The organism is Micromonospora sp. DT31 (assembly GCF_049841795.1).
Taxonomy (GTDB): Bacteria; Actinomycetota; Actinomycetes; order Mycobacteriales; family Micromonosporaceae; genus Micromonospora.
This window is the reverse complement of the sequence record NZ_JBNCKZ010000001.1, coordinates 596971-707496: the sequence shown is the minus strand read 5'-3', so window position 1 is coordinate 707496 and position 110526 is coordinate 596971. Positions and strand designations below refer to the sequence as shown.

Here is a 110526-nt window from a genome sequence, read left to right as displayed (position 1 = left end):
CACCGCCGACGCCGTCCTCTCCGGCTACCAGGGCGACCCCGCCGTCGGCGCGGTCATCCTCGACGCCGTCGCCCGGGTCAAAGCCGCCAACCCCGCCGCGCTCTACTGCTGCGACCCCGTCATGGGCGACGTCGGCCGCGGCATGTTCGTCCGCCCCGGCATCCCCGAATACCTGCGCGACACCGTCGTACCCCGCGCCGACATCGTCACCCCCAACCAGTTCGAGCTGGAATTCCTCGCCGACCGCCGCACCGACACCCTCGACGAGCTGCTCGCCGCCGTCGACGCCGTACGCGCCACCGGCCCGGCCCACGTCCTGGTCACCAGCGTCCTGCACGGCGACCTGCCCGCCGACCACCTCGACGTCGTCGCCGTCTCCGACGCCGGCGCCTGGGCCGTCACCACCCCGCTGCTGCCGATCGCCCCCAACGGCGGCGGCGACGTCACCGCCGCCCTCTACCTCGCCCACCTCGCCACCACCGGCTCACCCGCCACCGCCCTGCAACACACCACCAACTCGATCTACGCCGTACTCGAAGCCACCCTCACCGCCGGCACCCGCGAACTCCAACTCGTCGCCGCCCAGGACGCCATCGCCGACCCACCCACCCGGTTCACCGCCCGCCGGCTGCGCTGATCACCGACACACCCCCACGCCTGGTGGACCACCCGCCGACCACCAGGCACGATGCAACACGTGCAACCCGACCGGCCGGCCACCGACGACCCCGCGTTCACCCAACGCCTACGTGACCTCACCCGGCTGCGCCGCGTCCGCGACCGCATCGACCGCGAATACGCCACCCCTCTCGACGTCGACGCCCTCGCCCGCGGCGCGCACATGTCCGCCGGCCACCTCAGCCGCCAGTTCCGCCAGACCTACGGCGAATCCCCGTACGCGTACCTCATGACCCGCCGCATCGAACGCGCCATGGCCCTGCTCCGCCGCGGCGACCTCAGCGTCACCGACGTCTGCTTCGCCGTCGGCTGCCAGTCCCTGGGCACCTTCAGCACCCGCTTCACCGAACTCGTCGGCGAACCACCGAGCGCCTACCGCGCCCGCCACGCACCCGCCACCGCCGAACCACCCCCGTGCCTGACCAAACAGGCAACCCGACCGATCAGGAATCGAGAAGCCCGCACCAGCCCACCGCCACTAGCGTGACCAGCATGACCATCACCATCCACTACGCGTTCCTCCCGCACACCGACGCCGACGCCGCCATCGCCTTCTACCGCGACACCCTCGGCTTCGACCTGCGCAACGACGTCGGAAGCAACAACATGCGCTGGCTCACCGTCGGGCCGCCCGACCAACCCGAGACCGGCATCGTCCTGCACCCCCCGGCCGTCGACCCGGGCATCACCGACGACGAACGCCGCACCATCCTCGAACTCATCGCCAAGGGCAGCTACGCCGCGCTCACCCTCGCCACCGACGACCTCGACGGCCTGTTCGACCGCCTCGTCGCCAGCGGCGCCGACGTCGTCCAGGAACCCACCGACCAGCCCTACGGCGTCCGCGACTGCGCCTTCCGCGACCCCACCGGCAACCTCATCCGCATCAACGAGCGACGCTGACCCACCCGGCGGCCCCACGCCCGGATCCAGAGGGCGGAGGCCGCCGGCTCGCTCGAACCCCGCTCAACCGGACGGAGAGACCATGAGCAAGGCCACCCCCGGCCCGCACCGCGCCGACACCCACGACGTCATCCGCGTCCACGGCGCCCGCGAGAACAACCTGCGCGGCGTCGACGTCGACCTGCCCAAACGACGCCTCACCGTCTTCACCGGCGTCTCCGGCTCCGGCAAGAGCTCACTGGTCTTCGGCACCATCGCCGCCGAGTCCCAACGCCTCATCAACGAGACCTACAGCGCCTTCGTCCAAGGCTTCATGCCCACCCTGTCCCGCCCCGAGGTGGACATCCTGGAAGGCCTCACCACCGCCATCATCGTCGACCAGGAACGCATGGGCGCCGACCCGCGCTCCACCGTCGGCACCGCCACCGACGTCAACGCCATGCTGCGCATCCTGTTCAGCCGCCTCGGCAAACCCCACATCGGCCCACCCAACGCCTACTCCTTCAACGTCCCCTCCGTACGCGCCACCGGCGCCGTCACCGTCGAACGCGGCCCCGGCAAGACCCGGACCACGAAGGGCACCTTCAACCGCCTCGGCGGCATGTGCCCCCGCTGCGAGGGCCGCGGCGCCGTCACCGACTTCGACCTCGGTGTCCTCTACGACGAGAAGCTCTCCCTCAACGAGGGCGCCATCACCATCCCCGGCTACACCATGGACGGCTGGTACGGCCGCATCTTCCGCTCCAGCGGCTTCTTCGACCCAGACAAACCCATCCGCGACTACACCAAGCGCGAGTTGCAGGACCTGCTCCACAAGGAACCCACCAAGATCAAGGTCGACGGCATCAACGTCACCTACACCGGCCTGATCCCGGCCATCAGCAAGTCGATGCTCGCCAAGGACGTCGACGCCATGCAGCCCCACATCCGCGCCTTCGTCGAACGCGCCGTCACCTTCACCACCTGCCCCGACTGCGACGGCACCCGCCTGGCCCCCGAAGCGCGCTCCTCGAAGATCAACGGCATCAACATCGCCGACGCCTGCGCCATGCAGATCAGCGACCTCGCCACCTGGGTACGCGACCTGCACGAACCCTCCGTCGGCCCGCTGCTGAAGGCACTGGGGGACACCCTCGACTCGTTCGTCGAGATCGGCCTCGGCTACCTCAGCCTCGACCGGCCCGCCGGCACCCTCTCCGGCGGCGAGGCCCAACGCACCAAGATGATCCGCCACCTCGGCTCGTCCCTCACCGACGTCACCTACGTCTTCGACGAACCCACCATCGGGCTGCACCCCCACGACATCGCCCGGATGAACAACCTCCTGCGGCAACTACGCGACAAGGGCAACACCGTCCTGGTCGTCGAACACAAACCCGAAACCATCGCCATCGCCGACCACGTCGTCGACCTCGGACCCGGCGCCGGCACCGCCGGCGGCACCATCTGCTACCAGGGCACCGTCGCCGGCCTGCGCGCCAGCGACACCACCACCGGCCGCCACCTCGACGACCGCGCCACCCTCAAGGACACGCCGCGTACGCCCACCGGCACCCTGCCCATCCGCGGCGCCGACACCCACAACCTGCGCGACGTCGACGTCGACATCCCCCTCGGCGTCCTCGTCGTGGTCACCGGCGTCGCCGGCTCCGGCAAGACCAGCCTCATCCACGGCTCGCTCGGCAAACGCGACGACGTCATCGTCGTCGACCAGACCGCCATCCGCGGGTCCCGCCGCAGCAACCCGGCCACCTACACCGGCCTGCTCGACCCCATCCGCAAGGCCTTCGCCAAGGCCAACGGCGTCAAACCCGCCCTGTTCAGCGCCAACTCCGAAGGCGCCTGCCCCACCTGCAACGGCGCCGGCGTCATCTACACCGACCTCGGCATGCTGGCCGGCGTCGCCAGTACCTGCGAAGACTGCGAAGGCAAACGCTTCCAGCCCGCCGTGCTCGACTACCACCTCGGCGGACGCGACATCAGCGAGGTCCTCGCCATGTCCGTCAACGAAGCCGAAACCTTCTTCGGCACCGGCGACGCCCGCACCCCGGCCGCCCACACCATCCTCGACCGCCTCGCCGACGTCGGCCTCGGCTACCTCACCCTCGGTCAACCGCTGACCACACTGTCCGGCGGGGAACGGCAACGCCTCAAGCTCGCCACCCGGATGGGGGACAAGGGCGGTCTGTACGTCCTCGACGAACCCACCACCGGCCTGCACCTGGCCGACGTCGCCCAACTCCTCGGCCTGCTCGACCGGCTGGTCGACGCGGGCAAGTCGGTCATCGTCATCGAGCACCACCAGGCCGTCATGGCACACGCCGACTGGATCATCGACCTCGGGCCGGGAGCCGGTCACGACGGCGGCCGGATCGTCTTCGAGGGCACCCCGGCGGATCTCGTGGCCGCCCGATCGACCTTGACGGGCGAACACCTGGCCACCTACGTCGGCACCTGACCACGAGGACCGCTGGGCCTGGACATCGCCGCCGAACCCCACCTCTGGCAGTCTGCTCGCCATGACGACGCAGGAGCGACTGGCAGAAGCCAACCCCTCCGACCGAGCCGGTAGCCGCCACCCCCGAACGTTGGTCCGGCTCATCGCATTCGCCCTGCTCGGCGTGGCCCTGCTCGCCGGCGGCATCTGGATACCGCGCTACTGGGTGTTCCTGCTCGGTGCGGTGTCGGCCCCGCTCGGGCTGGCGCTGGTGACGCTGCACCTCACCGGTCGACGGCGGCCCGGCCGGCCCCGGCTGCCGCTGGTCGGCGCCGTCGCCGTGGTGGCCCTGCTCGTGGCAGCCGCTGTGATCGCGGCACCCCGGGCGATGGTCGCGCAGATGGACGGCCCGTACCTCTGGCGCGACGACGCCGCCCCGCAACGGCCGAAGGTGTACCTGTCCGCGCAGACGCTGCTGGTCGTGGACGCCGACCTCATCCGCGGCCTCGACCCCGCCACCGGCCGGGAAAGGTTCAGCCTCTCCCGGAGAAGCCAGGCGGTCAGCGTCGGCGCCGACGGCACGTTCTTCGTCGTCTCCGGCGAGCGGGGCAGCTACCACAGTGCCGACGGCAAGCTGCTGTGGGAGATCCCGACACCGATCCGTCCCGGCGGACGGCGGAGCACTCTCGCCACCGCCATCGGGAACGGCACCGTCGTGCTGCCGGACTGCGAGGGCCAGCAGTGCGTCTACCGCGCGTACAAGGGCTCCGGTGCTCCGACGTGGACGATGACCGGAGGCAGGTCCGACGTGTCCCTGCGCAACGGGCCGGTCAGCGGGCACGTCGACGACACCAGTCGCGTGCGCCTCGTACCCGCGGTGGTGGCGATCGCCGGCGTGCCGGCAGGTGGGGGAGCCGGCGTCGAGGGCACCCGGGTCGGGGCCATGACGGTGGGACTCGACGGCCGCGTACTGGGCCGCCATGAGGGCTCGATCGCCGCAGCGGTCGGGGAGGTGGTGTTGCTGTCCCGCGCCGACTGCCAGTACGAGGCGGTCCGGGCCGGACAGGCCATCTGGCGCACCAGCGATCTGCCCTGCACGAAGATGCGGGGCATGACACTTTTCCCCGATCGGTTCTACATGTGGACGGCGACCGCCCAGGGGAAGATCAATGGCGGTTTCACGGTGGACCTCGACGACGGACAGTGGCGAAGCACGCCGGCGCTGCACCTGGACTCGTGGGACGACCGCCTGCCCGAGGAGACGACCGGCGTGGCCGGCAACGACGTGTGGGTCGAACGCGACGGGCAGCGCCTGACAGGTGTCGACGCCTCCACCGGCAGGGTGCTCTGGCGCTACCGGAGCACCGGCGTGGACTCCGCCATCGACGTACGCGACGGTGCGGTGACGCTCCGTTCGCGCCCTGACGCGCGGCTGAAGACCCTGGCCGACAGCGATGCCCGCTGGCAGGTCACCGTCCTGGACTCCCGCACCGGCCGGCGAACCGCCCAGCTGGTGACCAACGGCTTGCCCCTGCCTGTCGGTGCGGGGCCCGGGCGGGCATACGTTCAGGTCGACACCGGCCGGAGCGGCATGCTGGGCCCCTGACGCACCTGTCCGCACGGATTCGATAATGTACATTATGTAAAGTAAAGAGGAGGAGAGCCTCCCCGGCGCCATGGTGTCCGCGCGCGGACACCATGGCGGCCCTTCGGTCCGAGGCATGGCATCCACCCGACCCCCGCGTGCGCGGAGTTCGGTCTCGCCGGCGCGGTCGGCCCAACCGCGCATCAGCGCACTGATCCAAGAACGCGACTCTTGCCGTTGCCCGCATGCCGGTCACTCCGCCGGCCCGCAACCCGGGCACAGCATCTCCCCGCGCCGACCTCCCGCGGCACAGCCTCAACCATCCACCGCCACCCCCCTCCACTGGTCATGGAGTGACCGGGCTGCTGTCCGATTTATCGCCGCCAACCTCATGGCCGCCAAGGCGGAAAGGTGCCCGGCATGGAGGCCGCCTCGGTGATGGAAGCCGGTCATCGTGCGGACCGCCGCATTCGCCCGGGTAGACCTCCTGGCGCGAACATGAGAATCATGCATAATATCCCTTATGCATGACAAACCGGACGAAAGCGTTGAGGCCCTGATTGAGGAGTTCCTCACCGCCCGGGCCACCCGCAAGCCCTCCCCCCACACCGTGGCCGCGTACCGGCGGGATCTGACCATCGTGGCCGGACTGGTGGACGAGGCCGACGACGCCACTCCCCTGCCCCCGGACCGGCTCCCGATAAGCGCCCTGTCCCCCCGGGTCATGCGCGCGGCGTTCGCACGGTTCGCCACTCCCCGCTCCGCCGCCTCGGTCCACCGTGCCTGGTCGACCTGGAACAGCTTCTTCACGTTCCTGGTGGCCGAGGGGGTCGTACCCGGCAACCCGATGCCGGCGGTGGGTCGGCCGCGTACGCCGCTCCCCCGGCCCAAACCGCTGCGGGGCGAGGACACCCCTGAGGAACTGCTGGCGGCGGTGGCCCGGTCGGAGGGCCGGCAGCGCGATCCGTGGCCGGAGCGCGATCTGGCGGTGTTGGCGCTGGCGTTGTGCGCGGGTCTGCGGCTGTCGGAGCTGTTGGCGCTGCGGGTGTCGTCGGTGGCCGGGCGCGACGGCGAGCGGCGAGTGGATGTGGCGGGCAAGGGTGGGCGGCCACGTACGGTGCCGATCGAGGACGCCGTGGACCGAGTGTTGGCCAGCTACCTGGACAGTCGACGGCACCGGTTCGGTTCCCGCAGTGTGCGGCCGGACTCGCCGTTTCTCGTGGATCGCCGAGGTGAGGCGTTGCGCCGTGGTGGGCTGCAGTACCTGGTGGAGTCGTGTTATCGCCGTGCAGGCATCGGTGACCGGGTGCCGCGCGGTGCCCGGTTGCACGCGTTGCGGCACACGTTCGCGACGCGGTTGGCGGAGGACGGGGCGAGCGCGGCGGAGATCATGCGGTTGCTGGGGCATGCGTCGTTGGCATCGTCGCAGACATACATCGAGGTGACGGCGGGTCAGCAGCGGGCGGCGGTGGCGGCGAACCGCACGAACCGGGCGTTTGCGGGGTTGTCGGTGCGCTAGCGGGATTGCCTCTCGGGCCGGCTGAGCGGCGAGGACGGCCGCTTTCCGCCGGTGGCGTCGGGCCCATTCGCGTCATTGGCACGGTCAGGGCCGGAAGCCGCCAGCCATGATGATTCGTTCCAGGAAGACTCAAGCCGTGCCGATCGAGCCGACACAGCGGCCGCGGCGGTTGCGGAAGCGGTGGACGGGCGGCGCTTCCCTACCTGGGACGGCGGCGTCCCGGGGACAGCCGTCCTCCGTGCTGATGACCGGCTCGACGGGCGCGCGAGCGGACCGTCGAGCGGCATCGTCCGCGAGCGTTCGATCGTCTCTGCATTCACCTGATTGATGGAGGTACACCATGACCGATGCGCTCGTCACCGATAAGGCTCGCACGCTGCGGGCGTTGCACGATCAATCCGTGCTGGTGCTGCCGAATGCTTGGGATCCGGCCAGCGCGGCTTTGGTGGCGCGGGCCGGCGCGGCCGCTGTGGCGACTACCAGCGGCGGCGTGGCCTGGTCTCTCGGCCGGCCCGATGGGGAGAGGCTGACACGGGAGGAAATGCTGGCGGCGGTGCGCCGCATCGCGGCGGCCGTCGATGTACCGGTGACTGCCGATGTCGAGGGTGGATACGGCCTCACGCCCCAAGACGTGGCAGCCACTGTCCGGGCGACAATCGAGGCGGGCGCCGTTGGAGTGAACATCGAGGACTCCGACGCCGCAGACGGCACGCTGCTGCCCGTCGAGGAGCAGATGCGACGTATCCAGGCCGCGCGGGAGGCGGCGGCCAGCGCCGGGGTGCCGGAGTTCGTGATCAACGTCCGCACCGACGTCTACCTGTTTCAGATCGGCGAGCCCGCAGGACGGCTTGACGCCGTCCTCGCCCGCGTTGCCGGATACGCCAAGGCCGGCGCCGACTGCCTGTTCGTGCCAGGTCTGCTGAACCTCGACACGCTCAGCGTGCTGACCGCAGCGTCACCGCTGCCGGTTAACGCGATGGCGGGACCGGGCGGACCGACCGTCGCCGAGCTGACCGCTGTCGGGGTTCGCCGGATTAGCGTCGGGACCGCGATTGCCCAGGCAGCGTATGGCGTGGCTCAGCGGGCCGCCCGCGAGCTACTGGAGGCGGGCACCTACCACACGCTCGACCAAGCTGTGAGTTACCCGGAGCTCAATGCGCTGTGCACGCCGGCACCCCGGTGACCGATTGAACGTCCGGGTCGGTCACGCTGCTGGTCAATGAGTCCTCCGGCCAGGAACGCACCTTGCGTGGCAATCAAACGCGATCTTCTCGGCAAAGCCGCGAGCGCTGGCTACGTCCCGGAGGCCATGTAGGCGGCGGGGATGTAGTTGGGGTGCCGGTCGAGGTTCTTGCGGGCTCGGTCGTAGCGCGTGGTGGTACGCGGGTCGGCGTGACGAGCGGCGATCTGCACGTCGCGCAGGCTGACGCCGGCGTCGAGCATGGTGGTCACGAACGTGTGGCGCAGCATGTGGGGGTGCATCCTCGGCATCCGGATCCCCGCGACGTGGGCCAGGTGCTTGAGCCGACGAGTGGCGGCGTGTCGGTCCATCCGCCCACCATGGATGTTGCGCAGGAGCGGCCCGGCAGTGCGCTCGTTGACGGCCCGGTCGATGGCCGAGCGGCGGTGCTAAGGGCCTCGAACTGCGAGTGCTCCAGGATCGCGTCGATTACGCAGACCCGACGGGACACCGTCGAGGGCTGGTACCGGCGCACGTCTTGCAGCCAGCGCACGTACCGCTCGATGTCCACCCGAGCTGGGGAGAGGGTCAGGGCCGTGGTCGCTGCACCAACGAAGGAAGACCCGCAGGTCGGACTCGGTATGCACGCGAGTCTGCCCACGGTAGGGCGTCTTGGTCATCAGCAGTGCAGGGACGTGGCAGATGTCCTTCACCCGTTGGGGTAGGTGACAACCGGCTCCGCTTCCGGATCGGAGTACGCCCAGTTGGCGCCGGGCTGAGCCTGACGGGTGAGGACCGCAACTGACGGCTCCGACAGCGGCCGGTAGGGCAACTCATGAAGCAAGCGGCTTGCTTCTTCGACGGGAAACCAGCGGGCCTCCTGAATCAGACCATCCGGTCACCGCCGCCGTGCCATGAAGAACGAGGTCCGCGTTCCAGTAGGGACCGCCCCACCGTGGGTACTCCTCGTACACGAGAACGACTTTGTCGTCGTGATGCGCGAGAACGCCGGCGTACCGGGACCGACTCATGCTTGGCACAGGGGCCCATTTGACCTCGCCTCAGCGCCGCGCACGGGCACGGGCACGGGCACGTCACAGCTTTCACCATCTGCGGCATGAGCGAGCATTCGGCCAGGGCTGGCCGAGCCCTCGCCGGGCAATCTAGGCTCCGGGCGGATGCAACCACGAGGGATCCGCGTCGGGCGATACGCGATCGACAGGCGGGGCTGGGAGATGGGGCGGCGATGAGCGGCGAACAACGAATCGAACACGCCCGGGTGCTCTACGAACGAGCCGTCTTCGGCGGCGACGCCGACGCGCTGGGGATCGCCGAGCGCGAACTGGACGGAGTCGAGGCGGATCTCGCCCTGGCCCGTGGCCGGATCCTTCATGCGCGGTTCCTTGAGGACGATAACGAAGATCCACACGAGCTAGCGCTTTTCGAGCGTGCGGCGCAGCTGTATCAACTGCTTGGGGACGTTCGCGGCGAGGCCGAGGCGCTGTTCTGGGTCGGCACCTTCCACCAAGTGGTCAGGCGTGACAATGACGGCGCGGTTCCGCCTCTTGCGCTGTCGTACGAGCTGGCGACGCAAGCCGGCGACAAGCTGACGCTGTCATATGCGGTTCGGCACCTCGGCTTTGCGAACATGGCCGCCGGAGCCGGTAGCAGGGCGCGTGAGCAGTTGGAGGAATCCGTACGGCTTCGCCGGGAGATCGGGTTCTCCGCTGGCGTCGCCGCGGGCTTGCTTGCGCTCGCCTACCTGACCGCCGGAGAGGGGCAACGCGACGACGCGCTGGCGCTGGTCGAGGAGGCGGGTGCGGTCGCGAAGGCCTGCGATGCACAGGGTGTTCTCCGGTGGGTGGAGGAGGCACGGACGCAGCTGTAAGCGGCCGCCGATCTGCGGCTGGTACGCCGATCGGCGATGAAGGCTCGCACCCAGACTGCCAACCAGCAGCCGTGCTGGTCACCGCCCCGCATGCCCTACGCGGTCGTCTGCGCGCGTTTGTCGCTACCTCAACTCGTCAGGGCCGCGGCGCGGTGCCGGCCCGGTCAGCTCGCCGGGATCGAGGCGTCGGGTCCGACACTTCCGGGGTGCTGCTGGCCGCGGCCGGCGACAACCCCGAACGGCTGCACAGCGAGTCGGCGTTCGCGCACCTGTGCGGCGCGCCGATTCCCGCCTCATCCGGCAGGACCAACCGGCACCGGCTCAGCCGCGGCGCCGACCGAGCTCTCTACGTCCTGGCCCTGGGCCGGCTCGGCTGCGACGACCGCACCCGCGCCTACGCGGCCCGGCGCACCGCCGAGGGCAGGACCAAACGCGAGATCATCCGCTGCCTCAAGCGCTACCTGGCCCGCGAGGTCTTCCGGGCCCTCACCGCCGACGGACAGACCTCCGTGCGGTCAGCCGGAGCGTCGAATTTTGCGCATGAGCATGGCCCAGACCCCGTATCCGGAGCCGACATTCCCGGTGATCGCTCCGGTGGCGGAGCCCGTGAACAGGGCGTTCGCGCAGTCCGGGCACACCTCACGTCCGGTGATCGTCTTTTCGAACGGCTGACGGACGCTACGACCACAGTCAGGGCAGTCCCGGCCTGACAATCCCATCCGTGCCTCCTGCGGTCGGGTGTCTGAGAGTACGACCATGGCGCACGCCGGAAGCGGTTCATCGGCTGTCGCCGAGGGGACGTGACGCGTAGGAGCATCGCCAAGCAGCTGATCCGGGCCTGGAGGGGCCGGCGGGTGTAGGCGTTGTGTGTCCGACCGGCAACTGTTCGTGTTGGGTTGGCGGCCGGGTTGTGGTGTTGGCAGCATCGGGTGGATGCGGGTGGGTGCGGCGCGGGCGGTGGCGGTCGACTGGGTGCGGGAGCGGATGCGCGCCGATCCGTCGGTCGAGGGGGCGTTCTTCAGCGGGTCGACGGTGGGGATGCTGGATGAGGCGGTGCTGCCGTCGTCGTCGGATGTGGATGTGCTGCTGGTGCGCCGCTCCCCCGGTGTGAAGGTGGGCAAGTTCGTCCGTCGTGGGGTGCTGCTGGAGGTCAGCGAGGTGACGTGGGCGGATCTGGGTGGCCCGGAGGACGTGTTGGGGTCGTGGGTGTTCGCGCCGATGTTCCGTACCGATGGGGTGATCGCGGATCCGACGGGTCGGCTGGCCGCGTTGCGGGGGCCGGTGGCGGCGGGGTTCGCGGATGCGGCGTGGGTGCGGCGGCGGTGTGCCGGGGTGCGGCGGCGCATCGAGGGCGGGTTGCGGGAGTTCGACGTGTCGGCGCCGGTGGCGCAGCAGGTGTTGGCGTGGGCGTTTCCGACGTCGTTGGTGGCGGTGTGGCCGGCGGTGGCGGCTCTGGCGGATCCGACGGTGCGGCGGCGGTACGTGCGGGCGGGGCAGGTGCTGGAGCGGTTCGGGTTCGCGGACCGGTTTGCGGAGTTGTTGGCGACGTTTGACGGTGGTGGGTGGGTGCGGACCGGGTGCGGGAGCATCTGGCCGGGTTGGCGGTGGTGTTCGACGAGGTGGGGCGCCTGCCGCGGGAGGGTTTCGTGTTCGGGGCGGATCTGGGTGCTGCGGGGCGTCCGGTGGTGTTCGACGGTGCCCGGGAGTTGGTGGCGTCGGGTCGGCACCGGGAGGCGATGTTCTGGGTGGTGGTGACGTACGCGCGGTGCCATGTGGTGTTGGGGGCGGTGGCGCCGCAGCGGGAGCGGGAGTTGCGGCCGGCGTTCGAGGCGGTGTTGGCGGATCTCGGGGTGGCGTCGGTGGCGGATCGGCGGCGGCGGGCGGATGGGTTGTTGGCGGCGTTGCCGGGTTGGCAGGCGTTGGTGGATGCGGTGGTGGCGCGGGCTGTGGCAGGGTGAGGGGAACGCGACTGGCGGCACGGGGATGGGTGAACCATCGGGGAGCTCGTCGTGGGGGTCGACCGCCTGGGCCTCCGCGGGCGAGGTGTCGCATGTCTTCTTCTTCAGGTTCGTCGGCGCGGTTGTTGCCGGGTGCTCCGGTGGCGGAGCGGGTGTTGTCGGAGGTCGCCGCGTCGGTGGCGCGGCTGCGCGCGGCGGGGGTGACGCCGGCGTTGGCGACGGTGCTGGTGGGTGACGACGACGCCAGCAGGGGTTACATCCGGATCAAGTCTCGGCAGGCGGCGGCGTTGGGGTTCGCGTCGCCGCACGTGCATCTGCCGGCGTCGGCGTCGCAGGCGGATCTGCGTGCGGTGGTGGCTGACTTCAACGCGGATTCCGGTGTGCACGGGGTGTTGGTGCAGCATCCGATTCCGGGGCACCTGGATTACGACCGGGCGTTGGCGGAGCTGGATCCGGACAAGGACGTGGACGGGATGCATCCGGTGAACATGGGCCGGTTGGCGTTGGGGTTGCCGGGTCCGTTGCCGTGTACGCCGGCGGGGATCGAGGCGTTGTTGGCGTTCCACGGTGTGCCGGTGTCGGGTCGGGAGGTCGTGGTGCTGGGTCGGGGTGCCACGTTGGGTCGGCCGTTGGCGATGTTGTTGGGGCAGAAGCGGCCGACGGCGAACGCGGCGGTGACGGTGGTGCACACCGGGGTGGCGGATTGGCCCCGGTACACGCGGCGGGCGGAGATCCTGGTGGCGGCGGCGGGGGTGCCGGGGATCGTGCGGCCCGAGCATGTGCGTGCGGGGGCGGTGGTGGTCGGTGGTGGGGTGCGTTACGCGGGTCGGCGGTTGCTGCCGGATGTGGCCGAGGAGTGTGCGCGGGTGGCGGGGGCGATCACGCCGCGGGTGGGTGGGGTGGGTCCGACGACCGTGGCGATGTTGTTCCGCAACGCGGTGGAGGCGGCGGGTCGGCAGTGCGGGTTGGGGTGATCGGCGGTGGTCAGCCGAGGTCGACGACGAGGGGGCGGTGGTCGGAGATGGTGGACAGGGGGGTGTGGACGGCGGTGACGGGTGGGAGTTGGTCGAGTCGGTGGCGGTCGGCGAGGACGTGGTCGAGTTGGACGCGGGGTTGCCCGGCCGGGTAGGTGGGGCGTCGGGCGAGGGGCCGCCAGCGGGTGAGGGCGGCGGCGGGTCCGGCGGGGAGGTTGAGGTCGCCGAGGAGGATGCGCGGGGCGGGTAGGGCGCGCAGGGCGCGTACGACGCGGCGCAGTTGCCAGACGTTCCAGCCGGGGACGAAGGACAGGTGGGTGGCGGCGACGGTGAGGGTGCCGTGGGGGGTGTCGAGGACGGCGGCGAGGACGACGCGGGGTTCGTCGCGTAGCAGGATGAGTCCGCCGGTGGGGCCGGGTGCGTAGATGGGTGAGCGGACGGGCGCGGCGCGTAGCCGGGTGACGTGCCAGGAGCGTACGGGGTGGCGGCTGATGAGTCCGATGCCGTAGAGGGGTTCGCCGTGGCCGTCGTCGTCGTGGGTGAGGGGGCGGAAGTGTTCGCCGGGGGTGCCGACGACGGCGGCGGCGAAGCGGTGGTGCTCGGCGTGCAGGGCGCGGGCGGCCAGGGCGGTGAGGTCGAGTTTTCCGCTGCGGGTCTGGTCGCGGTCGACTTCCTGAAGGGCGAGGATGTCGGCGTCGAGGCTGGTGACGGCGGCGGTGAGCCGGTCGGGGTCGACGAGTCCGTCGGTGAGGGATCGGCCGTGCAGCAGATTGAAGGTGGCCAGGCGCACCTGGACACCCTACGTCTTCGTGGGAGTCTTGCCGGGTGCTGAAACTTCTGTGCTGTTCGGTGCTGGTGTTCGTGGCGGTGGCGTCGGTGGGGTTGTGGTTGCGGCGTCGTCGGCAGCGGTGAGGCTGGCCACAGGTGGCGTTGCCGCTGGTGGCCGGGTCGGCAGAATGCGGCTGGTGGATGCCGTGTCGTTGACGACGTTGTTGGCCGCCGCTGCGCTGGCGGGGTGGGTGGACGCCGTGGTGGGTGGTGGTGGTCTGTTGTTGTTGCCGGCGTTGTTGGTGGCGGCGCCGGGGCTGCCGGTGGCGACGGCGTTGGGGACGAACAAGTTGGCGGCGATTTTCGGTACGTCGACGGCGGCGGTGACGTATGCGCGGCGGACGAAGCTTGATTGGGCGGTGGCGGGTCCGGCGGCGGGGTTGGCGGTGGTGACGGCGGGGTTGGGTGCGGCGTTGGCGGGTTCGGTGCCGGGCAGCGCGTACCGGCCGGTGGTGCTTGTGGTGTTGGTGGCGGTGGCGGTGTTCGTTCTGGTGCGGCCGTCGTTGGGGGTGGTGGCGTCGCCGGGTCGGCGGACCCCGACGCGGGTGGTGGTGGCGGTGGTGGTGGCCGGGTTGGGTATCGCCCTGTATGACGGGTTGATCGGGCCGGGTACGGGGACGTTTCTGGTGTTGGCGTTCACGGCGCTGCTGGGTGCGGATTTCGTGGGGGCGTCGGCGATGGCGAAGGTGGTCAACGCGGGCACGAATCTGGGTGCGTTGGTGGTATTCGGGTTGACCGGGCATGTGTGGTGGTTGTTGGGTGCGGCGATGGCGGTGTGCAATGTGGCGGGGGCGATGGTGGGGGCGCGGATGGCGTTGCGGCGGGGTGCGGGGTTCGTGCGGGTGGTGCTGTTGGTGGTGGTGTTGGCGTTGGTGGCCCGGTTGGGTTACGACCAGTGGATGGCGGGCTGATCACGGTGGCGGTGCGGGCGGAACACGACCGGGCGGTGCTGGCCGGGTTGTTGGGTCGGGATCCGGTGTTGCACGCCTACCAGTTGGGTGATCTGGACGATTTCTTCTGGCCGTACACGTCGTGGTTCCGGCGTGGCGACCAGGTGGTGTTGCTGTATCACGGGGTGGAGTTGCCGACGTTGTTGGCGTTCGCGGCGCCGGATCGGGTGGCCGAGTTGTCGGCGCTGTTGGTGCAGGCGGCGCCGGTGTTGCCGGCCCGGTTGTGGGCGCACCTGTCCCCCGGGCTGGAGGCGGCGGTGGGTCGCTGGTACGTGGTGTCGGAGGCGGCGGCGCATCACCGGATGGCGTTGACGGATGTGGGCCGGTTGGCGGCGGTGGCGCCGGTGGGTGAGCCGTTGGGGGTGGCGGATCTGCCGGAGTTGGCGCGGTTGTACGCGGTGGCGTATCCGGGGAACTGGTTCGATCCGCGGATGGTGGAGACGGGTCAGTACGTGGGGGTGCGGGAGCGGGGTCGGCTGGTGGCGGTGGCGGGGGTGCATGTGTTCTCGCCGCGGTGGCGGGTGGCGGCGTTGGGGAATGTGACGACGCATCCGGATGTGCGGGGGCGTGGTCTGGGTGCGGGTGTGGTGGCGGGGTTGTGCGCGCGGCTGCGCACGTCGGTGGACCATGTGACGTTGAACGTGCGGGCGGACAACGCGGCGGCGGTGCGGTTGTACGAGCGGTTGGGGTTCACGTCGGTGGCGGGGTTCACCGAGTGCGGGTTGACGCGGCGGGTGGGGTCAGCGGTTGCGGCTGGGTGAGTCGAAGCGGCCGGCGCGGATTTCCCGTAGTGCGCGGCGGCGGGTGTCGCCGCGCAGGGTGTCGACGTAGAGGCGGCCGTGCAGGTGGTCGGTTTCGTGTTGCAGGGCGCGGGCGAGGAAGCCGCTGCCGGTGATGGTGCGGGGTTGGCCGTGCTGGTCGACGCCGTGGGCGGTGGCGTGCAGGGCGCGGGGCGTCGGGAAGTAGAGGCCGGGGATGGACAGGCAGCCTTCGTCGTCGTCCTGTAGTTCGTCGGACGTCTCCAGGGTGGGGTTGATGAGGTGGCCGCGGTGGCCGTCGGCGTCGTAGACGAACACCTGGGCGTTGACGCCGATCTGGGGTGCGGCGACGCCGGCGCGTCCGGGTGCGCCGAGCAGGGTGTCCATCAGGTCCTGTACGAGGGCGTGCAGGTCGGCGTCGAAGCTGGTGACGGGTTCGCTGGGGGTGCGCAGGACGGGGTCGCCGATGATCCGGATCGGTCGCATGGTCATGCCCGGTAGGTTAGTCGTGGCTTACCGGCGGTGGGAGCAGGCCGGTGTCGGTGATGCGGTCGCGCAGGGGTCGGCGGTGTAGCGCGGCGAGGACGGCGTGGAGCTCGTCGGCCAGGGGCACGGGCAGTTCGGTGTCGAGGCGGCGGATGGCGGTGGTGGTGGCGGCCCATTCGGCTTCGACGGCGGGCAGCAGGGTGTGGGCGCGGTCGGTGAGGGTGACGATGCGGTGGCGGGCGTCGGCGCCGGGGGTGAGGTCGACGAGGCCGGCGCGGCGCATCTGGGCGACGGTCTGGCTGGCGGCGGAGTGGGTGACGCCGATGTCGGCGGCGAGGTCGCGGATGGGTCGGGGTCCGTCGGCGAGGAGTGCGCGGATGACCGGTGTGTAGCGGGGCCGGTAGTCGGTGAGGCCGAGGCGGGCGTGGATGGCGGCGACGTCGCCGTCCAGGATGTCCAGGACGTGGCGCAGCAGGGTGCCGAGGGCGTCCTTGTGGGGGGCGGTCACGTCCCCTAGTGTAACAGCGCTGTTGTAACTGTCCGGGTGGGAGGCCGCCGATGTATCCGCCGATCGAGCCGTACGCGCAGGGCATGTTGGACGTCGGTGACGGGCAGCGGGTCTACTGGGAGACCTGCGGCAACCCTGAGGGTCGGCCGGCTCTCGTGGTGCACGGCGGCCCCGGCTCGGGGGCGGGCGCGTCGTGGCGACGGCTGTTCGACCCGGCCGCCTACCGGGTGGTGCTGTTCGACCAGCGCGGCTGCGGGCGCAGCACTCCCCCGGCGTCGGACCCGGCCACCGACCTGTCGGTGAACACCACCGCACATCTGCTGGCGGACATGGAGGCGTTGCGCGCGTACCTGCGGGTCGACAGGTGGCTGCTGTGCGGCGCCTCGTGGGGGTCGTCGTTGGCCCTGGCGTACGCGCAGCGTCACCCGGGACGGGTCAGCGCGTTGGTGTTGTTCAGCGTGGTCGCCAACACCAGTCGGGAGATCGGCTGGGTCACCCGGGACATGGGTCGGGTGTTCCCGCAGGAGTGGGCGCGGTTCCGCGACGGGGTACCGCAGGCCGACCGCGACGGTGACCTGGCCGCCGCGTACGCCCGGTTGGTCAACGACCCGGACCCGGCGGTGCGGGAGCGGGCCGCGCGCGACTGGTGCGACTGGGAGGACGTGCACGTGTCCCTGGCCGGCGGGTTCAAGCCCAGTCCCCGTTTCGCCGACCCGGTGTTCCGGTTGGGGTTCACCCGGCTGGTCACCCACTACTTCGCCAACCGGGGTTTCCTGCCTGACGGGCAGCTGCTGCGCGACGCCGGCCGGCTCGCCGGCATCCCCGGTGTGCTGGTCCAGGGCCGCCTGGATGTCAGCGGTCCGGCGGACATCGCCTGGGAGTTGGCGCAGCGGTGGCCGCAGGCGCGGCTGGAGATCGTGGAGACCGGTGGGCACGGTGGCGGCCCGGGCATCGGCGAGCGGGTGGTCGCCGCCCTGGACGGCTTCGCCGCCGCCCCGCCCGGCCGGTAGCTGGGCAGGTCGATGAGCCAGGGCGATCCGGCATCGAACTGTCACCGGCACATTGACGGCAGCGCGTAGGGGACCTGGACGGTCCCTGACGGACCTCCTGCGACGGGACTTACCTAGTAAGTAGTTACTTGGTAATCTCCCCCGTCATGCAGAGAAGCGCGGTGCGGTGGGGGCTGTTGGCGGTCTTCGCCGACGGCCCGAAGTACGGCTACCAGGTGAAGAGCGAGTTCGACGCCCACACCGGTGGAAGCTGGACGTTGAACGTGGGGCAGGTCTACACGACACTCGACCGGCTCATCCGCGACGGCCATGTGGCGTCGGTCGGCACCAACGCCGACGGCCGTGAGGTCTTCGCGATCACCGATCAGGGCCGGGAGGCGCTGGCGGGCTGGTTCGTCACGCCGGTGACCGACACCGATCGACCGCGAAACGAGCTGGCGATCAAGTTGGCGATGGCGGCGGTCGCGCCGGGCCTGGACATCGCCGCGGTGGTCCAGGCGCAGCGGGCCGAGTCGATGCGGCAGATGCGTGACTACACCGACCTGCGTCGCCAGGCAGACGACAACGACGACGTCGCCTGGCTGCTCCTCATCGATCATCTGATCTTCACGCTGGAAAGTGAGGTCCGCTGGCTGGATCACGTCGAGGCCACCGTGCTGCGCCGCACACGAGCCCGCCGGGCATCGACGAAGACGCCGACGGTTCAACACCACCCCGAGGTCGAGGCGAGTGGCCGGTGAGCGCGGCGGTGTTGCGTTTCGCGGGGGTCAGCCGGGTCTACGGCCACGGCGAGCAGGCGGTCCACGCCCTGGACGAGGTGAGCTTCGAGGTGGCCGCCGGCGAGTTGGTGGCGGTGATGGGGCCCTCGGGGTCCGGGAAGTCGACGTTGCTGACCCTGGCCGGTGGGCTCGACGCGCCGACGTCGGGCGCGGTGTTCGTGGAGGGTGTCGAACTCGGCGGCCTGGACGCGACGGCGTTGGCGCGGCTGCGCAGGGACCGGGTCGGGTACGTCTTCCAGGACTACAACCTGGTCACCGACCTGACCGCGGCGGAGAACGTGGCGTTGCCGCGGGAACTGGCCGGGGTGCGCCCGCGGGCGGCGCGGCGCGAAGCCGTCGCCGCGTTGGCCGAGGTGGGTCTGGCGGATGTGGGAGGCCGATTCCCCGACCAGCTCTCCGGCGGGCAACAGCAGAGAGTCGCCATCGCCCGCGCGTTGGTGGGGCAGCGGCGGCTGGTCCTGGCCGACGAGCCCACCGGCGCACTGGACTCGCAGACGAGTCTGGCCGTGTTGGAGGTGTTGCGGACGCGTATCGACGCCGGTGCCGCCGGGGTGCTGGTCACCCACGAGCCGCGCTACGCCGGGTGGGCCGACCGGACGATCTTCCTGCGCGACGGGCGGCTGGTTGACGCCACCGCGCCGAGGCAGACCCCGGAGCACCTGCTCGGGAGGACCGGGTGACCCGCGGCGCCGGCGAGTTCGTCGGTTCATGGCGGGCCGCGCTGCGGGTGGCCCGCCGTTCGGCGATCCGCCACCGGGGACGCAGCGTGTTGATCCTGACCATGCTGTTCCTGCCCGCCTTCGCCGCCACGGTCCTGGCGGTGAGTTGGGCGAATCTCAGCGGCACCTCCGACCAGGAGGTGAACTTCCGCATGGGGCGGGCCGACCTGATCGTCGACGGCAGTGACGCGAATCGGCTCGGCCTGCCGCCGGCCAGCCGGTCCATCGCGTTGACGCAGGGCCGCACCGTGGTCGCCGGGCCCACCGGGCTTGCCGCGATCGAATACGAGGCGACCGACCTCGACGACCCCCTCAACGAGGGCCGCCACGTGCTGCGCGACGGCCGTGCGCCGCGCGGGGCGGCGGAGGTCGCGGTGACCCGGGCGCTGGCCCGCGAGCTCGGTGTCCGCCGCGGCGACCAGGTGGTTGCCGGCATGCCACAACGGAACCTCACCGTGGTGGGGGTGGTCGACTGGAGCCGTTCCCTGCGGGTGGCGGGGCTGCTCGTCCCCGCCGAGGCCCCCCTGTCTGGCCGGCGCGCGAAGCTGCTGGTGCACCTGCCCGCCGGGCAGGACTGGCCATCGGCGGAGCCCGGCACCGGCCCAGGGCTCTCCGGTTACACGCAGCGCAAGGACGTGGAGCCGAGCACCGCGCAGAAGGCGGTGGAGGCAGCGGGATTCCTGCTCGTCACGACCTTCGCCGGGGCGCAGGTCGTGTTGCTCGTGAGCGCGGCGTTCGTGGTCGGCGCCCGGCGACAGCGCCGGGACCTGGCCATGATCGCCGCGGCGGGCGGCACCGGAGCCCAGGTCGGGCGGGTCGTCCTGGCGGGTGGACTGCTCCTGGGTACGGCCGCCGCCGTCGCCGGGGCCGGCGCGGGCCTGCTGACGTTCATGCTGGCCGGCCCGCTCATCGAGACGATCGCCGACCACCCCCTCATCGACGTCTCCGTACCCGTGCCGAGCGTTGCGGCGGTGGCAGCCGCGACGATCACGATCGGGGTCCTCGCGGCACTGCTGCCCGCCCGCACCGCCGGACGCCGACCGGTCCGCGCGGACCTGGGAGGCCAGCGGACCCGCTCACGCGTGGACCTCGCCGCCCTGGCCGTCGGCGCGGTCCTGGCCGTCGCCGGCACCGCGGCACTCGTGCTCGCCGGGCATCCCGAGGGCAGGGTCGAACTGCTCGCCCTCGGCGGTGTCACCCAGTTGGCCGGTGTGGTGACCTGCGCGCCCGCTCTCGTACGCCTCGCCGGCCGGGTCGCCGCCGCCCTTCCCCTGTCCGGCCGGCTGGCGCTGCGCCACGGCGCACGGCACCGGCTGCGTACCGCGGCGGCCATCGCGGCGGTCACCGCCGCGACCGCGGGCAGCGTCGCCCTGGCAGTCGTGGGAGACGCCCGCAGCGGGGCGCCGGCCGAGCAGCCGCGCGCACGCCCCGGGCAGATCGTGCTGGAAGCGGAAACCGTCCGGCTGCTCGGCGAAGACGGCCTGCGCCGCTTCACCGCGGCGCTGCCGACCCGGGATGTCGTCACCCTGCGGACGGCCACCGCCACCGACGTGCCGAGCGCGCGCCCGCACCTCGACGGGGGCGTCGAGCCCGCGTTCGCGGCCGCGGCCGAACAGGTCGCGGTCGCGGTCGGCGGCGCCGAGGTGGTCCGCCTGGTCGCCGGCCGCCCGGCCAGCGACCGGGAACAGGCCGTCCTCGCCGACGGCGGTGCGGTCGTGTTCAACGACAGCCTGATCACCGGCACGCAGGTCACCCTGGTCAAGGAGGGAGAGCCGCTCCCGGCCCTGCCCGCGGTCCTCGCCGCCTGGGGGGAGTACCACCCACAACTACCCGGCCTGGTGATCTCGGCGGCGACGGCGAAGCGGTTGCACCTGGCCGTCGTCGCCGGGGCGGTGGTGGTCGATCCCACCCGCCAACCCGGGCCCCGGGAGGTGGCCGCCGCCAACGACGTCCTGCTGCGCGCCCAACTCGACACCCGCCGGCCACTCGATCAGCCGGTCACTGTCACGCCGGCGCGGGTGGTGGCGCCGGCAGAGCAGACCACCACGATGTTCTACCTGCTCGCCGCGGTCAGCGCGCTGGTCACCCTCGTCGCCAGCACCGCCGCCGTCGGCCTGGCATCGGTGGAACTACGCCCCGACCTGGCCACGATGATCGCGGTAGGGGTCACACCTCGAACCCGGCGGCGGGTCACCGCCGCGCAGAGCGCCCTCATCGCCGGGCTCGGCGCACTGCTCGGCGTACTCGCCGGCATCGGACCGGCCGCGGCCTACGTCGGCTACAGCACCGACGCGCACTGGCACACCCCCTGGCTCGCCCTGCTGCTCATCGCCGTCACCCCACCGGCGGTCACGACACTCCTCAGCGGGGCGCTCACCCGCGGTCAGCCGCCACTGACCCGCAGGACGACCTGAGGGCGGTCAGCCGGCGGCGAGCAGGGCGCGCACCGGGGCGGCCTTGGCGGCGGCCTCGGCGACCTCGGCGGCGGGGTCACTGCCCCAGGTGATGCCGCCGCCTGCCCACAGGTGCAGCCGCCGCCCGTCGACGGCGGCGGTGCGGATGGTCAGCCCCAGGTCCAGCCGCCCCGGCGCGACCCAGCCGAGGGCGCCCATACCCGCGCCCCGGCCGACCGGCTCCAGCGCCGCGATCTGCGCCAGGGCGGCGTGTTTGGGCGCGCCGGTGACCGACCCGCCCGGGCACACCGCGCGCAGCAGATCGGCCAGGCCCAACCCGTCGGCGGGCACCGCGGACACCGTCGACTCCGCCTGCCACAGGTCACACCAGCGGCGTACGGCGAACAACTCGTCCACGCGCACCGAGCCGGTGCGCGCGACCCGGGCCAGGTCGTTGCGTTCCAGGTCGACGATCATGATGTGTTCGGCGCGTTCCTTGGCCGAGCCGAGCAGGTCGCAGCGGCCGGCGGGGGTGGCCGGGCGGGTGCCCTTGATCGGGCGGGTGACCAGCCGGCCGCCCTCGACGGCGATGAGGGTTTCCGGGGAGGCGCAGCCCAGGGCCCAGCCGGGGCCGGTAAGGGTGCCGCCGTAGCGGGCGCCGGGCAACGCCGCGAGGCGGGCCAGGGCGGGCAGCGCGTCGCCGGTGTAGTCGGCGGCGGCGTGCCCGACGAGGTTTACCTGGTAGACGTCGCCGCGGGCGATGGCGGCGCGGACCGCGTCGACGGCGGCGGCGTGCGCGGCCGGGGTCCAGCTCTCCCGCCAGGGACCCACCCGCCACCGGCGCGGCGACGCGGGTGGCGGTGGTGGCGGTCGGTCGGTGTGCCGGTAGACGACCACGGCCAGGTCGGGTAGCGCCGGCGCGGGGCTGGGCGCGCCGGGCGACACGCCGATGGTGTGCGTGGCCGCGGCGGCGGACAGGTACAGCGCGGCCCCGCACACCCCCTCGCCGGTGTGGGTGTGGCGGGCGGGCCGGGTCAGGTCGCCGACCGGCAGGCCGTGCGCGGTGAGGAAGCGTTGGGCCAGGTCGGCGGCGTCGCCGCCGTCGGTGGTGCGCCAGTGCAACCGGGCGGTCTCCACCAGTCGGCCCCGGCAGCCCGGCGGCGCGCCGGGCGCATCGACCTCCCCCTGTGGGAGCGCTTCCACGTCGTCCGGGTGAGGGCCGCTCATCCGTTCAGCCGGTTCTGGGCACCCAAGCCGCGGCCTTGCTCGATGCCGCGCAGTTTCGCTTGGTACTGTGCGTCACTGGTCATGTGAACCATGACACAGTGCCCCCACAGTCCGGAGAACCCGATGTGTCAGCACCAACCCACCTGCCCCTCCGCCGACGCCACCGACCGCGAAGCCGCCCGCATTCTCGCCTGCTTTCCTGAGCAGGGCTGGAGCCTGCTCTGCAACGGTGTCATCATTTTCGAGGACACCGGTGAGCTGCTCCCCGACGGGCGCACCATCGCCCCGCACCGGGGTCCGGCCCGCCACGCCCTCGCCGCCTGAGATCATCACGCAGCGTCAGTGAGCGTACGCGCCGACCGCCCCGGTCGGCGTGCCGGCCGGGGCGGCGACACCTACACCGCCCCGGCGCCCGCCGCTCTCAGTCCTCGAACGCCTCCGGCGCCGGACACGAACACACCAGGTTCCGGTCGCCGTACGCGCCGTCGACCCGCCGCACCGGCGGCCAGTACTTCCCCACCCGGTCCACACCGGACGGGTAGGCGCCCACCGACCGCGGGTACGGATGCGGCCACTCGTCGCCGGAAACCATCGCCGCGGTGTGCGGCGCGTTCGCCAGCGGGTTGTCCCCCGCCGGCCACTGCCCCGACCCGACCCGGTCGATCTCCGCCCGGATGGCGATCATCGCATCGCAGAACCGGTCCAGCTCGGCCAGGTCCTCGCTCTCCGTCGGCTCCACCATCAGCGTCCCCGGCACCGGGAACGACATCGTCGGCGCGTGGAACCCGTAGTCGATCAACCGCTTCGCCACATCGTCGACGCTGACACCGGTGGCCTTGGTCAACGGCCGCAGGTCCAGGATGCACTCGTGCGCCACCAGGCCCTTGTTGCCCGCGTACAGCACCGGGAAGTGCCCGCGCAGCCGCACCGCCACATAGTTCGCCGCCAGCACCGCCACCGCCGTGGCCCGGGCCAGGCCGTCCCCGCCCATCATCCGCAGGTACGCCCACGGGATCGGCAGGATCCCCGCCGACCCGTACCGGGCCGCGGAGATCGCCGGCCGGCCCACCTGCGACACACCCGACGGGTCACCGGGCAGGAACGGCGCCAAATGCGACCGCACCGCCACCGGACCCACACCCGGGCCGCCGCCACCGTGCGGAATGCAGAACGTCTTGTGCAGGTTCAGATGCGACACGTCCGCCCCGAACCGGCCCGGCTTGGCGAACCCGACCAGAGCGTTGAGGTTCGCCCCGTCGACGTACACCTGACCGCCCGCGTCGTGGACCTTCGCGCACAACTGCGCGATGCCCGTCTCGTACACCCCGTGCGTCGACGGGTACGTCACCATGATCGCCGCGAGCGCGTCCCGATGCTTGTCGATCTTCGCGTCGAGGTCGACCAGGTCGATGTTGCCGTCGGCGTCGCAGCCGACCACCACCACCCGCATCCCGGCCATCACCGCCGACGCCGCGTTCGTGCCGTGCGCCGACGACGGGATCAGGCACACCTCCCGGTGCCCCTCGCCACGCTCGCGGTGATAGGCGCGAATCGCCAACAGCCCGGCCAGCTCACCCTGCGACCCGGCGTTGGGCTGCACACTCACCGCGTCGTAGCCGGTCACCTCCGCCAGCCAACCCTCCAACTGGCCGATCAGCTCCCGGTAGCCGGCGGTCTGCCCGGGCGGCGCGAACGGGTGCAGGTGCGCGAACTCCGGCCAGGTGATCGCCTCCATCTCCGTGGTGGCGTTGAGCTTCATGGTGCACGACCCCAACGGGATCATGCCCCGGTCCAGCGCGTAGTCGAAGTCGGCCAGCCGCCGCAGGTAGCGCAGCATCGCCGTCTCCGAGTGGTGACTGTGGAACACCGGATGGGTGAGGAAAGCCGACGTACGCGCCAACCCGTGCGGCAACGCCGCGTCCACGTCACCGTCGAACCCGGCGACCCCGAACGCCTCCCACACCACCCGCAGATGCCGGTCGGTGGTGGTCTCGTCGCAGGACACCCCGACCCGGTCGGCGTCGACCAGCCGCAGGTTCACCTCCCGCGCCGCGGCGGCGGCCACCACCTCGGCGGCCCGACCCGGCACCGTCGCGGTGACCGTGTCGAAGAACGGCACGTCGGCCACGTCAACCCCACCGGCGCGCAGCCCCGCCGCGAGCCGCGCCGCCGCCTCGTGGGTACGCCGGGCGATGGCGCGCAACCCGTCCGGGCCGTGGTAGACCGCGTACATGCCGGCCATCACCGCCAGCAGCACCTGCGCGGTGCAGATGTTGCTGGTCGCCTTCTCCCGCCGGATGTGCTGCTCGCGGGTCTGCAACGCCAACCGGTAGGCGGGGTTGCCGTCGGCGTCGCGGGACACCCCCACCAGCCGCCCCGGCAGCATCCGCTCCAGGCCCGAACGCACCGCCAGGTAACCGGCGTGCGGCCCACCGAACCCCATCGGCACGCCGAACCGCTGCGTGGTGCCGGCGGCGATGTCGGCGCCGATCTCACCCGGCGCACGCAGCAACGTCAACGCCAACAGGTCCGCCGCCACCGTCACCAACGCCCCGGCCGCGTGCGCCGCCTCGACCAGGGCGCTGTCGTCGCGCACCGCACCGGACGCGCCCGGGTACTGTAGGTGCAGGCCGAAGAACTCCGCGGGCAACTCGTCGGACCGCACGTCGAGCACCCGCACGTCGATGCCCAGCGGCTCGGCCCGGCTGGTGATCACCGCGATGGTCTGCGGCAACGCGTCGGCGTCCACCACGTACACCGGGCTCTTACTCTTGGACGCCCGGCGCGCCAGCGTCATCGCCTCCGCCGCGGCGGTGCCCTCGTCGAGCATCGAGGCATTCGCCACCGGCAGCCCGGTCAGATCCGTCACCATCGTCTGGAAGTTCAGCAGCGCCTCCAACCGGCCCTGGCTGATCTCCGGCTGGTACGGCGTGTACGCCGTGTACCAGGCCGGGTTCTCCAGCACGTTACGGCGGATCACCGCCGGGGTGTGCGTGCCGTGGTAACCCAGGCCGATCATGGACACGGCCACCGTGTTCCGGGCCGCCAGGGCACGCAGCTCGGCCAGCGCCTCCCGCTCGCCGGCCGGAGCGGGCAGATCCAGGGTGCCGTGCCAGCGGATCACCTCGGGAATCGCGGCGTCCATCAGCTCGTCGACGGAGCTGTACCCGACAGCCTCCAACATCCGGCGCTCGTCGTCCGGGCCAGGGCCGATGTGCCGGTCGGCGAACTGCTCTGCGGTCATGCGCTGCGCTCCTTGGTGGGGCGAGGTCGACGGGTCGGCCTCCCCCTGAGTCGCGCTGACGCGCTCCACAGCGCCTGCCCACGTGGTCCTTTTGCCTGAGAGGTTCCGGGGAGAATCTGCCCCTTCGGCGCCGCCCGGACCCCTCGGCCCGGAACGGTCTCTCCCACGTGGGTGATACCGGCGTCCTCCACGCTACCAGCGGCCGTGTTTCCGGTTCGTGTCCTACCCGCCGGTGGCGGAGGTCACCACCGCGGCCGGCTCCGCCGCCGCCAGCCGACCGGCCAACGCGGTCAGCGTCGCGCCCAGCGGGGCGTCCACCCGCACCGAGGCGTACCCGTCGCCGCGGGTGACCCCCTGGTTGACGATCCCCACCGGGATGCCCCGGCGGGCCGCCCGCAGCACGAACCGCCGCCCCGACATCACCGTCAACGACGACCCGAGCACCAGCAGCGCCCCGGCGCCGTCCACCAGGGCGAAACACCGCGCCACGCGCGGGGCCGGCACCGTCTCACCGAAGAACACCACATCCGGTTTCACCATCCCGGTGCCGCAGATCCCGCAGTCGACCGTGCGGAACCCGGCCACCGCCTCGTCGGGCAACTCCACGTCCCCGTCCGGATTGACCCGCGCCGCCCGCGCGTCGAAGCCCGGGTTCGCCTCGGTCAACCGCCGGTGCACCTCGTCACGGCCGGTGGTGTTGCCGCAGTCCAGACACACCACCTCGGCCAGCCGGCCGTGCAACTCCACCACGCCGGTCGCGCCGGCGGCGCTGTGCAGCCCGTCGACGTTCTGGGTGATGATCCCGCCCAGCAGCCCCGCCCGCTGCAACCGGGCCACCGCCCGATGCCCGTCGTTGGGCGCCGCCCCGGAGATCATCCGCCACCCCAGGTGGCTACGCGCCCAGTACCGGCGCCGCGCCGCCGCATCCCCGACGAACGTCTGATACGTCATCGGGGTGTGCCGACGCGCCACCCCGCTGGGCCCCCGATAGTCCGGGATACCCGACTCGGTGGACAGACCCGCGCCGCTGAGCACCACCACGCCGCCCGCGCCCACCAACCGCACCAACGCCTCGAACGCATCACTCACCCGTCCATGCTGCCACCGCCGGCCCGGCAACCACACCCACCAGCACCGTCAACCGCCACCCCAACCGAGCCGGCGCCCAGGCGGGACAGCCCGGCGGGGGTTACGTTGGGCCCATGCGCGTCGTCATCGCCGGAGGGCACGGAAAAATCGCCAAGCTGCTGGAGCGGGAACTCGCCGGGCGCGGAGACACCGCCGTCGGGCTGATCCGCAACCCCGACCACGCCGCCGCGCTACGCGCCGCCGGCGCCGAACCTGTCGTCTGCGACCTGGAACACATCGACGCCGACACCCTCGCCACCCACCTGACCGACGCGGACGCCGTGGTGTTCGCCGCCGGCGCCGGCCCCGGCAGCGGCGCCGACCGCAAGGACACCGTCGACCGGGGCGCCGCCGTCCTGCTCGCCGACGCCGCCGTCCGCGCCGGTGTGCGCCGCTACCTGCTGGTCTCCTCCATGGGAGTGGACACCCCACCCCCACCCGGCACCGACGAGGTGTGGGCGGCGTACGCGCGGGCCAAGAAAGCCGCCGAGGACGACGTCACCGGCCGGGACCTCGACGTGACCGTGCTACGGCCCGGCCGGCTCACCGACGACGAACCCGCCGGCCGGATCAGCCTCGCCCGGCACGTCCAGGCCGGCTCGATCAGCCGCGCCGACGTGGCCCGGGTGCTGCTCGCCCTGCTCTACGCCCCGGCAACCGCCGGGCACACCCTGGAACTGGTCGCCGGGGACACCCCCATCGCCGACGCGATCCCCGCCGTCACCTCCTGAACCACACCGCCGGTGCGTCGGGCCCGTCCGTCACGCGGATCCCGACGCACCGGCGCGTCCCACCCGACAGGGGCCCGCAACACAACGATCGCGCCGGACCCGAAGGCCACGACGCGATCCCCTCCACGAAAACCGGCAGGTCACCCCGCCCGACGACGCGCCCGACGCGCCGCCAACTCGTCACCCACCGCATCCGGCTCCGGCTCCGCCACCGGCCCAGCCGACTCCACCGCACCCACCGACTCCGCCGGCAGGTGCGACAACGAACCCTGGATCTCCTTGAACGCCCCACCGATCGCGATGCCGAACACGCCCTGCCCACCCTGCAACAGGTCGACAACCTCCTCCGGCGACCGGCACTCGTACACCGTCGTCCCATCGGAGATCAACGTGATGCCCGCCAGATCATCAACCCCACGCGAGCGCAACGCCTCGATCGCCCTGCGGATGTTCTGCAACGACACGCCGGCGTCCAACAGCCGCTTCACGACCTTCAACACCACCAGGTCGCGGAACGAATACAACCGGGACGTCCCCGACCCCGACGCGTCCCGCACACTCGGCACCACCAGCCCCGTACGCGCCCAGTAGTCCAACTGCCGGTAACTGATACCCACCGCGGAACACGCGGTCACACCCCGGTAGCCCACCTCACCGTCACCGAGGGCCCCGGGCTCCACACCCATCCGCTGCTGCTGCGAACTCAGACCAGAATCCCGCGGCTCGTGCATCCGGACCAACCTCCCCGCGCCCGTGGCGGTGCCGCACCGACTCGCCGTACGCGCACCCCTCGACACGGCAACCCTAACGCCGCCCGCCGCACTTCACCCGCAGGAGACACCGCGACACGCCGCGCCACCGCCCAGGCGGCCGGTCAACCCGCGAAATCCTCCGGCCGCACCTGATCCAGGAACTCCCGGAACTTCTCGACCTCGTCCTCCTGCTCGTCGGGAATCACGATCCCCGCCTCGCTGAGGACCTGCTCGGCACAACGAATCGGCGCACCGACCCGCAACGCCAACGCGATCGAGTCACTCGGCCGCGCCGACACCCGCACCCCGTCACCGAGCAGCAGATCCGCGTAGAAGACGTTCTCCTTCAACTCGATGATCTCCACCGCCCGCAACGGCGCCTGCAACGCCGTCAACACATCCCGCAGCAGATCGTGTGTCAGCGGACGAGCCGGCTTGACCCCCTGCTGCTCGTAGGCGATCGCCGTAGCCTCGACCGCACCGATCCAGATCGGCAGGTAGCGATCACCCTCGACCTCCCGCAGCAGGACGATCGGCTGGTTGCTGGGCAACTCCACCCGAACTCCGACCACGCTCAGCTCGCGCACCGCCGCCTCCGTGTCGTCGTCACCATCGCACCGCGCCCTTCTTCTGCACGGTACACGGACCAGGACACGGCGGTCCCGCGCGCTACGTGCACCACGCCTCGCCGGACGGGCTTACCCCGGCAAGCCTACGACACGCTTCCCCCACCCGATCATTGCGCGCCCACCCACGACGAAGGGTCGGGCGCCCACGGCACCCGACCCTTCGCACGTCACCGACCCAACGTCGACCGCAGCCCCACCCGCACCAACGCCGCGTGCAACCGCTGCGACAACGCCATCAACTCCTCCGCCGTCTCCGCCGCCCGAGCCCGCGCCGCCGGATCACTCTGCCGCACCAACGGCGCCACCAGCTGCGCGAACAAGCCGACCTCACGATCCGCCGCCGACCGGTACGCCCGCAGATGCCGCGGCTGGAACCCGTACGCCGCCAGACCCGCCACCGCACTCGCGATGATCAACGCATCCGCGTCGTACCACCCCGGCGGATCCGGCACCAGCACACCCAGCCGCTCCAACTCCGCCAACGTCGACTCGTCGACCCCGCTGCGCGCGATCAACCCCGCCCGGTCCAGCCGCACCTCCGCCGAACCGACCGGCTCCGCCGACTCCCGACCCGGCACCTCGCCACCCGGACCGACCGCCACCAGATTCGGCCGCCCCCGCCCCGACACCGGACCCGCCGAATCCCACTGCGCCAACTGCTCCCGGATCACCCGCAACGGCAGATACTGATCCCGCTGCGCGGTCAACACGAACCGCAACCGCGCCACATCATCCCAGCCGTACTTCCGGTAACCCGCCGGCGTCCGCTGCGGCTCCACCAGGCCCTCGGCCTCCAGGAACCGCAACTTCGAGATCGTGACGTCGGGAAACTCCGGCCGCAACTGCGCCAACACCTCGCCGATACTCATCAGCGCAGGCGCACGCTCCGCCCCGGACGGCGCCGAAGCCGCAGGCTCGTTCACCCCCGGCCGGCCTCCTCCTCGGGACGCGGACCAGCGATGAACACCACCCGGAACTTACCGATCTGCACCTCGTCACCGTTGCTCAGCGTCGCCGCCTCGACCCGCTCCCGGTTCACGTAGGTGCCGTTCAGGCTGCCCACGTCCCGCACCGTGAACGTCCCACCGTCCCGGTGGAACTCCGCGTGCCGCCGTGACACCGTCACGTCGTCGAGGAAGATGTCACTGTCCGGATGCCGCCCACTCGTCGTCACGTCGTGGTCCAACAGGAACCGGGCACCCGCATTGGGACCACGGCGAACCACAAGCAACGCCATTCCCGGCGGCAACGAACCCGACATCCGGCTCGGCACCACATCGGTGTCCGGCCCTTCCAGGACTTCGTCGAGCGAACCGAGATTGAGCGTCGAAGTGACGTCGAGCGGGGGGAACTCGTCGTCTGGGCGCGTCATGGGACCACCTCACGGATCTGTTCGGTCGGCGTCGGGAATGGCGGTTCTGGCCGCCGGGCAACAACCCACACCCGGCGGCTGGCTCCCCGCACCCGCAAAGGCGCATTCCGCAACGCTCAAACTATTCGGTTCTCGGTCGACTGGGCGAGCCTAGCCAGCGCCGAAATGCAGGGCAACCGGACGCGCGGAACCAACCCGCCGCCCGGAACAGCACAAACTCAGCTCTCGGTGAGCTCACGGTACGCATCAGCGGCCAACAACCCGTCGACCGCCGCCGGATCCTCCGGAGTGATCTCCACCAACCACCCCGCACCGTACGGGTCCGTGTTGATCACCTCAGGGGTGTCGGTCAACGCCTCGTTGCGCGCCGCCACCGTGCCACCCAACGGCGCGTAGATCTCCGACACGCTCTTCGTCGACTCGATCTCGCCCAGCGACTCGCCCGCAGCCACCACCGCACCCTCCTCCGGCAGCTGCACGAACACGATGTCACCAAGCGCGTCCTGCGCGAAGTGCGTGATACCGACGCGGACGACACCACCGTCACCGGCAAGCACCCACTCGTGCTCGGCGGTGTACCGCAGATCCTCAGGAATCACCAACTGCGTCCTTCGTCATCGGTGCACCGGAGAAACCGGCGCGGCCGCGACCGGTCAGGAAACCGGCCGGGCGTGGTCCAGCTTGATCGGCGCGTGCAGCTGCGAAACCTCCACAACCTCACGATCCTCGGTGGCCACGTTACCGCCGCCCTCCCCCACCGATGCGACCACCCCGCCGGGAATGTTCAACGCCGTACGCATCGTCGCCGGATCACCGATCACCAGGATCCGGAACGGACCGGTGAGCCGCCGCCCGTCCACCACCAGATCACCCGACGGCCCGTCCACGAAATACGTCGAGGCGATGATCCGCACCGCGGTGCCGTTCGCGCCCTCGATCTGCATCGCCTCCGCACCGGCGCCCCGCAGCTCCTGCACCGCGTCCAGGATCCGCGTCGACGACACCGCCTTCTCCGGCCCCCAGAACCGCACCTCCAGGCCCGGCCCCACCGCCGGCAGCGTGCCCGCCAGGATGCCCAGCTCGTCCGCCCGCCGCGTCGCCTCCTCCAACGCCGCCTGCCGACCCTGCTCACCCGAGCGCAACTGCCGCTGGCTGTCCTCCAGCCCGTCGATCTCCTGCCGCAGCCGACGCTCCCGCGAATCCAGATCCGAGGAGATCCGCACCAGATCCTCCTCCCGGGTCGCCGAGAGCGTCGGATCCGTCGACGTCGTCTTGAACTGCACCACGAGCGTGAAACCCAACAGGGCCAGCAACACCGCGATCATCACCCCGGCCGACGTGAACCGCCGCCCGGGCCGCGCAGCGTCGCCGTGGCCGTCGCCGGCAGCATCCGCATCCGGCTCGGACTCAGCCTCGGACTCGGGCTCCGCCTCGGGCCGTCCCTCGGGCTCCGGCGGCGCCTCGACCGGCGCCAACGGGCTCAACTCGTCCGGGTCCGGCGCGTCCGGACGCGGATCCGGCTCGCCCGCCGGGCCCGCCGGCCGCACCGGCTCCGCCGGCTGCGGCCACCCCGTACCCGTCTCCCGCTGCTCGTCGCTCATCGCCACCAACCTACGCCCGGAACAGGTGCCGGCGGATCGCCGCCACATTTCCGAAGATCCGCACCCCGAGCACCACCACCACACCCGTGGACAACTGACCGCCCACGCCCAACTGGTCACCCAGGTACACGATCAGACCGGCCACCAGCACGTTCGAGATGAACGACACGACGAACTGCTTGTCGTCGAAGATGCGGTCCAGCTTCGCCCGCACCCCACCGAAGACCGCGTCCAACGCCGCCACCACCGCGATCGGCAGATAGGGCTGCAACGCCGCCGGCACCGTGGGATCCAGATAGACCCCCAGCACCACACCAGCGAGCAACGCCAGCACTGCGATCATCGGCCACCTCCGGAAGGGCTGGAAGAAGCACCCGAACCAGACGGCCCGGGACTGGACGAACCGACGACACCCGAACCCGACGGCTGCGGACTCGGACTCACCGAGGGCACGGCGTAGCGTAGCCGCGGCTGCGGCGCCGCCGGCAGGGTGAGGCCCTCCACCCGCTTCACCCGGAACGACAAGCCCGTCGTCCGCGACACCTCACGCATCAACGCCGCCGCCCGGCTCTCCTCGAACCGGCCCCGCATGGACCCCGGCCCGATCGCCTGCACCTCGTACGGGCCGGTCACCGGCCGGTAGTCCACCAGGATCGCCTCACCCGCCGAACGGATCGTCGACGTCGCCGTCAACCGCTGACCGTTCACCGCCACCGCCTCCGCGCCCGCCGCCCACAACGCGTTGGCGACCTTCTGCAGGTCGGAGTACAGCACCCGGGACGGACCCGCGTCCCCACCGGTCACCCCGTCCTGATCCGGCGCCGCGTCGACCAGGCGCACCACCACACCGTCCCCGCGTACCCGCGCCAGACCGGTGCCCGCCTCCAGGTTGCGCAACCGGGACGCCTGCGAGCCGCTCAACGCCGCGTCCCGCTGCCGACCGACCTCCTCGCGCAACCGCTCCGCCTGCTCGGTCAACCTGTCGGTCTCCGCCTCCCGGCCCTTGATCTCCGCGACCAGACCGGCGCGCGCGGTCGCCCGGCTCGGCTCCTCCGCCACCGTCTCCCGGTACGCCACCGCGAACAGGAAACCGATCACCGCCAGGAGCACCAGGCTCACCGGGCGGCCAAGCGCCCGCCGCACCCGCGACACCTGACCCGCCGACCGGCGTGCCGCCGCGTCCCCGTAGCCGGGGTCCAGCGGGTTGCGGAACAGCTCGGTCAGGAAGTCCGGCGCGTACACCCGGTTCGACGGGTCCCGGTCACCCTCCGGCGGTCGCGCGGCGCTCACGCCGTCGCCTCCGCGCGCATGGCCCGCACCAGCCGGTACGCCTGCACCAGGTACATCGCCCCGGCGACCCAGTAGAGCACCAACCCCCACCAGGCAAGCCCCCACCCGATCGCCGCGGCGGCGGTGCCGATGCCCGGCGCGGCGTCCGCGAGCAGCAGGCACGGGAACGCGGCCAGCAGCAGGAAGGTGGCCGTCTTGCCCATGTAGTGCACCGGCGGCGGCCCGTAGCCGTAGCGGCGCAGCACACCCAGGGATACCAGCAGCAGCAGCTCACGGGCGAGCAGCGCGACGGTGAACTGCCACGGCACCACGTCCCGGGCGGTGAACGCGAGCAGCGTGGCCAGGATGTAGAGCCGGTCCGCCAGCGGGTCGAGCAGTTCCCCGAGGCGGCTCACCTGCCCGAGGCGCCGCGCGATCCAGCCGTCCACCCAGTCGCTCGTGCCGCCCACGGCAAGCACCGCGACCGCCGCCACGTCGGCGCGGGCGACCAGGAAGAGGTAGAGGAAGACGGGCACGCCGAGGAGGCGGACGAGGCTGATCAGGTTGGGCAGCGTGAGGACGCGGTCACCCGCGACCGTCATGTCCGGGTGCTCCGCTGGAGCCGGCCGACGCGACACCGAACCTCCCTTCGCAGCACGGTCCGGCAGCCGGTACGGGCGGCCGCTGGAGGGACGTGCGCGTTGCCGGCCGGTCAGCAGCCGGCGCCCTCGGTGATCCCGGGTTGGGATCTCCCCCGGCACGGCCCGGCATCGTGGTGATCACGGGCCGTCCGGGTGCGCTGCCACTATATCGGCCCTGCCAGGCGGCTCCGGGTGTGCGCCTGCGTCGTTGCTCAGTGTCGTCGCGGTGATGACGATCACCGTCGCTAAGGCGTCCTAGGACACTAGTTGAGTAGATCGGCGTGCAGAGACCACGGTCGGCAACGGAGAGGTCAGGCCGTGCGGGCGGGCGAGTCGGAGCCGGCCTGCGGGGCGGTCATCGTCGCGGCCTGACTGAACGCCACGAGCGCCAGCAGCAGTTCGTGCTGCACACGGTTGGGCATCCGGTCCAGGACCGCCTGCACCGCCAGGTGCCGCCGCTCCTGGAGATCACGCAGCAGCGTGTCGGCCGCCCCGGTCGGCACCAACCGCACCTCGCGCCGATCCCGCGGGTCCGCCACCCGACGCAGCAGACCGACCGCCTCCAGACGGTCGCACAGCCGGCTCGCCGACGACGGCACCACGTCCAGCAGCTCGGCCAGCCGGTTCACGTTGGTGCCCGGATGGGACACGATCAGCGACAGCACCCGCAACTGGGTGGGCGAGACACCGATGGTGTGCCGGGAGGTGGCCGAGTCGAGCACACCGATGAGCGCCTCGGCAGCCGACTCGATGGCCGCGGCAAGATTCGGAGGTCGCTCCACCCGGTGTCCCCTGCGATCGTCCCGCTCGTGTTCGCTCCGCCGCCCTGCTCACTGCTCCGCGACGTCGTCCGGCCGGCCGGCCTTCCGCCAGTCCAGACAGACGACCACCGCGTCGTCACGGAGATCCGCGTCGGCGTGGTACGCATGCAGTTCGCGCATCACCGTACCAACTGCTTCGGTTGCCGGCTGCAGCCGAGTGGCCCGCATCGAGCGCGCCATGGCCCGCGCGCCGTACGGCTCCCGCTCGTCCGGCGCCGCCGCGTACACGCCGTCGCTGACCACGAAGAGGCGGTCGCCCGGCTCCAGAGTGAACTCCTGCACGTCGTAGCGGGTCTCGGCGAACATGCCCAGCGGCAGTTGCTGCTCCAGCGCGATCGGGGTGACCCGCCCACCGCGCAACCGCAACAGTTGCGGCGAACCCGCGTCCACCGCCCGCAGCACCCCCCGCCGGCAGTCCAGCTCCAGCAGCAGCGTGGCCACGTGCTTTGCGCCCCGGTGCTGGTAGAAGATGGTGTCCGAGGCCAGCTCCGCCTGCTCCACCAGAGCGCCGCCGGAGCGTCGGGCGTTGCGCATAGCGTTCACGGTGACCGCCGTGAGCAACGACGCGGTCAGCCCGCTGCCGGTGCCGTTGAGCACGGTGACGGTCAGCCGGTCGGCGTCCACCGACCAGTCGAAGTGGTCACCGCCCACCGTGTACGCCGGCTCCAGCTGACCCGCGAGCAGCACCTCGCCGTGCCGGACGCTGCGCCCCGGCAGCAGGTCCCACTGCATCTCGGCGGCCATGCTCAGCCGCTCCCGCCGACGGACCCGGCGATATCTGTCGGTCTCCCGGTCTGCCGCGCGCATCGCCACGGCCAGCGCGCCGGCCGCGTCCCGGGCGGCCTCCACGGTGTCCGCGTCCGGGGCGACCGGCAGGTCGACCATCAGCACCCCGAGCCGCTCCCCCCACACGGACACCGGGAGGTAGGCCTGGCAGCGGCCGTCGTCGGCGGTGTCCAGCACCGGCTGCTGACTGCTGAAACAGCGCTGCGCCACGGTGCCGGCGGGAGACGGGCCGCCGGCGCGCCGGTCCGGATCCAGCACCGGCCAGAGCCCGCTGGCGCGGTAGTCGGCGACGAACACCTCCGCCCGCGCGGCGCCCAACGCCTGACGCAGCACCGCGTCCGCGGCCTCCGCCAACTTGTCGGGTGCCGCCGCGCGCAGGGCACGCGACACCGATCCGGACGCCTCCGGCATGCTCATCCTCCGATGACGACTATTGCTACAGGGCAAACATCATACGAAGAGCCGTCGACAGCGAAACGCCCCGCCTCGCCCGAGGGCGCGCGACACCCGGCTCAGTCCGCCCCACGCAGCGCCAACGCCCCGTAGAAGGCGTCCGGCACCGGCTCCGGATCCCCCTCGGGCCGCCAGCGCGCCACCGGCACGACACCCTCCCCGGTGGGCTGCCAGCGGCCGAGCAGCGGGACGAACCGGTCGGGCGCGCGCATCCGGAACGCCGGGCCCATCATCGCCAACGCCTGCGGGTGCCCGGCCAGCTCCTCGCTGTCGAAGTCGATCGCCAACCAACTACCCGGCGCGACCGTGCGGTAAAGCTCGTCGAGCGACCGGGCCAGCGTGTCGTCGTCCAGGAACGCGGCCAGCCCGAGGAAGACGACCCCCACCGGCCTCCTCCCCCACCCGGGCACGAAGCGGTGCAGCTGCGCCGGGTCGACGGTGCCGATGTCGGTGGCGTCGCCGTAGCCGTAGCCGGCGCGGACGTCGCCGGCCAGCAGACCCTGCCCGAGCCGCACCGTCTGCGGGTCGACGTCGGTGTAGAGAACCGTCGCCTCCGGCGCGACCTCGTGCACGTTGCCACAGGTCGGCACGCCCGCGCCGAAGACCAGGAAGCCGTCCACCCCGTGCGCGGCACTCGCCCGCACGGCGCGACCGAGGAAGGCGCGCAGCGAACGGAAGATCGACGCGCAGGGCCCGTACGCCGTCTCGAACGCCGCGGCCGCCGCCACGTCCACCGGCCGGTGGTGCCGGCCGCCGAGCCAGTAGTCGATCATGCGAGCGGTGCTCGGCCCGGCCGACTCATCCATCGACGACGCTCCCTCCGTGGGCGCTGCCCGCCAGCGTACCCAGCGGGTGGCCCCGGCGGTATCGGCCCGGCGGCCCCCGACGGGCCGCGATACTGACGGCGGACACGAGGAGGTGCCCGGGGTGAACTCGGCGAACGGCGCGGCCGTGGTGGTCGGGGTGGACGGCTCCGAGGCCGCGACGCGCGCGGTCCGGGTCGCCGCCGCGGAAGCCATGCGGTGCCACCGGCCGCTGCGGATCGTGCACGGCTTCATCTGGCCGCTGCTGGGCGTCGTGGTGTCCGCGCCCGAGGGGGCGCCACCCGGCGCCGGCCTGCGCCACCAGGCCGAACAGGTGGTCGCCGACGCGATCACGGTGGCCGAGGCGGCCAGCTCCGGACTCCGGATCACCGGTGAGATCATCGACGGGGAGGCGGCCGCCGTGCTGCTCGGCGAATCGCCCGCCGCCGCCCTCGTCGTGCTCGGCGACCGGGGCCTCGGCGGGTTCGCCGCGCTCGTGGTCGGCTCGGTCGCGACACAGGTCGCCTCGTACGCCGACTGCCCGGTGCTCGTCGTGCGCGGCACCGTCCGCGACACCGGACCGGTCGTGGTCGGGGTCGACGGCTCCCCGGAGTCCCGCGCCGCGGTCGAGTTCGCCGCCGCGACCGCGTCCTCGCGTGGCGCCCCGCTGCGCGCGGTGCACGCCCACCGCCGCACCGGGCGCGGCCGGGCCGGCGACCCGCGACAGGTCCTGGACGACACGCTCGCCGGGATCGACGAGCGCTGGCCCGACGTGCCGGTGACCTGCGAGGTGGTGGACGCGCGGCCGGTCGCCGCGCTGACCGCCGTCGACGACGCGCAACTTCTCGTGGTCGGCCGGCAGGGCCGCGGGGAGCTGAGCGGGTTGCTGCTCGGCTCGGTCAGCCAGGGCGTCCTGCACCGTGCCGGGTGCCCGGTCGCGGTGGTCCGCGCCCCGCACGCGACGGTTGGCCCCGCCTCCGACGGGTAGACCGCCCCGACAGCCGACAACGACCGGAGGAGGCAGCGATGCCAGGACCACGGCCGGGCAGCAACGCGTACGACAAGCAGCGGGCACGGCTGCGTGACCTCGTCGAGCAGTCCGGACGGGCCACCGACCGGGAGGCGAACCAGGTGGCCAACCGGATCCTGCAGGACGACCGGGGGCAACGCGGCATCGCCCGGGGCGACCGGACGTACGGGCCGAAGGGCAACCGGGAACCGGGTGACCCGAAGTGAGGATGTCGGCGGCGGTCGACGGCGCCATCGCGGGCGCCGTCGGCAGCGCCGTGTTGAACTCGGTCACCTACCTCGACATGACGCTGCGGGCACGCCCGGCCAGCAGCACCCCCGAGACGGTCGCCGGCCGGCTGGCCGACGTGACCCACGTCGACCTGGGCAGCCGGCCCCAGGCGGCCAACCGCCGTGCCGGCCTGGGACCGCTGCTGGGATACGCCACCGGAATCGCCGCCGGCGCCGCGTTCGGTCTGCTCGACGCCCGCCGCCGGATGCCGCTGCCGCTGGCCGTGGCGCTGCTCGGCGGCGGGGTGATGGCCACCTCCGACGGTTCGATGACAGCGCTGGGCGTGACCGACCCGCGCACCTGGAGCCGGGGCGACTGGATCTCCGACCTGGTGCCGCACCTGGCGTACGGGTTGTCGGCCGCGGCCACCTGGCGGCGGCTGCGGCCGAGTTGACCCGCCGGGTCAACTGTCGTCGTCGGCCACCGGCTCACCGGCCGGGCCGTACGGCGACACCTGTCCCTTGGGGACGCGCCGGCCCGCGTCGCCGTTCGACGTGCCCCGACCACCCGGATGCCCGGCGGCGCCGGTAGCGGTCTTGCGGCTGTCCTGACTGGTCGCGCCGAGATCGTTGCGGCGCAGTTCCTCCTGCTGCGGCTTGACCACTGGCCTGTCTCCTCTCCCGATGGGGTGCACGGTCGACGACCGCGCACTGGGCCGGGTACCCGTCGCCGCCGCGTGCATTCCGGCCACGCCCGCCCGTCTGGGTCGGGCCCGGGTGGGTAATCCGAGCAGATGGCAGACGATCGCAGCGTCGCGCGCGCCCTGTTGGACCGCCAGGGCCGCACCTACGCCGAGGAGGCCGGGATCACGCTCGCCGACCGGCCCGGCCCGCTCTACCAGCTGCTGGTGCTGTCCACGCTGCTGAGCACCCGGATCCGGGCGTCGGTTGCGGTCGCCGCCGCGCGGGAGTTGTTCGCCGCCGGCTACCGCACGCCGCAGGCGATGGAGGCAGCGACCTGGCAGGACCGGGTCGACGCGCTGGGTCGGGGCCACTACCGGCGCTACGACGAGCGGACCGCCACGATGCTCGGCACCGGCGCGCGGCTGTGCCTGGACCGCTGGCACGGCGACCTGCGCCGGCTGCACCGCGAGGCCGGGGCGGACCGGGCCGCGTTGCGCCGGTTGCTCACCGAGTTCCCCGGCATCGGCCCGACCGGGGCGGACATCTTCCTGCGCGAGGCGCAGACGGTGTGGCCGGACGTCTGCCCGTACGCCGACCGGCGCACGCTGACCGGGGCGCGGCGGCTGGGTCTGCCGGCGAGCCCCGGCGACCTGGTCGGACTGGTCGGGGAGGCCGACTTCGGGCGGCTGGCCTCGGCGCTGGTGCGGGTCGCGCTCGGCGAGGAGTCGGCCGGTGCGGTGGGCCGGTCCGCCGCGGCGACCGGCTGAGCCGGCGGGCTACTCGGCCGGGCCGGGCTTGGTCAGGTTCCAGGCCAGCAGCGCGGCGAGCAGGGCGAGCAGCACCACGCCGCCGGAGAGGCCATCCTCCCCGCCGCTGCTGCGGTGTCCGGTGACACCGAAGTAGATCACCGCCAGCCCGGCGAGCACGGTGACGAACGTACGCAGTCCTCGGTCCTTCACGCCCGGACGGTACGACCGGCGGTCCGGGCCGCGGCGCGCTTCGACGGTTTGTCCCCCGTGCGGGTCACTCCGGCGGGCAGCCGACTGACGACCCGCGCAGGCGGACCCGGTCGATGGCCCGGCCGGACACCGCCACCACCTCGACGGTCAGGCCGGGCAGCCGGACCGTCTCCCCCGCTGCGGTGGGCAGCCGACCCAGCCCGGCCAGCGCCAGCCCGGCGACGGTGGTGTACTCCCGGGACAGCGGGAAGGTCAGGCGCACGCCCAGGTCGGGCAGGTCGTGCAGCGGGAAGTCGCCGGGCAGCAGCAACGCGCCGTCGGGTTCGCGTACCGCCCGGCGCACGTCCCGGTCGGTCTCGTCGTACAGTTCGCCGACGACCTCCTCGAGCAGGTCCTCCATGGTCACCAGGCCGTCCACGCCCCCGAACTCGTCGATGACCAGGGCGAGCTGTTCGTGACGCTGGCGCAGCTGCCGCATCGCGTCGGCCACCGGCAGCGTGCCGGGCAGCAGCACCGGCGGGCGGGCCAGGTCACCTACCGCCGTCCCGTCGCCGTCCACCAGGTCGCGGATGTGCACCACGCCGCGTACGTCGTCCAGGCCGCCGGGCCCGACCACAGGCGCCCGGGAGCGGCCGGTGGCGGCCAGCCGGCGCATCGCCTCCACCGCCGGGAGGTCCGCCGCCAGCGTGGTCACGTCGCGGCGGGCAACCAGCACCTGCCGCAGGGTACGGCCGGCGATGTCGAACGCACCGGCGAGGATCTCCCGCTGCTGGGCCGACAGCCCGCGCTGGCTGACCAGCATCTCCCGCAGCTCCTCCTCGGTCACCTCCTGCCGGCTGGCGCGCGGGTCCCCGCCGGCCAGCCGGACCAGCAGGTCGGTGGAGCGGCCGAGCAGCCACACCGCCGGCCGCGACAGCCGCGACAGCAGGTCCAACGGTGCGGCGCTGAGCAGCGCCCACCGCTGCGCGTTCTGCATGGCCAGCCGCTTGGGCGCCAACTCCCCCACCACGAGTGTGAGGAACGTCAGCAGCAGCGTCACCACGAACACCGCGACCGGGCGGGCCGCCGCGCCGAGGAAACCAAGCGGCCCGACCAGCGGCTCGGCGAGGGTCACCGCCGCGGCCGCCGAGGCGAGGAAACCGGCGAGGGTGATGCCGAGCTGGATGGTGGCCAGGTAGCGGTTCGGCTCCCGGGTGAGCCGGCTGAGCCGGGCCCCGGCCCGCCCCGACCGGGCCAGCCGGCGCAGCTGGCCCTCGCGCAGGCTCACCAGCGCCATCTCGCTGCCGGACAGGGCCGCGTTGACCAGCACCAGGACCAGCACCAGGGCGATCTGCACGCCCATCAGTCCGTCTCCAGGTCGTCCAGTGAGATCGCGTGGGTCATCAGCCAGCGGGCCAGCGCGGCCATCCCGAACAGCCACAGCGGCGCCGACTCGGTGGTGCCGTTGGTGGCGAAGACGGCGAACCGCAGGTCCGGCGCCCGATACGCCTCGATCCGCCACCTGTGGCTCTTGTCCCGCCAGACCGCGGAAGGGTCCATCACGTCACGGTAGGCGAGCCGGGCGCGACGGCGGCGCCGGTTGGCTCAGCCGGGCGGGCCGACCACCTCGCGGGCGTCGTCGGGCAGCCGCCTGGTCGCACCCCGGCGGTCCAGCAGCTCCAGCAGCGGCACCGCCACCCGGCGGGTGGTGCCCAGCGCCTGCCGGGCGGCGCTGAGCGTGAACGGCTGGGGCAGCCCGGCGAGGACACGCACCGCGTCGTCCGGGGCGCCGGGCAGCAGCACCACGTTCTCGGCCAGGCGCAGCAGCGCCCCGGCCCGCACCGCGGCGCCGATCTCGCGGGGGCCCAGGCCGAGGTCCGCCAGGTGCCGGGCCTCGGGGGCCTGGAACGGCCGGTCGCCGTACTCGGCCCGGACCCGCGCAACCGCCCGGGCCACCGGTTCGGGCAGCGTGTCGGCCGGCGCCGCGGTGACCAGCCCTCCGCGCAGCCGCAGCGGCGGGCGCAGCAACGCCGTCACCAGGGCACGGTCAGGCAGGTCGAGGCGGTGCCGCAGCACGTCCACCGGCACCCCGGCGGCCAGCGGATGCGCGGCGGCGTACCGGGTGACCTCGGCGGTGAGCCGGGCGCCCAGGTCCCGCCAGTGCTCGGGGTCGGCCAACCAGTCGCCGGCCACCGGGGCGACGGTCGGCGGCACACCCATCCGGGTCAGCTCCCCGGCCCGGACCAGCCGCCGTCGACGTAGCTCCCCGGCCGGGTCGGGGCGCCCGTCCATGCCGGCCAGCACGCCGGCGCGGGTGGCCGCCGCGCCCCGGCGACGCAGCGGCGGCGGGTCCACGTCCAGCACCGTCACCCCACCGGCGACGTGCTGCCGCCCCGGGTCGCGCAGCAGCGCCCGGTCGCCGAGCACCAGCGGCAGCGGGCGGGCCAGGCGCAGCCGTACCGTGTCCGGGCCCAGCGGCCGGACCCGGACCGGCACCGCGGCCGAGCCGACGTGCAGGGTCAGCGTGACCGGCAGGTCGGCGGCCCGGTCCCCGGCCAGGCGCACGTCCAGCAGGTCGGTGCGGCCGAACCGGCCCGGGGTGAGCAGGGCGTCGCCACGGCCGACCCGCTCCCGGGGCAGCCCGCGCAGGTTCACCGCGACCCGGGCCACCGCGTCCACCTCGCCGCGCGTGGCGCCCAGCGAGTGCAGGCCGCGCACCCGCACCGGTTCCCCGCGGTCCGCCAACTCCAGCTCGTCGCCGACGCGCAGCCGGCCGCCGCCGAGCGTGCCGGTGACCACGGTGCCGCTGCCGCGCACGGTGAACGCGCGGTCCACCCAGAGGCGTACCGCGGCGTCCCGGTCCGGTTCGGGCAGCCGGGCCACCAGGCGGTCCAGGGCGGCGCGCAGCTCGGGCAGGCCGGCGCCGGTGACCGCGGACACGGGCACCGCCTCCACCTCGCCCAGTGCGGTCGCGGCGATCTCCGCCCGGGCCCGGTCCGCCGCGGGACCCGGGTCGGCAAGGTCCGCGCGGGTCACCACCAGCAGCCCGTACGACACGCCCAGCGCGTCCAGCGCGGCCAGGTGCTCGGCCGACTGCGGCATCCAGCCCTCGTCGGCGGCCACCACGATCAGCGCGGCGGGGACCGGGCCCACCCCGGCCAGCATGTTCGGCACGAACCGCTCGTGGCCGGGCACGTCGACGAACGCCAGCGTGCCGCCCGAGGGCAGGGCGGTCCAGGCGAAACCCAGGTCGATGGTCATGCCCCGGCGGCGTTCCTCCGCCCACCGGTCCGGTTCCATCCCGGTCAATGCCCGCACCAGGGTGGACTTGCCGTGGTCGACGTGCCCGGCGGTGGCCACGACCCACACCCCGCTCAGCCCTCCACCCGCAGGACCGCCGCGCGGATCCGGTCGTCGGCGGCGGCCGGCACGGCCCGCAGGTCGAGCAGGAGCCGGCCGTGCAGGACCCGGCCCAGCACGGCCGGGTCGCCGGTGCGCAGCGGCTCGGCGTACCGCTCGGGCAGGCTCAACGCCCACGAGTCCAGTTCCACCCCGGGCGCGCCGCCCCCGCCGACGACCGCCGCCGCCGGCACCACCTCGGCCTTGCAGCCGTCCTCGCCGAGCCGGTCGCGCAGCCGCTCGACGCGCTCCCGCAGCCCGCCCGGGTCGGCGTGCAGCGCCTGCCGGGTGGGTGTGGTCGGCGCGTACAGGGTCGCGGCCAGCGCGGCGAGGGTGAGCTTGTCCACCCGCAGGGCCCGGGCCAGGGGGTGCCGGCGCAGCCGGTGCACCACGTCGGCCGCGCCGAGCAGCAGACCGGCCTGCGGGCCGCCGAGCAGCTTGTCGCCGCTGGCGGTGACCAGGTGCGCGCCGGCGCGCAGCGTGGTGGCGGCGTCCGGCTCGTCGGGCAGCAGCGGATCGGGGGCGAGCAGCCCGGAGCCGATGTCGACGACCACCGGCACGCCGAGCGTGGCCAAATCGGCCACCGGGACGGCCGAGGTGAAGCCGGTGACCACGAAGTTCGACGGGTGCACCTTCAACACGAAACCGGTGTGCTCGCCGATCGCCGCCGCGTAGTCGGCGCGGGTGCTCCGGTTCGTGGTGCCCACCTCGCGCAGCCGGGCGCCGGTGCTGGCCAGCAGGTCGGGCAGGCGGAACCCGTCGCCGATCTCCACCAGCTCGCCGCGGCTGACCACGATCTCCCGGCCGGCGGCCAGCGCGGTCGCGGCCAGCACCAGCGCGGCGGCGCCGTTGTTGACCACGTGCACCGCCGCGGCGTCGGGCACGGCCGCGGCCAGCGCCTCCAGCGCCTCCCGGCCGCGCCGGGCCCGCCGGCCGGTGCCCAGGTCCAGCTCCACATCGGTGTGCCCGGCGGCGGCGACCAGGGCGTCCACGGCCGTCGGGGCCAGTGCCGCCCGACCGAGGTTGGTGTGCAGCACGACGCCTGTGGCGTTGAGCACCGCGCGGGGTGTGCGGCCGGGCAGGTCGGCAAGCGCCGCGTCGCGTACCCCCTCGGGGTGCAGCTCGCCGCGGCGGGCCCGGTCCTGCGCCCGGACGATCGCGGCCTTGACCCGGTCACGGCCGAGCGTGTCGACGGCGGCGGCCAGCGCGGGGTCGGCGAGCAGCGCGTCGGTGCGCGGCACCCGCCGTCGCGGGTCGACCTCACGCATCGGGGCTCTCCCGGGGGGACGGTTGGCGGAGACGGACGGGAATCGAACCCGCCTGGCCCGGATGCCGGACCACACCGGTTTTGAAGACCGGGAGGGGCACCAGCCACCCGAACGCCTCCACGCAGCAGTCAACCACAGCGGCGAACCGGCCGCCCGGGAAGGTGTCAGTGCTGCTCGGCGGCCCGCCGGTCGAGGCGTTCGCGCTGCGGCACCACTGTGTAGCGCGGGTCCCGCGCGGAGGCGACACCGCCGTGGAAGATGCCGAAGCGGGTGCACAGCGAGGCGGCGAGCAGCGCGCTGCCGGAGGCCGCGGACAGCAACCGGCTACGGCGGCCGAGCAGCGCGCCGGCCACCCCGGCGGCGGTCAGCGCGCGACCCGCGCGCAGCAGCTTCCCGGCCGTGCCCCGAGTGTAGGGCTCGCTGAGCAGGCCGAGCCGGTTCTCCACCCGGTGCGAGCCCCACAGCTCCATCGCCGCGCCGGCGACCGCGAGCCGCCGCGCCGGCCCGGCCTGGCCGACGGGCGCGGCGAGCAGCCCGACCCCGGCGCCGCTGGCCAGGGCGCTGCCCGCGAAGATGGCCGGCAGTTCCGGGTACGCCTCGTGCCACGACGGCACCGCCGTGTCGGCGAGCAACACCCCGGTGTACGTGGCCAGCGCCGGCGCGGTGACGGCGGCGACCAGCCCGGCGGCGTGACCGGCCGGGGGCAGCAGCCGACGGCCCAGCCCGAACACGCCACGCCCGGGCAGCAGCGGGGCCGCCTCGGCGACCGCGGCCACCCCGGCGGCCGGACCGAACACGCTGAGGACCCAGGTGCCCACCGACATCGGCGAGGTCACCTTCGCCACCCGCAGCATGTGGTGGAAGCGGCTGGGCCGCCCCAGGTCGTTGATCAGGAAGTAGGTGCTGGCGCCGACCGCCGCCAGCGCGGCGCCCCGCCCGGCCCGGCGCAGTGCCGGACGGCCGGTGAGCTGCCCACCGGCGGCCAGCAGCGACGAGCCGGCGGCCAGGCCACCGGTGAACAGGTACGCCGCGATGTCCCACCGCCACACGGGTGGCTTGAGGACCGGCCGGCCGTAGTAGGAGGTGAACTCGGCCGGTGGGACGTTCAGCTGCTCCCCGCCACCGCGACCACCGCGGCCACGCCGTCTGCGGGGCGCCGCGTCGCGGGCCGGGTGTGCACCCGGCCCGGCGTCGCGCGCGCCCGCGTCGCCGCGCCGCTGGTGGTCGGCGCTGCCCCGCTCGGCGACGCTGCGCTGGTCCTCGGCGCCGGGCTGGTCTTCGGCACTGGGCTGGCCGGCGGCCAGGCGCTCGCGGAAGCGACGGAACAGGGCACCCACCGGGCGGTCCGGACTCACGACGATCCTCCGACGAACGCGGCGACGGTCGCCGCCGCCATGGCCAGGGCGGCCAGGCCGGCGCGCTTCCACATCTTCGGCAGGTCGCGGGTGGTGACCACCGGGTCCGGCGGCAGGCCGTACACCTCGGGTGCGTCAAGCAGCAGGAAGAACGCGCCGTCGCCGCCGACACCGTCGGTCGGGTCGTGGCCGTACAGGCTCGCCTCCGGCACACCCCGCTCGTGCAACGCGGCGACCCGGGCGGCGGCCCGCTCCCGCAACTCGTCCAACGGGCCGTACTGGATCGACTCGGTCGGGCAGGCCTGCGCGCACGCCGGGGTCATGCCGGCGCCGATCCGGTCGTAGCACAGCGTGCACTTCCACGCCCGGCCGTCGTCCTTGCGCTGGTCGATCACGCCGTACGGGCAGGCCGAGATGCAGTAGCCGCAGCCGTTGCAGATGTCCTCCTGCACCACCACCGTGCCGAACTCGGTGCGGAACAGCGAGCCGGTCGGGCACACGTCCAGGCAGGCCGCGTGCGTGCAGTGCTTGCACACGTCCGACATCATCAGCCAGCGGAAGTCGGTGCGGTCCTGCGCGCCGGTGGCCCGTCCGGGCGGCTGGGCGCCGGGCATGCCGAGGAACTGAGGGCCGGCGGCCATCCGCGCCGCCGCCTCCGGCCGCCCCGGCGGCAGACCCGGACTGGTGCCGGTGTCGGTGGCGGTGCCCGCGCCGACCGAGGCGGAGGCCGGGCTGCCCGCCGGGCCGGTCGGGTCACCCGCGAACGCCGGCGTGTGCTGCCCACCCGGGCGGGGCTGCTCGATGAACGCCACGTGCCGCCACGAGTTCGCGGTCAGCGCGCCGGTGTTGTCGTACGACATGCCGAGCAGGTCGAACCCCGAGTCCGGTACGCCGTTCCACTCCTTGCAGGCCACCTCGCACGCCTTGCAGCCGATGCAGACGCTGGTGTCGGTGAAGAAACCCATCCGGGGCGGCGCGGACACCCAGCCCGCGTCGGGGGCCGGGTCCAGCGGCCCGTACAGGCTGTTGGCGTCAGGCATCCCCGCCCCCGTCCTGGTGCGCGGCGGTCGACTGTTCGTCGGTGCTGCCGGCGGCGTCGTCCCCACCCGCGGCGTTCGTGGTGACCATGGGTACCTTCCGATCCGGTGTCATCCCCGCCCGCCGCTGGTAGTCGCCGACCAGGTCCAGCAACGCCGGTCCGGTGGGACGGCGGCCCGGCCGGACGTCACAGGTGCCGACCTTGCTCTCCTGGATGAGCACGTTCGGGTCCAGCGTGATGCCGAACAGGTCGTTCGCCGAGTCACCGGTCACCAGCCCCTCGCTGCCGAAGTGGTAGGGCAGCCACACCTGGTGGATCGTGCGACCGTCCACCCGCAGCGGGGTGAGCCGGTCGGTGACCAGCACCCGCCCCTCGATCACCGCCCGGCCGCTGACCAGGTGCGCCCAGCCCAGGTGGGTCAGCCCCACCTCGGCGGCCAACTCCGGGGACACCTCGACGAACATCTCCGGTTGCAGCTCCGCCAGGCGCGACACGGTACGGCTCATCCCACCGGCGGTGTGGTGCTCGGTGAGGCGGCTGACCGTGAACACGTACGGGAAGACCTCGCTGTGCGGCTCCGGCGGGCTCGGGTTGATCCGGTTGACCGGATGCTCGTAGACCTTGCGGGTGGGGTTGGCCTGCTGTCCGTACAGCGGGTTGCGCATCGGCGACTCGGCCGGCTCGTAGTGCGTCGGCAGCGGGCCGTCCAGGACGCCGCTGGGCGCGTACAGCCAGGCCTTGCCGTCGCCCTGCATGACGAACGGGTCGTCCCCGGCCAGCGCGGCCGGACCGGAGGCACCCTCCGGCGGTCGGTACGACGGCGGTTTCGTCTTCTCGAAGTCCGGCACGTCGTAGCCGGTCCACTCGCCGGCGTCCGGGTCCCACCAGACGTACTTCTTGCGTTCGCTCCACGGCCGGCCCTGCGGGTCGGCGGACGCGCGGTTGTAGAGCGTGCGCCGGTTCGCCGGCCACGCCCAACCCCACTCGGCGGCCACCCAGTCCTGCTCGTGCCGGGACCGGCGGCGGGCCGCCTGGTTCACCCCGTCGGCGTACACACCGGAGTAGATCCAGCAGCCGACGGCGGTGGAGCCGTCGTCGCGGGCTTCGGCGAAGGAGTTCAGCGGCCGTCCGGTGGCCACGTCGTAGCCGTTGATCTCCTTGAGGACCGCCTCGGCGCTCGGCTCGGCGTGCGCACCGTGGGTCGGGTAGTCCCAGGCCAGGTCCAGCAGCGCCCGGTCGCGGGGTTTGGTGGAGCCGGCCAGCTTCTCCCGCAGCACCCGGCCCAGGTGGTAGAAGAACCACAGCTCGGAGCGGGCGTCGCCCGGCGGGTCGACCGCCTTCTCCCGCCACTGCAACAGCCGCTGGGTCTGGGTGAACGTGCCCTCCTTCTCCACGTGCGAGGCCGCCGGCAGGAAGAACACCTCGGTACGGCACTCCTGCGGCACGATCTCACCGGTGGCGATCTCCGGGCTGTTCTTCCAGAACGTGGCGCTCTCGATCAGGAACAGGTCGCGGACCACGAGCCAGTCGAGGTTGGCCATGCCGAGGCGCTGGGCGCGGCCGTGCGCCGAGCCGACCGCCGGGTTCTGGCCGAGCAGGAAGTAGCCCTTGATCCTGCCGTCGATCATGTTCAGGACCTGCTGGTAGGTGCCGTGGTCGCCGGTCATCCGGGGCAGGTAGCCGTAGCCGAAGTCGTTCTCCGGGGTGGCCGCGTCCCCCCAGTACGCCTTGAGCAGGCTCGCCGCGAAGGCCCGCGAGTTGCCCCAGAAGCCCTTCTGCCCCGGGTGGCGGATGCTGTCCACCCACTCGTCGAACGTCGGGTGGTCGGCGTGGTGCGGCATCGGCAGGTAGCCGGGCAGCAGGTTGAACAGCGTCGGGATGTCGGTGGAGCCCTGGATGCTGGCGTGCCCGCGCAGCGCCAGGATGCCGCCGCCGGGTCGACCCATGTTGCCCAGCAGCGTCTGGATGATCGCGCCGGTGCGGATGTACTGCACGCCGACGCTGTGCTGTGTCCAGCCGACCGAGTAGACGAGCGCGCCGGTGCGTTCCCGGCCGGAGTTCTCCGTCCACGCCCGGGCCAGTTCCAGGAACTTCTCCTCCGGGATGCCGCACACCCGGGCGACCATCTCCGGGGTGTAGCGGGAGAAGTGCCGCTTGAGGATCTGGTAGACGCAGCGCGGGTGCTGCAACGTCTCGTCCCGCCGGGTCCGCGCCGGCACCGGTTCGCCGTGCGACTCGTGCTCCAGGCCGGAGGCCGAGTCGCGTTCCTTGCCGGTGCCCCGGATCGTCGCCTGGTCCTCCTGCCCCTCGTACTGCCAACTGGCGTGGTCGTAGGAGCCGGTCTCCGGGTTGTAGCCGGAGAACAGGCCGTCCAGGTCCTCGGTGTCGGCGAACTCCTCGCTGACGATGCTGGCCGCGTTGGTGTACGCCAGCACGTACTCCCGGAAGTCGAGTTCGTTGTCCAGGATGTGGCGCACCACGCCGCCGAGCAGCGCGATGTCGGTGCCCGCGCGGATCGGCAGGTAGGTGTCGGCGAGCGCGCTGGTGCGGGTGAACCGCGGGTCGACGTGGAAGACCTTCGCCCCGCGCCTCTTCGCCTCCATCACCCACTGGAAGCCCACCGGGTGGGCCTCGGCCATGTTCGAGCCCTGGATGACGATGACGTCAGCGTTGGCGAGGTCCTGCTGGAAGTCCGTGGCGCCGCCGCGACCGAAGCTGGTCCCCAGACCGGGGACGGTGGCGGAGTGTCAAATGCGGGCCTGGTTCTCGATCTGGAGCGCCCCCATCGCCGTGAACAGCTTCTTGATGAGGTAGTTCTCCTCGTTGTCCAGCGTCGCGCCGCCCAGGCTGGAGATGCCGAGGGTCCGGTTGAGCGGGCGGCCCTCGTCGTCGGCGTCCTCCCAGGTCTCGTCGCGGGCGGCGAGGATCCGGTCGGTGATCATGTCGAGCGCGACGTCGAGGTCCAGGTCCTCCCACTCGGTCGCGTACGGCCGGCGGTAGCGGACCTTGGTCTGGCGCAGCGGGCTGGTCACCAGGCTCTTGCTGGCCGAGCCCTTCGGGCACAGGCGGCCCCGGGAGATCGGGCTGTCCGGGTCGCCCTCGATCTGGGTGACCTGACCGTCGCTGACGTAGACCCGTTGTCCGCAGCCGACCGCGCAGTACGGGCACACCGAGCGGGCCATGCTGTCGGCGGTCTCGGTGCGGGCGGTCAGGGCGGCGGAGCGGGCCGACTGGGCGGCGGCGCCACGACCGAGCGGGTCGGTGCCGGTGAGTTGCCGGTAGACCGGCCACCCCTGGATGAACGTCTTCAGGCCCACCCCGGGCACCTCCTCCCCACCGAGAGCGACTCCTCTCCCTGCACCCTAGGACAGCCGTGCGGCGGACGCGAGCCGAGTCGCACAGACAGCGCCGCCCCGACCTGATGGTCGGGGCGGCGCTGGGCGTCGGTGTGCATGTCGCCTCTCGGCGAGTGGCGCGGCGCGGCTCCAGCCGAACGGTATTCCGCGACGGCAATTTAGGTGAGGCCCGGGGACACTGGACACACCGACGCTCTGCACAACGGTACCGGGCCGGCGGAACTTCCGCTCGCCGGCCGTGACACCGGTCACCGCTGTCGTCAGCTGTTCCAGTGCTGGGCGAGGTCGGCGGCCTGCTGCTCCCACTGTGGAGACCTGGACGGTCTGTGCGGCCCCCGACCACCCCGAAACCGGACATCCCGAAACCCGACGGCCACGGGTCGGGACGCACGTCGGCGAGAGATCTTGGTGCGAAACGGCCTCCACAGGGGCGTGCGGCTTCCAAGATCTGCGGCGGCAGCCTACGAGCGCGGGGCGGGCGGTGAGGGCGAAGGGGGAAGGCGCTGGGGCGCTTGGGTGGGGACAGACGGGGGGAAAGGCGTCGGGCTGGGGTTACCCTGAGGACATGTCGGCCACCGTGCACGCGTACCTCGCCCGTCCCGGGCGTCCCGCGGTGGTGGCGCGCACCCTGGACGAGCTGACCGGCCCCACCGCGGGCATCGTCGAGCTGCCGGTGCGCCTGATGTGGAACAGCGAACGGGCGTTCGACCTGGGCGACCCGGACGAGCTGCTCTGGATGTACGAGAACGTGCTGCGCGAGACGGCCCGGGTGGAGGACCTGCGGGAGCTGATCCACGCGGGCACGTTGCGCCGGGTGTGGCAGGTGTTGAACCTGCCCCGCGGCGTCCGCCTGGCCTGGGAGTCCCGGCACCCGGGCCTGCGCGCCGCGTGACCCATCCGCACGAGTTCTACCGGGAGGTGGCCCGGGTGGCCCTCACCGCCGCCGGCCCGCACCGGTTCGTGCTCGGCGGTGGGGTGGCGTGGGCGGCCCACGGCCTGGTCACCCGCCCCACCGAAGACGTGGACCTGTTCGCCGACGTGGAGGGCGCCGCCGCGGCGGCGGCCGACGGGGTACGCGCCGCGCTGGAGCGGGCCGGCTACCTGGTGACCGAGGCGGACCCGGACGGGCTCGGCGAGGTGTTCGACGGTTTCGACCGGGACCTGCGGGACTTCGTGGTCGGCCGGGACGGCCGGCAGATCCGGCTCAGCCTGGCCCGCCTGGACCGGCACCGCAGCCCCGTGGTGATGGACCTCGGCCCGGTGATGGACGTGCGGGACCTGATCGCCAACAAGACCGCCGCGCTGGTGAACCGCCGGGAGGTACGCGACTACATCGACGTGTCCGCCGCGCTGGACCGGTACGCCGTGGCGGAGCTGTTGGCGCTGGCCCGCCAGGTGGACCCGGCGCTTGATGACGAGGACGTGCGCGCGGCGGGCCGCTATCTCGACGGCCTGGCCGACCGGCGGTTCGCCCGCTACGGCCTGGACGCGCCGCGCGTCGCCGAGGTGCGCCGCCGGATGGCCGCCTGGCCCCGCTGACGGCGGAGCCGGACGGCCCCGGCGGTCACTTCGTCGGCCTGCCGCCGGTGACGCCGAGGATCTCACCGGTGACGTAGCTGGACTCCTGGGAGGCGAAGAAGACGTACGCGGGCGCCAGTTCGGCTGGCTGGCCGGGCCGACCCAGCGGCACGTCCGTGCCGAACTGCTTCACCTTCTCCTCCGGCATGGTGGCCGGGATCAGCGGCGTCCAGATCGGGCCGGGCGCCACCGCGTTGACCCGGATGCCCCGGTCGGCCAGGTTCAACGCGAGCGCCTTGGTGAAGTTCGCGATGGCGGCCTTGGTGGTGGCGTAGTCGAGCAGCTGCGGCGACGGGTCGAACGCCTGGATCGACGACGTGTTGATGATCGTCGAGCCTTCCTTCATGTGCGGCACCGCGAACTTGCAGAGCCAGAACATCGCGTACACGTTGGTCTTGAAGACCCGGTCGAACTGCTCGGTGGTGATGTCGAGCAGGCCGTTGTCCTGCGACATCTGGAAGGCCGCGTTGTTGACCAGGATGTCGATGCCGCCGAGATCGGTCACCGCCCGGTCGACCACCTCCCGGCAGTTCTCCTCCCGACGCAGGTCGGTGCGCATCGCCACGCCCTTGCGTCCGGCCTGCTCGATCAGCCGTACGGTCTCCCGGGCGTCCGCCTCCTCCTCGTCACCGACGTAGGTGACGAGCACGTCGGCGCCCTCGCGGGCGTAGGCGATGGCGACCGCCCGGCCGATGCCGGAGTCACCGCCGGTGATGACCGCGCGTCTGCCGCTGAGCCGGTCGGCGCCCCGGTACGACTCCTCGCCGTGGTCCGGCTTGGGGCTCATCTCCTGTTCGCTGCCCGGCGGTGTCTGCTGTTGCGACGGCTGGCCCTCGCGCTGTCCGTACTGCTCGGTCGGGTGCTGCTGGGTGTACTGGTCCTCGCTCATGTCTGCGCCCCTACCCGGCTCGCGGCCGGGAAAACAGCGACCGCTGGGAGAACAGCGATCGACGCGGGCCGGTGTGGCCAGGGCAACAGATGGTCGTTATGGTGCGCAACGGCGCCCACGAGGCGCGTAACCCCATCGAAGGGCACCTCAATGACCTCCTCCTCCGGCGCCTCGCGCCGCCAGGTGCTGGCGGTCGCGGCCGCCGCCGCGACCGCTCCCCTGCTCGCCGGCGCGCCCGCCGAGGCGACGCCGAAGCAGCCGGGGACCTGGGACCTGACCGTCCTGGGCACCTCGGACACCCACGGCAACGTCTACAACTGGGACTACTACTCCGACGCCGAGTACGACGACAGCAGGCACAACGACGTCGGCGTCGCGAAGCTGGCCACCCTGGTCAACCAGATCCGCGCCGAGCGCGCGGGCCGGGCCACGCTGGTGCTGGACGCCGGTGACACGATCCAGGGCACGCCGCTGGCCACGTACTACGCCAAGCAGGAGCCGATCACCAGCACCGGTGAGACGCACCCGATGGCCAACGCCATGAACGTGCTGCGCTACGACGCCGTGACGCTCGGCAACCACGAGTTCAACTACGGCCTGCCGTTGCTGGCCACCTGGATCGAGCAGCTCGGCTTCCCGGCGCTGGCCGCCAACGCGCTCAACGCGGAGACCGGCAAGCCGGCCTTCCTCCCGTACGTGATCAAGGAGGTGCGGCTCGGCGGGCACGGCGCACCGAAGCTGCGTGTGGGCATCCTCGGTCTGACCAACCCGGGCGTGGCCATCTGGGACAAGGGCAACGTCGAGGGCCGCCTGGTCTTCGCCGACATGGTCGCCACCGCGGCGAAGTGGGTGCCGGTGATGCGTCGCCGCGGCGCCGACCTGGTCATCATCTCCGCCCACGGCGGCGACAGCGGCACCTCCAGCTACGGCCCGGAGCTGCCGAACGAGAACCCGAGTGCGCTGATCGCCGAGCAGGTGCCCGGCATCGACGCGATCCTGTTCGGCCACGCGCACAACGAGGTGCCGGAGAAGTTCGTCACCAACCGGGAGACCGGTCAGGCGGTGCTCCTCTCGGAGCCGTCGAAGTGGGGCCAACGGCTCACCCGGATGGACTTCACGCTGACCAGGGACAAGGGCCGGTGGGCGGTGGTCGCCAAGTCGGCCACCACGCTGAACACCAACACGGTGGTCGAGGACCCGGCGGTGCTCGCGGCCGTGCGCGGCCAGCACGCCAAGACCGTCGAGTACGTCAACCGGGTCGTCGCGCGGTCGAGCGTGGAGCTGTCCGCCGCCGAGTCGCGGTACCGGGACACCCCGATCCTGGACTTCATCAACCACGTGCAGACCGAGGTGGTCACCGCGGCGCTGGCCGGCGGCGAGTACGCGGACCTGCCGGTGCTGTCCATCGCCGCGCCGTTCAGCCGTACCGCGGTGTTCCCGCAGGGCGACGTGCGCATCCGCGACGTGGCCGGGCTCTACGTGTACGACAACACCCTTGAGGCGGTCGTGCTGACCGGCGCCGAGGTGAAGGCCTACCTGGAGTACTCGGCGAAGTACTTCCGGACCCTGCCGGCCGGCGCCCCGGTCGACGTGGCGGCCATCAACGACCCGGCCGTGCCGGACTACAACTACGACGTGTTCTCCGGCGTCGACTACGACATCGACATCGCCAGGCCGGTCGGCCAGCGGATCACCCGCCTGGTGCTGCCCGGCACGGACACCCCGGTCGCGGCGGACGCCCGGTTCGTGGTGGCGGTGAACAACTACCGGCGCAGCGGCGGCGGGAACTTCCCCGGCATCGTGACGACGCAGGTCTACAACGCCCAGCAGGAGATCCGCCAGTTGCTCATCGACTGGGCGCAGGCCAAGGGGGTCATCGACCCGGCCGACTTCTTCGTGCCCAACTGGCGGCTGGTGCGCGAGGGCGTACCGGTCTTCTGACGTGACGCGGCGGGGTCCGGGCGTGTGTCCGGGCCCCGTCAGCCGCCCGCGCGCAGGTGCCACTCCGACTCCCCGCCGACCGGGTCCGGTCGGTCCGGCGGGAACTCGGTCTCGGCGGACTCGATCCGCTCCTCCGGGCGTACCCGGACCGGCAGTTCGCCGAAGCGGACGTGCCGCAGGAATGCGTACTCCTCGTCGGTGAACGACTCGGTCGGCTCGCTCATGACCGCATTGTGCGCCCGCCCGTCCGGCCTCCGCATCAACCGCTACGGCACGGGTATGCCGCCGCGACGACCGTCGGCGACGAGGTGGAGGAGCCATGCGCGCAGTACGGATGACCGCACCCGGGGTGCTGGAACACACCGAGGTGCCCACGCCCGAGGCCGGCCCCGGCGAGGTGTTGCTGCGCGTCGGCGCGGTCGGCGCCTGCCACTCCGACCTGCACATCCTCGACGCGCCGCCGGGGGTGTTCCCGACCCCGCTGACGCTCGGCCACGAGATCGCCGGGACCGTCGACACGGTCGGGGCGGGCGTGGACGGCTGGTCGCCCGGCGACCGGGTCGCCGTCTACGGGATCATCGGCTGCGGCCGGTGCCGGGCCTGCCTGCGCGGCGAGGAGAACCGCTGCCGGGTCATCCCGGTCGGCGGGATCGGACTCAGCCGCGACGGTGGGCTGGCCGAGTACGTGTCGGTGCCCGCGTCCCGCCTGCTTCCGGTGGGCGACATGGAGCTGACCCAGGCGGCCCCGCTGACCGACGCGGGACTGACCCCGTACCACGCGGTGGAGCTGGCCCGGGCCCGGCTGCGGCCCGGCACCTCCTGCGTGGTGATCGGAATCGGCGGGCTGGGGCACATGGCGGTGCAGATCCTGGCCGCCACCACGGCCGTGCGGATCGTCGCGGTGGACACCAACCCCGCGGCCCTGGACCTGGCCGGCCGCCTCGGCGCCCACCAGGTGGTGCAGGCCGGGCCGGACGCGGTGGACAGGATCCGCGAGCTGGTCGGCTCGCCGCCGGACGGCGCGGACGTGGTGCTCGACTTCGTCGGCGCCCAGCCGACGCTCGACACCGCCCGGCAGGTCGTCGCCACCGGCGGTCAGGTGCTTCTGGTGGGCCTGGCCGGGGGCACCCTGCCGGTGCGTCCGGTCGCCGACGAGCCGCCCACGGTGCCGATGGAGGCGCCGGTGTCGGTGCCGTTCTGGGGCACCCGGGCGGAACTGCGGGAGGTGATCGCGTTGGCCCACGACGGCCGGCTGCGCGCAGACGTGCAGACGTTCCCGCTGGCGCAGACGTCCGAGGCGTACGAGGCGTTGCGCCGGGGCGACGTGCACGGCCGGGCGGTCATCGTCCCCTGACCGGGGGCAGGCGGTCGAGCACGGCCAGCCCGCCCCGGACCGGACGCTTGTCGAGCACCTCGGCGAAGCTCGCCCGGCCCTGGCAGAAGCGCACGAACATCCGCCAGCCGGGCGGGCTGGCCAGCAACGCGTGGAACACGTCCGGCCGCCGCTGGAAGACCTCCAGCAGCCGGTGCCCGGCCCGCATCTCGGGCGTCAGCAGCCGGTGCACCTGGCGGGCGTACGCGTCGAGGTCCCCGGCGGCGACCGCCTCCCCGGCCAGCCGGCCGGAGCGCAGCGCGTAGCTGATGCCCTCCCGGCTCCACGGCTCCAGCAGGCCGGCGGCGTCCCCGGCCACGAGCACCCGGCCGTGGCGCAGCGGGGAGTCCTCGGCGCGGCAGCGGGTGAGGTGCCCGGAGTCGTGTTCCGGCGACAGGTCGGCCAGGCCCAGCCGGGCCACGAGATCGCGCAGGTAGGCGCGGGTCCGCTCCCCCGCGCCCCGGGCGGAGATGACGCCCACGGTGAGCCGGTCTCCCTTGGGGAAGACCCAGGCGTACGAGCCGGGGACCGGCCCCCAGTCGAGCAGCATCCGGCCCCGCCACCGGTCCTGCTCGGCGGCGTCGACAGGCAGTTCCAGTTCCAGCCCCAGGTCGACCTGGCGGTACCGCACCCCGGCGTGCCGGGCGGTCACGCCGGACGAGCCGTCCGCGCCGACCACGGCACGGGCGTGAACCACGTCGCCGTCGGCCAGCCGCAGACGTACCGCGTCGGGGTCCTGGTCCACCGCGCGCACCGCGACGCCCTCGCGGACCTGCGCGCCGGCGGCCACCGCGGCGGCGCGCAGCCGGTCGTCGAACTCCTCCCGCCGGATCATGGTGACCAGCGGCGACCGGTGCCGGCGGGTGAACGCGCGTCGCCCGTCGCGGGTGAACGTGATCCGGTCGACCCGGTCGTGGGCGGGCACCTCGACCCGGCCGTCGACCTCGGCCAGCGAGGTGCCGATCAGGCCGCCGCCGCACGTCTTGTACCGCGGGTGGGTGGCCCGCTCCACGACCAGGGTGCGGACGCCGCCCCGGGCCGCGGCGTGCGCGGCGGACAGCCCGGCCGGTCCGCCGCCGACCACGACCAGGTCCCAGATGATCACGCAGGCAGCGTAACCCCCCGTCCGGGTGTGCATCTTCGTCGGCGGGCCGGGTAACCGCCGGTCGCCGGCCGCCCGCCGATCGGGCGGTCCACGCCGAGGAGGGACGATGCCGCAGGTCCAGCTGTCCGCGACCGAGGAACGGGTCTACCAGGCGGTGTCCGCGCTGGAGGCGCGGGGACACGTGCCCTACCCGGACCTGATCGCCGAGGAGACCGGGATGACCGAGGACGAGGTGCACGAACCGCTGCACTCGCTGACCGCCCGGGGTTTGCTGCACCGGGAGGACTCACCGCTGTCCGGCCTGGACTTCGGACCGCGGTGGTGCGCGCGTCAGACGGCCTGAGCACGTCGTTTGTCTCGCCGGTGGCCGGGTAGCGACGGGATACGTCAGCGACGGTCGGTGGGGGTGCGATGAGCGGGGACCGGGCGTCGACGCCGGTGCGCGACACCGGGTACGACGACCGGCGGCGCTGGCGGGCGCTGGGCGTCGGACTGGTCGCGGCGTTCATGACGCTGCTGGACGTCAGCATCGTCAACGTCGCGGTGCCGTCGATCGACCGGGCGCTGCACGCCACCCCGAGCGACCTGCAGTGGGTGCTGTCCGGGTACGCGCTGACGTTCGGCCTGGTGCTGGTGCCGGCCGGGCGCTTCGGCGACGCCCGGGGCCGGCGTACCGCGTTCGTGGTCGGGGTGGGGATGTTCACGCTCACCAGCGCGGTGGCCGGGCTGGCCGGCTCACCGGAGTGGCTGATCGTCGCCCGGCTCGTCCAGGGTGCCGCGGCGGGCGTGGTGAACCCCCAGGTGAGCGGCATGATCCAGGAGCTGTTCCGGGGCGCCGACCGGGGACGGGCGTTCGGGCTGCTGGGCGCCACCATCGGCATCTCCACCGCGGTCGGCCCGCTGCTGGGCGGGCTGCTCATCCAGCTCGGCGGCGCGGAGCACGGCTGGCGATGGGTGTTCTTCGTGAACATCCCGGTGGGGATCGTGGCGATGCTGCTCGGCTGGCGGCTGATGCCGGCCGGCGCGACCGGCGCCGCCGGCCGCCACCGGCTGGACCCGGTCGGGGTGCTGCTGCTCGGCGCCGGGGTCACCGTGGTCCTGCTGCCGCTGGTGCAGCGGGAGCAGTGGCACGGCGCGGGGAAGTGGTTGTTGATCCCCGTCGGCCTGCTGCTGCTGGCCGGTTTCGCGCTGTGGGAACGCCGGTACGCCCGGCACAGCCAGCCCCTGTTCGACCTGCGGTTGTTCACGGTGCGCTCGTACGCGCTCGGGGCACTGATCGGGCTGATCTACTTCGCCGGCTTCACCGCGATCTTCTTCGTGTTCACGCTCTACCTGCAGATCGGCCTGGGCTACAGCGCGCTCGTGGCCGGCCTGGCCATCACCCCGTTCGCACTCGGCTCGGCGGTGGCCTCCGCCCTGGGCGGGCGGGTGGTCACCCGGTACGGCCGGCCGCTTGTCGCGGTCGGACTGCTGGGGGTGGTGGTGGGGCTGGTCGCCACCGACCTGGTGCTGTCCGGCGGGCCGGGGGAGAACGTGCCGCTGCGCACCGCGCTGCCGCTGCTGGTGGCCGGGCTGGGCAGCGGCCTGGTGATCGCGCCGAACCAGACGTTGACGTTGTCGGAAGTGCCGGTGCCGATGGCCGGCAGCGGCGCCGGCATGCTCCAGACCGGGCAGCGGATCGGCTCGGCCGCCGGCATCGCCGCGGTGGGCGCCCTGTTCTTCTCCACGCTCGCCGACGACGGTGGCGACTGGGGTACGGCGTTCCGGCACTCGCTGCTGCTGGCCGCCGGGATCGTCGCGCTGGCACTGGTCGCCGCGATGGTGGACGTCGCCGCCGGTCTTCGGAACCGGGGAGAGCGTGGCCGGCGATAGTGTTGTCAGCAACGACAACAGAGGTGAGGAGAGCGCTGATGGCCACCATCGACGTCACCGCCGGCCGCCTCGACGTCCGGCTCACCACCGCCGAGAAGATCTGGGCCCTGCGCGGCGACCTGTCGTTTCCCCGCTCGGCCGTCCGTGGCGCCGTCGTCGTACCGGACGGGGCGCGCGCCACCCGCGGCATCCGCGCACCAGGGCTCGGCGTGCCCCGCATCCGCAACGTCGGCACCTGGCGCGGCAGGGCCGGCAAGGAGTTCGTCAGCGTCCGCGGCGGCCAACCGGCCGTCCGCATCACCCTCACCGGCCAGGGGTACGACTCGCTGCTCGTCGGCGCCGACGACGCCGACGCGCTCGCCGCACGGGTGCGGCCGTGACCGTGGAGCGCCCGCTCACCGTCGACTCGGCCGGATACCGGCTGGCCGGCACGCTGGCCCTGCCCGACGGCCCGGGGCCGCACCCCGCGGCGCTGCTGCTGCCCAGTTTCGGGGCGACCGACCGCGACGGCGACCTGCGCCACCTGCCGTTGGGCATCCAGCGGCAGCTGGCCGCCGCGCTGGCCGGGGCCGGCATCGCCTCGCTGCGGTACGACCGGCGGGGCGTGGGCGGCAGCACCGGCGAATTCCTGCGTACCGGCTTCCACGACAACGTCGACGACGCGGCGGCCGTGTTCGCGGCGCTGCGCGCCGACCCGGCCGTGAACGGCGGGCGGCTGTTCCTGGTCGGGCACGGCGAGGGCGCGCTCACCTCGATCGCACTCGCCGCGCGCGGCGTGCCGGTCGCCGGCCTGGTCCTGCTCGCCGCCCCCGGCCGCACCGGCGCCGAGGGGGCGCGCTGGCAGGCGGCGCGGCTGGTGCCCACCCTGCCGGCCCCGGTGCGCCTGCTGCTGCGGCTCTACCGCACCGACCCGGTGGCCAAGGTGTCCCGCAGCCACGAGAGGATCCTCGCCACCACCGGGGATGTCGCGCGGATCGACGGGCAGCGGCTCAACGCCCGCTGGTTCCGGGAGTTCCTGCGCTACGACCCGCGGCCGGATCTGGCCCGGGTGCACGCCCCGATCCTCGCCCTCACCGGCGACAAGGACATCCAGACAGATCCGCAGGACCTGCCGGTGCTCGCCGCCCACGCGGGCGGCCCGGCGCAGATCGGGGTGCTGCCCGAGGTCACCCACGTGCTGCGCCGCCAGCCGGGACCGCCGTCGATGCGGGCGTACCGGGACGAGGCGAAGCGACCGCTGGACCCGTCGGTGGTGCGACCGGTGGTGTCGTGGCTCGCCGCGCACCGCGCTGAGCGCACGCGGGACGGAGACGGCCGACCCCGAAGGACCGGCCGTCTCCCTGGCTGAGCCGGGGATCACCAGAGCTGGTGGACGATGTCCGCCGCCTGCTCCTCCCACTGCGCGTACGCGTACGGGTAGGCGGAGACCTGCACCGTCTGCGCCGCGGTGGTCAGCGGCAGCTCCGGCCAGCCGCCGACGTTCTTCAGCGCGCCAAAGAACGCCTTGCTGGAGTACTCCGGGTCGGTGATCTGCTCGGACGTGCCCCAACCGGAGGACGGGCGTTGCTGGAACAGGCCCTCGGAGTCGTGGTCGTTGTACGTGCCGAGGTGGCCCAGGTTGTACAGCTTCGACTCCTGCAGGGAGGTGGCGACGCCGATCACCGCGCCCCGCTCCCCCACGCCGCTCTCCTTGGCCGCCTCGACGATGGCCTTGGCGTTGGCGAGTTGCGCGTCGTCGAGCGGGATGCGCGACTGCGCGCCCTCGACGCCGTGCGGCACGAGCTTGTCCCTGGCCGGCCGGTCGGCCCTGGTCGGGGTCTTCCCCCCACCTGTGGTCAGGTCCGACTCGACCGTCTCGGTGGCGGTCTGCTTGCCGGTGGCCAGGTCGATGGCGGCCACCGCCCCGGCGTGCGGCTGGGTGGTCACCGGCGCGGCGACGGCGGTGGGGCCGATGGCGAGCCCACCCAGGACGGCGACCCCCGCGACGCTCAGCGCGGCGCGGCGGTTCTGGACGGTGTCGGTGGTCTTGGCGACGGCGGTCTTCGCGATGGCCGGGAGCCATCGGGTGAAGGACTGCTTCACGATGGTTGCCCTTTCGATCGTTACGACGCGCTCCGGGGTGAGCGCACCTCGGGGGCCCTGCCGGCGGGTACGGGGTTTGGTTGCCGGCGGTATCGGGGACACAACGCACCCGGCATGTCGGTCATTCCGGAAATGGCCCCGAGGACGGGTGTTGAGGTCCAGGTCACCCGCGTGACCGGACGGCGCTCGCCGGGCGGGACACTTCAGGCCGGAGCACCGAATCGCACCAACACGTGCCAGAGCTGCTTGAGGTGCTGCAACGTCACCTCGGTCGGCCCCCGGTCGGCCCAGCGCGACGGTTCGCGCACCACGGAGGCGGCGGCCCGGCCGACAAGCGCGGCGGTGACCGGCTCTCCCGGGCAGCCGAACTCCGCCGCCACCCGGGCGGCCAGCGGCGGGATGTCCGGCCCGCGGAACTCCGCGTCCACGCCGTCCACGGGTAGCGCGAAGCCGGGGTGCCAGGCCAGCGCCAGCCCGTGCCGGTCGGCAATTCCGGCGAGGCGACGGCCCACGTCGGTGCCCCGGAACGACGGGTCGACCACGAGCGCCTCGACGTCGCGGGCGAGATGCACCTCGCCGTGCACCTGGGCCTCGATGTAGTCGTCGAGCGCCCGGCCGGCCTGCCGCTCGGCCCGCTCCCGGCGGCGCAGCAGCGTCCGCAGCAGCGTCTCGGTGTCCATGCCGGCCACGCCCAGGCTCGCACCGGTCTCGGCGGTGGCCGTCAGCAACGCCGCCAGGACCGGTTCGAAGACGGTGACGGTGCCGACGTCGGTGGGGTGGACGTGACTGTCGCCGAAGGTGAACGTCGTGCGGGCCAGCGTCTCGGGGCGCAGCCGCAGGTGGCAGGAGCCGAAGCGGGGGCAGGCGCCGTCGGGATGGTCGAGCAGGTTCAGGCCGCCGTACTTCGGGCGCTCCCCCGGGCGCACACCCGGCCGCTGGTAGGCGCCGCCGAACATGGCCCGCTCCCACACGTCCCGGTCGCCGCCCGGGTAGGCGGTCAGGCCGCCGTTGGAGATGCCGGTCTCGAACTGGCTGCGGTAGACGCCCTCGGCGGCGAGCGCCTCGACGACGGTACGGCCGTCGCGCAGCACCCGGTCGGGGTGGAAGTTGAGCGTCAGCCGGCCGTGGGCGGCGACCGCCGCGACGAGTTCCGCGCCCCGGACCGTCGCGCCGGACGCGGCGAGGTGACCGGCGATGACGGCGAGCGCCGCCGGGCGGTCCCGCAGGGCCACGTCCTGGACGTGGCGCAGCGCGGCGGACTGGGCGGCGGTGAGCGTCGTGGTGATCATGGCGTCGAGTATCACCGCGACAGACGCCGCGCGGCGAGGAGGTTTCCCGCCCTCGCCGCGCGGAGGTGTCCCGCCCTCCCCGCGGCGGAGGTTCCTCAGTGCCCCCGGGCGATCCACTCGTCCAGGTGCGGGGCCTCGGCGCCGACCGTGGTGTCGTCACCGTGCCCGGTGTGCACCACGGTCTGCGGCGGCAGGGTGAGCAGCCGGTCGCGGATCGACTCGACGATGGTGCCGAAGTCGCTGTAGGAGCGGCCGGTCGCGCCGGGCCCGCCGGCGAACAGCGTGTCGCCGGTGAACACGACACCCAGGTCCGGGGCGTACAGGCTGCACGCGCCGGGGCTGTGGCCGGGGGTGTGCAGGACGCGCAGCGTGACGCCGCCGACGGTGACGGTCTGACCGTCGACGAGGTCGCCGTCCGGCGGGGTGTCCGGGTGCACCATGTCCCACAGCACCCGGTCGGCGGGGTGCAGCAGCACCGGGGCGCCTGTCGCCCGGGTCAGCTCGGGAGCCACCCGGACGTGGTCGTCGTGGCCGTGGGTCGCCAGGATCGCCAGCACCTGCCGGTCACCGACCAGGGCGCGGATCGCGGCCACGTCGTGCGGCGCGTCGACGACGACGCACTCGGTGTCGTCGCCGATCACCCAGACGTTGTTGTCCACGTCGAAGGTCTGCCCGTCGAGGGAGAACGTGCCGGAGGTGACGGTGTGGTCGACGCGGGCGATCACGGGAAGACCACCACCGAGCGCAGCACGTCACCGTGGTGCATCCGGGTGAACGCCTCCTCGACCTGGTCCAGGGCGATCTCCTCGGTGACGAAGGCGTCCAGGTCCAGGCGGCCCTGCCGGTAGAGCTCGGTCAGCATCGGGAAGTCGCGGCTGGGCAGGCAGTCGCCGTACCAGCTGGACTTGAGCGCGCCGCCCCGCCCGAACACGTCGGCCAGCGGCAGTTCCACGGTCATCTCCGGCGTCGGCACCCCGACCAGGACGACAGTGCCGGCCAGGTCGCGGGCATAGAAGGCCTGCTTCCAGGTCTCCGGCCGGCCCACCGCGTCGATCACCACGTCGGCGCCGAACCCGCCGGTGGCGGCGCGGATGGCCTCCACCGCGTCGTCCTCGGAGGCGTTGACGGTGTGGGTGGCGCCGAACGTGCGCGCCCAGTCGAGCTTGCGGGCGTCGGTGTCCACCGCGATGATCGTGGTCGCGCCGGCCAGGGCCGCGCCGGCCACCGCCGCGTCGCCGACGCCGCCGCAGCCGATCACCGCCACCGAGTCGCCCCGGGTCACGTTGCCGGTGTTCATGGCCGCGCCGAGACCGGCCATCACCCCGCAGCCGAGCAGGCCGACGGCCGCGGGCCGGGCCGACGGGTCCACCTTGGTGCACTGCCCGGCGTGCACGAGCGTCTTCTCCGCGAACGCGCCGATGCCCAGCGCGGGCGTGAGTTCGGTGCCGTCGGTGAGCGTCGTCTTCTGCGCCGCGTTGTGGGTGGCGAAGCAGTACCAGGGGCGGCCCCGCAGGCAGGCCCGGCACTGCCCGCACACGGCACGCCAGTTGAGCACCACGAAGTCACCGGGGGCCACCTCGGTGACGCCGTCACCGACCTGCTCGACGACGCCCGCGGCCTCGTGCCCGAGCAGGAACGGGTAGTCGTCGTTGATGCCGCCCTCGCGGTAGTGCAGGTCGGTGTGGCAGACGCCGCACGACTGGACGCGTACCACCGCTTCGCCGGGCCCCGGGTCCGGCACCACGATCGTGGTGACCTCCACGGGCGCGCCCTTGCGCCGCGACACGACTCCCCGGACTTCCTGGCTCACGCTGCCTCCTTGTTTCGCCGTCCTGCCTGTCGAACCTACCGCCGATCATGACCGAGGGCCCGGCGAAGTCCGGCGGATCGCCCTGGTCACCGCCGGGCACCCGGCGTGCCCGTTCACCCGATGGGACGACAGCGGGCGCGGGCCGCTCAGGCCGGCACCGGGACCACGGCGCCGGCGAGCCGGCGACGGGCGGCGTTGCGGTAGCGCAGCACCTGCGCCGCGCCGAGCGCCCAGAGCAGGAACTGCACGGCGAACGCCCAGCGGTACGCCGACAGCGGCGGGGTGTCCCGGCCCGCCGGGGTGGCCACGTCGAGCACCACGCCGACGGCGAGGATCAGCACGATCGAGGCGACGAAGCCGCCGACGTTGACGATGCCGGTGGCGCTGCCGATGCGGTGCACCGGATTGAACGTGCGGGCGTAGTCGAAACCGATCATCGAGCCGGGACCGTTGACCGCGAGGACCACGACGAGCGCCACCAGCAGGGCGTGCGGCGCCCGGCCGGGCCAGGCCAGCACCACCGCCCACACCCCGGCGGTGGCGGCGGTGATCGCGAAGACCAGCACCGAACGGTGGAACGGGTGGCGGGCGCACAGGTGGGCGATCACCGGCCCGCCGGCAAGCGTCACCATCGTCATCAGGGTGAGCAGTCCGGCCGCGGCGGTCGGCGAGAATCCCTGCCCCTGCACCAGGAACGGGAAGCCCCACAGCAGCGCGAACACCGAGCCGGAGAACTGGGTGACGAAGTGCGTCCACAGGCCCAGCCGGGTGCCCGGCTGCGCCCACGCGTCGGTGAGCTGCCGGCGCAGCGTGGCCAGGTCGGGAACGACCGCGGTGGCGTGCCCGGCGTGCGGGGTGTCGCGCACCGCGACCAGGACGAGCAGCAGCACGGTCGCGCCGAGCGCCGCCGCGGCGCCGAACGCCGGGGTCCAGCCGGCGTGGTGCAGCAGCACCACCAGCGGTACGGCGCCCAGCACCGCACCGAGCTGGCCGACGGTGCCGGTGAGCTGCACCAGCAGCGGGTTGCGCCGGCCGGGGAACCAGAACGCGACGATCCGCAGCACGCTGATGAACGTCATCGCGTCGCCGAGACCGACGAGCACCCGGGCGGCGACGGCGAGGCGCACGTCGACGGCGACCGCGAACACGAGCTGCCCGGCCACCATCAGCGCCCCGCCGGCCAGCAGCAGCCGGCGCGAGCCGTAGCGGTCCAGCAGCACCCCGACCGGGACCTGCATGACGGCGTAGACGGCGAGCTGGGCGACGGAGAAACCGGCCAGCGTGGCCGCGTTGATGTGGAAGCGGTCCGCCGCGTCGACCCCGGTGACGCCGAGCGAGCTGCGGTGGAACACGGCGGTCACGTACGCGGTCACCGCCACCGCGTAGACCAGGGCGGCCGGCCGGCGGGTTCCGCTCACCGCAGCGCCCCGAGCATCCGCGCCGCGCTGTCGACGTGCCCGGCGACGGCGTACCGCCACGCCCGCGGGTCGTCGCCGTCGAGCGCCGCGACCTGACCGGCGTGCTCGGTGAGAGCCACCTCAGCCCAGCCGGACAGGTCGGCGCGCACGCTCGGCGGCGGACGGCGCGGTCCGACCGGGATACGTCATGTGAATATGCTGCGCCGCGCCGTGCTCCCCCGGACCGTCGAGGCATCCGAAGGTGGCGCGGGCCACGCCGGGTCAGGCGGCCCACAACTCCCGCAGCAGCGCCTGCACCTCGGCGGTCCGCTCGATCTGCGGCATGTGCCCGGTGTCGCGGAACAGGTGACTGCGTGCCTTCGGCAGCCGGGCCCGCGCGTACGCCAGGTGCGCGGCGGGCAGGATCAGATCCCGGTCGCCCCAGACCACCAGCGTGGGCAGGTCCAGCGCGGCCACCGCGTCGAGCAGTTCGGCACGCCACTGAGGCCGTACCCCGCGCCAGGTGCCCAGGCTGGCAACCAGCTCCCGCATCACCCGGGACGCGTGCGGCTGTCGGGCCAGCGCGAGCGCGGTGGCGACCCGCTCGTCGGTGACGTACGCGGGGTCGAAGAAGATGGCCCGCTCGGTGCGACGGGCGACCGCCGGGTGCGGGCGCAGCAGCATCCGGGCCAGCGGGCGTACCGCGAGCAGCCGCAGCGCCACCGTCACCTCGCGGCCGAAGCCGGCGCTGTTGAGCAGCGCCAGGCTCGCCGCCCGGTGCGGTGCGTCGGCGGCCAGCCGCATCGCCACCGCCCCGCCGAGAGAGTTGCCCACCAGGTGCGCCGGGCCGGTCACCCCGGCCACGTCGAGGAACCGGGCGACCGCCTCGGCGAGCGCGGGCAGCGTGTGCGGGCCGTCCAGCGGCGCCGAGCCGCCGTGCCCGGGCAGGTCCACCGCGAGCACCCGGTGGTCGCGGGCCAACGCCGGGTGCAGCGCCGCGAAGTCGTCGAGGGTACGGCCGATGCCGTGCAGCAGCAGCACCGGCGGGCCGTCGCCGCTGATCCGGCAGCGCATCCGCCGACCGTCGACGGTGCGCTCGTCGGCCGGGGGCAGCGCGACAGTCACGCCTGGCGTCCGGACTCCGGGGCGACCGCCTCGCCGTCCGGGGCGGCGGGTCCGCCACGCGGGGCGGGCACGCCGGCGGAGGGCAGGGCGGCGGGCACGTCGAGGGCGTCGGCGGGCGGCGGGGCGGGCACCCGGGCCGGGCGCATGCCCAGGGCCAGCACCCGGCCGTACCCGGCGGGGGCCACCCGGGCCAGCAGGTCGGGCAGCCTCGCCGACCAGCCGATCAGCACCCGGCCGCGGCGGCGCCGCGCACCGCGCAGGATCGCCTCGGCGGCGGTCGCCGGGTCGATGGTGAGCAGCTTCTCGAACTGTGCGCGCCCGACCTCGTACTCGGCGCGGGGCACCCCGCTGCCCACCCGGGCACTGCTGGCGATCCGGGTGCGGATGCCGCCCGGGTGCACCGAGGTCACCCCGATCCCGTCGTCGACCAGTTCGTGCCGCAACGCCTCGGTGAAGCCGCGCACCGCGAACTTGCTCGCCGCGTACGCGGCCTGCCCGGCGGGGGCGATGAGGCCGAACAGGCTGGACACGTTGACCAGGTGCGACCCGGGTTCGGCCTTGAGCGCGGGCAGCAACGTGTGGGTCAGCCGCACCACCGCCCGAAAGTTGATCTCGATGACCCAGAGGAACTCCTCCAGCGTCACCTGGTCGAAACGCCCGCCCAGCGCGACCCCGGCGTTGTTGATCAGCAGCCGTACGCGGGGATGCGCACTGTGGATCTCGGCGGCGACCCGGTCGGTGGCCCCGGCGTCGGCCAGGTCGACCACGTGCGTCTCGACCCGCAGGTCCGGGTGTGCCGCCGAGATCGCGGCGGCGACCGAGGCCAGGCCGTCGGCGTCCCGGTCGAGCAGGACCAGGTCGGCGCCGCGCCGGGCCAGGCCGTGGGCCAGCGCCGCGCCGATACCGCCGGCCGCACCGGTGAGAACCGCCGTGCCGCCGGGGAAGACGAGGTCACGCACCGGTTCCTCCCGGGGTGGGGGTCGCCGCGGCGGTCGCCGGCACGCCGGCCCGGGCGAACCGTACGCCGTCGGTGAGCGGACCGCGCCGCATCAGCCGTACGTCGCGGGGATAGTTCTGGTGCAGCCGCCACGGCGCGCGCGGTCCCTGCTTGGGCAACTGGTCGACCGCGCGCAGCACGTACCCGGACTGCAGGTCGATGATCGGCACCAGGTCGTCGGTGTCCGGCGCGAGCGGGGTGACGATCTGCTGGCCGGTGGCGTCGAGGTGGCGCAGCAGCCGGCAGACGTACGTGGCGACCAGGTCGGCCTTGAGCGTCCAGGAGGCATTGGTGTAGCCGATGGTCATGGCGAAGTTCGGCACCCCGGACAGCATCATGCCCTTGTAGGCGATCGTGGACGCCAGGTCGACCTCGACGCCGTCGACGACGAGCGTCATGCCGCCCAGCGCCAGCAGGTTCAGGCCGGTGGCGGTGACCACCACGTCGGCCCGCACCTCCTCGCCCGCGGCCAGCCGGATGCCGTCGGGGGTGAACGTGTCGATGGTGTCGGTGACCACGCTCGCCCGGCCGGCGCGCAGCGCGTCGAACAGGTCCCCGTCCGGCACCACGCAGAGCCGCTGGTCCCACGGGTCGTAGCGGGGTGAGAAGTGCCTGTCGACGTCGTAGCCGGCCGGGAGCCGCCCCTTCGCGGCCCGGCGCAGGAACCGCTTCACCACCCCGGGCGCACGGCGGCTGAGCTGGAAGTTGGCCACCCCGAGCGCGATGTTCTTCCACCGGGCGACCGCGTACGCGGCCTTCGGGGACAGCCAGCGCCGGGCCGCGTGGGCCACCGGGTCACGCGAGGGCAGCGCCACCACGTACGTGGGTGAGCGCTGGAGCATGGTCACGTGGGCGGCCCGCTGCGCCATGGCCGGGACCAGGGTGACCGCGGTGGCGCCGCTGCCGATGACCACCACCCGCTTGCCTGTGTAGTCCAGGTCCCGCGGCCAGTGCTGGGGGTGCACGATCGTGCCGGCGTACCGCTCGACGCCGGGGAACCGGGGCGTGTAGCCCTCGTCGTAGCGGTAGTAGCCGGAATTGGTGAACAGGAACCCGCAGGTCAGGGTCGTGTCCTCACCTGTGTCGTCGCGCCGGGCGTGCACCGTCCAGCGGGCGGTGGCGCTGTCCCACTCGGCGCGTAGCACCCGGTGGTGGAAGCGGATGTGCCGCTGGACGTCGTACTCGTGGGCGGTCTGCCGCACGTACGCGCGGATCGCGTCGCCGTCGGCGATCGCCTTCGGGTCGGTCCACGGCTTGAAGGCGTAGCCGAGGGTGTACATGTCGGAGTCGGAGCGCACGCCCGGGTAGCGGAACAGGTCCCAGGTGCCGCCGACGGCGCCCCGGGCCTCCAGCACCGCGTACGTCTTGTCGGGGCATTCGCGTCCGAGGTGGACCGCGGCGCCGATGCCGGACAGGCCGGCACCGACGATGAGGACGTCGACGTGATCTGCGGCCATGGCTTCTCCTGTTCGCGCCGGTCCCGTTCGCACCGGCGCGAACCGGACCCTATCCACCGCCGTCGACCGCGGTCAACACCATGTCGAGAGAAATCGACACGGTGTTGAGCGGGTGTAGCATCAGCCGACATGACCACCGCCCGTACGCCGAGCGGCGCCGCGCCCAGCCGCGGACGGCGGGCCGGCCGCTCCACCGGCGACGACCGGGAGACGGCGATCCTGGCCACCGCCGAGCGGTTGCTGCGCGAGCGGCCGTTCGGTGACATCTCCATCGACGACCTGGCCCGCGGTGCCGGGATCTCCCGCCCCACCTTCTACTTCTACTTCCCGTCCAAGAACGCGGTGCTGCTCACCCTGCTGGACCGGGTCACCGAGGAGGCGAACGCCGCCGCCGGTGACGTGCTGGTCCGCCTCGCCGAGGACCCGCGCGCCCGCTGGCGGGAGCTGATCGCCCGGTTCCACGCCACCTTCGGCGGGCACCGGGACGTGGTGCTGGCCTGCGCGCAGGTGCGCGGCACCAACGCCGAGGTACGGCGGTTGTGGGCCGAGGTCCTGGAACGCTGGGTCCGGGCGACGCAGGCCGCGATCGAGGCCGAGCGCGCCCGCGGCGCGGCCCCGGACGGGCTGCCCGCCCGGGACCTCGCCATCGCGCTGAACTCGATGAACGAGCGGGTCTGGTACGCGACGTTCGCCGGGGACGGCCCAGCGGTGGCCGAGCGGGACGTGGTCGACGTGCTGCTCGACGTCTGGCTCACCGCGATCTACCGGACCGCCACGCCGCCGGTCCCGCCCGCGGCGTAGGGCGTCACCGCGCCGCCGGCCTCGGCCTGTCAGCGCCCCACCGGCCCGGCGGGCCGGGCGTCGGCCAGGTAGCCGGCCAGGTCCGGCTCGTCCGGCGCGAGCACGTGCCGGATCCAGGCGGCGCGCTCGTGCTCCAGCACGCCCAGTTCCCAGACGCAGCCCACGCCGGGCCGGTCCAGGTCGACGAAGCGCGCCGGGTCGTCGTCCGGGCAGTTCAGCGCGGGCTGCCCGGCGATGGCGATGCGGCACTCGACGACGTTGTCGAAGAACCAGCTGTACGCCAGCAGGTACGCGCCACTGTCCGCGCCCCGGTGCAGCACCGTCCAGCTCGCGGGCGGGGTGGCGCCGTCCGGGCCGGGCAGCAGCGCCGGCAGGTACGCGTACGCGGCGTCGACCACCCGTGGTTCGAGTCGGCGGTCCGGCTGGTCGATGTGGTAGCGCTTGACGTGCCGGCCGGCGACCTCGATCGTCCCCGGCACGGTCAGCTCCTTGTCGTGGAAGGCCATGGACGGGACGGTAGAAGCGGTCCCCTGACAGCTAATGTCAGGGAAATGCGGGCCAGCCGACTCCTGTCCATCCTGCTGCTCCTGCAGGCGCACGGCCGGTTCACCGCCGCCGACCTCGCCGCCCGCCTGGACGTCTCGGTCCGCACCATCTACCGGGACGTCGAGGCGCTGCACGCCGCCGGCATCCCGCTGTACGGCGCGGCCGGGCACGACGGCGGCTACCGGCTCGTGGAGGGCTGGCGGACCCGGCTGACCGGGCTGACCGCCGAGGAGGCCGACCGCCTGCTCTTCGCCGGTCTGCCCGGACCGGCCGCCGAACTGGGCTACCAGTCGGTCGTCGCGGCCGTGCAGCTCAAGCTCCGGGCCGCGCTGCCCGCACCGCTGGCCGACCGGGCCGCCCGGCTGGAGCAGCGGTTCCATCTGGACACGCCGGGCTGGTACTCCGACGGCGACCCGTCGCCGCACCTGGCCGACGCGGCCGAGGCGGTGTGGCGGGAACGCCGGGTCCGGGTGCGCTACCGCGGCTGGCGGGGCGAGACGACCCGGGTCCTCGAACCGTACGGGCTGGTGCTCAAGGGCGGGCGCTGGTATCTGGTGGCCGCCCGACCGGACCGCGCCGAACCGGCCACCTACCGGGTCAACCAGATCCTCGACCTCACCGCGCTGGACGAACCGTTCGAGCGACCCGATTTCGACCTGCCGGCCTGGTGGCGTGCCCACGTGGTCGCGTTCCGGGCCGGCCTGCACCGCGACGAGGCACGCATCCGCCTGTCCCCGCGCGGGTTCGCCCGGTTGCGCGAGGTCGGCAGCGACGTGGTGGTCACCGCCGCCCAGGCGAGCGCCGGCCCGCCGGACGCCGCCGGCTGGGTGCACGCGGTCATCCCGATCGAGTCGCTCACCCACGCCCACGGCGACCTGCTGCGCCTCGGCGCCGACGTGGAGGTCCTCGCCCCCGCAGCGCTGCGCGACCGCCTGGCCGCCACCGCCACCGCCCTGGCCACCCTCTACCACCCACCCCCTCGGCCTCTTTCGGGATGATGATCAAGGGGTTCGCGTCCGGCAGGGAGATCGACTATGGGCCGAACTCCTTGATCACCGGCGGCAGGCGGGGCTCGGAGCGGTTCAGGTGAGGGCCTGGAGGGCTTCGGCCACCGTGGACAGCGCGCGGTCGATCTCCGAGGGCGGAGTGGCCGCGTACCCGAGGACCAGTCCGGGCGGCTGCGGGCGCTGGCCGTGCCAGGACAGTGGATGGACTTTGACGCCCCGGTGCAGCGCCGCCGCCGCGAGCGCCCGGTCGTCGACGTCGCCGGGCAGCGTGACCATCAGGTGCAGCCCGGCGGCGGCACCGTGCACCACGGCTCCCGGCAGGTACGCGCGGACCGCCCGGATCATCGCGTCCCGACGGCGCACGTGCCGGTGGCGCAGCAGCCGCAGGTGCCGCTCCAACGCGCCCGACTCCATCAACTCGGCCAGCACGAGCTGCGGCAGCACCGCGTTGCCCAGATCCGCCGTCCGTTTGGCGTCCACGACGTCGGCGTGCAGCCACGGCGGCACGAGCGTCCACCCGATCCGCAGCGCCGGCGCGAGCAGCTTCGAGACGCTGCCGGTGTAGCAGACCCGATCCGGCGCCATGCCCCGCAGCGCCGGCACGGGCGGGCGGTCGTACCGGTGCTCGGCGTCGTAGTCGTCCTCCACCACCAGGCCGCCGTCGCGCGCCCACCGCAGCAGCCGGCGACGCCGCTCACCGTCGAGCACCACCCCGGTCGGGAACTGGTGCGCCGGGGTGAGCAGCACGGCGGGCGCACCGGACCGCTCCAGCAGGTCAACCCGCAGGCCCCGGTCGTCCACCGGTACCGGCGGCGTCGCCAGCCCGGCGTACGTCAGGTGCTGCCGCACGCCGAGCGAGCCCGGGTCCTCCACCGCGACGGTGCGCGTACCCCGGTCGTGCAGCACCCGCGCGAGCAGGCCGAGCGCCTGGGACACGCCGGCCACGACCACCACCTCGGCCGGACCGGCGCTGATGCCCCGGTTGCGGGCCAGCCAGTTCGCGACGGCAAGCCGCAGCGCCGGCGTGCCGGCCGGGTCGCCGTAGCCGAGCGCGGCGGGGGTCGCCCGGTGCAGCACGGCCCGCTCGGCCCGCAGCCACGCCGCGCGCGGGAAGGCCGCCAGATCGGGTACGCCTGGCGTCAGGTCCACCTGCGCGGAGGCGGCGCGCAGGGCCTCGAAGACGTCGAGGCCCGGACGGTCGGCGAACACCTCCGGCACCCTTCTCGGCTCGGGCGGCCGGGCGCGCGCGGCGGCCGGTGTGGCCACCACCACCGTGCCGGCCCGGCCCCGTCCGGCCACCTGCCCGTCCTCACCCAACCGCTGGTACGCCTCGGTCACCACGCCGCGTGAGACGCCCAGCTCGGCGGCGAGCACGCGGCTGGGCGGCAGGCGGGTGCCGACCGGCGCCCGGCCGTCGGCGATCGCGGAGCGCAGCCGAGCGGCAAGCCAGTCCGCGCGACCACCCGGCGGCGCTTCGCCGACATCCAGTTGGAGGAAGTCCGCACCGGCCGTTTTGGACCTCTCGGAAATGGCGGCTTTGGCCCTGCCCATCGGACCATTATGGCCACAGGCTGGACCGGTGACCATCGCCTTTCTCCTGACCGCAACAGTCGTCGCGATCACCCCGGGCACCGGGGTGATGCACACGCTCGCCATCGCCGTCACCGCCGGTCGCCGCGCCGGCCTGGCGGCCGCCGCCGGGGCCACGCTCAGTCTCGTCCCGCACGTGATCGCCGCGGTCACCGGCCTGGCGGCGCTGCTGCGCGCCGGCACCCCGGCGTTCCGGGTGGTGACCTGGCTGGGCGTGGCGTACCTGCTCTGGATGGCCTGGTCGGCGCTGCGCGACAGGGGTGCGTTCACCGTCGACGGCGACCGGCCGCCGCGCCCGGCGACGGCGGTGTTCCGCGACGGGGTGCTGCTGAACCTGCTGAACCCGAAGGTGACGGTGTTCTTCGTGGCGTTCCTGCCGCAGTTCGTACCGCCGGACGCACCCGCCGCCGCCGCGCGCATGCTCGCCTGCGGCCTGGTGTTCATGCTTGTCACGCTGCTGGTGTTCGCCGGGTACGCGGTGCTGGCCGGCGCGTTGCGCAGCCGGGTGCTGTCCCGCCCCCGGCTGACCGCGCTGCTGCGGCACACAGTCGCCGGCAGCTTCCTGGCCCTGGGCCTCGGCCTCGCGTTCACCGCCTAGAACCCGGTACCACCAGAAGGAGCAATCCGTGCGCTTCCGGCACTCCCCCGAGATCTGGTCGTCCTTTCCCGAGCTGACCTGCGGCGTCGTGCACGCCACCGGGATCATGCCCGACGTCGACGTCACACCGCGGCTCGACGGATATCTCGACGTCGCCCGGGACCGGCTCGCCGCCGCGCCCGAGGGCGGCTTCCCGGAGATCCAGGCGTGGCGGCGCGCCTTCGCCCGGATGGGCTGCCCACCGACCCGCTACCGCTGCGCCGCCGAGTCGCTGCTGCGCCGGTTGCGGCGCGACGGGGACCTGCCCCGGCTGCACCCGCTCGTGGACCTGGGAAACGCGCTCTCGACCCGGTACGCGGTGCCGGTGGCAGTGCTCGACCTGGCCCGCGTCGGCGGTGACCTGACAGTGCGCCCGGCCGACGGCACGGAAACCTATCTGACCCTCGGCGGGGAGACGGAACACCCGGCACCGGGTGAGGTGGTCTTCGCCGACCGGGACGGGCACGCGCACGCCCGGCGCTGGACCCACCGGCAGAGCGGCGCCTCAGCGGTACGGGCCGACACCAGCGAAGTGCTCGTGGTGGTCGAGGCGATGCACACCGGGGCGGCGCCTACCGTACGCCGGATGCTGGACGAGCTGGCGACGGCGCTGGCCGAGCGGTGGGGCGTGCCGTCACGGACGGCCCTGCTCACCTCGGAGGCGCCGGAGTTCGCCGTGCCGGTCCGGGCGGGGTGACGCCACGCCGGGCGGCTCGGTGTGCGCGACCGGCTCGCCGTGCAGCTCGCGCAGGGCGTCGGCGAGCCGCGTGTCAGCGGTGCCCCACCACCGCCGGGCCAGCTCCACGGTGCGGCCGAGCGAGTCGTCGCCCACCGCATCGGCGCGTAGCTCCGCGCTCATCATGCGCAGGAAGCGAACGGTCACGGCATCGGACTCATCGGCGATCACGCCCGTACCCTAGCCACCGGGTCCGACGACACCGGCGCCCGAGGCGGGTCGTCCGCCCGGTTGAGGTCGCCGAACGCGGGTAGTGCGCGGACATGCCCGAACGATACGAGGACTACGACCGCGTCGCGATCGTCACCGGCGCGGACTCCGGCATCGGCAAGGCGTGCGCGGTGGCGCTCGCCGGGGCCGGCTACGACATCGGCATCACCTGGTACGGCGACGCGGCGGGCGCCGAGCGCACGGCAACCGAGGTACGGGCCACCGGCCGCCGCTGCGAGACCGCCGAGCTGGACCTGACCCGGCTGCCCGACGCGGCAGCGGTTGTCGACGAGCTGGCCGACCGGCTCGGCGGCCTGGGCGTGCTCGTCAACAACGCCGGCACCGGGCTGTCCGAGCCCTTCGTGGACGTGACCTGGGAGAAGTGGCGGGAGGTGCTCGCGGTCGACCTGGACGGGCCGTTCCTGTGCTCGCAGCGGGCCGCCCGCCGGATGCGCGCTGCCGGGCGGGGCGGCCGGATCATCAGTATCACCAGCGTGCACGAGCACGCGCCCCGGGTCGGCTCGTCGGCGTACTGCGCGGCCAAGGGCGGGCTGGGCCTGCTCACCAAGGTGATGGCGCAGGAACTGGCGGCCGACGGCATCACCGTCAACGCGGTCGCTCCCGGCGAGATCGCCACCCCGATGACCGGCCAGGAGGACGTCGACCCGTTCACGCAGGACCGTCCCGGGGTGCCGGTGGGCCGGCCCGGTGACGCCCGTGAGGTGGCGGCCGTGGTGGCGATGCTCGTCTCGCCGGCGGCCGCGTACGTGACCGGGGCGTCGTGGCCGGTCGACGGCGGGATGCTGTTGATGGGGCCGCAGGCCTCTTCGCTTCCGTCTCATTCGTGGCGTGCCGTCTGACCGGCGGCGCGGGCTGGGCCGGCCGTTGCGCCGATGGGTCCGTTTTCGGGGTAGTGGCAGGCGGTTTGTTGGGTGCCGCCGTCGCGGGTGGTGAGGGTGGGGGTTTCGGTGGCGCAGCGGTCGGTGGCTTTCCAGCAGCGGGTGCGGAAGCGGCAGCCGGATGGGGGGTTGAGGGGGGTGGGGACGTCGCCGGTGAGGCGGATGCGGCCGGCGGGGCCGAGGGTGGTGACGTCGGGGATCGCGGAGAGCAGGGCGCGGGTGTAGGGGTGCTGCGGGCGGGTGTAGATGGTGTCGCGGTCGCCGATCTCCACGATGGTGCCCAGATACATGACCGCGACGCGGTGGCAGAAGTGGCGGATCACGGCCAGGTCGTGGGCGATGAACACGAAGGCCAGGTCCAGGTCGCGTTGCAGGTCGCGTAGCAGGTTGATGACCTGCGCCTGGATGGACACGTCGAGGGCGGAGACGGGTTCGTCGGCGACGATCAGTTTCGGTTTCAACGCCAGGGCGCGGGCGATGCCGATGCGTTGGCGTTGCCCGCCGGAGAACTCGTGCGGATACCTGTTGTAGTGCTCCGGGTTCAACCCGACCAGTTCCAGTAACTCCCGCACCCGCTGTCTGACACCACCGGGTGGGGTGATCCCGTTGACCTGCAACGGCATCGCCACGATCCGACCCACCGTGTGACGGGGGTTCAACGACGCGTACGGATCCTGGAAGATGATCTGCAGGTCCTGCCGCAGGCTCCGCAGGTCACCGCGTTTCGCGTGGGTGATGTCGCGCCCCGCGAAGCAGATCGATCCGGCGGTGGGTTCCAGCAGCCGCACCAGCATCCGTCCGGTCGTGGTCTTCCCACACCCCGACTCCCCCACCAGCCCGAGCGTCTCACCGGGACGTACGTCGAAGTCCAGCCCGTCCACCGCCCGCACCGCACCCTTCGCGCGCAGACCCTGCCGCACGGGGAAGTGTTTGGTCAGCCCGCGCACCGACAGCAGCGGCCCGCTGTCCGGCGTCGCACCGACGGCCTCACCCCGCCGGCCGTCGACCGCGCCCATCGTGTCCTGGTCAGCACTCATCGGGCCACCCCCACCCGGGCGACCTCGTCGCGGTAGATCCGCTCCCGCGCCCCCGCCGACAGATGACACGCCACCAGGTGCCCTGCCGCCCCCGCCGGAACCAGCTCCGGCACCTGGGTGCGGGAGCGGTCCCCGTTGACGTCGGCCCACCGACACCGCGGATGAAACGCACACCCCGACGGCACATTGATCAGACTCGGCGGGTTACCCGGGATCGGCACCAGATCCGCGTCCGCGTCCCCGTGCAACGACGGCACACTCGACAACAACCCCCACGTGTACGGATGCTGCGGCGCCCGCAACACCCGACCCACACCCCCGTACTCCACCGCCCGACCCGCATACATCACCAACACGTCATCAGCCACCTGCGACACCACACCCAGATCGTGGGTGATCAACACGATCGCCGACCGGAACTCCGCCTGCAAATCCGCCAACAAATCCAGGATCTGCGCCTGCACCGTCACATCAAGAGCCGTCGTCGGCTCATCCGCGATCAACAAATCCGGATCATTCACCAACGCCATCGCGATCATCGCCCGCTGCCGCATCCCACCCGAGAACTCATGCGGATACTGATCAAACCGCCGACCCGGCTGCGGAATCCCCACCCGACCCAACATGTCCACCGCCCGCGACCGCGCCTCCCGCCGCCCGGCCCGCGGATGATGCACCCGATACGCCTCAGCGATCTGCCTACCCACCGAGTAGTACGGATGCAACGCCGACAACGGATCCTGAAAGATCATCGCCATGTCACGACCCCGCAACCGACGAATCTCCTCCTCACCCAACCCCACCACCTCACGCCCACCCACCGAAATCTCCCCCGAAATGGACGTCCGCTTCACGTTGTGCAAACCCAGAATCGCCAACGACGTCACACTCTTACCGGAACCGGACTCCCCCACGATCCCCAACGTGCGACCCCGATCCACCGCGAACGACACCCCGTCCACGGCCCGCACCACACCATCCTCGGTGTCGAACCGCACCCGCAGATCCCGCACCCGGAGATAGGGGTTCTCGCCGCGTCGCGGCGTCGGAAGCTCCATCATGTCCGTTCCTCCCGTCAGTTCAATCGGACCCGTGGGTCGATAACCGCGTACAGCACGTCGACGACGATGTTGGCGACCACGATGAACACCGCCGCCAGGAGCACCGTCGCCATCACCACCGGAAGGTTGAGGAACTGCACCGCCTCCACGGTGGCCTTGCCCAGCCCCTGGAGACCGAAGATGGTCTCGGTGATGAACGTGCCGCCGAGGCTGGTGCCCACGTCCAGCCCGGCGATCGTGACGATCGGGGTGATCGCCGCCCGCAGCGCGTGCCTGGTGTGCACCTTGCGCGCGGGCAGTCCCTTCGCCCGCGCGGTGCGGACGAAGTCCTCCGACAGCGTCTCCACCATCTGCGCCCGCGACAGCCGGGCGTAGAGCGCCGAGTTGAGGAAACCCAGCGTCATCCACGGCAGCAGCAGACCGCCCGCCCAGCGGGCCGGGCTCTGCGTGAACGGCGTGTAGGTGGGAAACGGCAGCAACCCGCTGGAGTAGACCAGCAGGTAGAGCAGGACCAGCCCGAAGAAGTACACCTGCATGGACGCCCCGGCGAGTGTGACGCCGATGGCGGCGCGGTCGAACACCGTACCCCGGTGCAGTGCCGACACCATGCCCAGCGACACGCCGATGGCGAGCCAGAGCACGGCGCCGCCGAGGACGATGCTGAACGTCACCGGGGCGCGCTGGGTGATGATCTCGGTGACCGGTTGGTTGTTGCGGAACGAGTAGCCGAGGCAGGGCGCCGGGCAGTCCTGCCGGAAGTCGCCCTCGCCGTAGGTACGGCCGGCGAAGATTCCCTGGACGAAGTCCGCGTACTGGCGGGGCAGCGGCCGGTCGAGGCCGAGCCGACGCTCCACCTGGGCGATGTCCTCCGCCGTGCAGTTCTTACCGCACATAACCTTCGCCGGGCTGCTCGGCACCGCGAAGAAGAGACCGAATGTGACCAGGCTGATGACCACCAGGGTCAGGGCGGCGACGAGGAGCCGCCGGAGAACGAAACGGAGCACGGGAACACCTCCCCCGGGTACGGCGGGGGCGGCCGTCGTGGCCGCCCCCGCGGGACGGTCACTTCTTCAGGTAGATGCCGTTGAGCGAGATGATGCCGAACGCGTCGCTGAGGAAGGCGTTGCCGACCTTCGAGCCGTGCAACTCGTAGGTGGCGTCGTAGTAGCAGGGCACCACCGGGGCGTACTTCTCCATGATCACCCGGTCGAGCGCCATCCAACCGGCGTCCTGTTCGGCGGCGGGCAGCTTGCGGACCCGGTCGATCTCCGCGCTGACCGACGGCTCGTTCAGGTACGACACGTTCTGGTTGCCCTCGGCCACGATCTCCCGGCCGTCGTAGACCGGGGGGATCACCGTCGAGCCGGTGGGCCAGTCCGAGCCCCAGCCGGTGAGGTAGATGTCGTACGGGTTGCCCTTGCGGCCGACCTGGTCGTAGTAGCTGCTGTTCTCGATCGACTTCATCACGATGTCGAAGCCCATGTCGGTGAGGTTCTTGCGCAGCGCCTCGGCCTGCTGGGTCCGCAACTCCAGGCTGGAGTGGGCGAGCACCAGCTTCGGCCGCTTGCCGGCGAGCAGCTCGGTGACCTTGGCCTTGCCCCCGGTGACCGGGGCGTTGAACACGTCGTACGCGGTGAACCCGACGGTGGTGGGTGACATCAGCGTGGTGGCCGGCGTGCCGGCGGCCTGCCCGCCGAGCACCTTGAGCAGGGCATCCTTGTCGACGGCGTAGTTGAGCGCCCGCCGCACCGCCAGGTCGGTGACCCGCTGGGTGTTGATGCTGAGCACCCAGTTGTACTGCGTGGGGCCCTTGACCACGCGGTCGGCGACGCCCGCCCCGGTGGTGCGGGGAAGCACCGACGGCGGCACGTCCGACCAGCTCAGGGCCGCCTTGTCGGCTGCGCCGTCGGCCACCAGACGCTCGGCGATCTGGGCCTGTTCCAGGCCGAACGTCATCCGGATCGCATCCGGGTAGGCGTTGCGGATCGGGTCGGTGGCCGGGTCCCAGTGCGGGTTGCGTTCCACTTCGAGTGACACGTCGCGCTGGTAGGACTTCACCCGGTACGGCCCGGAGGAGAACGGCCGCAGGTCGTAGTTGGCGCGGGTGTCCTTGGCCGGGGGCACCGCCGCACTGGTGGGCAGCGCCGCGGCGTACGGCAGATCGCAGTGCGGCTGCGGGAAGGTGAACCGGATGGTCCGGTCGTCGGGGGTGTCGACGCCGTCGGGGACCGGCTTGCCACCGTCGTACGGTCCCTTGTAGCTGGCGTTGTACACCCCGCCCGGGTAGAGCCACTGCTGGATGTAGTGCGGGCCCTCGTTGAGGTTGGCCGCGAACGACCGGGCGATGCCGTGGGCCACGTCCTTGCTTGTCACCGGGGAGCCGTCCTCGTACTTCACGCCGTCGCGGAGGGTGAACTCCCAGACCGTGCAGTCGCCGTTGACGTCCTTGCCGGGGTTGGTCGCCAGGTCGCCGACGAGCAGCAGCTTCCCGCTGCCGTCCTCCTTGTAGCCGTTGAGGGAGCGGTAGAGGAGTCCGCCGGCGACCTGCTGTGTGTTGACGTAGTTGCGGGCCGGGTCGAGGTGTTCGAAGTCGGCCGGCTGCATCACGGTGAGGGTGCCGCCGCGGGTAGCCCCGTCGACGGCCTTCGCGGGGCCCTGGTTGTCGACGGCCTCGTACGAGATGGAGCCGCTCTGGGTCTTGGTCGTCTGGTCGCCGCCGCCGCTGTCGTCGGGCGTGGGGTTGCATGCCGCGGCGGTCAACGCCGCCGCGGCGAGGACACCTGTCAGTGTCCGGGTTCGTGCGCGCACGGTGTTCTCCCTTCCTCGCCCGGCGGCCCCCGCCGGCCGGGCACGTGATGGCCGGGTGGGCTTACCGGGTGGAGCGCGGATCCAGCGAGTCGCGCAGGGCGTCACCGAGCAGGTTGAACGCCAGGACCAGCAGGAAGATCGTCAACCCGGGGAACAGGGTGTACCAGGGGTCGCTCGCGACGTAGCCGATGCTGTTGAAGATCATGCGGCCCAGGTCGGGCGTGGGTTCGGTGACACCGATGTTGACGAACGCCAGCGCCGCCTCGATGGCGATGAACTGCGGCACCATCAGGGAGACGGTGACCAGGATCGGTGCCCAGATGTTCGGCAGCAGCTGCCGCACCAGGATGTGCGTGGTGCCGGCGCCGGCCGCCCGGGCCGCGTCGACGAACTCCCGCTCCCGCAGCGAGATCACCTGCCCGCGGACCAGACGCGCGGTGTACGTCCAGCTGAACAGGCTGAAGGTGGCGATGATCAACGCCACCCGGAAGGCCGGCGACGGCGCCTCACGGTCGGAGTAGAAGCGATCCTGGAGGATCGGGATGACGGCGAGCGCGAAGATGAGGAACGGGAACGCGAGCGTCAGGTCGACCAGCCAGTTGACGGCGCTGTCCAGCCAGCCTCTGGCCCAGCCGGCCAGTACGCCGACCGCCACCCCGATGCACGACGCCAGCAGCGCCGAGGTGAATGCGATGAACAGGGACGTCCGCAGACCGTAGACCAGTTGCATCAGGATGTCCCGGCCGCTGCCGGGTTCCAGACCCAGCCAATGGTGGGCGCTGATTCCTCCGGCGTACCCGATCGGCATGCCGAAATCGTTCAGCCGGTCGACGAACTTGTCGGTCGGGTCGATTCCGGTGAGCCCGCCCAGCAGCGGCGCGCCGAGCGCGAGCAGGGCGGCGACGGCGAGCGTCACGGCACTGGCCCGGGCCGTACGGTCGCGCTTGAGCCGCAGCCAGGCGAGCTGGTTGGGTGACCGGCCGACGATCTCGGCGGATCGGCCCGAGGGGCCGGGAACGGCCTCGACATCGGGGCCCGCAGCCCCAGGATCGGTGGCCGGAGTCAGCGACGGTGGGTGCGACAGTTCGCTCATGAGCAGTCCTCCCGACGGGACGAAAACGTCCTGCTACCCGACGGTAATGCTCTCCCGGGCGTCGAAAAGAATCGTTCCGGTAACGGCCGTTCCGGTTGTCATCCATTGACAACGATCCGGCCTAGGGAATGCATCGGCGCAATAACGACCCAATCCGGTTGTCAGCCTTTCAGGCAGACGTTTCGCAAATCCGCAATGCGTTGCCCCAAGACACGGAAGCCGTTGTCACCTGTTCGGACATTCCCCCACCCTGCCCGCCCCGCCCCGCCGTCTCGCCTGGTTGATCATGAGGTTGGCGGCGTTCGAGGTCCGGTTTGTCACCGTCAACCTCATGATCAACGGGGTGGGGTGGGGCGGGGCGGGGTGGGTGGGGTGGGAGGGGAGAGAATGGGCGGGTGGGGGGTGGAGAGGGAACCGTGGGGGTGGGCGGGCGGGAGCTGCGGGCGGACTGTTCGCGCTGCGCCGGGGTCTGCTGTGTCGCGCCGGCGTTCACCGCGTCGGCGGACTTCGCCATCGACAAGCCCGCCGGGCGGCCCTGCCCGAACCTGGGCGCCGACTTCCGCTGCGGCATCCACACCGAGCTGCGGCAACGCGGCTTCCCCGGATGCACCGTCTTCGACTGCTTCGGCGCCGGTCAGCACCTCACCCAGCACACGTTCGCCGGCCGCGACTGGCGCGCCGACCCGGACACCGCGCGAGCGATGTTCGGCACCTTCGCGGTGCTACGGCCGCTACACGAGCTGCTCTGGTACCTGACCGAGGCGGTACGCCTGACCCCGTCCGGCCCGCTGCGTGACGAGCTGACCGACGCGCTCGACGAGACCGGGCGGCTCACCGACGGCACCCCGGAGGAACTGCTCGCCCTCGACGTCGACGCGCACCGGGACCGGGTCAACCGGCTGCTGTCCCACGCCGCCGGTCGGGCACGCGCCGGGCGCACCGGCCCGGACCGGCGGGGCGCGATGCTCATCGGCGTCGACCTGCGCCGTACCCCGCTGGCCGGGGCGAACCTGCGCGGCGCCTGCCTGATCGGCGCCGACCTGCGCGGGGTACGTCTCGGCGCCGCCGACCTGACCGGCGCGGACCTGCGCGGGGCCGACCTGCGCGGCGCGGACCTGGGCGAGTGCCTGTTCACCCACCAGTCGCAGCTCGACGCCGCGCGCGGCGACCACCGCACGGTCCTGCCACCGGGCCTGCGCCGCCCGTCCCACTGGTCCCTGGCGCTGGCCCCGGCCCCCCGCCGCCCCCGCCGGCCCCACCCCCGCTGACCGCCGCCCCATCCCAGTCCCGGCCCGGCGCCCCGATGATCAGGAGTTCGGGGCCGGATCGCTGCCCGAACTCCTTGATCACCGGGACGAGGGTGCGGGTTTGGGCGGGGGTTGGTGGGGAAGGCGGCGCGGACGACGGGAGGTGGACCGGTGGGATATCGGGCACGCGACGGCGAGGAGCCGGTCGACCCGGCGCACGCCGAGGACGAGGCGGGACAGGTGCCGCTGGTGCAGGCGGCGGCGGACACGGACGTGCCGGCCCCCGCACCGGACGAGCCGAAACCGGACGAGGTGACCGAGGACGACGGGTCGGGCATGGCCGGAGGCGCCTCCGGCAGCAGCTCCGGCGGCTCCTCGATGCCGACCCACCCGGACGCGGCGAACTGAACGTTTGCCGCCACCCGCTGCGGGCAGGAGTGCGACATGACCAGTGAAGAGTCCTTCGGCCGCGCGGCCGGCGACGAGCCCGACGGCGCGACCGCGTACGAGGCGTCCCTGCGCCCGCCGGGCGAGTCCCTGCACACCACCGACGACACCGGTGACGACTTCGCCGACCTGCCCGCGGAGGACCGGCGTTCGGCGCGGGAGACCAGCCGGGCCGGCTACGACGTCGACGCCGTCTCCGGCGCCGGCGACCCGGCCGACGAGCCGGCGGAGATCGAGGAGGGCCGGCCCCTGCGCTGACGCGCGCGCGGAGCGGTGGCCGCCGGGTCGCCGCCCCGCGCCTCCGTCATGCCCCGGTTCGCCAGGGCGTCGGCGCGCTCGTTCTCCGGGTGCCCGTTGTGGCCCTTCACCCACAGCCAGGTCACGTCGTGCCGGGCGCACGCCGCCTCCAGCGCCTGCCACAGGTCGGCGTTCTTCACCGGCTGCTTCGCGGCGGTCAGCCAACCGTTGCGCTTCCACGCGTTCAGCCAGCCGGTGATGCCGTTGCGCACGTAGGTGCTGTCGGTGTGCAGGCGTACCGTCACCGGGCGGGTCAGGCTCTCCAGCGCCTGGATCGCCGCGGTCAGTTCCATCCGGTTGTTCGTGGTCGGGGTCGCCTCACCGCCGCACAGCTCCCGCTCGTGGCCGCCCCAGCGCAGCACCGCGCCCCACCCGCCGGGCCCGGGATTGCCGCTGCACGCGCCGTCGGTCCAGATCTCCACGACCCGGCCGGTGTCCGCCTCCGCCATGCCCGGCAACCTACCGGGTACGCGACCCGGCGGGACCACCCGACCCGCCGCGCCGGAGGTCGGCGCAGCCGAGCGGCGGCAGCGCCGCGTCCGCCGAAAAGCATGCGACGGTCGACGGGCCCGTCTGGCACGCTGACTGGTCGTGGAGACGCGCTGGGACGACCTGCGGGCCGAGGTACGGGCGACGATCGGCGAGCTGGTCTCCTCCGGCCGGGAGGCGGGCGTGCAGGTGGCCGCCTACCTGGGCGGGGTCGCGGTCGTCACCGAACAGGCCGGGCTCGCCGACACCACCACGGGCCGGCCGATGACCGCCGACACGCCCGTGCACGCGGTCTCCACCGGCAAGGGACTCACCGCCACAGTGGTGCACGTGCTGGCCGAGCAGGGGCGGCTCGACTACGACCTGCCGCTCGCCGCGGTGTGGCCGGAGTTCGCCCGGCACGGCAAGGACGGCATCACGCTGCGGCACGTGCTCACCCACACCGCCGGCCTGCCCGCGCTGCCCGCCGACGTCACGCCGGAGGATTTCACCGACTGGGCGCGCATGTCCGCGCTGCTGGCCGACGCGCGGCCGCTGTGGGGGCCCGGCGAGCAACTCGCGTACCACGCCTGGACGTGGGGCTGGCTGCTCGGCGAGGTGGTCCGGCGGGTCACCGGCGCGCCGGTGTCGCGGGTGCTCGCCGAGGAGGTGTCCGGGCCGCTCGGCGTGGACCGGGAGCTGTTCCTCGGCGTACCGGAGGCGGAGTTGCCCCGGCTGGCCCGCCTGGAGGACGCCGGCCTGTCCGCGCTGATGAGCTGGGCCGGGGCCAACCTGCCGCACTTCGACGCGGTCGCCCCGCCCGCGGTACGCCCGGACACTGTGATCGGCTCCCGCCCCGACGTGCTGCGCGCCGACGTGCCGTCGGTCGGCACGATGAGCGCCCGGGCGGTGGCCCGGATGTACGCGGCGCTGCTCGGCCCGGTCGACGGGGTACGGCTGCTCTCCGCCGGTCGGATGCGTGCGGTGTCCGCCCCGGCCGTCCGCGCCCAGGAGTGGGTGTTCGGGCAGGAGAGCACGTTCGGGCTGGGCTACGCGGTGGACGGCGACGGGTCGTTCGGCACCGCGGGCAGCGGCGGCAGCCTCGCGTTCGCGTACCCGGAACTGGGGTTGACGGTGGCGGCGGTGCGCAACCGGCTCGGCGCGGGCGACGGCGACCCGATGGAGGGGCTGCGGCGGCTGGTACGCGACCGGGTCACCGAGGCGGCCGGCCGCCGGTAGCGCCGAACAAGCCTCCTGCTTTACTATGTTACTAGTAAAGCAGGAGGGAGCTACGTGTTCGTCTTCCGGCTCGACACCCACTCCGGCGTGCCGCCGTACCTGCAACTCGTCCAGCAGGTCCGCCAGGCGGTGCTGCTGGGCTTCCTCCAACCCGGTGACCGCCTCCCGCTCATCCGCGAGGTCGTCGAGGACCTGGCGATCAATCCGAACACCGTCGCCAAGGCCTACCGGCAGATGGAGCAGGAGAACCTGGTCACCGGCCGACCCGGCCAGGGCACGTTCGTCAACGCACAGCAGTCGGCCGCGGTGTCGGCATCGACGTACACGTCGCTGCACCGCGGCCTGGCGACCTGGTTGCGGCGCGCCTACGCCGCCGGCCTCGACGAGCAGGCGGTCGACGCGCTCTTCACCTCCGTCCACCAGCAGACGAGGAATGAGGACGTGGCGTGAGCGCGACCGGGTTCGCGCTGCGCACCGACGGCGTGGGCAAGCGGTACCGGAAGGGCTGGGCGCTGCGCGACTGCACCCTGGCCCTGCCGACGGGCAGCGTGATCGCCCTGGTCGGGCCGAACGGCGCGGGCAAGACCACGCTGCTGCGCCTGGTCGTCGGGTTGCTGGCACCGAGCGCCGGCACGGCGGAGGTCCTCGGTCACGACGTCACGGCCAGCACCCCGCGAACTCTGTCCCGGGTCGGGTTCCTGGCCCAGGACCACCCGCTGTACAAGCGCTTCACCGTCGCCGAGATGCTCCGCTTCGGCCGGGCCTGCAACCTGCGGTTCGACCAGGAGCTGGCCGAGCGCCGGCTGGCGAAGCTGGGCATCCCGCTCGACCACCGGGCCGGCACGCTCTCCGGCGGACAACAGGCCCAGGTCGCGCTGGCCCTGGCCCTGGCGAAGCGGCCGGACCTGCTCGTCCTCGACGAGCCGGTGGCCAGCCTCGACCCACTGGCCCGACGCGAGTTCCTTCAGGTCCTCATGGGCGCGGTCGCCGAAGGCGGGGTGACCGTCCTGTTCTCCTCCCACGTCGTACACGAACTGGAGCGCGTCTGCGACCACCTGGTCGTGCTCAACCAGGGCCGGGTCACGCTCACCGGTGACATCGACACCCTCCTCGCCGAGCACCGGCTGCTCGTCGGCCCGCGCACGGCCACCGACCTCGACCGGGCCGGCGCCGTCGTGGAGGCCACCCACAGCGACCGGCACACGACCCTGCTGGTACGCGACGGCGGGATCCCGGCCGCGCCCGGGTGGCAGGCCCGGCCCGTCGCGCTGGAGGACCTGGTGCTGGCGTACCTGCACCGGCCGTCCGAGGCGAGCGCCGCCGTCACGTCGGGGGGCGCGGCATGACCTGGTTGATCTGGCGCCAGCACCGGACCGAGGTCTGCGTCCTGGGCCTGCTCGTCGGCGTGTTCGGCATTGCCCTGCTCGTGCTCGGGACGCAGGCCCACGACCTGTTCCCCGGCGGTCCCGCCCGATGTTCGGGGCAGGCCGCCGTCGACGAGACCTGCGCGGCCTCCTTCCGCCGCCTCGACGAGGAGTACGGGTACGTCGAGAACCTCCTGGCGGCCTTCTACCTGGTCCCCGTCGTCGTCGGCGCGTTCCTCGGCGCGCCGCTGCTCGCCCGCGAACTGGAGGACGGCACCTGGCAGCTCGCCTGGACGCAGGCCGTGCCCCGGATGCGCTGGCTGGCGGCCAAGCTCGCGGCGCTGGCCGGCGTCACCGTCGCGCTGACCGGGATGTTCACCGCGGTGCTCACCTGGTTCCGCCAGCCGTTCGACGCGTGGGAAGGGCGGTTCCAGTACGACGCCTTCGACCTGGAGGGACTTGTCCCGGTGGCGTACGCGCTGTTCGCGTTCGGCGTCGCCACCGCCGCGGGAGCGGTCCTGCGGCGCAGTCTGCCCGCGTTCGGCGTCGCGTTCGGGGCGTTCCTCGCCGCCCGGATGTCGGTGGCGCTGTTGGCCCGTCCCGCGTATGCCACGCCGCTCACCACCATGGAGCCGGTCCCCGTCGGAGGCCCGAACGGCCAGGCGGGGCGTCCGCCCGTGCCCGGCATCGCCGACTGGGTGATCGAACACGGCTACGCGGACGCCACCGGGCGCAGGCTGAGCCGGACCGAGTACCACGAGCTGGAGGGTGCCGCCAACCGGGCCGGCGCAAACCTGAACCAGTTCCTGCAGGCGCGGGGCATCCAGCAGTTCGGGGTCTACCAGCCGGCCGACCGGTTCTGGACGTTCCAGCTCATCGAGGCGGCCCTGTTCATCGCCGTCGCGGCGATCCTGATCGGTGTGGTGGTGTGGCGGGTACGGCGCCGCGTGATCTAGTGAGGCCTAGCGGCGCAGGCGGGCGCGCAGCCGCCCGGCGGCGTCGCCGAGCACCGCGCCGGTCATCGGCAGCAACGGGCTGGACCGCATCACCGCCAGGTCCTCCGCCGGGCTGGTCGTGCCGTCGAGGAACCGCAGCACCCGTTCCGGCGGGTTGCGGTCGAAGAGCCGCTCGAAGAACTCCACCCCGCTGACGTGCCCGCGGTCCAGCGCGCGCAACGCCACCGCGTCCATCCACAGGTGCCGACCCGGGTACGCGGGCGCGGGCACCGGCGGTCGCCCGGCCGCGAGCGCCCCGGCCACCTGGTCGGCCTGGCGCAGCATCGCGGAGAACGTGAAGCCGGTGGACGGGCGGGTCGCGCCACCGGCCGTGCCCAGCCGCACCACCCGCGGGCTCGGCCGGGACTCGAACGGGCCGTCGGTCATCGGGATCACCCCGTTCTCCACCTCCCGCACCCGCAGTGCGGTCAGGTCGAGGCCGAGCAGGTCGACGTACCCGCGCAGCGCCGCGTCGTAGCCGGCGTCGTCGAGCACCGCCGGGCCGAACTCGGTGTACTCGACGAGCGCGAACCGGTCGTCGACAGGCAGCACGTACCCGAAGGAGACCCCCCGTTGCGGCTGCGGGGTGCGGAAGTCCATCAGCACCGCCCGCTGCCTGTCGAACGTGGGCCGGTCGGCGGCCAGCCACCAGCCCCGGAAGTGCTGCAACCAGCTGGTCCGCCCCGGCCGCGACGGCGGGCGGGGACGCGAGTCGAGCACCCAGCCGGCCCGCACGAGGTCCCGCCCGTCCGGATCGCGGACGGTCACCCGCTCGCCGTCGTCACGCAGCTCCCCCGCCGGGGCGCCCACCCGCACCGCGTCCAGGCGCCGTTCGGCCGCGGCAGCCCGGTCGTAGACCGGGGCGGAGCGGAGCATGGCGTACCGCAGCGGGGCCAGCGGCAGGACGCGGCGGCCGGCGCGGGTGACCACGTCGACCTGCGACCAGCTCGCGCTCAGCAGCGGGTCCAGGTCGTCGCCGGGCGTGCCCCAGAACGCCCACGTGCGGTCCTGGCCGCGCTTGCGCACCGGGTCGACCACCGCGACCCGCAGGCCGGACACGCCGTGGCGGTCCAGGGCGGCCAGGACCAGGGACGCGGCGCCACCGCCGCCGACCAACGCGAGGTCGACGTCGACCGGGGAGGATGCCTGCATCCGGCCACGCTGTCACATCGGCGGGCGGCGTCACCGGTCGCCCCGCGCTCAGGCCACCGGCGCGGGCCTCTGCGGGGCCGGCTCGGCGTAGGCGGCGGCCACCGTCGCCCGGTCGAAGACCCGCCACGTCGCGGCGATCACCGCGACCGCCACCACGAAACCCACCCAGTACGGCGCGGTGATGCCGAACCGGGCCGCCACCACGCCGCCGAGCAGCGCGCCGACGCAGTTGCCGCCCGCCGCGACGAACAGGGTGGTGCTGCCGACCCGGCCCATCAACGCGGGCGGGGTGAGACGTTGCCGCAGCGAGTTCGCCACGATGTTCCACAACGCGCTGTGCGCCCCGAACGCGAACAGCGCGAACCCGACCACAATCGCGCTGCGGGACGCGGCGAGCGCCAGGTGCAGACCCGCCTCGACCAGCAGGCCCGTCCGCACGGTCCAGGTGGGTGTGATCGCGGCGATCAGCCGGTCCCCCACCAGCGAGCCGAGCACGCCGCCCACTGCCATGCAGGTGAACATCGCGCCGTAGCCGACCGAGCCCAGCCCCAGCCGCTCGGTGGCGAGCAGCACCAGCACCGCCACCGCCGCGGTCAGCGTGACGTTGAGCAGGCCGATCAGCACCGTCATGGTGCGCAGCAGCCGCTGCCCCCACAGCCAGCGGAACCCCTCCGCGACCTCCGCCCGGACCGACGGCCGCTCCTGAGACGCCGGCCCGGCCCGGTACGTACCGGCGAGCAGACCGATAAAGACGGCGGATAGCGCGTACGTGCCGGCGTTGAGCGCGAACGGCAGCGCCGCCGCCAGGACGAACAGGAACCCGCCGAGCGGGCCGGCGATCATGTTCTGCATCACCTGCGTGCCGCCGCCCAGCCAGCCGTTGGCGCGTTCCAGCAGCGAGCGCGGCACCACCGCCGGCACCACCGCCTGCGCGGCGGTGCGGAACACCACCTCGCCGGTGTTCACCACGAACAGCACCGCGTAGAGCAGCACGATCCCGGCCCGGTCGAGCAGCATCGCCACCGCCAGCGCGGCGAGCGCGGCGACGCGCACCCAGTCGATGAGCACCATCAGCCGGCGCCGGTCCACCCGGTCCGCCAACACGCCACCGGGTAGCGCGAACAGCAGCCACGGCAGCCACGACACCGCAGCACCGGCCGACACCACAAGCGGATCGTCGGTGACCGACGCCACGTACAGCGGCGCGGCCACCGTCGCCGTTCCGCTGCCCAGCGCGGACAGCGTGCTCGCCGTCCACAGTCGGGCGAAGCGCCCGCCGAGCCGTTCCCCCGTCACGGCGAGGCAGCCTACCAGCGTCGATGGGCCATGCCGACCGGTTTTTACCCCCGCCAGGCGAGCACCACCGGCGCGAGCGGGTCGGTGAGATCGAGCACCACGTCCGCGTGGCGCGCCGGGCCCACCTCGGCCCGGTACAACTCCTGCCCCGGCAGGTAGCGCGCGCGGTAACGGCGGCGCACCTCCTCGGCCGAGCCGAACACCTCGACGTCGCGGAGCAGGGCCCGGCGCAGCGTCTCCTCCGGCTCCACGTGCAGGTACACGGTCACGTCCCAGTGCGCCCGCAACTCCGGCCGGAGCAGGAACACCCCGTCGGCCAGCAGCACCGCGTCGACCGGTGCCAGCACCGGCTCTGCCGTGACGGGCGTCTCCGCGCGTAGGTCGTACGCCGCCGGCAGGTACTGCCGGTCGCCGCCGGGTCCGAGCGGACGCAGCACCCGCGTCACGAGCGTCTCGTGGTCGAAGGCGTCCCGGTAGTAGCCCTCGGGCGAGAGCGGACCCCGCGCCCGGCGGATCGCGGCGGGCTGGTGGAATCCGTCGACGCTCACGCGGAGCACCGGCCGCCGCGCGCCCAGCACCTCGGCCAGATCGTCGGCCAGTCGGGTCTTTCCCGCCGCGTCCGGGCCGTCCACCGCCACCCGCAGCGGGTGCGGCGGACGGCGGACGACGAGGTGGTCGGCGAGTCGGGCCAGCACCCGCGCCCGGGTTCCGCTCATCCGTCAGCCCTCGACGGGCGGCGGGTGTTGAGGCGGGCGGCCTGCCGGTTCAGGTGGTCGCGTTCGGCCAGGCTCGGCGCCCGGCGGGCGGCCTCCGCGTACAGCCGGGCAGCCCGGTCCGGGTCGCCGTCGCGTTCGTGCAGGTACGCGGCCACCGCCGCGTAGCGGGGCAGTGTGTCGTCGAGCGCGGCGAGCGCCGCCAGCCCGGCGCGCGGGCCGTCCGCCTCACCCACCGCGACCGCCCGGTTGAGCCGGGCGATCGGATTGTCGGTCAGGCGCACGAGTTCGTCGTACCACTCGACGATCTGCACCCAGTCGGTGTCCGCCGCGCTGCGCGCGTCGGCATGCAGGGCCGCCACGGCGGCCTGGGCCTGGAACTCGCCGAGCCGGTCGCGGGACAGGGCGGTCTGGAGGATGCCGACGCCGTCGGCGATCAGCGCCGTGTCCCACCGGCTGCGGTCCTGCTCGACCAGCGGCACCAGGGTGCCGTCGGGCGTGGTCCGGCCGGGCCGGCGGGCGTGGTGCAGCAGCATGAGCGCGAGCAGCCCGGCCACCTCCGGGTGGTCGACGGCGGCGGCGAGTTGCCGGGTGAGCCGGATCGCCTCGGCCGCCAGGTCCACGTCACCGGAGTAGCCCTCGTTGAACACCAGGTACAGCACCCGCAGCACGGTGGCGACGTCGCCGGGCTTGTCGAACCGGACCTCGGCCACGGTGCGTTTGGCCCGGCTGATCCGCTGCGCCATGGTGGCCTCCGGCACCAGGTAGGCCTGGGCGACCTGCCGGGTGGTGAGCCCGCCGACGGCGCGCAGCGTCAACGCGACGGCCGACGACGGGCTCAGCGACGGATGCGCGCAGAGGAAGTAGAGCCAGAGCGTGTCGTCCACGCCGGGCACCGGGCCGGGCGGCGGTTCCTCCTCGACCATGTCCTCGCGACGGCGTCGGGCGGCGTCGGCGCGGGCCGCGTCGAGGAACCGCCGCCAGGCCACGGTGACCAGCCAGCCGCGCGGGTCGCGGGGCGGGTCGGCCGGCCAGGCGCGCAGCGCGTCGACGAGGGCGTCCTGCACGGCCTCCTCGGCCGCCGCGAAGTCGGCCCCGCGGCGGACGAGGACACCGAGTACGCCCGGGGTGAGGCTGCGCAGCGCGACCTCGTCCATCGGGCGGGTCACTCCGTGATGGTGGGTGGCGCGGTCAGGAACGGACGCAGTTCCAGCCACTCGTGGATCGGCTTGCCGCCCTGCCCCGGCGCGGCCGACAGCTCCCCGGCCAGCTCGACCGCGCGTTCGTAGCTGTCCACGTCGATCACCATCCAGCCGGCGATGAGGTCCTTCGTCTCGGCGAACGGGCCGTCGGTGACCGGCGGGCGTCCCTCGCCGTCGTAGCGCACGAACGTGCCCTCCGGGGCGACCGCCTGACCGTCGACGTACTCGCCGCTGTCCTGCAGCCGCGCGGCGAACTCCTGCATGTAGTGCACGTGCGCGGAGATCTCCTCCGGCGTCCACCTGTCGATCTGGGGCATGTCGACGACCGGGGTGGGTCCACCGCGGTAGTGCTTCAGCAGCAGGTACTTCGCCATGGGTCTCTTCTCCTCGTACGGTGCGATCCATTCTGGTCGCGTTCACTGCGGGGACGAAGCCGGGCGGTGGTTCTCGACATCGGCGCGGCAGCAATTTTCGCGCCACACCCCCTACGGCATCCTAGGATGTTGTCTGCCGGCCGCAGCCGATCCGGGCGCACACCTGGCAGCATGGCGGCGTGAGTCGCACACCCCCCACCCCACCGCCCGCCCACCCGCTCACCGGCGGTGCGGTGCTCCGCTGGCGCCACCCGGCGCTCTGGTGCGCCCTCGCCGTCCACGCCACCGTCACGACGCTGCTGGCCGTCCTGGATCCGCAGGGAGCCGCATGGGAGTCCCCGTACGCGCAGGTTCTCGCCGCCGCTCTGGCGGTGCTGCCGCTGGCCGCGGCGCTGCTCGTCTCCGTTGCCGACCAGCCGGCGGCGGGCGGGGCGATGGCAGCCGGCGCCGTCCTGATGACGCCGACCGCGGCCCTGGGAACGTTGGAGACCCTGGTGGCCCCGGGCGACCACTCCCACCTCGCGGTGGTCGCGGCCGCCGGGTGTCTCATCGGAGCGTCCGGCGGGATGCTGCTGTTCGGGCTGATCGGGGCGGGGCGGCGCCACCGGGCCGACCCGCCGGTCGGGCCGTCGTGGGCCCGACAGTGGGCAACCTGCGGCGCGGTCGTCGCCGTGCTGCTCACCGCGACCGCCACGGGCCTGGCGCCCGAGCGGCAGGAGGGTCGGCGGCTCGGTGCGGTCGTCCAGGTGCTGTCCGGGCGGGCGGAGATCGCGCACCCGTTCTGGTGGTGGGCCGCCTGGGCGGGAGTGGCCGGCGTGGTGGCGTTCCTGGTGGTGTTCGCGCTGGCCGAGCGGCGACGGCAGCAGGAGCACACGACCGGTCGCCGCCCCCCGTCACGCCGGCCGTGAGCCTATCACCGGGCGGTGGTCCGGCGCAGGCCGGTGATCAGCACCGCGCCCGCGACCAGGTGAAGCACCACGAGCGTCGCGGTCGCCGCCCGGCCCACTCCCCCGCCCAGCGGCCCCAGCACGGACAACACCAGCACCAGCATCGCGACCACGGTCCAGGCGGTCCGCGCGCGCCCGGTGACCCGCTCCAGCAGGGCCAGCAACGCCCAACCGGCCAGCCCGGCGAGCAGCGTGCTCAGCACCACCGCCACCGGGGTGACCCGCTGGGTGGCCGAGCCGGTGCGGGCGGCCAGTTCCACCCCGGCCAGTGGCACCGCGACCACCCAGCCCAGCAGCGTGGCGGCGGCCCCGGCGAGCACCGTCAGCAGCCGGTCACGGCGGCGGTTCGGGCGGGCTGTGGTGGCGGTGGCGGTGGCGGTGGCGGTCGGCATCGTGTTCTCCATCGGTGACTCCTCCGGTTCGGGGACGACTGCCGGAAACGCTAGGTGCGGCGGGCCAGCGGGCGGATCGCGCCGCAGAGCGGTTCCCGGCTCCGTCGCCGGAACGACCACCGGACCGAATCTCCGTCTGGCGACCGATGAGCGGCGGCGGGTCGGCGGCCTAGCATCCGGGACATGAGATGCGCGTCCCGGTCCTGGTTCCTGCCACTGCTCGACGGCAGCCTCGCCGCCGCCAGCTTCGGTGTCTGCCTGCTCGCGCTGCTGGCCTCCGACGCCGGCCCCGCGTCGGCCGGCGCGACCGCCGTCGCGGTCGGCCTCGCCGCGGTGCAGGCGAGCTGTCTGCTGTGGATCCGCCGCCACCCGGGGTACGCCCTCACGGTGGCCGCGCTGGCCGGCGTGGGCCTGGAGGCGTTCTGCCCCCAGCTCGGCTGGCTCGGCCTGGTGGCCGTGCCGATGGCGTACGTGGCCCGGCTGCGTCCGCCCCGGTTCTCACTCGTGGCGCTCGGGCTGCTGCTGGCGCCCACGCCCTGGAAGCTGGTCACCGGCGGCTGGCGGGACTTCCTGCTGGCGGTGACCGCCCTCGGCCTGAGCTGGACGCTCGGCGAGCTTCAGCGGGTTCAGGCCCGGCGGCGCTGCGAGTGGGAGCGGCACGTCCGCGCCACCGAGCGGGAACGGATGGCCCGGGAACTGCACGACGTGGTGGCACACCACGTCTCGGTCATCGCGGTGCAGGCCGCCGCCGCCGAGGACGTGTTCGACGAGCAGCCGGCGCAGGCCCGCGCCGCGCTCGGCGCGATCGACACGGCGGCCCGGTCGGCGCTCACCGAACTGCGGGCCATGCTGCACGCACTCGTCGCCGACGACGGCTCCGACCCGGACGGACCACAACCAGGGCTGGCGCAGCTCGACGCGCTTGTCGACGCGGTCCGGGCGGTGGGGCTGCCGGTGAGGCTGCGGCGTGACGGCGACGGCGACGCGCTGCCCGGCGGGGTGCAACTGTCGGCGTACCGGATCGTGCAGGAGTCCCTGACCAACGCGCTGCGCCACGGGCACGCCACCCACGCCGACGTCGACGTCCGCTACCGCGACGGGGTGCTGCGGCTGGAGGTGGTCAACGACTCGACCGTCCCGGCCCGCCGGGCGGGGCCGGCCGACGGGCACGGCATCGTCGGCATGCGGGAACGGGCCCGGCTGCTCGGCGGCACGCTCGACGCCGGCCCGCTGCCGGCCGGCGGCTTCCGCGTCCACGCCCGACTGCCGGTGGAGGCCGCCCGATGACGGTCCGGGTGGTCGTCGCCGACGACCAGGAGCTGATCCGCGCCGGGCTACGGACGGTCCTGGACGCGCGCGCGGACCTCAGCGTCGTCGGCGAGGCCGCCGACGGCGTCGAGGCGGTCGCGGTGGCGACACGTACCCGGCCGGACGTGGTGCTGATGGACGTGCGGATGCCCCGCCGCGACGGCATCGCCGCCACCCGGGACCTGGTGGCCGCCGGCAACCCGGCCCGGGTGGTCATGCTCACCACCTTCGATCTCGACGAGCACGTGTACGCCGCGCTGCGCGCCGGGGCCAGCGCGTTCCTGCTCAAGGACACCCGCCCCGCCGACCTCGCCGAGGCGGTACGGGTGGTGGCCCGGGGCGAGGCGTTGCTGGCGCCGACGGTGACCCGGCGGCTGCTGGACCGGTACGCCGACCGGCTGCCCGCCACGGCCGCCACCGCCGATGCGCTCGCCGTGCTGACCGCCCGGGAACGGGAGGTGCTCACGCTCACCGCAAGGGCGATGTCCAATGCGGAGATAGCCGCCCGGCTGCACCTGAGCACCGCCACCGTGAAGACGCACGTCTCGGCGGTCCTCACCAAGCTGGGCCTGCGCGACCGGATCCAGGCGGTGGTGCTCGCCTACGACACCGGACTGGTCCGGCCGGAGCCACCGGCCCGGTAGGGGTGAACCGGACACCACGCCCGGAGCGGCCCCTATCGGGCCCGCGCGCCGTCCGGCCTGGCCCGGCATGTCCGCCCTCCGGCGGCCACAGGGAGCACACCGGACGGCAACGAAGATTTCTCAATTACCCCCAGTGACCGCCGCAACCCTCCTAGTGTTGGCCACACCGGTGCTCGTCACGGAGTTGGCCACCCGAACGACGTCCCACGCAGACAGCGGACGAAAAGTGAGGGAAGACGCGGATGAAGGCACAGTCATTTCTCGGATCGGCGGCGGTCGGCGTGGGCCTCGGCACACTGCTGCTCCCGGCCGCCGCGCTGGCGGACACCAGAGTCTCCCCGGCCACCACCCCGGTCGGTGGGACGGTCGTGCTGACCACGACGTGCAACCCGAACGGCGGTGACGCGCTGTTCCGCGTCACCGGTCCCGACCGGGACCAGAACGTCAGATCCACCACGGCCGCCGCGGGCGGCGGGCTGAGCGCCGAACTGTTCACCGCCGGGTTCACCCTCGGCACGTACACGGTGGCCACCACCTGCGGTGACGGCAGCGACGGAGGCAGCGCCACGTTCACCGTCACCCCGATCGGCGGCGCGCAGGCCGGCGGCGGTGGACGCGACGGCGACACAGGCGTGCTGATCGCCGGTGGCGTGCTGGCCGCCGGGGCGCTCGCCGGCGGTGCGTACGCGGTCGTCCGCCGACGCCGGGCCGGCGCCACCGCCTGACCGGCCCGCCGAGCGGCCCGCCCGCGCCGGAGTCCACGGCGCGGGCGCCGCGTCCCCGTCGGACGGAGGTGGCATCCTGTCCTCGCCGCACCGAGCGGGCCGCCGGTCGCGGTCGCGCACCGCCGCGGTGGTCGCCGCCGTCACGCTCGCCGCCGCCACCGGCGCCGGGCTGGTCTCGGCCGGCCTCGGCAACACCTCGACGGCGCCACCACAACCCGGCACCTCCGCCGCGCCGGACACCGAACGCCCCGGCGCGAACGGCCCGGTGCTCGCCCGCTCCACGCCGGTCCGGGTGACCATTCCCCGCATCGGCGTCGACGCCGAGATCGTCCCGGTGGCCGTCGACGACGACGGCGCGCTGGAGGTGCCGCCGCTGCGGCGCCCGGAGGTCGCCGGCTGGTACCACCCCGGTCCCGCGCCCGGCCAGGCCGGCAACGCGGTGCTGGTCGGGCACGTCGACTCACGGCACGGCCCGGCGGTCTTCTTCGACCTCGGGCGGCTGCGCCCCGGCGACCGGGTACGGGTGCTGCGGACCGACGGCCGCACCGCGACGTTCACCGTGGACGGCGTCGGGGCGTACCCGAAGGAGCGCTTCCCCACCGCCCGGGTCTACGGCGGCGACGCGACGGCCCGGCTGCGGTTGATCACCTGCGGCGGGCGGTTCGACACGCGCACCGGCAGCTACCCGGACAACATCGTCGTCTTCGCCACCGCCGCCCGGTGAGCCTCAGCCGGCCAGGTCGCCCAGTTCCGCGTCGAGCAGCGTCGCCAGCAGCTCCACCCGTCCCGGATCGGAGGCGGCGGTGATGTTCCGGCTGGGCATCTCGACAGTCATCAGCAGGTAGAGATACAGCCGGTAGAGCCCGAGCCGACGCCGCACCCCGGCGTCGAACGGGACCGGCGACGCCTCCCGGTAGGCGCGTACCAGCGGGTCGTCCGGTTCGTCCTCGGCGCGGCGGAACAGCAGCGGCGACACCAGATCCACAAGCGGATCACCCCACAGGTAACGCTCGCCGTCGACCAGGCCGCTCAGCCGCGGCGTGCCGTCCGGCCCGTCCACGGCCAACACGTTGCCGGCCCAACCGTCGAAGTGCAGCAGCGCCGGGCGGCGCACCGCGTCGAGCACCGCCGCGTGCCGGGCCACCAGGTCCCGGATCCGGGAAGCGGGCACGGGCAGCGGCACCGCCCAGTCCGCGGCGTCGGCGAGCAGGTCGTCCACCATGGCGAGATAGGCCTCCCGCCAGGTGCCGGCGGAGGCCCGGCCGCCGTCGTAGCCGTACCGCTCACCCGTGACGGTGTGCACCGCGGCCAACGCCCGGCCGAACCCGGCGCGCAGCGGCCCGACGTCCGCACCGGCCCGGGTCAGGTCCCACAGGGTACGACCGGGCAGCCGCGCCGTGAGCAGCCAGTCGCCCAGGTCGCGGTGGCGGCCGTGGTGCAACAACGCCGGCACCGGCACCCCCGGGGCGCGAGCGGCCACCAGGCGCAGGTAGCGCGCCTCCGCGCCGATCATGTCCCGCTCGTAGCGCAGCAGCCGCACGTGCGGTGGCGGGCCCACCTTGAGCACCACGTCCCGGCCGTCGGCCAGGCGTACCCACCAGACGGCGGCGAAGCCGCCGCCGGACAGCGGGCCACAGTCGGCCACCTCGGCGCCGGACCCGAGTGAGGCGGTCAAAAAGCGGCGGACCTGACCGGGGTCGAGGTCACGCTGAGTCGGGCTCACCCTCATGGTCCGAAAACCCTAGTGCGTCGCGGTGTAAGGAGGGGCCCCCTGTTAACGCATTCGGTAGAGGAGGGGCCCCTTCTTAACACTCTCCGACGCTTGGAAGAATCACGGGATGGCGAGACGGGGTGAACGGCCGGCGACCTGCCCGTGCGGCACCGGCCAGCCGTACGCGGACTGCTGCGCCCCGGTGCACTCCGGCGTTGCGACGGCGGCGACGGCGGCGGCGCTGATGCGGTCCCGGTTCAGCGCCTTCGCGCTCGGCGACGCGGCGTACCTGCGGCACAGCTGGCACTCGACCACCCGGCCGCGACACCTGGACCTGGACCCGGGGACCCGGTGGACGCGGCTGGAGATCCTGGAGACCGCGCACGGCGGGCTGTTCGACAGCGCCGGGACGGTCCGGTTCCGGGCGCACTACCGCGAGGGCGGCCGGGCCGGCGTGCTCGCCGAGCACAGCCGCTTCGCCCGCGAGGACGGCCGCTGGGTCTACCTCGACGCGCTGCCGCAGTGACGCCGCCCGTCGCGGGCGCGCCGCCCGTCCCAGGCGCGCGCCGCGCGGGCGTGGCGGGTGTTAACAAGGGGCCCTTCCTCTACCGGAGGCGTTAAGAAGGGGCCCTTCCTTACGCGGGGCGGGGGGTGGGGTGGGCCAGCTCGGCGATCTCGCGGGGCAACTGGGACAACGCGCGGTTGAACGGGGCCGGTCCGACCACCCGGTGCAGCGCCTGCAGCACCGCCCGCGCGCCGCGCTCGGCGTCGGCCGGGCTGGCACCGGACCGTTCGGCGACCCGGCGCAGGAACTCGTCGTACCCGAACACCTCGGGGTCGGCGGTCCGGGGGCGGGCCAGCAGCGGGCGCAGCTCGTGGGCGAGGTGCGCGGACAGGTCGTCGGCCTCGCCCCCGCTGATCCGTTCGGCGAGCGTGGACAGCGTCGCCCCGGTCAGCGCGCGGGCTGTCTCCACCGGCACGCCGGCGCGGGCGGACACCCGCGCGTAGAACTCCGGTTCGGCCATCGTCGGTCCTCCCGTCGCAGCGGCAGCGTGGCTACCCGCCGCGGAGGCGGGCAAACGCCGGTCAGGCCAGTCGCCGCGCCGCCGACACGATCGCGGACACGCCGATGCCGGCCCGGTCGAACTGCTGGGTGGGGGTGCCGGAGCCGGGCAGGCCGCGTACCGCCAGGTGCTGCACCCGGGCCGGCTGGCCCAGGTCCGCGAGGGTCTCCAGCACGGCCGAACCGAGCCCGCCCTGCGGGTAGTGGTCCTCGACCACGACCAGCCGCCCTCCGGTGTCCCGGACGGCCTCGACCAGGCGCTGCCGGTCCACCGGTTTGATCGAGTAGACGTCGACCACCCGCGCGTCGATGCCCTCCCGGGTCAGCTCGTCGGCGGCGGCGAGGCAGAGGTGCACGGTCACGCCGGTGCCCAGCAACGCCACGTCCCCGCCGTCGCGCACCACCCGGCTGCCGCCGATCGGGAACGGCTCGCCGTCGTCGTAGAGCACCGGGTACGCGCCGCGGGTGGTGCGCAGGTAGGTCACGCCCGGCAGGTCGGGCAGCTGGGCGACCAGGGCCGCGCAGGACACCGCGTCGGCCGGGCAGAGCACCGTGGAGCCGGGTACCGCGCGCAGCGCGGCGATGTCCTCCAGCCCCATCTGGGACGGTCCGTCCGGGCCGATCTCCACCCCGGCGTGCGAGCCGACGAGCGCGATGTCGGCCCGGGACACCCCGGCCATCCGGATGAAGTCGTACGCGCGGGACCAGAACGCGGCGAACGTCGCGGCGAACGGGCGGTACCCGCGCACCGCCATACCGACCGCCGCGGCCACGAGCTGCTGTTCGGCGATGAACATCTGGAAGAACCGGTCCGGGTACGCGGCGGCGAAGCGCTCCGCCCGGGTGGAGTCGCTCACCTCGCCGTCGAGCGCGACCACGTCGGGCCGGGCGGCGCCGAGGGCGCGCAGCGCGTCGCCGTACGCGTCCCGGGTGGCCACGGCCGCGCCGCGGGTGTAGCGGGGCAGCTCCGGTTGCCCGGTCTGCGGCGCGGTGGCGCGCGGCGCGGCCGGTGGTCTCGGTCCGGCGACCCGGATGGTCCGCCGGGAGCCGCCGAGCGCCCGCACCGCCCGCTCGGCGAGTTCCGGGTCGAACGGTTTGCCGTGCCAGGCCGGGTCGTTCTCCACCTCCGGCACGCCCTTGCCCTTGACCGTGCGGGCCAGCACGACGGTCGGTCCGCCGGCCTCCCGCGCCTGCCCGTACGCCTCGTCGATCGCGGCGGGGTCGTGGCCGTCGACGAGGATCGCCCGGCAGCCGAACGCCTCGACCCGACGCCGGTAGGTGTCCAGGTCCCACTCCAGCTCGGTGGGGCCGCGTTGGCCGAACCGGTTGACGTCCACGATCGTGGTGAGGTTGTCCAGCCCGTAGTGGCCGGCCTTGTCCAGCGCCTCCCACACCGAGCCCTCGGCGGTCTCGCTGTCCCCGCAGAGCACCCAGACGTGCGCCGGCGACCGGTCCAGGTACCGGGCGGCGAGTGCCACGCCGACGCCGACCGGCAGGCCCTGCCCGAGCGAGCCGGTGGCGACGTCGACCCAGGGCAGCACCGGCGTGGGGTGGCCCTGCAGGCGCGAACCGGACCGCCGGTACGTCTCCAGCAGTTCCTGTTCGCTTATCGCGCCGGTGGCCCGGAACACCGCGTACAGCAGCGGTGAGGCGTGTCCCTTGGACAGGATCAGGTGGTCGTTGCCGGGGTTGCCCGGGTAGGACCAGTCGTAGCGCAGGTGGCGGGCGACGAGCACGGCGAGCAGGTCGGCGGCGGAGAGGCTGGAGGTGGGGTGCCCGGAGCCGGCCATCGTGGTGCACCGGATCGCGTCCACCCGCAGTTGGGCGGCCAGCTCCGCCAGCCCGGTCAGGTCCTCGTCGCGCAGCGTGCGCGCTGCTTCCACAGTCACCGTGATCGTCTCCCCGGCTTGCCCGTGTCCCGGAACCACGCTAGGCGGGCCGCGCGGCCATGGGCCCCTTTTCTGGCGATTCACGCCCGACCGGTGAGCAGCCAGAGCGCCACTAGCACGTACGGCAGCACGGCCACCCCGAAGGCGACCGGATTGCCGACCGCGCCGGCCAGCAGCCCGTACCCGCCGTAGAACGCGACGATGGTCAGGTCGGTGGTCATCCCGGCCAGCGAGGTGACCGTGGCCCGGGCGGATCCGCGTATCCGGGCCTGCAGCCGCACGTCGGCCAGCACGGTGGCGAGTTGGAAGGCGGCGAACGCCACCGCCAGCAACAGGAAACCCGCCGGGTGGCGCAGCAGCGCCCCGGCCGCCGTCGCCGCCGCCGCGAGCACCAGCAGGCCGGCGTACCCGCGGTGGGACAGCCGCTCGCCCAGCGGCGCCAGCAGCCCGCCCGCGGTCATCCCGGCCGACACCAGCAGGAGCAGCAGCGGCACCCCCGCGTCGCCGACGCCGACGTCGCGGGCCAGCAGACCGGTGTACTCCTCCAGGCCGCCCCAGATCGCCGTCACCGCGGCGACCAGCAGCACGGCGGCGCGGATGCGGTGGTCGGCGCGCACCTCGGCGAACCCGAGGCGCAGGCTGTCCCGCCAGCCGGGCTCGTCGTCACCCGGCTGCCCGTCCGGGCCACGGCTGTCGGGGCCGTCCGGGCCGCTGGGGCCGTCGAGGCCGGCCGGGCCGGCCGGTGCGGCGGGCGGCGGGCGGTGCTCCGGCAGGCGGGTCGCGACGACGGCCGCGAGCAGGCAGGTCGCCACGCTGGCCGAGCCGACCGCGAGGTAGCCGCCGAGTGCGAACACCGGCCCGGCGAGCACCCCCGAGCCGACCACGCCGAGCACCTCGGCGGTGCGGGCGCGGCCGATCAGCCGGGCGTACCGGTGGGCCGCGCCGAGGCGGTCCAGTTCGGTGAAGACGAGCGCCTCCAGCGCGCCGGAGCGCAACGCGCCGCCGGCGCCCCAGAGCAGGAAGCCCACAGCGAACGCCGGGTAGGACGGCAGCAGCACCCAGAGCGCGAACCCGGTGGCGGTGACCACCGGACCCAGGCACAGCAGCAGCCGGCGCGACACCGCGTCGGCCCAGACCCCGGAGGGCACCTCCAGCAGGATGCCGGCGGCGGCCCAGAGAACGAACAGTGAGGAGATCTGCCCGACCGACAGGCCGGTGTCGGCGAACAGCAGCACGTAGAACGGGTAGAGCAGGACGAGGTCGGTCAGGAACGCGTAGCCGTAGAGGAGCGCCGCGAGGCGGCGGGTCGCGGGCACGCGGGCGGCGGCGACGAGCATGGAACCTTCCCACGGGACGTGACGGACACCGGTCGGAGTGCACGGTGTCCGCGGCGGCCCGCGGCCTCGTCGTTCAGGAAGGCGTCACCATCGCCAGGTCATGCTGAGGATCGTAGCCGGGTGCCGGCCCGCGCGCGGCCCGGCGGGCACGCGCGGCGGGGCGGGACCCGGGTGGGTCCCGCCCCGCCGTGGGTCGCGGTCGGTCAGCGGCGGAACTTGTCCACCTCGGACTGCGGAATGATCATCGTGGTCTCGCTGTCCGCCGACTGCTCGGCGGCGGGCTGGCGCGGCGTGGTCGACGGCGTGCGGTCGGCGTCGGTGAGCGGCGGAATCCGCTGGGTGGCCTCCGCGCCGACGTGCGGCGGCGGCTGGGTGGCGTCGGCGTCGGCGTGCGGCGCCGGCCGGGCGGCGTCCGGGCCGGCCGGCGCGGCGGCGGGCGCGGTAGAGGTGGGCACGGCCGAGGTCGGCACCACCTGGGTCGCGTCGGAGCCCGCGTACGCCGGCACCGGCTGGGTGCGGTCCGCCTCGGTGTCCCGGCTGACCGGCTGGGTCAGCTCCGACTCCGCGTACGGGTCGGTGGTGCCGAGCCGGGCTTCGATGTCACGCCGGCCGGCCTGGTAGGCGCGGGCGTGGGTGGCGATGGTGCGGGACTCCTCCTCGGCCCGGGTCAGCCACTTCTCCCAGCGGCTCTGCATCGGCCGGACCAGTCCGCCGCCGACGCCGACGACCAGGATGCCGCCGACGGTGGCGAGCACCGCGATCAGCACCGGGGTGGTAACCGTGGTGGCCACGCCGATCTGGTTCAGCGCGGCGATGACGCCGAGGCCCAGGATGAACACCGACGCGAGGTTGGCCAGCACCCGGCCGTAGGACAGGCCGCCGAGGGCGCTGGAGATGATGTCCTTCACGGCCCGGGCGATGGCCGCGGCCACCACCACGATGATGATCGCGACGAACGCCAGGGGCAGCCAGGCGATCACGCCGGCGATCAGGTCGGAGATCGGGTTGGGGCCCCAGATGCCGAACGCGAGCTGCAGGGTCACCAGCAGCACCCCGTAGTAGGCCAGCTTCGCGACGATGTCGCTGGCGTCGTACTTCGAGCGGGCCAGCGCGGTCTTGATGCCGCCGCGCTCGACCGCCCGGTCGAAGTGGACCCGCTCCAGGACCTTGTCGACCACCTTCAGCACCGCCTTGGCGATCAGCCAGCCGGCGACCAGGATGGCGACGAACGCGACCGCCTTGGGCAGGAAAAGCATCACCGATCGGAACGCGTCGCCTACCGCGTCGCCGAAGTTGTCTCTCATCGAAGGGCCTCCACGCATACAGTCAGGGTGTTCCCGGGCCTACCCGATGCCGCCGGCGCGGAAACTCCGCCCCGGCGCCGTCAGCGGCGGCGGGCCGCCGGGATGCCACCGGGCGGGGCCTGGCGCAGCAGCCACACCGGGTTGCCCGCCGCGACGATCGCGCCGTCGCGGTCGCGGACCTGGGTACGCACGTACGCCCCGCCGCCCACCGGCACGGGCAGGTCGTGCCAGCCCTGGCGCACCTGCCGCCACGGCACCACCCGGGTGCGGGTGGCCGGGGTGGGGTCCGCGACACCGGCCCGGTCGACCTCGCCGGTGACCGCCTCCAGGGTGGCGCCGGCCGGCAGGTCGGTGGCGCGCAGCCGCACCGTGACGGTGTCCTCGGCGACGACCGCCAGGGCACCCATGGCGCTGCGACCGTCGAGTTCCAGGTCCAGCGCGCCCCGGTAGCCGACCAGGTCGGCGAACCACGCCTGCCCGGCGCGCAGCGCCGCCACCAGGTCGCCGATGCCGGTGGAGGCGGCCCAGACGGAGGTGACGTGCCGGTCCCGGCCGGAGCGCCAGTCGGTGCCGCCGTGGTCGTCGGTCACGCCGACGGCGGTCAGCGGGATCGCGTTGCGGGCCGCCACGTCGTACGCCCAGAGGTGGTCCTCGACCGGCCGTCGCCCGATCTCGATCAGGTCGACGCCGAGCGCGGCGCGGCTGACCAGCAGCCGGGCGAGGGAGTCGCGCCGCTCCACGTCCAGCGGGTGGTTCCAGCAGACCACCCCGCCGTGGGCGTGCAGGAACCGCACCATCGCCTCGGTCGCGTCGACGTCGTTGTCCCGGTAGGGCGGGGACGGGAACCGCGGCAACGTGCCGTCGCCACCGAACCAGTTGAGGTGCCGCACCATCGACACCTCGTACGCCCGGTGGTGGGTCACCCCCGGGTAGGCGTCGGCGTAGCCGCGCAGCACCTCCGCGCGCAGTTCCTCGCCGGCCTGCCCGGCGCGGCGGGCCCGGTCGAAGACCAGCCGGTCGACCAGGTACGCGCCGCGCGCACCGCCGGTGGCGGTCACGCCCAGGCGCAGTCCGCACAGGGAGTTGTCCCCGGCGACCAGGTCGGGCCAGAGCCGGCGCACGTCGGCGTGCAGGTCGAAGGTGTGCCGCCGCCAGACGCCGGCGGGCGCCGGCCGGTGGACGGTGCCGTGCCGGCCGTCGACGGTGTGCCGGACCGTGTCGCCGGCGCCGAGTCGGTAGCGCAGCACGAGTTGACCGGCGGGGCGGCCGGGTCCGGCGGGGTGGTGCGACAGCGCGACCTCGACGGTCAGCGGCGCGTCCGGCCCGGTCGACTCGGGGCGCACGTCCAGGTGCAGCGTGGTGTCGGAGATGTTGCCGGTGTGCGTCCAGTTCCACGCCTTGCCGGCGTACCAGTGGGTGCCGGCCCCGGCGGCGGTGAGCCGCAGTGCGCGGCCGGGGCCGTCGGGGGCGTCCGGCGCGGCCACGAAGTCGGCCGACGAGGCGGTGAGTCGGCCCTCGGTGGCCGGCGTCCAGGCCCAGGCCAGCCCGCCCTCGGACTCCTGCGGCCCGTCGAAGTGCACGATCCGCCGGTGGTCGTGGGCGGCGACGCGGAAGTCGTGGTCGGTCCACCAGAGCACGTCGACGGCGTTGCGGCGGGCCTGGTCGAGGTGGGCGGCGTAGCTGGCCACGCCCTCGCTGAACGAGGCGTGCAGGTGCATGGCCATGCTGACCGGCCGTCGGCCGCGCGGGGCGGGCGGCCGGTCGCCGGTGGCGGCCAGCCCGACGGGTACGCCGATCCCGGCGACGGCCAGCCCACCGGCGGCGACGAGGATGCTGCGCCGGTCCAGCCGCGCCCGACCCGTCATGCCGCTCCCCCGTCCGCCGCGGGCCAGCGTACGGGCGGTCCGGCGGAGGGCGGAACCGGCCCACCGGGCGGCGTGCCGGGGTCCCGGCCGGCGAGCGTCGCTTTTGTCCTCTGGCGCACCTGACCGCGATGGCAATATTCTCCACCTCGCGCGCACAAGTTGAAGTTCCTTTACGTCACCCGGCGACGGTCGGGCCACCGAGGAGGCGCCGTCATGCACTTCGACCACCCCGAGCTGGACCGCCGCACGCTGCTGCGGGCCGGCCTCGGCGCCGCCGCGGTCGCGGTCGTCGGGACCGACCTGGCGCTGCCGGCCGCCGCGCACGCCGCACCGGGCGCGGACCTCGACTGGATCATCAGTTGCGAGGAGTGGGACGCCCGGTCGCCGGCCGACCCGCTGTCGGTGAGCGCCATCCCCACCAACAAGATCATCGTGCATCACATGGCGTTCCCGAACGTCACCGACTATTCCGAGGAACACGCCAAGCAGCTGGCCCGCGACTGCCAGGACCTGCACATCGACGGCAACGGGTGGTCCGACACCGGGCAGCACTTCACGGTGAGCCGGGGCGGCCACGTCCTGGAGGGACGGCACGGCAGTCTGGAGCGGCTGCGGGCCGGCGACAGGCAGATGATCTCCGCGCACTGCCCGGGCGAGAACGGGCGGGCGATCGGCATCGAGAACGAGGGCACCTACGTCACCGAGACGCCGCCGCAGGAGTTGCTCGACGGCCTGGTGCGGCTGTGCACCACGATCTGCCGCCAGTACGGACTGCACGCGCACGACATCTTCGGCCACTGGGACTTCCGCGCCACCCTCTGCCCGGGCGCGATGTTCTACCGGGAGTTCCCCGCCCTGCGCCGCGAGGTGTTCCGGACCCTGGGCACCGACCTCGGCGACGTGCCGGCCCGGCGCTGGCCGGACATCTGGCGGTTCGTCGGCGGCCCGGTGGTGCGGGTCGCGCAGTACCTGCTCACGTTCCGGGGCTACCCGGTGCCGGTCACCGGCGTGTTCGACGGGGCCACCGTGGCGGCCGTGCAGGACTGGCAGGCCCGCAACGGCGTCCCGGTCGACGTGGACGCCACGCTCACCGCGCCGACCTGGGAGACCCTCGCACCGGAGCTGGACCAGAAGGCCACCGGGGTCCCGGTGACCGCGGCGCAGTTCATGCTCAACTCCAAGGGCTACGCCGAGGTCACCCCGACCGGCGAGTACGACCACGCGACCCGTACCGCGGTGAAGGACCTCCAGCGCCTGCACGGGCTGCCGCCCACCGGCAAGATCGACATCACCACCTGGTGCGCGCTGGTGGGCGGCGTGGTGCGCCAGTCGTTCCACAGGCACTGACCGCGCACCGGCAGGGACAGCGGCGGGGGTGGCAACGGCGCCACCCCCGCCGCGCCGCCGCGCCCGCCGCGTCCCCGTGCCCGCCCCGCCGCGCTGCCCGACACGCCGCTTCCCGGTAGGGGCGAAACGTCGGCATTGGCGGCTGGTGAACGACGGCTATCCCCCGCGGCGGTCCGGGACGATCATTGCCCGCAGATTGATATGAGTCATTCTCACCTCCGAGTGGGCCGCCCGGCGCGGAGGGCGAGACGCCGGCCGCCGGGCGTACCGAACAGCCCGACTCCGCGTCCCCGGAGGATCCCCATGCCCCGACCCACCCTTCGCGCCCGGCTCGCGGCGCTCACCGCCGCCGCCCTGACCGCGAGCGCACTGACGGTCGTCCCACCGTCGCCGGCGCTGGCCGCCACCACCTTCACCCCCGACGACTACTGCCTCGGGCAGTGCGCCGACATCCTGCCCCCCGGGCAGAACGGCAACGCCACGCTGGCCGGCATCCTGGCCCACCAGGCCCTCGGCACCCGGCCCGCGCACTCCAGCGACCAGCTCGACGAGTACGCCAACCTGGTCTACAACTACGCCGGGCTGACCGACGAGCAGATCGCCCACTTCTACAACGACGCCTCCTTCGGCGTGCCCGCCGCGCAGGTCGAGAGCACCGTCTCGCCCCGCTCGGACGTCACCATCGTGCGGGACAAGGCCACCGGCGTACCGCACGTCACCGGCACCACCCGGGCCGGCACCATGTTCGGCGCCGGCTACGCCGGAGCCCAGGACCGGCTCTGGGTGATGGACCTGCTGCGTCACGCCGGCCGGGGCACGCTCACCTCGTTCGCCGGCGGCGCGCCCGGCAACCGGGAACTGGAACAGAGCATCTGGGCCAACTCCCCCTACTCCGAGGCCGACCTGCAGGCCCAGGTGGACGCGCTGCGCCTCAAGGGCACCCGGGGCCAGCAGCTGCACACCGACGTGGCCGACTACATCGCCGGCATCAACGCCTACATCGACAAGTCGATCGCCGACGACAACTACCCCGGCGAGTACGTGCTCACCGGCGCCGGCAAACCGACCCACTTCACCATGACCGACCTGATCGCCACCGCCGGCGTCGTCGGTGGACTGTTCGGCGGGGGCGGCGGCAAGGAGATGCAGTCCGCGCTGGTCCGGGTGGCCGCCCGCGCCAAGTACGGCGCCACCGAGGGCGACCGGGTCTGGACGGCGTTCCGCTCCCAGAACGACCCGGAGACCGTGCTGACGCTGCACGACGGGCAGAGCTTCCCGTACGGGGCGACGCCGCCCGGCGCCACCAGCGCGGTGCTCCCCGACGCCGGCTCGGTCGTGGCCGAGCCGCTCGCGTACGACGCCACCGGCGGGGCCGCCGCCCGCACCGGCGGCAGCGCCACCACGAAGGACCTGCTCGGCGGGCTGTCCAACCTGCGCACGCACGGCATGTCCAACGCGGTCGTGGTCTCCGGCCGGCACACCACCACCGGCAACCCGGTGGCCGTGTTCGGGCCGCAGACCGGCTACTTCGCCCCGCAACTGCTCATGCTCCAGGAGCTGCAGGGGCCGGGGATCAGCGCGCGCGGCGCGGCGTTCGCCGGGCTGAACCTCTACGTGCTGCTCGGTCGCGGGCAGGACTACGCGTGGAGTGCCACCTCCGCCTCCCAGGACCTGACCGACACCTACGCGGTGCCGCTGTGCACCACCGACGGCAGCGTGCCGACGCTGCGGACCAACCGCTACCTGTTCCGCGGCCAGTGCCTGGCCATGGACGTGCTGGAGAAGCGCAACTCCTGGTCGCCGACGCTCGCCGACTCCACCCCCGCCGGCGCGTACACGCTGCGCTCGCTGCGCACCAAGTACGGCCTGGTGGCCTACCGAGGGCTGGTGAACGGCAAACCCACCGCGTTCACCAAGCTGCGCTCGACCTACCGGCACGAGGCCGACTCGGCGATCGGCTTCCAGGCGTACAACGACCCGGCGGCGATGGGCAGCGCGGCGGCGTTCCAGGCGTCCGCGACGAACGTCGGGTACGCGTTCAACTGGTTCTACGTCAACTCCACCGAGTCGGCGTTCGTCACCTCCGGGTCGAACCCGGTCCGGTCCTCCACCACCGACCCGAACCTGCCGGCGAAGGCGGAACCGGCGTACGAGTGGGCGGGCTGGAACCCGGACACCAACGACGCCACGTACACCCCGGCGTCGGCCCGTCCGCAGTCGGTCAACCAGGACTACTACGTGAGCTGGAACAACAAGCAGGCGCGCGACTTCGGGGCGGCCGACGGCAACTTCAGCTACGGCGCGGTGCACCGGGGGCAGCTGCTCGACGGCCCGGTGCGCGCGGCCATCGCCCAACGCAAGGTCGGTCGCGCCGACATCGTCCGGATCACCGCCCAGGCGGCGGTGACCGACCTGCGCGGCCAACAGGTCCTCGGCGAGCTGCTGCGGGTGCTCGACAGCACCCCGGTCACCGATCCGACGCTGTCCGCGGCGGTGGCCAAGCTGCGGGCCTGGCAACAGGCCGGGTCCCGGCGGGTGGAGACCTCCCCCGGCTCGAAGGTCTACCAGCACGCCGAGGCCATCCGGATCTTCGACGCCTGGTGGCCGCTGCTGGCCGCGGCACAGTTCCGTCCCGGCCTCGGCCCCGACCTGTACGGCGCGCTCGTCGACGCCCTCCAGGTGAACGAGGCGCCGTCGGGCGGCCAGAACGGTGGTCGTGACGGCACGGTGAACTGGGGGGCGCAGGGGCAGGCGCACCGGGGCTCGGCGTTCCAGTACGGCTGGTGGGGTTACGTCGACAAGGACCTGCGTACCGTGCTCGGCGACCCGGTGGCCGGCGGGCTGGGGCGCGCGTACTGCGGCAACGGCAACCTGGGCGCGTGCCGGCAGACGCTGCTGGACACGCTCGGCCAGGCCGCCGCCGCCCCGACCACCACCGTCTACCCGGGCGACTCGTCGTGCGGTGCCGGTGACCAGTGGTGCGCCGACTCGATCGCCCAGTCCGGGCTCGGCGGCATCACCCACCCGCTGATCGCCTGGCAGAACCGGCCCACCTACCAGCAGGTCGTCTCGTTCCCGGCCCGGCGTAGTGACACCGTCACCAACCTGGCGCAGGGGCGCCCGGCCACCGCGTCCAGCACCCAGTTCCTGACCGGCAACAGTCCGGACAAGGCGGTCGACGGCAGCCTCGGCAGCCGCTGGTCGAGCAGCTACAACGACAACCAGTGGCTGCGGGTGGACCTGGGGACGGCCCGGACGATCAGCCGGGCGGTGCTGCGGTGGGAGGCCGCCCACGCCACCGGGTACCGGATCGAGGTCTCCGCCGACGGGAACACCTGGCGGTCGGTGTTCGGCACCACCGCCGGCAACGGCGGCGTGGACAACGTCACCTTCGCCCCGGTCAGCGCCCGCTACGTGCGGATGTACGGCGTCACCCGGGCCACCTCGTACGGGTTCTCGCTCTACGAGTTCGAGCTGTACGGGCGGTGACGCGAGTGGCGGGGGGGGGGGGGGGGGCCCCCCCGGGGGGGCCCGGGGCGGCCGGGCAGCGCCCCCCCTCGAACCACCCCGCGC

General features: G+C 73.3%; 111 protein-coding genes, 1 tRNA gene, 2 pseudogenes and 2 riboswitches (1 of these 116 only partly in view). Of the genes and pseudogenes, 52 read left to right on the top strand and 62 right to left on the bottom strand.

Translation table 11 applies throughout. From position 1 onward, the window contains the following. The 7 genes from pdxY to ACLQ2X_RS03115 form a co-directional block, all read left to right on the top strand. A protein-coding gene (gene pdxY, locus ACLQ2X_RS03145; protein ID WP_425679376.1) for a pyridoxal kinase PdxY crosses the window boundary here: on the top strand, positions 1 to 637 show its 3' portion. 215 nt of this gene lie to the left of the window's left edge; the window shows 637 of its 852 coding nt (coding positions 216-852); the start codon falls outside the window, past its left edge; the stop codon is at positions 635 to 637. Positions 638 to 688: 51 nt separating this feature from the next. Beyond that, positions 689 to 1165, top strand: coding sequence for a helix-turn-helix transcriptional regulator (locus ACLQ2X_RS03140; protein ID WP_425679375.1), 477 nt, complete (start codon positions 689 to 691; stop codon positions 1163 to 1165). Between the two features lie 5 nt (positions 1166 to 1170). Beyond that, the gene (locus ACLQ2X_RS03135) at positions 1171 to 1581 is read left to right on the top strand and encodes a VOC family protein (RefSeq protein ID WP_425679374.1); all 411 of its coding nucleotides are present in this window, start codon (positions 1171 to 1173) and stop codon (positions 1579 to 1581) included. A gap of 82 nt (positions 1582 to 1663) precedes the next feature. Continuing rightward, positions 1664 to 4039 carry an ATP-binding cassette domain-containing protein gene (locus ACLQ2X_RS03130; protein WP_425679373.1) on the top strand — a complete coding sequence of 792 codons (2376 nt, stop codon included), beginning with the start codon at positions 1664 to 1666 and terminating at the stop codon, positions 4037 to 4039. 61 nt (positions 4040 to 4100) lie between these two features. After that, a complete protein-coding gene (locus tag ACLQ2X_RS03125) occupies positions 4101 to 5624 on the top strand; it encodes a PQQ-binding-like beta-propeller repeat protein (protein ID WP_425679372.1) in 1524 nt (507 codons plus the stop codon). 502 nt (positions 5625 to 6126) lie between these two features. Then, the gene (locus ACLQ2X_RS03120; RefSeq protein WP_425679371.1) at positions 6127 to 7122 is read left to right on the top strand and encodes a tyrosine-type recombinase/integrase; all 996 of its coding nucleotides are present in this window, start codon (positions 6127 to 6129) and stop codon (positions 7120 to 7122) included. A 340-nt stretch (positions 7123 to 7462) separates the two neighbouring features. Next, on the top strand, positions 7463 to 8305 hold the full coding sequence (locus ACLQ2X_RS03115) for an isocitrate lyase/PEP mutase family protein (protein ID WP_425679370.1): 843 nt from the start codon (positions 7463 to 7465) through the stop codon (positions 8303 to 8305). A 110-nt stretch (positions 8306 to 8415) separates the two neighbouring features. On the opposite strand, the gene ACLQ2X_RS03110 is transcribed toward ACLQ2X_RS03115, so the two are convergent. Further along, a complete protein-coding gene (locus tag ACLQ2X_RS03110) occupies positions 8416 to 8688 on the bottom strand; it encodes a tyrosine-type recombinase/integrase (protein WP_425679537.1) in 273 nt (90 codons plus the stop codon). Positions 8689 to 9548: 860 nt separating this feature from the next. Here ACLQ2X_RS03110 and ACLQ2X_RS03105 point away from each other — a divergent pair. The 5 genes and pseudogenes from ACLQ2X_RS03105 to ACLQ2X_RS03085 all read left to right on the top strand — a co-directional run bounded on the left by ACLQ2X_RS03105 (position 9549) and on the right by ACLQ2X_RS03085 (position 13122). Further along, positions 9549 to 10190 carry a tetratricopeptide repeat protein gene (locus ACLQ2X_RS03105; protein ID WP_425679369.1) on the top strand — a complete coding sequence of 214 codons (642 nt, stop codon included), beginning with the start codon at positions 9549 to 9551 and terminating at the stop codon, positions 10188 to 10190. A gap of 209 nt (positions 10191 to 10399) precedes the next feature. Beyond that, positions 10400 to 10678 (top strand): annotated as a pseudogene (locus ACLQ2X_RS03100) (transposase); the annotation flags it as partial. Positions 10679 to 11123: 445 nt separating this feature from the next. Beyond that, complete coding sequence (locus tag ACLQ2X_RS03095; protein ID WP_425679368.1) at positions 11124 to 11945, top strand: hypothetical protein; 822 nt, start codon at positions 11124 to 11126, stop codon at positions 11943 to 11945. Then, entirely contained in the window at positions 11927 to 12148 is a 222-nt protein-coding gene (locus tag ACLQ2X_RS03090) for a hypothetical protein (protein ID WP_425679367.1), read from the top strand. Before ACLQ2X_RS03095 ends, ACLQ2X_RS03090 begins: the two co-directional genes overlap by 19 nt. After that, a riboswitch (ZMP/ZTP riboswitch) is annotated at positions 12146 to 12227 on the top strand. Its footprint overlaps the gene before it by 3 nt. A gap of 13 nt (positions 12228 to 12240) precedes the next feature. After that, positions 12241 to 13122: a bifunctional 5,10-methylenetetrahydrofolate dehydrogenase/5,10-methenyltetrahydrofolate cyclohydrolase gene (locus ACLQ2X_RS03085; RefSeq protein WP_425679366.1), complete on the top strand. Its 882-nt coding sequence runs from the start codon at positions 12241 to 12243 to the stop codon at positions 13120 to 13122. 10 nt (positions 13123 to 13132) lie between these two features. Here ACLQ2X_RS03085 and ACLQ2X_RS03080 read toward each other — a convergent pair whose 3' ends face one another. Beyond that, positions 13133 to 13912: an endonuclease/exonuclease/phosphatase family protein gene (locus ACLQ2X_RS03080; RefSeq protein WP_425679365.1), complete on the bottom strand. Its 780-nt coding sequence runs from the start codon at positions 13910 to 13912 to the stop codon at positions 13133 to 13135. 166 nt (positions 13913 to 14078) lie between these two features. Between ACLQ2X_RS03080 and ACLQ2X_RS03075 the strand changes: the two genes are divergently transcribed. Together ACLQ2X_RS03075 and ACLQ2X_RS03070 are read left to right on the top strand one after the other, a co-directional pair. Then, the gene (locus ACLQ2X_RS03075; protein ID WP_425679536.1) at positions 14079 to 14861 is read left to right on the top strand and encodes a sulfite exporter TauE/SafE family protein; all 783 of its coding nucleotides are present in this window, start codon (positions 14079 to 14081) and stop codon (positions 14859 to 14861) included. Further along, positions 14846 to 15661, top strand: a complete 816-nt coding sequence (locus tag ACLQ2X_RS03070; RefSeq protein WP_425679364.1) for a GNAT family N-acetyltransferase — start codon at positions 14846 to 14848, stop codon at positions 15659 to 15661. Before ACLQ2X_RS03075 ends, ACLQ2X_RS03070 begins: the two co-directional genes overlap by 16 nt. Here the strand turns inward: ACLQ2X_RS03070 and def are convergent. Together def and ACLQ2X_RS03060 are read right to left on the bottom strand one after the other, a co-directional pair. Next, positions 15641 to 16150 carry a peptide deformylase gene (def, locus tag ACLQ2X_RS03065; RefSeq protein WP_425679363.1) on the bottom strand — a complete coding sequence of 170 codons (510 nt, stop codon included), beginning with the start codon at positions 16148 to 16150 and terminating at the stop codon, positions 15641 to 15643. The two genes, ACLQ2X_RS03070 and def, sit on opposite strands and share 21 nt — an antisense overlap. A 10-nt stretch (positions 16151 to 16160) precedes the next feature. Beyond that, positions 16161 to 16652: a MarR family winged helix-turn-helix transcriptional regulator gene (locus ACLQ2X_RS03060; RefSeq protein ID WP_425679362.1), complete on the bottom strand. Its 492-nt coding sequence runs from the start codon at positions 16650 to 16652 to the stop codon at positions 16161 to 16163. A gap of 50 nt (positions 16653 to 16702) precedes the next feature. Between ACLQ2X_RS03060 and pip the strand changes: the two genes are divergently transcribed. The 4 genes from pip to ACLQ2X_RS03040 all read left to right on the top strand — a co-directional run bounded on the left by pip (position 16703) and on the right by ACLQ2X_RS03040 (position 21574). Further along, a complete protein-coding gene (gene pip / locus ACLQ2X_RS03055; RefSeq protein ID WP_425679361.1) occupies positions 16703 to 17662 on the top strand; it encodes a prolyl aminopeptidase in 960 nt (319 codons plus the stop codon). Between the two features lie 146 nt (positions 17663 to 17808). After that, positions 17809 to 18402 (top strand): PadR family transcriptional regulator, encoded by a 594-nt coding sequence (locus tag ACLQ2X_RS03050; RefSeq protein WP_425679360.1) that lies wholly within the window; start codon positions 17809 to 17811, stop codon positions 18400 to 18402. After that, positions 18399 to 19121 (top strand): ABC transporter ATP-binding protein, encoded by a 723-nt coding sequence (locus tag ACLQ2X_RS03045; RefSeq protein ID WP_425679359.1) that lies wholly within the window; start codon positions 18399 to 18401, stop codon positions 19119 to 19121. Before ACLQ2X_RS03050 ends, ACLQ2X_RS03045 begins: the two co-directional genes overlap by 4 nt. Continuing rightward, positions 19118 to 21574: an FtsX-like permease family protein gene (locus ACLQ2X_RS03040; RefSeq protein ID WP_425679358.1), complete on the top strand. Its 2457-nt coding sequence runs from the start codon at positions 19118 to 19120 to the stop codon at positions 21572 to 21574. The genes ACLQ2X_RS03045 and ACLQ2X_RS03040 overlap by 4 nt, the downstream gene beginning before the upstream one ends. Before the next feature lie 6 nt (positions 21575 to 21580). Here the strand turns inward: ACLQ2X_RS03040 and ACLQ2X_RS03035 are convergent, their stop codons facing one another. Next, the gene (locus ACLQ2X_RS03035; RefSeq protein WP_425679357.1) at positions 21581 to 22780 is read right to left on the bottom strand and encodes a chorismate-binding protein; all 1200 of its coding nucleotides are present in this window, start codon (positions 22778 to 22780) and stop codon (positions 21581 to 21583) included. A 123-nt stretch (positions 22781 to 22903) separates the two neighbouring features. Here ACLQ2X_RS03035 and ACLQ2X_RS03030 point away from each other — a divergent pair, with 123 nt between their 5' ends. Further along, positions 22904 to 23104: a DUF5999 family protein gene (locus ACLQ2X_RS03030; RefSeq protein WP_425679356.1), complete on the top strand. Its 201-nt coding sequence runs from the start codon at positions 22904 to 22906 to the stop codon at positions 23102 to 23104. Positions 23105 to 23201: 97 nt separating this feature from the next. On the opposite strand, the gene gcvP is transcribed toward ACLQ2X_RS03030, so the two are convergent. After that, positions 23202 to 26024, bottom strand: a complete 2823-nt coding sequence (gene gcvP / locus ACLQ2X_RS03025) for an aminomethyl-transferring glycine dehydrogenase (protein ID WP_425679355.1) — start codon at positions 26022 to 26024, stop codon at positions 23202 to 23204. Positions 26025 to 26097: 73 nt separating this feature from the next. Beyond that, positions 26098 to 26200: riboswitch (glycine riboswitch) on the bottom strand. A 46-nt stretch (positions 26201 to 26246) separates the two neighbouring features. Further along, the gene (locus tag ACLQ2X_RS03020) at positions 26247 to 27113 is read right to left on the bottom strand and encodes an NAD-dependent protein deacetylase (RefSeq protein ID WP_425679354.1); all 867 of its coding nucleotides are present in this window, start codon (positions 27111 to 27113) and stop codon (positions 26247 to 26249) included. 113 nt (positions 27114 to 27226) lie between these two features. On the opposite strand from ACLQ2X_RS03020, the gene ACLQ2X_RS03015 reads away from it, so the two are divergent. Next, positions 27227 to 27883 (top strand): NAD(P)H-binding protein, encoded by a 657-nt coding sequence (locus tag ACLQ2X_RS03015; protein WP_425679353.1) that lies wholly within the window; start codon positions 27227 to 27229, stop codon positions 27881 to 27883. Between the two features lie 140 nt (positions 27884 to 28023). Here ACLQ2X_RS03015 and ACLQ2X_RS03010 read toward each other — a convergent pair whose 3' ends face one another. From ACLQ2X_RS03010 to ACLQ2X_RS02955, 12 genes are all read right to left on the bottom strand, one after another. Then, on the bottom strand, positions 28024 to 28614 hold the full coding sequence (locus ACLQ2X_RS03010; RefSeq protein WP_425679352.1) for a MerR family transcriptional regulator: 591 nt from the start codon (positions 28612 to 28614) through the stop codon (positions 28024 to 28026). A gap of 143 nt (positions 28615 to 28757) precedes the next feature. After that, positions 28758 to 29222 carry a bifunctional nuclease family protein gene (locus ACLQ2X_RS03005; protein ID WP_425679351.1) on the bottom strand — a complete coding sequence of 155 codons (465 nt, stop codon included), beginning with the start codon at positions 29220 to 29222 and terminating at the stop codon, positions 28758 to 28760. 209 nt (positions 29223 to 29431) lie between these two features. Further along, positions 29432 to 30133, bottom strand: coding sequence for a MerR family transcriptional regulator (locus ACLQ2X_RS03000; RefSeq protein ID WP_425679350.1), 702 nt, complete (start codon positions 30131 to 30133; stop codon positions 29432 to 29434). A 50-nt stretch (positions 30134 to 30183) separates the two neighbouring features. Further along, complete coding sequence (gene odhI / locus ACLQ2X_RS02995) at positions 30184 to 30636, bottom strand: oxoglutarate dehydrogenase inhibitor Odhl (RefSeq protein WP_007071101.1); 453 nt, start codon at positions 30634 to 30636, stop codon at positions 30184 to 30186. Positions 30637 to 30854: 218 nt separating this feature from the next. Further along, the gene (gene gcvH / locus ACLQ2X_RS02990; protein ID WP_425679349.1) at positions 30855 to 31235 is read right to left on the bottom strand and encodes a glycine cleavage system protein GcvH; all 381 of its coding nucleotides are present in this window, start codon (positions 31233 to 31235) and stop codon (positions 30855 to 30857) included. 54 nt (positions 31236 to 31289) lie between these two features. Next, positions 31290 to 32237, bottom strand: coding sequence for a DUF881 domain-containing protein (locus ACLQ2X_RS02985; protein ID WP_425679348.1), 948 nt, complete (start codon positions 32235 to 32237; stop codon positions 31290 to 31292). A 10-nt stretch (positions 32238 to 32247) separates the two neighbouring features. Next, a complete protein-coding gene (locus ACLQ2X_RS02980) occupies positions 32248 to 32580 on the bottom strand; it encodes a small basic family protein (RefSeq protein WP_007071104.1) in 333 nt (110 codons plus the stop codon). Next, positions 32577 to 33527: a DUF881 domain-containing protein gene (locus ACLQ2X_RS02975; protein ID WP_425679347.1), complete on the bottom strand. Its 951-nt coding sequence runs from the start codon at positions 33525 to 33527 to the stop codon at positions 32577 to 32579. The genes ACLQ2X_RS02980 and ACLQ2X_RS02975 overlap by 4 nt, the downstream gene beginning before the upstream one ends. Next, positions 33524 to 34144, bottom strand: coding sequence for a CDP-alcohol phosphatidyltransferase family protein (locus tag ACLQ2X_RS02970; protein WP_425679346.1), 621 nt, complete (start codon positions 34142 to 34144; stop codon positions 33524 to 33526). Before ACLQ2X_RS02970 ends, ACLQ2X_RS02975 begins: the two co-directional genes overlap by 4 nt. Positions 34145 to 34458: 314 nt before the next feature. Continuing rightward, positions 34459 to 34929 carry a MarR family transcriptional regulator gene (locus ACLQ2X_RS02965; RefSeq protein WP_425679345.1) on the bottom strand — a complete coding sequence of 157 codons (471 nt, stop codon included), beginning with the start codon at positions 34927 to 34929 and terminating at the stop codon, positions 34459 to 34461. Positions 34930 to 34977: 48 nt separating this feature from the next. Further along, entirely contained in the window at positions 34978 to 36165 is a 1188-nt protein-coding gene (locus tag ACLQ2X_RS02960; RefSeq protein WP_425679535.1) for a PP2C family protein-serine/threonine phosphatase, read from the bottom strand. Positions 36166 to 36266: 101 nt separating this feature from the next. Then, entirely contained in the window at positions 36267 to 37013 is a 747-nt protein-coding gene (locus ACLQ2X_RS02955; RefSeq protein WP_425679344.1) for an SAM-dependent methyltransferase, read from the bottom strand. Positions 37014 to 37134: 121 nt separating this feature from the next. On the opposite strand from ACLQ2X_RS02955, the gene ACLQ2X_RS02950 reads away from it, so the two are divergent. From ACLQ2X_RS02950 to ACLQ2X_RS02940, 3 genes are read left to right on the top strand one after another with little or no spacing between them, the layout of a single operon-like run. Then, positions 37135 to 37998, top strand: a complete 864-nt coding sequence (locus ACLQ2X_RS02950) for a universal stress protein (RefSeq protein ID WP_425679343.1) — start codon at positions 37135 to 37137, stop codon at positions 37996 to 37998. Positions 37999 to 38036: 38 nt separating this feature from the next. Next, positions 38037 to 38246, top strand: coding sequence for a phosphatidylethanolamine-binding protein (locus tag ACLQ2X_RS02945; protein WP_425679342.1), 210 nt, complete (start codon positions 38037 to 38039; stop codon positions 38244 to 38246). A gap of 2 nt (positions 38247 to 38248) precedes the next feature. Next, the gene (locus ACLQ2X_RS02940; RefSeq protein ID WP_425679534.1) at positions 38249 to 38704 is read left to right on the top strand and encodes a hypothetical protein; all 456 of its coding nucleotides are present in this window, start codon (positions 38249 to 38251) and stop codon (positions 38702 to 38704) included. Positions 38705 to 38713: 9 nt separating this feature from the next. Here ACLQ2X_RS02940 and ACLQ2X_RS02935 read toward each other — a convergent pair whose 3' ends face one another. Continuing rightward, complete coding sequence (locus tag ACLQ2X_RS02935) at positions 38714 to 38914, bottom strand: hypothetical protein (protein ID WP_425679341.1); 201 nt, start codon at positions 38912 to 38914, stop codon at positions 38714 to 38716. Between the two features lie 129 nt (positions 38915 to 39043). Between ACLQ2X_RS02935 and ACLQ2X_RS02930 the strand changes: the two genes are divergently transcribed. Further along, complete coding sequence (locus ACLQ2X_RS02930) at positions 39044 to 39700, top strand: hypothetical protein (protein WP_425679340.1); 657 nt, start codon at positions 39044 to 39046, stop codon at positions 39698 to 39700. Between the two features lie 9 nt (positions 39701 to 39709). Here the strand turns inward: ACLQ2X_RS02930 and ACLQ2X_RS02925 are convergent, their stop codons facing one another. The 9 genes from ACLQ2X_RS02925 to fdh all read right to left on the bottom strand — a co-directional run bounded on the left by ACLQ2X_RS02925 (position 39710) and on the right by fdh (position 50249). Continuing rightward, a complete protein-coding gene (locus ACLQ2X_RS02925) occupies positions 39710 to 39892 on the bottom strand; it encodes a hypothetical protein (protein ID WP_425679548.1) in 183 nt (60 codons plus the stop codon). A 64-nt stretch (positions 39893 to 39956) separates the two neighbouring features. Next, the gene (locus ACLQ2X_RS02920; RefSeq protein WP_425679339.1) at positions 39957 to 41234 is read right to left on the bottom strand and encodes a hemolysin family protein; all 1278 of its coding nucleotides are present in this window, start codon (positions 41232 to 41234) and stop codon (positions 39957 to 39959) included. Continuing rightward, positions 41234 to 41431 (bottom strand): hypothetical protein, encoded by a 198-nt coding sequence (locus ACLQ2X_RS02915; protein WP_425679338.1) that lies wholly within the window; start codon positions 41429 to 41431, stop codon positions 41234 to 41236. The genes ACLQ2X_RS02920 and ACLQ2X_RS02915 overlap by 1 nt, the downstream gene beginning before the upstream one ends. Before the next feature lie 45 nt (positions 41432 to 41476). Further along, the gene (selB, locus tag ACLQ2X_RS02910; RefSeq protein WP_425679337.1) at positions 41477 to 43240 is read right to left on the bottom strand and encodes a selenocysteine-specific translation elongation factor; all 1764 of its coding nucleotides are present in this window, start codon (positions 43238 to 43240) and stop codon (positions 41477 to 41479) included. A 5-nt stretch (positions 43241 to 43245) separates the two neighbouring features. Beyond that, positions 43246 to 44538, bottom strand: coding sequence for an L-seryl-tRNA(Sec) selenium transferase (gene selA, locus ACLQ2X_RS02905; RefSeq protein ID WP_425679336.1), 1293 nt, complete (start codon positions 44536 to 44538; stop codon positions 43246 to 43248). A 23-nt stretch (positions 44539 to 44561) separates the two neighbouring features. Then, positions 44562 to 44657: transfer RNA gene (locus tag ACLQ2X_RS02900), tRNA-Sec, on the bottom strand. A 45-nt stretch (positions 44658 to 44702) separates the two neighbouring features. Further along, a complete protein-coding gene (gene nrfD / locus ACLQ2X_RS02895; protein ID WP_425679533.1) occupies positions 44703 to 45647 on the bottom strand; it encodes an NrfD/PsrC family molybdoenzyme membrane anchor subunit in 945 nt (314 codons plus the stop codon). Between the two features lie 242 nt (positions 45648 to 45889). Beyond that, the gene (locus ACLQ2X_RS02890; RefSeq protein WP_425679335.1) at positions 45890 to 46933 is read right to left on the bottom strand and encodes a 4Fe-4S dicluster domain-containing protein; all 1044 of its coding nucleotides are present in this window, start codon (positions 46931 to 46933) and stop codon (positions 45890 to 45892) included. After that, on the bottom strand, positions 46926 to 50249 hold the full coding sequence (gene fdh, locus ACLQ2X_RS02885; protein WP_425679334.1) for a formate dehydrogenase: 3324 nt from the start codon (positions 50247 to 50249) through the stop codon (positions 46926 to 46928). Before fdh ends, ACLQ2X_RS02890 begins: the two co-directional genes overlap by 8 nt. A gap of 604 nt (positions 50250 to 50853) precedes the next feature. On the opposite strand from fdh, the gene ACLQ2X_RS02880 reads away from it, so the two are divergent. Beyond that, on the top strand, positions 50854 to 51180 hold the full coding sequence (locus tag ACLQ2X_RS02880) for a hypothetical protein (protein WP_425679333.1): 327 nt from the start codon (positions 50854 to 50856) through the stop codon (positions 51178 to 51180). Further along, positions 51177 to 51827 carry a nucleotidyl transferase AbiEii/AbiGii toxin family protein gene (locus ACLQ2X_RS02875; protein WP_425679332.1) on the top strand — a complete coding sequence of 217 codons (651 nt, stop codon included), beginning with the start codon at positions 51177 to 51179 and terminating at the stop codon, positions 51825 to 51827. Before ACLQ2X_RS02880 ends, ACLQ2X_RS02875 begins: the two co-directional genes overlap by 4 nt. Before the next feature lie 25 nt (positions 51828 to 51852). Here the strand turns inward: ACLQ2X_RS02875 and ACLQ2X_RS02870 are convergent, their stop codons facing one another. Then, positions 51853 to 52755, bottom strand: a complete 903-nt coding sequence (locus tag ACLQ2X_RS02870; RefSeq protein ID WP_425679331.1) for an SDR family oxidoreductase — start codon at positions 52753 to 52755, stop codon at positions 51853 to 51855. A gap of 150 nt (positions 52756 to 52905) precedes the next feature. Between ACLQ2X_RS02870 and ACLQ2X_RS02865 the strand changes: the two genes are divergently transcribed. Continuing rightward, entirely contained in the window at positions 52906 to 54696 is a 1791-nt protein-coding gene (locus tag ACLQ2X_RS02865) for a bifunctional metallophosphatase/5'-nucleotidase (protein WP_425679330.1), read from the top strand. 38 nt (positions 54697 to 54734) lie between these two features. Here ACLQ2X_RS02865 and ACLQ2X_RS02860 read toward each other — a convergent pair whose 3' ends face one another. Then, positions 54735 to 54920, bottom strand: coding sequence for a hypothetical protein (locus ACLQ2X_RS02860; protein ID WP_425679329.1), 186 nt, complete (start codon positions 54918 to 54920; stop codon positions 54735 to 54737). 95 nt (positions 54921 to 55015) lie between these two features. Here ACLQ2X_RS02860 and ACLQ2X_RS02855 point away from each other — a divergent pair, with 95 nt between their 5' ends. Then, a complete protein-coding gene (locus ACLQ2X_RS02855) occupies positions 55016 to 56050 on the top strand; it encodes an NAD(P)-dependent alcohol dehydrogenase (RefSeq protein ID WP_425679328.1) in 1035 nt (344 codons plus the stop codon). Here the strand turns inward: ACLQ2X_RS02855 and ACLQ2X_RS02850 are convergent. After that, complete coding sequence (locus ACLQ2X_RS02850) at positions 56037 to 57173, bottom strand: geranylgeranyl reductase family protein (RefSeq protein WP_425679327.1); 1137 nt, start codon at positions 57171 to 57173, stop codon at positions 56037 to 56039. The genes ACLQ2X_RS02855 and ACLQ2X_RS02850 overlap by 14 nt on opposite strands. A gap of 106 nt (positions 57174 to 57279) precedes the next feature. Here ACLQ2X_RS02850 and ACLQ2X_RS02845 point away from each other — a divergent pair, with 106 nt between their 5' ends. The 4 genes from ACLQ2X_RS02845 (at position 57280) to ACLQ2X_RS02830 (ending at position 60393) form a co-directional block, all read left to right on the top strand. After that, entirely contained in the window at positions 57280 to 57516 is a 237-nt protein-coding gene (locus tag ACLQ2X_RS02845; protein WP_425679326.1) for a hypothetical protein, read from the top strand. 68 nt (positions 57517 to 57584) lie between these two features. Continuing rightward, positions 57585 to 59045, top strand: a complete 1461-nt coding sequence (locus ACLQ2X_RS02840; RefSeq protein WP_425679325.1) for an MFS transporter — start codon at positions 57585 to 57587, stop codon at positions 59043 to 59045. Positions 59046 to 59083: 38 nt separating this feature from the next. Next, a complete protein-coding gene (locus tag ACLQ2X_RS02835; protein ID WP_425679324.1) occupies positions 59084 to 59425 on the top strand; it encodes a hypothetical protein in 342 nt (113 codons plus the stop codon). Next, positions 59422 to 60393 (top strand): serine aminopeptidase domain-containing protein, encoded by a 972-nt coding sequence (locus ACLQ2X_RS02830; RefSeq protein WP_425679323.1) that lies wholly within the window; start codon positions 59422 to 59424, stop codon positions 60391 to 60393. The genes ACLQ2X_RS02835 and ACLQ2X_RS02830 overlap by 4 nt, the downstream gene beginning before the upstream one ends. A gap of 8 nt (positions 60394 to 60401) precedes the next feature. On the opposite strand, the gene ACLQ2X_RS02825 is transcribed toward ACLQ2X_RS02830, so the two are convergent. The 9 genes from ACLQ2X_RS02825 to ACLQ2X_RS02785 form a co-directional block, all read right to left on the bottom strand. Next, the gene (locus ACLQ2X_RS02825) at positions 60402 to 61127 is read right to left on the bottom strand and encodes a hypothetical protein (RefSeq protein ID WP_425679322.1); all 726 of its coding nucleotides are present in this window, start codon (positions 61125 to 61127) and stop codon (positions 60402 to 60404) included. 203 nt (positions 61128 to 61330) lie between these two features. Further along, positions 61331 to 62416: a DUF3626 domain-containing protein gene (locus ACLQ2X_RS02820; protein ID WP_425679321.1), complete on the bottom strand. Its 1086-nt coding sequence runs from the start codon at positions 62414 to 62416 to the stop codon at positions 61331 to 61333. Between the two features lie 95 nt (positions 62417 to 62511). After that, positions 62512 to 63141 carry an MBL fold metallo-hydrolase gene (locus ACLQ2X_RS02815; RefSeq protein ID WP_425679320.1) on the bottom strand — a complete coding sequence of 210 codons (630 nt, stop codon included), beginning with the start codon at positions 63139 to 63141 and terminating at the stop codon, positions 62512 to 62514. Continuing rightward, complete coding sequence (locus ACLQ2X_RS02810) at positions 63138 to 64226, bottom strand: S-(hydroxymethyl)mycothiol dehydrogenase (RefSeq protein WP_425679319.1); 1089 nt, start codon at positions 64224 to 64226, stop codon at positions 63138 to 63140. Before ACLQ2X_RS02810 ends, ACLQ2X_RS02815 begins: the two co-directional genes overlap by 4 nt. Positions 64227 to 64372: 146 nt before the next feature. After that, complete coding sequence (locus ACLQ2X_RS02805) at positions 64373 to 65644, bottom strand: MFS transporter (RefSeq protein ID WP_425679318.1); 1272 nt, start codon at positions 65642 to 65644, stop codon at positions 64373 to 64375. Then, positions 65641 to 65793: a hypothetical protein gene (locus tag ACLQ2X_RS02800; RefSeq protein WP_425679317.1), complete on the bottom strand. Its 153-nt coding sequence runs from the start codon at positions 65791 to 65793 to the stop codon at positions 65641 to 65643. The genes ACLQ2X_RS02805 and ACLQ2X_RS02800 overlap by 4 nt, the downstream gene beginning before the upstream one ends. Positions 65794 to 65905: 112 nt before the next feature. After that, positions 65906 to 66748, bottom strand: a complete 843-nt coding sequence (locus ACLQ2X_RS02795; protein ID WP_425679316.1) for an alpha/beta fold hydrolase — start codon at positions 66746 to 66748, stop codon at positions 65906 to 65908. Then, a complete protein-coding gene (locus ACLQ2X_RS02790; protein WP_425679315.1) occupies positions 66745 to 67707 on the bottom strand; it encodes an SDR family NAD(P)-dependent oxidoreductase in 963 nt (320 codons plus the stop codon). The genes ACLQ2X_RS02795 and ACLQ2X_RS02790 overlap by 4 nt, the downstream gene beginning before the upstream one ends. Further along, on the bottom strand, positions 67700 to 69202 hold the full coding sequence (locus ACLQ2X_RS02785) for a flavin-containing monooxygenase (RefSeq protein ID WP_425679314.1): 1503 nt from the start codon (positions 69200 to 69202) through the stop codon (positions 67700 to 67702). Before ACLQ2X_RS02785 ends, ACLQ2X_RS02790 begins: the two co-directional genes overlap by 8 nt. Positions 69203 to 69331: 129 nt before the next feature. On the opposite strand from ACLQ2X_RS02785, the gene ACLQ2X_RS02780 reads away from it, so the two are divergent. Continuing rightward, the gene (locus tag ACLQ2X_RS02780) at positions 69332 to 70003 is read left to right on the top strand and encodes a TetR/AcrR family transcriptional regulator (protein WP_425679313.1); all 672 of its coding nucleotides are present in this window, start codon (positions 69332 to 69334) and stop codon (positions 70001 to 70003) included. Positions 70004 to 70032: 29 nt separating this feature from the next. Here the strand turns inward: ACLQ2X_RS02780 and ACLQ2X_RS02775 are convergent, their stop codons facing one another. After that, the gene (locus ACLQ2X_RS02775; RefSeq protein WP_425679312.1) at positions 70033 to 70509 is read right to left on the bottom strand and encodes a hypothetical protein; all 477 of its coding nucleotides are present in this window, start codon (positions 70507 to 70509) and stop codon (positions 70033 to 70035) included. Positions 70510 to 70554: 45 nt separating this feature from the next. Between ACLQ2X_RS02775 and ACLQ2X_RS02770 the strand changes: the two genes are divergently transcribed. Continuing rightward, positions 70555 to 71547, top strand: coding sequence for a helix-turn-helix transcriptional regulator (locus ACLQ2X_RS02770; RefSeq protein WP_425679311.1), 993 nt, complete (start codon positions 70555 to 70557; stop codon positions 71545 to 71547). An 84-nt stretch (positions 71548 to 71631) separates the two neighbouring features. Here ACLQ2X_RS02770 and ACLQ2X_RS02765 read toward each other — a convergent pair whose 3' ends face one another. Continuing rightward, positions 71632 to 73107: a PLP-dependent aminotransferase family protein gene (locus ACLQ2X_RS02765; protein WP_425679310.1), complete on the bottom strand. Its 1476-nt coding sequence runs from the start codon at positions 73105 to 73107 to the stop codon at positions 71632 to 71634. Positions 73108 to 73135: 28 nt separating this feature from the next. Between ACLQ2X_RS02765 and ACLQ2X_RS02760 the strand changes: the two genes are divergently transcribed. Then, positions 73136 to 73744 carry a LysE family translocator gene (locus ACLQ2X_RS02760; RefSeq protein WP_425679309.1) on the top strand — a complete coding sequence of 203 codons (609 nt, stop codon included), beginning with the start codon at positions 73136 to 73138 and terminating at the stop codon, positions 73742 to 73744. A gap of 28 nt (positions 73745 to 73772) precedes the next feature. Beyond that, complete coding sequence (locus ACLQ2X_RS02755) at positions 73773 to 74480, top strand: B3/B4 domain-containing protein (protein ID WP_425679308.1); 708 nt, start codon at positions 73773 to 73775, stop codon at positions 74478 to 74480. Here ACLQ2X_RS02755 and ACLQ2X_RS02750 read toward each other — a convergent pair. Further along, the gene (locus ACLQ2X_RS02750) at positions 74418 to 74690 is read right to left on the bottom strand and encodes a hypothetical protein (RefSeq protein WP_425679307.1); all 273 of its coding nucleotides are present in this window, start codon (positions 74688 to 74690) and stop codon (positions 74418 to 74420) included. The two genes, ACLQ2X_RS02755 and ACLQ2X_RS02750, sit on opposite strands and share 63 nt — an antisense overlap. A gap of 92 nt (positions 74691 to 74782) precedes the next feature. Between ACLQ2X_RS02750 and ACLQ2X_RS02745 the strand changes: the two genes are divergently transcribed. Further along, positions 74783 to 75589, top strand: a complete 807-nt coding sequence (locus tag ACLQ2X_RS02745; RefSeq protein ID WP_425679306.1) for an SDR family oxidoreductase — start codon at positions 74783 to 74785, stop codon at positions 75587 to 75589. Here ACLQ2X_RS02745 and ACLQ2X_RS02740 read toward each other — a convergent pair. The 5 genes from ACLQ2X_RS02740 to ACLQ2X_RS02720 form a co-directional block, all read right to left on the bottom strand. Beyond that, on the bottom strand, positions 75568 to 76665 hold the full coding sequence (locus ACLQ2X_RS02740) for an ABC transporter ATP-binding protein (RefSeq protein ID WP_425679305.1): 1098 nt from the start codon (positions 76663 to 76665) through the stop codon (positions 75568 to 75570). The two genes, ACLQ2X_RS02745 and ACLQ2X_RS02740, sit on opposite strands and share 22 nt — an antisense overlap. Beyond that, on the bottom strand, positions 76662 to 77726 hold the full coding sequence (locus tag ACLQ2X_RS02735) for an ABC transporter ATP-binding protein (RefSeq protein WP_425679304.1): 1065 nt from the start codon (positions 77724 to 77726) through the stop codon (positions 76662 to 76664). The genes ACLQ2X_RS02740 and ACLQ2X_RS02735 overlap by 4 nt, the downstream gene beginning before the upstream one ends. Positions 77727 to 77740: 14 nt before the next feature. Continuing rightward, on the bottom strand, positions 77741 to 78730 hold the full coding sequence (locus ACLQ2X_RS02730) for an ABC transporter permease (protein WP_425679303.1): 990 nt from the start codon (positions 78728 to 78730) through the stop codon (positions 77741 to 77743). Between the two features lie 58 nt (positions 78731 to 78788). Continuing rightward, positions 78789 to 80534, bottom strand: coding sequence for an ABC transporter substrate-binding protein (locus ACLQ2X_RS02725; RefSeq protein WP_425679302.1), 1746 nt, complete (start codon positions 80532 to 80534; stop codon positions 78789 to 78791). Between the two features lie 61 nt (positions 80535 to 80595). Then, positions 80596 to 81627 carry an ABC transporter permease gene (locus ACLQ2X_RS02720; RefSeq protein ID WP_425679301.1) on the bottom strand — a complete coding sequence of 344 codons (1032 nt, stop codon included), beginning with the start codon at positions 81625 to 81627 and terminating at the stop codon, positions 80596 to 80598. 395 nt (positions 81628 to 82022) lie between these two features. On the opposite strand from ACLQ2X_RS02720, the gene ACLQ2X_RS02715 reads away from it, so the two are divergent. From ACLQ2X_RS02715 to ACLQ2X_RS02705, 3 genes are all read left to right on the top strand, one after another. Next, entirely contained in the window at positions 82023 to 82895 is an 873-nt protein-coding gene (locus ACLQ2X_RS02715) for a pentapeptide repeat-containing protein (protein WP_425679300.1), read from the top strand. Between the two features lie 150 nt (positions 82896 to 83045). Further along, positions 83046 to 83282: a preprotein translocase YidC gene (locus ACLQ2X_RS02710; protein ID WP_425679299.1), complete on the top strand. Its 237-nt coding sequence runs from the start codon at positions 83046 to 83048 to the stop codon at positions 83280 to 83282. Positions 83283 to 83318: 36 nt separating this feature from the next. Next, positions 83319 to 83579 (top strand): hypothetical protein, encoded by a 261-nt coding sequence (locus tag ACLQ2X_RS02705; protein WP_425679298.1) that lies wholly within the window; start codon positions 83319 to 83321, stop codon positions 83577 to 83579. Here ACLQ2X_RS02705 and rnhA read toward each other — a convergent pair. Further along, complete coding sequence (rnhA, locus tag ACLQ2X_RS02700; RefSeq protein WP_425679297.1) at positions 83498 to 84067, bottom strand: ribonuclease HI; 570 nt, start codon at positions 84065 to 84067, stop codon at positions 83498 to 83500. The two genes, ACLQ2X_RS02705 and rnhA, sit on opposite strands and share 82 nt — an antisense overlap. Positions 84068 to 84209: 142 nt before the next feature. Here rnhA and ACLQ2X_RS02695 point away from each other — a divergent pair, with 142 nt between their 5' ends. The 4 genes from ACLQ2X_RS02695 to ACLQ2X_RS02680 are packed head-to-tail and all read left to right on the top strand — an operon-like array spanning position 84210 to position 87645. Next, positions 84210 to 85325, top strand: a complete 1116-nt coding sequence (locus ACLQ2X_RS02695; protein ID WP_425679296.1) for a serine hydrolase domain-containing protein — start codon at positions 84210 to 84212, stop codon at positions 85323 to 85325. Positions 85326 to 85379: 54 nt separating this feature from the next. Then, the gene (locus ACLQ2X_RS02690) at positions 85380 to 85775 is read left to right on the top strand and encodes a GntR family transcriptional regulator (RefSeq protein WP_425679295.1); all 396 of its coding nucleotides are present in this window, start codon (positions 85380 to 85382) and stop codon (positions 85773 to 85775) included. Continuing rightward, positions 85772 to 86671, top strand: a complete 900-nt coding sequence (locus tag ACLQ2X_RS02685; RefSeq protein WP_425679294.1) for an ABC transporter ATP-binding protein — start codon at positions 85772 to 85774, stop codon at positions 86669 to 86671. Before ACLQ2X_RS02690 ends, ACLQ2X_RS02685 begins: the two co-directional genes overlap by 4 nt. After that, the gene (locus tag ACLQ2X_RS02680; protein ID WP_425679293.1) at positions 86668 to 87645 is read left to right on the top strand and encodes an ABC transporter permease subunit; all 978 of its coding nucleotides are present in this window, start codon (positions 86668 to 86670) and stop codon (positions 87643 to 87645) included. Before ACLQ2X_RS02685 ends, ACLQ2X_RS02680 begins: the two co-directional genes overlap by 4 nt. Positions 87646 to 87651: 6 nt before the next feature. Here ACLQ2X_RS02680 and ACLQ2X_RS02675 read toward each other — a convergent pair whose 3' ends face one another. Genes ACLQ2X_RS02675 through ACLQ2X_RS02655 form a run of 5 tightly spaced genes read right to left on the bottom strand, consistent with a single transcriptional unit; the run spans position 87652 to position 92421 of the window. Beyond that, positions 87652 to 88836, bottom strand: coding sequence for a lycopene cyclase family protein (locus tag ACLQ2X_RS02675; protein ID WP_425679292.1), 1185 nt, complete (start codon positions 88834 to 88836; stop codon positions 87652 to 87654). A 48-nt stretch (positions 88837 to 88884) separates the two neighbouring features. Further along, positions 88885 to 90132 carry an MFS transporter gene (locus ACLQ2X_RS02670; protein ID WP_425679291.1) on the bottom strand — a complete coding sequence of 416 codons (1248 nt, stop codon included), beginning with the start codon at positions 90130 to 90132 and terminating at the stop codon, positions 88885 to 88887. Positions 90133 to 90176: 44 nt separating this feature from the next. Beyond that, a complete protein-coding gene (locus tag ACLQ2X_RS02665; protein WP_425679290.1) occupies positions 90177 to 90848 on the bottom strand; it encodes a uridylate kinase in 672 nt (223 codons plus the stop codon). Beyond that, on the bottom strand, positions 90845 to 92002 hold the full coding sequence (locus ACLQ2X_RS02660) for an RNA polymerase sigma factor (protein ID WP_425679532.1): 1158 nt from the start codon (positions 92000 to 92002) through the stop codon (positions 90845 to 90847). Before ACLQ2X_RS02660 ends, ACLQ2X_RS02665 begins: the two co-directional genes overlap by 4 nt. Before the next feature lie 8 nt (positions 92003 to 92010). Beyond that, on the bottom strand, positions 92011 to 92421 hold the full coding sequence (locus ACLQ2X_RS02655; protein WP_425679289.1) for a YciI family protein: 411 nt from the start codon (positions 92419 to 92421) through the stop codon (positions 92011 to 92013). A gap of 179 nt (positions 92422 to 92600) precedes the next feature. Here ACLQ2X_RS02655 and ACLQ2X_RS02650 point away from each other — a divergent pair, with 179 nt between their 5' ends. Next, positions 92601 to 93329 (top strand): hypothetical protein, encoded by a 729-nt coding sequence (locus ACLQ2X_RS02650; protein WP_425679288.1) that lies wholly within the window; start codon positions 92601 to 92603, stop codon positions 93327 to 93329. Between the two features lie 5 nt (positions 93330 to 93334). Here ACLQ2X_RS02650 and ACLQ2X_RS02645 read toward each other — a convergent pair whose 3' ends face one another. Further along, a complete protein-coding gene (locus ACLQ2X_RS02645; RefSeq protein WP_425679287.1) occupies positions 93335 to 93772 on the bottom strand; it encodes a DUF6069 family protein in 438 nt (145 codons plus the stop codon). A gap of 171 nt (positions 93773 to 93943) precedes the next feature. On the opposite strand from ACLQ2X_RS02645, the gene ACLQ2X_RS02640 reads away from it, so the two are divergent. The 4 genes from ACLQ2X_RS02640 (at position 93944) to ACLQ2X_RS02625 (ending at position 97161) form a co-directional block, all read left to right on the top strand. Next, a complete protein-coding gene (locus ACLQ2X_RS02640) occupies positions 93944 to 95047 on the top strand; it encodes a sensor histidine kinase (RefSeq protein WP_425679286.1) in 1104 nt (367 codons plus the stop codon). After that, positions 95044 to 95712 (top strand): response regulator, encoded by a 669-nt coding sequence (locus tag ACLQ2X_RS02635; protein WP_425679285.1) that lies wholly within the window; start codon positions 95044 to 95046, stop codon positions 95710 to 95712. The genes ACLQ2X_RS02640 and ACLQ2X_RS02635 overlap by 4 nt, the downstream gene beginning before the upstream one ends. Positions 95713 to 95954: 242 nt before the next feature. Continuing rightward, positions 95955 to 96437 carry a hypothetical protein gene (locus tag ACLQ2X_RS02630; RefSeq protein ID WP_425679284.1) on the top strand — a complete coding sequence of 161 codons (483 nt, stop codon included), beginning with the start codon at positions 95955 to 95957 and terminating at the stop codon, positions 96435 to 96437. A 76-nt stretch (positions 96438 to 96513) separates the two neighbouring features. Next, complete coding sequence (locus tag ACLQ2X_RS02625) at positions 96514 to 97161, top strand: class F sortase (RefSeq protein WP_425679531.1); 648 nt, start codon at positions 96514 to 96516, stop codon at positions 97159 to 97161. A gap of 3 nt (positions 97162 to 97164) precedes the next feature. Here the strand turns inward: ACLQ2X_RS02625 and ACLQ2X_RS02620 are convergent, their stop codons facing one another. Further along, positions 97165 to 98166, bottom strand: coding sequence for a phosphotransferase family protein (locus ACLQ2X_RS02620; protein WP_425679283.1), 1002 nt, complete (start codon positions 98164 to 98166; stop codon positions 97165 to 97167). Between the two features lie 109 nt (positions 98167 to 98275). Between ACLQ2X_RS02620 and ACLQ2X_RS02615 the strand changes: the two genes are divergently transcribed. Further along, positions 98276 to 98674, top strand: coding sequence for a YchJ family protein (locus ACLQ2X_RS02615; RefSeq protein WP_425679282.1), 399 nt, complete (start codon positions 98276 to 98278; stop codon positions 98672 to 98674). A 109-nt stretch (positions 98675 to 98783) separates the two neighbouring features. Here ACLQ2X_RS02615 and ACLQ2X_RS02610 read toward each other — a convergent pair whose 3' ends face one another. The 5 genes and pseudogenes from ACLQ2X_RS02610 to ACLQ2X_RS02590 all read right to left on the bottom strand — a co-directional run bounded on the left by ACLQ2X_RS02610 (position 98784) and on the right by ACLQ2X_RS02590 (position 105606). Further along, entirely contained in the window at positions 98784 to 99173 is a 390-nt protein-coding gene (locus tag ACLQ2X_RS02610; RefSeq protein WP_425679281.1) for a DUF2267 domain-containing protein, read from the bottom strand. Positions 99174 to 99234: 61 nt separating this feature from the next. Continuing rightward, positions 99235 to 101100 carry a transketolase gene (locus tag ACLQ2X_RS02605; protein ID WP_425679280.1) on the bottom strand — a complete coding sequence of 622 codons (1866 nt, stop codon included), beginning with the start codon at positions 101098 to 101100 and terminating at the stop codon, positions 99235 to 99237. Between the two features lie 80 nt (positions 101101 to 101180). Continuing rightward, positions 101181 to 102437: an MFS transporter gene (locus ACLQ2X_RS02600; protein WP_425679279.1), complete on the bottom strand. Its 1257-nt coding sequence runs from the start codon at positions 102435 to 102437 to the stop codon at positions 101181 to 101183. Between the two features lie 584 nt (positions 102438 to 103021). After that, positions 103022 to 103759, bottom strand: a pseudogene (locus ACLQ2X_RS02595) (mechanosensitive ion channel family protein); the annotation flags it as partial. A gap of 62 nt (positions 103760 to 103821) precedes the next feature. Next, a complete protein-coding gene (locus ACLQ2X_RS02590; RefSeq protein WP_425679278.1) occupies positions 103822 to 105606 on the bottom strand; it encodes a hypothetical protein in 1785 nt (594 codons plus the stop codon). Between the two features lie 213 nt (positions 105607 to 105819). Here ACLQ2X_RS02590 and ACLQ2X_RS02585 point away from each other — a divergent pair, with 213 nt between their 5' ends. Continuing rightward, a complete protein-coding gene (locus ACLQ2X_RS02585) occupies positions 105820 to 106953 on the top strand; it encodes a peptidoglycan recognition protein family protein (RefSeq protein ID WP_425679277.1) in 1134 nt (377 codons plus the stop codon). Between the two features lie 303 nt (positions 106954 to 107256). After that, positions 107257 to 110442, top strand: a complete 3186-nt coding sequence (locus ACLQ2X_RS02580; protein ID WP_425679276.1) for a penicillin acylase family protein — start codon at positions 107257 to 107259, stop codon at positions 110440 to 110442. The last annotated feature ends 84 nt before the right edge of the window (positions 110443 to 110526 follow it).

Bases quoted from the DNA above. Each gene is read 5' to 3' on its own strand.
- ACLQ2X_RS03140 (WP_425679375.1), top strand. From the start codon at position 689: ATGCAACACGTGCAACCCGACCGGCCGGCCACCGACGACCCCGCGTTC.
- ACLQ2X_RS03135 (WP_425679374.1), top strand. From the start codon at position 1,171: ATGACCATCACCATCCACTACGCGTTCCTCCCGCACACCGACGCCGAC.
- ACLQ2X_RS03130 (WP_425679373.1), top strand. From the start codon at position 1,664: ATGAGCAAGGCCACCCCCGGCCCGCACCGCGCCGACACCCACGACGTC.
- ACLQ2X_RS03125 (WP_425679372.1), top strand. From the start codon at position 4,101: ATGACGACGCAGGAGCGACTGGCAGAAGCCAACCCCTCCGACCGAGCC.
- ACLQ2X_RS03120 (WP_425679371.1), top strand. From the start codon at position 6,127: ATGCATGACAAACCGGACGAAAGCGTTGAGGCCCTGATTGAGGAGTTC.
- ACLQ2X_RS03115 (WP_425679370.1), top strand. From the start codon at position 7,463: ATGACCGATGCGCTCGTCACCGATAAGGCTCGCACGCTGCGGGCGTTG.
- ACLQ2X_RS03105 (WP_425679369.1), top strand. From the start codon at position 9,549: ATGAGCGGCGAACAACGAATCGAACACGCCCGGGTGCTCTACGAACGA.
- ACLQ2X_RS03095 (WP_425679368.1), top strand. From the start codon at position 11,124: ATGCGGGTGGGTGCGGCGCGGGCGGTGGCGGTCGACTGGGTGCGGGAG.
- ACLQ2X_RS03090 (WP_425679367.1), top strand. From the start codon at position 11,927: ATGTTCTGGGTGGTGGTGACGTACGCGCGGTGCCATGTGGTGTTGGGG.
- ACLQ2X_RS03085 (WP_425679366.1), top strand. From the start codon at position 12,241: ATGTCTTCTTCTTCAGGTTCGTCGGCGCGGTTGTTGCCGGGTGCTCCG.
- ACLQ2X_RS03075 (WP_425679536.1), top strand. From the start codon at position 14,079: ATGCGGCTGGTGGATGCCGTGTCGTTGACGACGTTGTTGGCCGCCGCT.
- def (WP_425679363.1), bottom strand. From the start codon at position 16,150: ATGACCATGCGACCGATCCGGATCATCGGCGACCCCGTCCTGCGCACC.
- pip (WP_425679361.1), top strand. From the start codon at position 16,703: ATGTATCCGCCGATCGAGCCGTACGCGCAGGGCATGTTGGACGTCGGT.
- ACLQ2X_RS03050 (WP_425679360.1), top strand. From the start codon at position 17,809: ATGCAGAGAAGCGCGGTGCGGTGGGGGCTGTTGGCGGTCTTCGCCGAC.
- ACLQ2X_RS03035 (WP_425679357.1), bottom strand. From the start codon at position 22,780: ATGAGCGGCCCTCACCCGGACGACGTGGAAGCGCTCCCACAGGGGGAG.
- ACLQ2X_RS03030 (WP_425679356.1), top strand. From the start codon at position 22,904: ATGTGTCAGCACCAACCCACCTGCCCCTCCGCCGACGCCACCGACCGC.
- gcvP (WP_425679355.1), bottom strand. From the start codon at position 26,024: ATGACCGCAGAGCAGTTCGCCGACCGGCACATCGGCCCTGGCCCGGAC.
- ACLQ2X_RS03015 (WP_425679353.1), top strand. From the start codon at position 27,227: ATGCGCGTCGTCATCGCCGGAGGGCACGGAAAAATCGCCAAGCTGCTG.
- ACLQ2X_RS03010 (WP_425679352.1), bottom strand. From the start codon at position 28,614: ATGCACGAGCCGCGGGATTCTGGTCTGAGTTCGCAGCAGCAGCGGATG.
- ACLQ2X_RS03000 (WP_425679350.1), bottom strand. From the start codon at position 30,133: ATGAGTATCGGCGAGGTGTTGGCGCAGTTGCGGCCGGAGTTTCCCGAC.
- odhI (WP_007071101.1), bottom strand. From the start codon at position 30,636: ATGACGCGCCCAGACGACGAGTTCCCCCCGCTCGACGTCACTTCGACG.
- ACLQ2X_RS02985 (WP_425679348.1), bottom strand. From the start codon at position 32,237: ATGAGCGACGAGCAGCGGGAGACGGGTACGGGGTGGCCGCAGCCGGCG.
- ACLQ2X_RS02980 (WP_007071104.1), bottom strand. From the start codon at position 32,580: ATGATCGCAGTGCTGGCGTTGCTCGCTGGTGTGGTGCTGGGGGTCTAT.
- ACLQ2X_RS02960 (WP_425679535.1), bottom strand. From the start codon at position 36,165: ATGCCGGAGGCGTCCGGATCGGTGTCGCGTGCCCTGCGCGCGGCGGCA.
- ACLQ2X_RS02955 (WP_425679344.1), bottom strand. From the start codon at position 37,013: ATGGATGAGTCGGCCGGGCCGAGCACCGCTCGCATGATCGACTACTGG.
- ACLQ2X_RS02945 (WP_425679342.1), top strand. From the start codon at position 38,037: ATGCCAGGACCACGGCCGGGCAGCAACGCGTACGACAAGCAGCGGGCA.
- ACLQ2X_RS02940 (WP_425679534.1), top strand. From the start codon at position 38,249: ATGTCGGCGGCGGTCGACGGCGCCATCGCGGGCGCCGTCGGCAGCGCC.
- ACLQ2X_RS02930 (WP_425679340.1), top strand. From the start codon at position 39,044: ATGGCAGACGATCGCAGCGTCGCGCGCGCCCTGTTGGACCGCCAGGGC.
- ACLQ2X_RS02920 (WP_425679339.1), bottom strand. From the start codon at position 41,234: ATGGGCGTGCAGATCGCCCTGGTGCTGGTCCTGGTGCTGGTCAACGCG.
- ACLQ2X_RS02915 (WP_425679338.1), bottom strand. From the start codon at position 41,431: ATGGACCCTTCCGCGGTCTGGCGGGACAAGAGCCACAGGTGGCGGATC.
- selA (WP_425679336.1), bottom strand. From the start codon at position 44,538: ATGCGTGAGGTCGACCCGCGACGGCGGGTGCCGCGCACCGACGCGCTG.
- ACLQ2X_RS02890 (WP_425679335.1), bottom strand. From the start codon at position 46,933: ATGCCTGACGCCAACAGCCTGTACGGGCCGCTGGACCCGGCCCCCGAC.
- ACLQ2X_RS02880 (WP_425679333.1), top strand. From the start codon at position 50,854: ATGTCGGCCACCGTGCACGCGTACCTCGCCCGTCCCGGGCGTCCCGCG.
- ACLQ2X_RS02870 (WP_425679331.1), bottom strand. From the start codon at position 52,755: ATGAGCGAGGACCAGTACACCCAGCAGCACCCGACCGAGCAGTACGGA.
- ACLQ2X_RS02865 (WP_425679330.1), top strand. From the start codon at position 52,906: ATGACCTCCTCCTCCGGCGCCTCGCGCCGCCAGGTGCTGGCGGTCGCG.
- ACLQ2X_RS02860 (WP_425679329.1), bottom strand. From the start codon at position 54,920: ATGAGCGAGCCGACCGAGTCGTTCACCGACGAGGAGTACGCATTCCTG.
- ACLQ2X_RS02855 (WP_425679328.1), top strand. From the start codon at position 55,016: ATGCGCGCAGTACGGATGACCGCACCCGGGGTGCTGGAACACACCGAG.
- ACLQ2X_RS02845 (WP_425679326.1), top strand. From the start codon at position 57,280: ATGCCGCAGGTCCAGCTGTCCGCGACCGAGGAACGGGTCTACCAGGCG.
- ACLQ2X_RS02840 (WP_425679325.1), top strand. From the start codon at position 57,585: ATGAGCGGGGACCGGGCGTCGACGCCGGTGCGCGACACCGGGTACGAC.
- ACLQ2X_RS02835 (WP_425679324.1), top strand. From the start codon at position 59,084: ATGGCCACCATCGACGTCACCGCCGGCCGCCTCGACGTCCGGCTCACC.
- ACLQ2X_RS02820 (WP_425679321.1), bottom strand. From the start codon at position 62,416: ATGATCACCACGACGCTCACCGCCGCCCAGTCCGCCGCGCTGCGCCAC.
- ACLQ2X_RS02785 (WP_425679314.1), bottom strand. From the start codon at position 69,202: ATGGCCGCAGATCACGTCGACGTCCTCATCGTCGGTGCCGGCCTGTCC.
- ACLQ2X_RS02780 (WP_425679313.1), top strand. From the start codon at position 69,332: ATGACCACCGCCCGTACGCCGAGCGGCGCCGCGCCCAGCCGCGGACGG.
- ACLQ2X_RS02775 (WP_425679312.1), bottom strand. From the start codon at position 70,509: ATGGCCTTCCACGACAAGGAGCTGACCGTGCCGGGGACGATCGAGGTC.
- ACLQ2X_RS02770 (WP_425679311.1), top strand. From the start codon at position 70,555: ATGCGGGCCAGCCGACTCCTGTCCATCCTGCTGCTCCTGCAGGCGCAC.
- ACLQ2X_RS02765 (WP_425679310.1), bottom strand. From the start codon at position 73,107: ATGGGCAGGGCCAAAGCCGCCATTTCCGAGAGGTCCAAAACGGCCGGT.
- ACLQ2X_RS02745 (WP_425679306.1), top strand. From the start codon at position 74,783: ATGCCCGAACGATACGAGGACTACGACCGCGTCGCGATCGTCACCGGC.
- ACLQ2X_RS02740 (WP_425679305.1), bottom strand. From the start codon at position 76,665: ATGAGTGCTGACCAGGACACGATGGGCGCGGTCGACGGCCGGCGGGGT.
- ACLQ2X_RS02735 (WP_425679304.1), bottom strand. From the start codon at position 77,726: ATGATGGAGCTTCCGACGCCGCGACGCGGCGAGAACCCCTATCTCCGG.
- ACLQ2X_RS02720 (WP_425679301.1), bottom strand. From the start codon at position 81,627: ATGAGCGAACTGTCGCACCCACCGTCGCTGACTCCGGCCACCGATCCT.
- ACLQ2X_RS02705 (WP_425679298.1), top strand. From the start codon at position 83,319: ATGACCAGTGAAGAGTCCTTCGGCCGCGCGGCCGGCGACGAGCCCGAC.
- rnhA (WP_425679297.1), bottom strand. From the start codon at position 84,067: ATGGCGGAGGCGGACACCGGCCGGGTCGTGGAGATCTGGACCGACGGC.
- ACLQ2X_RS02680 (WP_425679293.1), top strand. From the start codon at position 86,668: ATGACCTGGTTGATCTGGCGCCAGCACCGGACCGAGGTCTGCGTCCTG.
- ACLQ2X_RS02675 (WP_425679292.1), bottom strand. From the start codon at position 88,836: ATGCAGGCATCCTCCCCGGTCGACGTCGACCTCGCGTTGGTCGGCGGC.
- ACLQ2X_RS02665 (WP_425679290.1), bottom strand. From the start codon at position 90,848: ATGAGCGGAACCCGGGCGCGGGTGCTGGCCCGACTCGCCGACCACCTC.
- ACLQ2X_RS02660 (WP_425679532.1), bottom strand. From the start codon at position 92,002: ATGGACGAGGTCGCGCTGCGCAGCCTCACCCCGGGCGTACTCGGTGTC.
- ACLQ2X_RS02655 (WP_425679289.1), bottom strand. From the start codon at position 92,421: ATGGCGAAGTACCTGCTGCTGAAGCACTACCGCGGTGGACCCACCCCG.
- ACLQ2X_RS02645 (WP_425679287.1), bottom strand. From the start codon at position 93,772: ATGGAGAACACGATGCCGACCGCCACCGCCACCGCCACCGCCACCACA.
- ACLQ2X_RS02640 (WP_425679286.1), top strand. From the start codon at position 93,944: ATGAGATGCGCGTCCCGGTCCTGGTTCCTGCCACTGCTCGACGGCAGC.
- ACLQ2X_RS02635 (WP_425679285.1), top strand. From the start codon at position 95,044: ATGACGGTCCGGGTGGTCGTCGCCGACGACCAGGAGCTGATCCGCGCC.
- ACLQ2X_RS02630 (WP_425679284.1), top strand. From the start codon at position 95,955: ATGAAGGCACAGTCATTTCTCGGATCGGCGGCGGTCGGCGTGGGCCTC.
- ACLQ2X_RS02620 (WP_425679283.1), bottom strand. From the start codon at position 98,166: ATGAGGGTGAGCCCGACTCAGCGTGACCTCGACCCCGGTCAGGTCCGC.
- ACLQ2X_RS02615 (WP_425679282.1), top strand. From the start codon at position 98,276: ATGGCGAGACGGGGTGAACGGCCGGCGACCTGCCCGTGCGGCACCGGC.
- ACLQ2X_RS02610 (WP_425679281.1), bottom strand. From the start codon at position 99,173: ATGGCCGAACCGGAGTTCTACGCGCGGGTGTCCGCCCGCGCCGGCGTG.
- ACLQ2X_RS02600 (WP_425679279.1), bottom strand. From the start codon at position 102,437: ATGCTCGTCGCCGCCGCCCGCGTGCCCGCGACCCGCCGCCTCGCGGCG.
- ACLQ2X_RS02590 (WP_425679278.1), bottom strand. From the start codon at position 105,606: ATGACGGGTCGGGCGCGGCTGGACCGGCGCAGCATCCTCGTCGCCGCC.
- ACLQ2X_RS02585 (WP_425679277.1), top strand. From the start codon at position 105,820: ATGCACTTCGACCACCCCGAGCTGGACCGCCGCACGCTGCTGCGGGCC.
- ACLQ2X_RS02580 (WP_425679276.1), top strand. From the start codon at position 107,257: ATGCCCCGACCCACCCTTCGCGCCCGGCTCGCGGCGCTCACCGCCGCC.